89 protein-coding genes, 6 tRNA genes and 1 pseudogene (2 of these 96 cut by a window edge) are annotated in these 115343 nt (G+C 60.2%); 42 read left to right on the top strand and 54 right to left on the bottom strand.

What is annotated here, in order from left to right; genetic code table 11:
* A pseudogene (locus MJQ68_RS14120) lies at window positions 1-703 on the top strand (hypothetical protein) (its annotated part extends 212 nt beyond the left edge of the window); the annotation flags it as partial.
* A 238-nt stretch (window positions 704-941) separates the two neighbouring features.
* Here MJQ68_RS14120 and MJQ68_RS14115 read toward each other — a convergent pair.
* From MJQ68_RS14115 to MJQ68_RS14105, 3 genes are read right to left on the bottom strand one after another with little or no spacing between them, the layout of a single operon-like run.
* Window positions 942-1799: a hypothetical protein gene (locus MJQ68_RS14115; RefSeq protein ID WP_238751775.1), complete on the bottom strand. Its 858-nt coding sequence runs from the start codon at window positions 1797-1799 to the stop codon at window positions 942-944.
* A 20-nt stretch (window positions 1800-1819) separates the two neighbouring features.
* Window positions 1820-4612 (bottom strand): PD-(D/E)XK nuclease family protein, encoded by a 2793-nt coding sequence (locus MJQ68_RS14110; RefSeq protein ID WP_238751774.1) that lies wholly within the window; start codon window positions 4610-4612, stop codon window positions 1820-1822.
* Window position 4613: 1 nt separating this feature from the next.
* Entirely contained in the window at window positions 4614-4994 is a 381-nt protein-coding gene (locus MJQ68_RS14105; protein WP_238751773.1) for an START-like domain-containing protein, read from the bottom strand.
* A gap of 191 nt (window positions 4995-5185) precedes the next feature.
* Here MJQ68_RS14105 and MJQ68_RS14100 point away from each other — a divergent pair, with 191 nt between their 5' ends.
* The 3 genes from MJQ68_RS14100 (at window position 5186) to MJQ68_RS14090 (ending at window position 7197) form a co-directional block, all read left to right on the top strand.
* Window positions 5186-6055 carry a sigma-70 family RNA polymerase sigma factor gene (locus tag MJQ68_RS14100; RefSeq protein WP_238751772.1) on the top strand — a complete coding sequence of 290 codons (870 nt, stop codon included), beginning with the start codon at window positions 5186-5188 and terminating at the stop codon, window positions 6053-6055.
* Between the two features lie 102 nt (window positions 6056-6157).
* Complete coding sequence (locus MJQ68_RS14095; protein WP_238751771.1) at window positions 6158-6694, top strand: RNA methyltransferase; 537 nt, start codon at window positions 6158-6160, stop codon at window positions 6692-6694.
* 77 nt (window positions 6695-6771) lie between these two features.
* Window positions 6772-7197 (top strand): VOC family protein, encoded by a 426-nt coding sequence (locus tag MJQ68_RS14090; RefSeq protein WP_238751770.1) that lies wholly within the window; start codon window positions 6772-6774, stop codon window positions 7195-7197.
* 3 nt (window positions 7198-7200) lie between these two features.
* Here the strand turns inward: MJQ68_RS14090 and MJQ68_RS14085 are convergent, their stop codons facing one another.
* The 3 genes from MJQ68_RS14085 to MJQ68_RS14075 all read right to left on the bottom strand — a co-directional run bounded on the left by MJQ68_RS14085 (window position 7201) and on the right by MJQ68_RS14075 (window position 10850).
* The gene (locus tag MJQ68_RS14085; RefSeq protein WP_238751769.1) at window positions 7201-8373 is read right to left on the bottom strand and encodes an AIR synthase related protein; all 1173 of its coding nucleotides are present in this window, start codon (window positions 8371-8373) and stop codon (window positions 7201-7203) included.
* 69 nt (window positions 8374-8442) lie between these two features.
* Window positions 8443-9489, bottom strand: coding sequence for an ABC transporter permease (locus MJQ68_RS14080; RefSeq protein WP_238751768.1), 1047 nt, complete (start codon window positions 9487-9489; stop codon window positions 8443-8445).
* Window positions 9486-10850 (bottom strand): ABC transporter permease, encoded by a 1365-nt coding sequence (locus MJQ68_RS14075; protein WP_238751767.1) that lies wholly within the window; start codon window positions 10848-10850, stop codon window positions 9486-9488. The genes MJQ68_RS14080 and MJQ68_RS14075 overlap by 4 nt, the downstream gene beginning before the upstream one ends.
* 108 nt (window positions 10851-10958) lie before the next feature.
* On the opposite strand from MJQ68_RS14075, the gene MJQ68_RS14070 reads away from it, so the two are divergent.
* Window positions 10959-11594, top strand: coding sequence for an LON peptidase substrate-binding domain-containing protein (locus tag MJQ68_RS14070; protein WP_238751766.1), 636 nt, complete (start codon window positions 10959-10961; stop codon window positions 11592-11594).
* On the opposite strand, the gene MJQ68_RS14065 is transcribed toward MJQ68_RS14070, so the two are convergent.
* Together MJQ68_RS14065 and greA are read right to left on the bottom strand one after the other, a co-directional pair.
* Window positions 11591-11989: an HIT family protein gene (locus MJQ68_RS14065; RefSeq protein ID WP_238751765.1), complete on the bottom strand. Its 399-nt coding sequence runs from the start codon at window positions 11987-11989 to the stop codon at window positions 11591-11593. The two genes, MJQ68_RS14070 and MJQ68_RS14065, sit on opposite strands and share 4 nt — an antisense overlap.
* A 2-nt stretch (window positions 11990-11991) precedes the next feature.
* Entirely contained in the window at window positions 11992-12465 is a 474-nt protein-coding gene (gene greA, locus MJQ68_RS14060; RefSeq protein ID WP_238751764.1) for a transcription elongation factor GreA, read from the bottom strand.
* Window positions 12466-12794: 329 nt separating this feature from the next.
* Here greA and MJQ68_RS14055 point away from each other — a divergent pair, with 329 nt between their 5' ends.
* From MJQ68_RS14055 to MJQ68_RS14040, 4 genes are all read left to right on the top strand, one after another.
* Window positions 12795-13166, top strand: coding sequence for a PRC-barrel domain-containing protein (locus MJQ68_RS14055; RefSeq protein ID WP_238751763.1), 372 nt, complete (start codon window positions 12795-12797; stop codon window positions 13164-13166).
* A gap of 133 nt (window positions 13167-13299) precedes the next feature.
* Window positions 13300-13482 (top strand): DUF6435 family protein, encoded by a 183-nt coding sequence (locus MJQ68_RS14050; RefSeq protein ID WP_238751762.1) that lies wholly within the window; start codon window positions 13300-13302, stop codon window positions 13480-13482.
* Window positions 13463-13606: a DUF2256 domain-containing protein gene (locus tag MJQ68_RS14045; protein ID WP_238751761.1), complete on the top strand. Its 144-nt coding sequence runs from the start codon at window positions 13463-13465 to the stop codon at window positions 13604-13606. The genes MJQ68_RS14050 and MJQ68_RS14045 overlap by 20 nt, the downstream gene beginning before the upstream one ends.
* Entirely contained in the window at window positions 13606-14247 is a 642-nt protein-coding gene (locus MJQ68_RS14040; RefSeq protein ID WP_238751760.1) for a cytochrome c oxidase subunit 3, read from the top strand. The genes MJQ68_RS14045 and MJQ68_RS14040 overlap by 1 nt, the downstream gene beginning before the upstream one ends.
* 249 nt (window positions 14248-14496) lie before the next feature.
* Here the strand turns inward: MJQ68_RS14040 and prfB are convergent.
* The 7 genes from prfB to MJQ68_RS14005 form a co-directional block, all read right to left on the bottom strand.
* A protein-coding gene (gene prfB, locus MJQ68_RS14035) for a peptide chain release factor 2 (RefSeq protein ID WP_238751759.1) occupies window positions 14497-15586 on the bottom strand; the annotation gives its coding sequence in 2 pieces (ribosomal slippage) (window positions 14497-15525 and window positions 15527-15586; 1089 coding nt in all).
* 89 nt (window positions 15587-15675) lie between these two features.
* Window positions 15676-16290 carry a class I SAM-dependent methyltransferase gene (locus MJQ68_RS14030; protein WP_238751758.1) on the bottom strand — a complete coding sequence of 205 codons (615 nt, stop codon included), beginning with the start codon at window positions 16288-16290 and terminating at the stop codon, window positions 15676-15678.
* Between the two features lie 298 nt (window positions 16291-16588).
* Window positions 16589-16762 (bottom strand): DUF4295 family protein, encoded by a 174-nt coding sequence (locus tag MJQ68_RS14025; RefSeq protein ID WP_238751757.1) that lies wholly within the window; start codon window positions 16760-16762, stop codon window positions 16589-16591.
* Window positions 16763-16809: 47 nt separating this feature from the next.
* On the bottom strand, window positions 16810-16998 hold the full coding sequence (gene rpmG / locus MJQ68_RS14020) for a 50S ribosomal protein L33 (protein ID WP_238751756.1): 189 nt from the start codon (window positions 16996-16998) through the stop codon (window positions 16810-16812).
* A gap of 12 nt (window positions 16999-17010) precedes the next feature.
* Window positions 17011-17259, bottom strand: a complete 249-nt coding sequence (gene rpmB / locus MJQ68_RS14015) for a 50S ribosomal protein L28 (protein ID WP_238751755.1) — start codon at window positions 17257-17259, stop codon at window positions 17011-17013.
* A gap of 84 nt (window positions 17260-17343) precedes the next feature.
* Window positions 17344-17420: transfer RNA gene (locus tag MJQ68_RS14010), tRNA-Arg, on the bottom strand.
* A 118-nt stretch (window positions 17421-17538) separates the two neighbouring features.
* The gene (locus MJQ68_RS14005) at window positions 17539-18249 is read right to left on the bottom strand and encodes a CPBP family intramembrane glutamic endopeptidase (RefSeq protein ID WP_238751754.1); all 711 of its coding nucleotides are present in this window, start codon (window positions 18247-18249) and stop codon (window positions 17539-17541) included.
* Window positions 18250-18283: 34 nt separating this feature from the next.
* Between MJQ68_RS14005 and MJQ68_RS14000 the strand changes: the two genes are divergently transcribed.
* From MJQ68_RS14000 to ffh, 5 genes are all read left to right on the top strand, one after another.
* Entirely contained in the window at window positions 18284-21220 is a 2937-nt protein-coding gene (locus MJQ68_RS14000) for a DEAD/DEAH box helicase (RefSeq protein ID WP_238751753.1), read from the top strand.
* A 30-nt stretch (window positions 21221-21250) separates the two neighbouring features.
* Entirely contained in the window at window positions 21251-21397 is a 147-nt protein-coding gene (locus tag MJQ68_RS13995; protein ID WP_238751752.1) for a hypothetical protein, read from the top strand.
* Between the two features lie 12 nt (window positions 21398-21409).
* The gene (locus tag MJQ68_RS13990) at window positions 21410-23140 is read left to right on the top strand and encodes a sodium:solute symporter (protein WP_238751751.1); all 1731 of its coding nucleotides are present in this window, start codon (window positions 21410-21412) and stop codon (window positions 23138-23140) included.
* Between the two features lie 15 nt (window positions 23141-23155).
* Window positions 23156-24262: an MBL fold metallo-hydrolase gene (locus MJQ68_RS13985; protein ID WP_238751750.1), complete on the top strand. Its 1107-nt coding sequence runs from the start codon at window positions 23156-23158 to the stop codon at window positions 24260-24262.
* A 71-nt stretch (window positions 24263-24333) separates the two neighbouring features.
* A complete protein-coding gene (gene ffh, locus MJQ68_RS13980) occupies window positions 24334-25671 on the top strand; it encodes a signal recognition particle protein (RefSeq protein ID WP_238751749.1) in 1338 nt (445 codons plus the stop codon).
* A gap of 225 nt (window positions 25672-25896) precedes the next feature.
* Here ffh and MJQ68_RS13975 read toward each other — a convergent pair whose 3' ends face one another.
* From MJQ68_RS13975 to MJQ68_RS13885, 19 genes are all read right to left on the bottom strand, one after another.
* Window positions 25897-29058: a VPS10 domain-containing protein gene (locus MJQ68_RS13975; protein WP_238751748.1), complete on the bottom strand. Its 3162-nt coding sequence runs from the start codon at window positions 29056-29058 to the stop codon at window positions 25897-25899.
* A gap of 90 nt (window positions 29059-29148) precedes the next feature.
* Window positions 29149-33504, bottom strand: a complete 4356-nt coding sequence (rpoC, locus tag MJQ68_RS13970) for a DNA-directed RNA polymerase subunit beta' (RefSeq protein WP_238751747.1) — start codon at window positions 33502-33504, stop codon at window positions 29149-29151.
* A gap of 128 nt (window positions 33505-33632) precedes the next feature.
* On the bottom strand, window positions 33633-37457 hold the full coding sequence (rpoB, locus tag MJQ68_RS13965) for a DNA-directed RNA polymerase subunit beta (RefSeq protein WP_238751746.1): 3825 nt from the start codon (window positions 37455-37457) through the stop codon (window positions 33633-33635).
* Window positions 37458-37743: 286 nt separating this feature from the next.
* A complete protein-coding gene (gene rplL, locus MJQ68_RS13960) occupies window positions 37744-38124 on the bottom strand; it encodes a 50S ribosomal protein L7/L12 (RefSeq protein WP_238751745.1) in 381 nt (126 codons plus the stop codon).
* A gap of 99 nt (window positions 38125-38223) precedes the next feature.
* On the bottom strand, window positions 38224-38754 hold the full coding sequence (gene rplJ, locus MJQ68_RS13955) for a 50S ribosomal protein L10 (protein WP_238751744.1): 531 nt from the start codon (window positions 38752-38754) through the stop codon (window positions 38224-38226).
* Window positions 38755-38772: 18 nt separating this feature from the next.
* Entirely contained in the window at window positions 38773-39465 is a 693-nt protein-coding gene (gene rplA, locus MJQ68_RS13950; RefSeq protein ID WP_238751743.1) for a 50S ribosomal protein L1, read from the bottom strand.
* Between the two features lie 91 nt (window positions 39466-39556).
* Window positions 39557-40003, bottom strand: a complete 447-nt coding sequence (rplK, locus tag MJQ68_RS13945; RefSeq protein ID WP_238751742.1) for a 50S ribosomal protein L11 — start codon at window positions 40001-40003, stop codon at window positions 39557-39559.
* A 73-nt stretch (window positions 40004-40076) separates the two neighbouring features.
* On the bottom strand, window positions 40077-40622 hold the full coding sequence (gene nusG / locus MJQ68_RS13940; RefSeq protein WP_238751741.1) for a transcription termination/antitermination protein NusG: 546 nt from the start codon (window positions 40620-40622) through the stop codon (window positions 40077-40079).
* A gap of 14 nt (window positions 40623-40636) precedes the next feature.
* Window positions 40637-40831 (bottom strand): preprotein translocase subunit SecE, encoded by a 195-nt coding sequence (gene secE / locus MJQ68_RS13935; RefSeq protein ID WP_238751740.1) that lies wholly within the window; start codon window positions 40829-40831, stop codon window positions 40637-40639.
* Between the two features lie 91 nt (window positions 40832-40922).
* Window positions 40923-40995, bottom strand: a tRNA-Trp gene (locus MJQ68_RS13930).
* Window positions 40996-41331: 336 nt separating this feature from the next.
* Window positions 41332-42528: an elongation factor Tu gene (gene tuf, locus MJQ68_RS13925; protein WP_238751739.1), complete on the bottom strand. Its 1197-nt coding sequence runs from the start codon at window positions 42526-42528 to the stop codon at window positions 41332-41334.
* Window positions 42529-42645: 117 nt separating this feature from the next.
* A tRNA-Thr gene (locus MJQ68_RS13920) sits at window positions 42646-42717 on the bottom strand.
* Between the two features lie 49 nt (window positions 42718-42766).
* Window positions 42767-42839 (bottom strand) — tRNA-Gly (locus MJQ68_RS13915).
* A gap of 97 nt (window positions 42840-42936) precedes the next feature.
* A tRNA-Tyr gene (locus tag MJQ68_RS13910) sits at window positions 42937-43018 on the bottom strand.
* Between the two features lie 44 nt (window positions 43019-43062).
* Window positions 43063-43135 (bottom strand) — tRNA-Thr (locus tag MJQ68_RS13905).
* A 106-nt stretch (window positions 43136-43241) separates the two neighbouring features.
* On the bottom strand, window positions 43242-44135 hold the full coding sequence (locus MJQ68_RS13900; RefSeq protein WP_238751738.1) for a tyrosine-type recombinase/integrase: 894 nt from the start codon (window positions 44133-44135) through the stop codon (window positions 43242-43244).
* A 36-nt stretch (window positions 44136-44171) separates the two neighbouring features.
* A complete protein-coding gene (locus MJQ68_RS13895) occupies window positions 44172-44957 on the bottom strand; it encodes a hypothetical protein (RefSeq protein ID WP_238751737.1) in 786 nt (261 codons plus the stop codon).
* Complete coding sequence (locus tag MJQ68_RS13890; protein WP_238751736.1) at window positions 44954-45895, bottom strand: glycosyltransferase family 10 domain-containing protein; 942 nt, start codon at window positions 45893-45895, stop codon at window positions 44954-44956. The genes MJQ68_RS13895 and MJQ68_RS13890 overlap by 4 nt, the downstream gene beginning before the upstream one ends.
* 58 nt (window positions 45896-45953) lie before the next feature.
* On the bottom strand, window positions 45954-46460 hold the full coding sequence (locus MJQ68_RS13885) for a hypothetical protein (protein ID WP_238751735.1): 507 nt from the start codon (window positions 46458-46460) through the stop codon (window positions 45954-45956).
* Between MJQ68_RS13885 and MJQ68_RS13880 the strand changes: the two genes are divergently transcribed.
* Window positions 46459-47472: a long-chain-fatty-acid--protein ligase gene (locus MJQ68_RS13880; protein WP_238751734.1), complete on the top strand. Its 1014-nt coding sequence runs from the start codon at window positions 46459-46461 to the stop codon at window positions 47470-47472. The two genes, MJQ68_RS13885 and MJQ68_RS13880, sit on opposite strands and share 2 nt — an antisense overlap.
* Before the next feature lie 30 nt (window positions 47473-47502).
* On the top strand, window positions 47503-48318 hold the full coding sequence (locus MJQ68_RS13875) for an SDR family oxidoreductase (protein WP_238751733.1): 816 nt from the start codon (window positions 47503-47505) through the stop codon (window positions 48316-48318).
* A 23-nt stretch (window positions 48319-48341) separates the two neighbouring features.
* Here the strand turns inward: MJQ68_RS13875 and MJQ68_RS13870 are convergent, their stop codons facing one another.
* Both MJQ68_RS13870 and MJQ68_RS13865 read right to left on the bottom strand, forming a co-directional pair.
* Complete coding sequence (locus tag MJQ68_RS13870; RefSeq protein WP_238751732.1) at window positions 48342-50078, bottom strand: TonB-dependent receptor; 1737 nt, start codon at window positions 50076-50078, stop codon at window positions 48342-48344.
* A complete protein-coding gene (locus tag MJQ68_RS13865; RefSeq protein WP_238751731.1) occupies window positions 50075-50797 on the bottom strand; it encodes a tetratricopeptide repeat protein in 723 nt (240 codons plus the stop codon). Before MJQ68_RS13865 ends, MJQ68_RS13870 begins: the two co-directional genes overlap by 4 nt.
* A gap of 156 nt (window positions 50798-50953) precedes the next feature.
* Between MJQ68_RS13865 and MJQ68_RS13860 the strand changes: the two genes are divergently transcribed.
* From MJQ68_RS13860 to pckA, 3 genes are read left to right on the top strand one after another with little or no spacing between them, the layout of a single operon-like run.
* A complete protein-coding gene (locus MJQ68_RS13860) occupies window positions 50954-52015 on the top strand; it encodes a sensor histidine kinase (protein WP_238751730.1) in 1062 nt (353 codons plus the stop codon).
* The gene (locus MJQ68_RS13855; RefSeq protein ID WP_238751729.1) at window positions 52012-52713 is read left to right on the top strand and encodes a LytR/AlgR family response regulator transcription factor; all 702 of its coding nucleotides are present in this window, start codon (window positions 52012-52014) and stop codon (window positions 52711-52713) included. Before MJQ68_RS13860 ends, MJQ68_RS13855 begins: the two co-directional genes overlap by 4 nt.
* A gap of 10 nt (window positions 52714-52723) precedes the next feature.
* The gene (pckA, locus tag MJQ68_RS13850; RefSeq protein ID WP_264759011.1) at window positions 52724-54319 is read left to right on the top strand and encodes a phosphoenolpyruvate carboxykinase (ATP); all 1596 of its coding nucleotides are present in this window, start codon (window positions 52724-52726) and stop codon (window positions 54317-54319) included.
* Between the two features lie 75 nt (window positions 54320-54394).
* Here the strand turns inward: pckA and MJQ68_RS13845 are convergent, their stop codons facing one another.
* A complete protein-coding gene (locus MJQ68_RS13845; RefSeq protein ID WP_238751727.1) occupies window positions 54395-55318 on the bottom strand; it encodes a lysophospholipid acyltransferase family protein in 924 nt (307 codons plus the stop codon).
* Between the two features lie 3 nt (window positions 55319-55321).
* Entirely contained in the window at window positions 55322-55657 is a 336-nt protein-coding gene (locus MJQ68_RS13840) for a MerR family transcriptional regulator (RefSeq protein ID WP_238751726.1), read from the bottom strand.
* A gap of 100 nt (window positions 55658-55757) precedes the next feature.
* Here MJQ68_RS13840 and MJQ68_RS13835 point away from each other — a divergent pair, with 100 nt between their 5' ends.
* Complete coding sequence (locus MJQ68_RS13835) at window positions 55758-56594, top strand: phosphatidate cytidylyltransferase (RefSeq protein WP_238751725.1); 837 nt, start codon at window positions 55758-55760, stop codon at window positions 56592-56594.
* Window positions 56595-56609: 15 nt separating this feature from the next.
* On the opposite strand, the gene MJQ68_RS13830 is transcribed toward MJQ68_RS13835, so the two are convergent.
* From MJQ68_RS13830 to MJQ68_RS13815, 4 genes are all read right to left on the bottom strand, one after another.
* Entirely contained in the window at window positions 56610-58022 is a 1413-nt protein-coding gene (locus MJQ68_RS13830; protein WP_238751724.1) for a purine-cytosine permease family protein, read from the bottom strand.
* A 66-nt stretch (window positions 58023-58088) separates the two neighbouring features.
* Entirely contained in the window at window positions 58089-59486 is a 1398-nt protein-coding gene (locus MJQ68_RS13825) for an FGGY-family carbohydrate kinase (RefSeq protein ID WP_238751723.1), read from the bottom strand.
* A gap of 1 nt (window position 59487) precedes the next feature.
* Complete coding sequence (locus tag MJQ68_RS13820; RefSeq protein WP_238751722.1) at window positions 59488-60765, bottom strand: sugar isomerase; 1278 nt, start codon at window positions 60763-60765, stop codon at window positions 59488-59490.
* 36 nt (window positions 60766-60801) lie between these two features.
* Window positions 60802-62913: a bifunctional aldolase/short-chain dehydrogenase gene (locus MJQ68_RS13815; RefSeq protein WP_238751721.1), complete on the bottom strand. Its 2112-nt coding sequence runs from the start codon at window positions 62911-62913 to the stop codon at window positions 60802-60804.
* Between the two features lie 253 nt (window positions 62914-63166).
* Between MJQ68_RS13815 and MJQ68_RS13810 the strand changes: the two genes are divergently transcribed.
* Both MJQ68_RS13810 and MJQ68_RS13805 read left to right on the top strand, forming a co-directional pair.
* Window positions 63167-64204 carry a GntR family transcriptional regulator gene (locus MJQ68_RS13810; RefSeq protein ID WP_238751720.1) on the top strand — a complete coding sequence of 346 codons (1038 nt, stop codon included), beginning with the start codon at window positions 63167-63169 and terminating at the stop codon, window positions 64202-64204.
* A gap of 34 nt (window positions 64205-64238) precedes the next feature.
* Window positions 64239-65918, top strand: coding sequence for a sulfatase-like hydrolase/transferase (locus MJQ68_RS13805; RefSeq protein WP_238751719.1), 1680 nt, complete (start codon window positions 64239-64241; stop codon window positions 65916-65918).
* A gap of 5 nt (window positions 65919-65923) precedes the next feature.
* On the opposite strand, the gene MJQ68_RS13800 is transcribed toward MJQ68_RS13805, so the two are convergent.
* From MJQ68_RS13800 to MJQ68_RS13790, 3 genes are all read right to left on the bottom strand, one after another.
* Window positions 65924-67435, bottom strand: a complete 1512-nt coding sequence (locus tag MJQ68_RS13800; protein WP_238751718.1) for a sulfatase family protein — start codon at window positions 67433-67435, stop codon at window positions 65924-65926.
* Window positions 67436-67513: 78 nt separating this feature from the next.
* On the bottom strand, window positions 67514-69007 hold the full coding sequence (locus MJQ68_RS13795; RefSeq protein ID WP_238751717.1) for a RagB/SusD family nutrient uptake outer membrane protein: 1494 nt from the start codon (window positions 69005-69007) through the stop codon (window positions 67514-67516).
* 42 nt (window positions 69008-69049) lie between these two features.
* Entirely contained in the window at window positions 69050-72106 is a 3057-nt protein-coding gene (locus tag MJQ68_RS13790) for a SusC/RagA family TonB-linked outer membrane protein (RefSeq protein ID WP_238751716.1), read from the bottom strand.
* Window positions 72107-72416: 310 nt separating this feature from the next.
* Here MJQ68_RS13790 and MJQ68_RS13785 point away from each other — a divergent pair, with 310 nt between their 5' ends.
* The 3 genes from MJQ68_RS13785 to MJQ68_RS13775 all read left to right on the top strand — a co-directional run bounded on the left by MJQ68_RS13785 (window position 72417) and on the right by MJQ68_RS13775 (window position 76341).
* Window positions 72417-73913 carry a sulfatase gene (locus MJQ68_RS13785; protein WP_238751715.1) on the top strand — a complete coding sequence of 499 codons (1497 nt, stop codon included), beginning with the start codon at window positions 72417-72419 and terminating at the stop codon, window positions 73911-73913.
* Between the two features lie 81 nt (window positions 73914-73994).
* The gene (locus MJQ68_RS13780; RefSeq protein ID WP_238751714.1) at window positions 73995-75440 is read left to right on the top strand and encodes a sulfatase; all 1446 of its coding nucleotides are present in this window, start codon (window positions 73995-73997) and stop codon (window positions 75438-75440) included.
* A 40-nt stretch (window positions 75441-75480) separates the two neighbouring features.
* On the top strand, window positions 75481-76341 hold the full coding sequence (locus tag MJQ68_RS13775; protein WP_238751713.1) for a sugar phosphate isomerase/epimerase family protein: 861 nt from the start codon (window positions 75481-75483) through the stop codon (window positions 76339-76341).
* An 11-nt stretch (window positions 76342-76352) separates the two neighbouring features.
* Here the strand turns inward: MJQ68_RS13775 and MJQ68_RS13770 are convergent, their stop codons facing one another.
* The 3 genes from MJQ68_RS13770 to MJQ68_RS13760 form a co-directional block, all read right to left on the bottom strand.
* Window positions 76353-78749: an alpha-L-rhamnosidase gene (locus MJQ68_RS13770; RefSeq protein WP_238751712.1), complete on the bottom strand. Its 2397-nt coding sequence runs from the start codon at window positions 78747-78749 to the stop codon at window positions 76353-76355.
* A 49-nt stretch (window positions 78750-78798) separates the two neighbouring features.
* Window positions 78799-81522 (bottom strand): alpha-L-rhamnosidase, encoded by a 2724-nt coding sequence (locus MJQ68_RS13765; protein ID WP_238751711.1) that lies wholly within the window; start codon window positions 81520-81522, stop codon window positions 78799-78801.
* A 102-nt stretch (window positions 81523-81624) separates the two neighbouring features.
* On the bottom strand, window positions 81625-82056 hold the full coding sequence (locus MJQ68_RS13760) for an energy transducer TonB (RefSeq protein WP_238751710.1): 432 nt from the start codon (window positions 82054-82056) through the stop codon (window positions 81625-81627).
* Window positions 82057-82200: 144 nt separating this feature from the next.
* Here MJQ68_RS13760 and MJQ68_RS13755 point away from each other — a divergent pair, with 144 nt between their 5' ends.
* Window positions 82201-86466 (top strand): DUF5722 domain-containing protein, encoded by a 4266-nt coding sequence (locus MJQ68_RS13755; RefSeq protein ID WP_238751709.1) that lies wholly within the window; start codon window positions 82201-82203, stop codon window positions 86464-86466.
* A 10-nt stretch (window positions 86467-86476) separates the two neighbouring features.
* Here the strand turns inward: MJQ68_RS13755 and MJQ68_RS13750 are convergent, their stop codons facing one another.
* On the bottom strand, window positions 86477-86800 hold the full coding sequence (locus MJQ68_RS13750; RefSeq protein WP_238751708.1) for a hypothetical protein: 324 nt from the start codon (window positions 86798-86800) through the stop codon (window positions 86477-86479).
* A 188-nt stretch (window positions 86801-86988) separates the two neighbouring features.
* Here MJQ68_RS13750 and MJQ68_RS13745 point away from each other — a divergent pair, with 188 nt between their 5' ends.
* The 6 genes from MJQ68_RS13745 to MJQ68_RS13720 all read left to right on the top strand — a co-directional run bounded on the left by MJQ68_RS13745 (window position 86989) and on the right by MJQ68_RS13720 (window position 97199).
* The gene (locus tag MJQ68_RS13745) at window positions 86989-88743 is read left to right on the top strand and encodes an alpha-L-rhamnosidase-related protein (protein ID WP_238751707.1); all 1755 of its coding nucleotides are present in this window, start codon (window positions 86989-86991) and stop codon (window positions 88741-88743) included.
* Window positions 88744-88749: 6 nt separating this feature from the next.
* Complete coding sequence (locus MJQ68_RS13740; protein ID WP_238751706.1) at window positions 88750-90531, top strand: glycoside hydrolase family 71/99 protein; 1782 nt, start codon at window positions 88750-88752, stop codon at window positions 90529-90531.
* A complete protein-coding gene (gene rhaM, locus MJQ68_RS13735; protein ID WP_238751705.1) occupies window positions 90528-90842 on the top strand; it encodes an L-rhamnose mutarotase in 315 nt (104 codons plus the stop codon). The genes MJQ68_RS13740 and rhaM overlap by 4 nt, the downstream gene beginning before the upstream one ends.
* Window positions 90843-90904: 62 nt before the next feature.
* On the top strand, window positions 90905-92395 hold the full coding sequence (locus tag MJQ68_RS13730) for a sulfatase family protein (protein ID WP_238751704.1): 1491 nt from the start codon (window positions 90905-90907) through the stop codon (window positions 92393-92395).
* Between the two features lie 259 nt (window positions 92396-92654).
* Window positions 92655-95660, top strand: a complete 3006-nt coding sequence (locus MJQ68_RS13725) for a SusC/RagA family TonB-linked outer membrane protein (RefSeq protein WP_238751703.1) — start codon at window positions 92655-92657, stop codon at window positions 95658-95660.
* 21 nt (window positions 95661-95681) lie between these two features.
* Window positions 95682-97199 (top strand): RagB/SusD family nutrient uptake outer membrane protein, encoded by a 1518-nt coding sequence (locus tag MJQ68_RS13720; RefSeq protein ID WP_238751702.1) that lies wholly within the window; start codon window positions 95682-95684, stop codon window positions 97197-97199.
* Between the two features lie 32 nt (window positions 97200-97231).
* On the opposite strand, the gene MJQ68_RS13715 is transcribed toward MJQ68_RS13720, so the two are convergent.
* The 3 genes from MJQ68_RS13715 to MJQ68_RS13705 form a co-directional block, all read right to left on the bottom strand.
* On the bottom strand, window positions 97232-97618 hold the full coding sequence (locus MJQ68_RS13715) for a LytR/AlgR family response regulator transcription factor (RefSeq protein ID WP_238751701.1): 387 nt from the start codon (window positions 97616-97618) through the stop codon (window positions 97232-97234).
* Between the two features lie 145 nt (window positions 97619-97763).
* Window positions 97764-100694 (bottom strand): ATP-binding protein, encoded by a 2931-nt coding sequence (locus MJQ68_RS13710; RefSeq protein WP_238751700.1) that lies wholly within the window; start codon window positions 100692-100694, stop codon window positions 97764-97766.
* A gap of 221 nt (window positions 100695-100915) precedes the next feature.
* Entirely contained in the window at window positions 100916-102805 is a 1890-nt protein-coding gene (locus MJQ68_RS13705) for an AAA domain-containing protein (RefSeq protein WP_238751699.1), read from the bottom strand.
* A gap of 115 nt (window positions 102806-102920) precedes the next feature.
* Between MJQ68_RS13705 and MJQ68_RS13700 the strand changes: the two genes are divergently transcribed.
* A complete protein-coding gene (locus tag MJQ68_RS13700; RefSeq protein ID WP_238751698.1) occupies window positions 102921-103403 on the top strand; it encodes a nuclear transport factor 2 family protein in 483 nt (160 codons plus the stop codon).
* 99 nt (window positions 103404-103502) lie between these two features.
* Here MJQ68_RS13700 and MJQ68_RS13695 read toward each other — a convergent pair whose 3' ends face one another.
* A complete protein-coding gene (locus MJQ68_RS13695) occupies window positions 103503-104963 on the bottom strand; it encodes an arylsulfatase (RefSeq protein ID WP_238751697.1) in 1461 nt (486 codons plus the stop codon).
* A 195-nt stretch (window positions 104964-105158) separates the two neighbouring features.
* On the opposite strand from MJQ68_RS13695, the gene MJQ68_RS13690 reads away from it, so the two are divergent.
* The 6 genes from MJQ68_RS13690 to MJQ68_RS13665 all read left to right on the top strand — a co-directional run bounded on the left by MJQ68_RS13690 (window position 105159) and on the right by MJQ68_RS13665 (window position 111662).
* Complete coding sequence (locus tag MJQ68_RS13690) at window positions 105159-105752, top strand: TetR/AcrR family transcriptional regulator (RefSeq protein ID WP_238751696.1); 594 nt, start codon at window positions 105159-105161, stop codon at window positions 105750-105752.
* A gap of 12 nt (window positions 105753-105764) precedes the next feature.
* Complete coding sequence (locus MJQ68_RS13685; RefSeq protein ID WP_238751695.1) at window positions 105765-106766, top strand: NADP-dependent oxidoreductase; 1002 nt, start codon at window positions 105765-105767, stop codon at window positions 106764-106766.
* Between the two features lie 12 nt (window positions 106767-106778).
* Window positions 106779-107939, top strand: a complete 1161-nt coding sequence (locus MJQ68_RS13680) for an iron-containing alcohol dehydrogenase (RefSeq protein WP_238751694.1) — start codon at window positions 106779-106781, stop codon at window positions 107937-107939.
* Window positions 107940-107968: 29 nt separating this feature from the next.
* A complete protein-coding gene (locus MJQ68_RS13675) occupies window positions 107969-108646 on the top strand; it encodes a type 1 glutamine amidotransferase domain-containing protein (protein ID WP_238751693.1) in 678 nt (225 codons plus the stop codon).
* Window positions 108647-108862: 216 nt separating this feature from the next.
* Window positions 108863-111010, top strand: a complete 2148-nt coding sequence (locus MJQ68_RS13670) for a DUF6923 family protein (RefSeq protein WP_238751692.1) — start codon at window positions 108863-108865, stop codon at window positions 111008-111010.
* Between the two features lie 211 nt (window positions 111011-111221).
* Window positions 111222-111662, top strand: a complete 441-nt coding sequence (locus MJQ68_RS13665) for an Hsp20/alpha crystallin family protein (protein WP_238751691.1) — start codon at window positions 111222-111224, stop codon at window positions 111660-111662.
* Between the two features lie 51 nt (window positions 111663-111713).
* Here the strand turns inward: MJQ68_RS13665 and MJQ68_RS13660 are convergent, their stop codons facing one another.
* Window positions 111714-112397, bottom strand: coding sequence for a porin family protein (locus MJQ68_RS13660; protein WP_238751690.1), 684 nt, complete (start codon window positions 112395-112397; stop codon window positions 111714-111716).
* Window positions 112398-112532: 135 nt separating this feature from the next.
* On the opposite strand from MJQ68_RS13660, the gene MJQ68_RS13655 reads away from it, so the two are divergent.
* The 3 genes from MJQ68_RS13655 to MJQ68_RS13645 form a co-directional block, all read left to right on the top strand.
* On the top strand, window positions 112533-113702 hold the full coding sequence (locus MJQ68_RS13655) for a hypothetical protein (RefSeq protein ID WP_238751689.1): 1170 nt from the start codon (window positions 112533-112535) through the stop codon (window positions 113700-113702).
* 112 nt (window positions 113703-113814) lie between these two features.
* Window positions 113815-114708 (top strand): formylglycine-generating enzyme family protein, encoded by an 894-nt coding sequence (locus MJQ68_RS13650; RefSeq protein ID WP_238751688.1) that lies wholly within the window; start codon window positions 113815-113817, stop codon window positions 114706-114708.
* A 12-nt stretch (window positions 114709-114720) separates the two neighbouring features.
* Window positions 114721-115343, top strand: the 5' end (the start) of a protein-coding gene (locus MJQ68_RS13645) for a Gfo/Idh/MocA family protein (RefSeq protein ID WP_238751687.1). The gene runs 694 nt beyond the window's last position; only the first 623 of its 1317 coding nucleotides appear in the window; the start codon lies at window positions 114721-114723; the stop codon falls past the right edge of the window.

Raw genomic sequence — 115343 nt, 5'->3', positions numbered from 1 at the left:
GGAGAGCTACGCCTTCGTGGAGGATATGGGCTGGCCCTACCTACTGCCTCCGCTGGTGCTGATGTTGCTGACGCGCACGGGCATACCGGTATCGACCTCCTTCCTGATCCTGACCTTCTTTAAGCCGAAGGGGCTGATCGATATGACCATGAAGTCCATACTGGGCTATGCCCTGGCCTTCTGCGTGGCGATCATCGTGTGGCAATTGGTGACGCGCTGGCTGGATAAACGCTTCATCAATAACCCCATTACCGATGGGGAGAAGAAGCTGTGGACCGGGCTGCAGTGGGCCTCGACGGGCTTCCTCTGGGGGCAGTGGCTGATCCAGGATTTTGCCAACATCTACGTCTACCTGCCGCGGGCGCTGGAGTTTTACGAGATCGCCGTCTCGCTGGTGATCTTACTTGCGATGCTCGCCTACATCTTCTACAGCAAGGGGGGCAATATCCAGAAGATCGTCAAGGCCAAAACGAATACGACCGACATCCGCTCGGCTACCATCATCGACTTCACCTACGGCATCATTCTACTGTTCTTCAAGGAATTCAGCAACGTACCGATGTCTACCACCTGGGTATTCCTGGGGCTACTGGCAGGCCGCGAGATCGCCCTGCGCTACCGCCTGGAACTGGACGAAGAACCCAGCGACCGGCAGCGTGCGCGGGGCGCCTACTACGCGGGTATGGCGATGAACGTGGTGATCCTCCTACTGATCGGCTACGTGGTATACCTCAAGGACCAGGTCAATGATCTGATCATCGTGGTCATGGCCGTAGCGATGGTCGTACGGGCGGCGATCGCTTACGTAGAGACCAAGCCGGGGCAGAAGAATTTGCTGAGCGCCTTCCGCAACATCTTCAGCGACCTGGGCAAGGTGGCCTTCGGTCTGGCGGTGAGCATCGCGCTGGTCTACATCATGCGCTTCCTTACGACGGGCACCTTCATCGAGTCCGTCGGCTAGCGATCTTGGTCAGCCGGCTACGTGCCTTGAGCAGCTGAATCGGGTCGGAGAGGTTGTAGGGCAGCAAGCCGATCAGAAAGGTGTTGGGGCCGGTCAGCAAGGGCGTACTGTCCGGGCCGCGGCCCAGACCGGCTACTACCATGCCATCGGGGCTTTCAGCCGCACCTACCTCCGCATTGCCGAGGTAGGAAATATGGTCCACCTGCTCATCTACTTCCTTCTGTAGCATGAAGAGGCTGTACGGACTCTGGTTTTCGCCAAAGAACATGTAGCGGTGTAGTCCCTCGTACACGCCACCGCGGTAGTGGTCATACAGCTGGTAGGATGGGTCCGACACATCGGTAGCCCAGTACGTAGTTTCGGGCTGGTAGCTGCCACCGGCGGGCCCCTCGTACAGGAACCAGTACGGATGCTCGGGGTCAGACTCCACTACGTCAAAGCGCGCACAGTTGGGATAGAAGGTGACCGTCCAGGCCCACTTGCCGGAGGTGCTTATGGTATGGATCTTGTTGCGGCCTACGATACGGCTTTGACACTGATCCCAGCCGGGGTGACCCGCCCCGTTGTCGGCACTACGAAACACAAAGTTGGGCACGCCACGGTAGGAGCTGGCGGCCGAGGCCGGATACTGATCCCAGGGCTCGCGCTGGTGGGCGACCCAGTCGTTGCCCAGCCGGTCGATGATGCTACTGAAGCCACCACCGGCGATATCGTAGAGGTAGGTCGCCGTGCGGGTCGTGATGCGAAAGTGGGGCCGGTCGAGGTGGGTGACGGTAGTGATCCGGGCACTGAGGGTCAGCGTGGCGAGTAGTAAAAAGGTCGTCAGGTATAGCTTCATAGCATCAGTATAACGCATCATTAGCGGATCAGGCCGATCAGACTCTGGTAGTCGTCGAAGGGGCTGGTCTCGGTCTTCATTTCCAGCAGACTGTCGTGGTCTAGGTTGATGTAGGCATCGTCCAGGTCACCGGAGGTTTCCGTACACCGCACTTCCAGCCTACCCTCGGCAAACTGCTGCCAGCGCCAGTCGTAGGTCGCTCGGATTTTATCCAGCATCTGCCGCTGGACCACAGTGTAGTCGTCCGGCACCTGTACCACCTGCGCTCCGGAGAAGGCCAGTTCGTTGCGGCTTAGCATCTTGGCATCGCGCAGCAGGTAGTAGGCTGTATGCACCCGTTCGCTGCCCCGCTGCCGCATGAAGTCGGCGTATAGGGCCAGCTGAATGTCGCGGGCGTTCTTGAGCATATTGGTGAATACGGACTTACCCCGCCACTTAAGGTCTACCACCGCCGCCTCGGTCTGCCCCGAAGCGTTGCTGCGCGTGAGCACCAGGTCGGCCCGGCCCCGGATGAGCTGGTCGTCCATGCCCGGGGGGTAGCCCTCGATCTCCAGCTCCGTGCCCTCGATCTGCCAGCCGTTCTGCTGGATGTAACTCACTAGCGTCCAGGCCGATCGGTGCATGGTGCGGATGAACTGCACCCGCTCCGGCTCCTGTCCGTATTCCAGTAGCACGGCCCCCTGCTGGCGCAGCAGTCCCTCGGCGTTCGCATCGATCCAGTCGTGTACATCCTGCTGCGTGTAGGGCCGATCGGATTCCTTGAGCTGTTCGAGTAGTTTCTCGACGAATAGGTGGCTCAGGTTACCGCGCAGCCGATTCTCGCTGGCGATGGACAGGATGGGCGTGCCCCGTAGCTTCAGTTGGTGGCGGAACACCCACTTGTGGGGATAGTACAGCAGATCGCCCATCGCGGTGGGCGTCTCGTTCTCCCGCGGCTGGATCGCCCGGGGCTGACCGATCGCCAGGTGAGCCACCGGCAGATCAAGGGCACGAATAGCCACGTCAGCAAACTGCGGTAGCGCCAGGTCGGAGAGCAGCCCGGTGGGCGTACCGGCCAGATCGATATCTACTGTGATCCGTCGCAGCGCCTCGTCCGTAAAGGCAGCCTCCAGATCACCCATCAGCGCGTGGGGCTCCATCTGTGTACCGTCTACCCGGTGGGGCAGGCACAGCACGAGCTGCTCGCGGGTGTGCAGCAGGGGACGTAGGTTTTGCCAGGTGAGCAGTTCGTTGCGTTGCTCCGGCGAGTGCGGCTCGCACCCGCGTTCGCGCAAAAATTGTAGCTCCGGCGGATAGTAGCGGCTGAAGAAGTAGTTGGGGTCCGTCTCCACAAAATCCCACCACACGAGTCGGTCCAGTACGGGCTGACCGCTCCCCGGCAGTCGGGCGGTGGACGCAGGTGCGAAGGACGTGCGCAGTCCACCCTGCTCGGCGGGCGAAAACTGGGTGGGTGCGGGTTGATAGATCGTGCGTACCAGACGTTCGACCTCCAGGAAGTCGAGGTCGGCTTCGGGCTGGGCGTCGAGCAGTTCGGTGGCACGCTCGGACTGAGCACTCAGGACCAGGAGGCCAGTCTGCTCCTTGTCTTCGTCGAAGGCCTCCAGGGCCCAGTTGCGCAGGAAGACGAACAGGCTGCGGACCTCATTCTTGGGTACCCGTCCGTCGCGGGGATAGCGGCGGCGACGGAACCAGAACTCATACTGCTCGCGGGCCCGGCGTACGCGTTTGGCAGACTCGTGTTCGGCCATTCTACGGAAGCGCTCCTCTACCGTGAACGTCCAGCGGGCGCCGAACAGACCGGGTGTATCGGCCAGGTGTACGGCGAGTTGCTGCCCTAGCCGGCGGTCGAGTGGCTTGGTAACCAGACTGACGAATTCCATGATGCGCTCCACCTCGATGGGGTCCCAGAGGAAGGCCGTCACGAGTTTGAGTACCTGCAGGCTCGGCCGGGCCAGACTGGTGGAGGGGATACCCATACTCGGCAGTCCCTCCATGAGCATAGCGGTATCGAGGGTCTGATTGCGCTGGGTCATGAGTACGCCGGGCCGCCAGGAGTCGTTGTCGCGGACCATACGGGCCAGGTAGGCGGCCAGATGGGTTTCGCGCTCGGCCCGCAGGATCACTAAGCTACCGTCACCGGTCAGGTTCCGGGGGGTAGGGTCAGTTTCACCGGTCAGCAGGAGCCGCAGCTTCTGCTGCCAGCGGTTGAGGTCGGAATCACCACTAGTTGCCGGCGGCTCGGGCAGTTGCTCGACGGTATCTCCTGCGGCTTCCAGCTGGTCGAGCATGCGGCGCAGTCCGGTGGGCAGCAGGTGACGGGGCTCGTGCACCAGTACGTGGAGGGGCGGGTGCCGGTGATCGGGCAGCACGGCCAGTAGGCGGTTCAGTCGGTCTGCCGGACCGGGCAGCAAACTGAGCTCGGTGTCCGGATCGAGCAGCAATGCTTCCAGCGCGTGCAGCACGGCTATCCGATCGGGCGTATCCTCAGTCGCTTCCCGGGCAAGCGGGTAGCCGGCTTCGAGGAGCTCGTCGCGGCGGCTCAGGAGTTCTTCGGCCGTAGCGAGCTTATCGGCCGTGAAGGCTGCGGCGTAGAAAGGTGCCACGGGGCTGATCTCCAGGTGGGCTTCCACTGCCTGCCGGTATTGTTCCACGCGTAGCGCATCCCGGTTGGCGGTGCTGTGGGCCAGGGCGTAGAAGCCTTCGAGGTACTTGAGGATAGCGGGATAATCCAGGTAGCGCTCCCCCACGGCATCGGCGGGTGGAGCGGGTAGTACGGGACCGGCAAGGGTGAGCCCGAGGTAGATCCTGATCATACTATCCCCCCATTTTGGCGCGCATGCGGGTCAGCTGGGTGTCCCACAGGGCTTTCTGATCCTCTACTTCGTCGGTATCGGCAAAGTCCGTCACGTACATGATGGTCTCTCCCGTAACGGGACTTTTGCCGATGCTGAACTCCAGGTACTCGTCGTCGTCGTCCGCATCCTCCCAGGCGAAACGTACCATGCTGCCCTCGCTGTCTTCGATGAGCTCGGCCACTTCGGGCGAGCCGCTCCAGACGAAGGTGTAGGTGCTATCGTTAATATCGACCTCATCGCAGAACCAGCGGGTGAGGCAAGCCGGATCGGTTAAGAACTGGTAGACAATATTGGGGGAGGCGCGGAATATAAATTCCGAGGTAAACTTAACTCGTTCCATATCAGGGGGTTGGCAAAAGTGTAGCGGACAAATACGGTAAATAAGGCGAGACTACCAAAAGTTTCTGCCGCCCCAACCTATTGTTTCTTCGCAGTGTTACCTACACGTTAAGGGCCTATCTGCCGGAGGGTCTTGCTTTGCATGTTATTTCCGCCTAATTTTGCGGCCAATTTTGATAGTACCCCCCCTGTATGAGACAGCTTAAGATTACGAAGTCGATCACGAATCGCGAGAGTCAGTCGCTCGAAAAATACCTCCAAGAGATTGGTAAAGTAGACCTGCTGACGCCCGAGGAAGAAGTCGACCTCGCCAAGCGCATCAAGCAGGGAGACCAGATCGCCCTCGAGAAGCTCACCAAGGCCAACCTGCGCTTCGTCGTATCGGTAGCCAAGCAGTACCAGAACCAGGGCCTCAGCCTGTCCGACCTCATCAACGAAGGCAACCTCGGCCTCATCAAAGCCGCCCAGCGCTTCGACGAGACCCGCGGCTTCAAGTTCATCTCCTACGCCGTATGGTGGATCCGCCAGTCGATTCTCCAGGCGCTGGCCGAGCAGAGCCGCATCGTGCGCCTGCCCCTCAATAAAGTAGGTAGCCTCAACAAGATCAATAAGGCCTTCAGCCAGCTCGAGCAGACCTTCGAGCGCGAGCCCAGCAGCGAAGAGCTCGCCGAGCAGCTGGAGATCAACGCCGAAGAAGTAGAAACCACCCTGGGTGTAGCCGCCCGCCACGTAAGTATGGACGCCCCCTTCGTCGAAGGCGAAGACAATAGCCTGCTCGACGTACTGGCCAATACCGCTACCCCCGGCACCGACTCCGCCCTGGAGTACAAAGAATCCCTGCGCCGTGAGATCGACCGCAGCCTCGGCACCCTCACCGAGCGGCAGTGCGACGTGATCAAGCTGTACTACGGCATCGGCGTAGAGCACCCCATGAGCCTGGAAGATATCGGCGAGAAGTTCGGCCTCACCCGCGAGCGCGTCCGCCAGATCAAGGACAAGGCCATCAACAAGCTCCGCGGCGCCAACCGCAGCAAGCTGCTGAAGAACTATCTGGGCCACTAGATTACGCCTGTTCTACCGGCAAAGCCTCCTCGTACACGGTTACGGGGAGGCTTTGTTTATACGTTTACTCCCTCCCGCTTTCATGCCCCCATCCTTCCGTCCATGTCACGCCGCAAGAAAAGCCTGAGCGAGCTCCAGCGCCTGAGCCCCGACGCCTACGCCGCCACCGACAAGCTCCCACTCAGCCTCCTGCTCGACGACATCCGCTCGGCCAACAACGTAGGTAGCCTGTTTCGCACCGCCGACTGCTTTGCCCTGCAACACGTCTACCTCTGTGGCATCACGGCTACCCCACCCCACCGCGATATCCTCAAAACCGCCCTGGGTGCCACCACTACGGTAAGCTGGTCGTACCACGACACGGCCATCGAACTGGTCCGGCAACTCACCGGGGCGGGCACGCAGGTGCAGTGCCTGGAGCAAACGGAAGGCAGCGTACCGCTCGGCGCTTACCGGGTGACTACCGATGCTCCCCTGGTCCTGGTAGTCGGCAACGAAGTAAAGGGCGTAGCCCAGCAAGTGATCGATCTCAGCCACGGCACCGTAGAGATCGCCCAGTACGGCACAAAGCACAGCCTGAACGTAGCGGTAAGTGCCGGTATTGCGGTGTGGGAGTTGGCACGGCAGTGGCGGACCTAACTACCTTGCACCAGTGGCCCCACCCCCGTACCTTAACCCCTTAACCCCTTAACTCCCTAACCCCCTGCCCCCCCGCCATGCAACCTTTCCACCTAGCCGCCCCCGTAGACGACCTCGACGCCGCACGCCACTTTTACGGCACCGTACTGGGCTGTCCGGAGGGGCGCACCGATACCGAATGGATCGACTTCAACCTGTTCGGCCACCAACTGGTCGCTCACCTGGCGCCAAAGAAGGAGCAGCCCGATCACCGCAACGAGGTGGATGGCAAGCACGTGCCCGTGCCCCACTTCGGAGTGGTGCTGGAGTGGCAGCAGTTTGAGGATTTCGCCCAACGGCTGCGGAACCACGGCGTCAAATTCGAGATCGAGCCCTACGTGCGCTTCGTAGGACTACCCGGGGAGCAGTACACCATGTTCTTTTACGACCCGGCGGGCAATGCTCTGGAGTTCAAGGCCTTCAAGGACGTATCGCGGCTATTTGCCAAGGAGCTGAATGGTTAGGCTTTATTCGTAGTAGCTCTCCACCCCGCCCGGGGTAGTGAGCCGTACTTCCGGTCGCTCTGCCGCCTCTACGTGGCCCACGATTTGTGCATCGATCCCGAAGGAATTGGCGATATCGATCACCGCCTGCGCCCGCTCCGGCGCCAGGTACACTTCCAGCCGGTGTCCCATATTGAAGACCTGGTAGAGCTCCCGCCAGTCGGTGCCGCTCTCCTGCCGGATCAGCTCGAACAGCGGTGGTACGGCAAAGAGGCTGTCCTTCACTACCCGTACCTGATCTACGAACTTGATCACTTTGGTCTGGGCGCCGCCGGTGCAGTGGATCAGACCGTCAAGCATGGGGCCTACCTCATCCAGCAAGCGTTTAAGTACAGGAAGGTAAGTGCGGGTCGGGCTCAGTACCAGCTTACCTACGGTCGTTTCCTGCCCGCCTACGGTAATCGTTTCGGTCAGCGAACGGCTGCCAGAATACACGACCGAGCGGTCTACCTCCGGGTCGAAGCTCTCCGGGTACTTCGTGGCGTAGTCGTGCTTGAATACGTCGTGGCGTGCGCTGGTCAGGCCGTTACTGCCCATTCCACCATTGTACTCCGTCTCGTAGGTGGCCTGTCCGTAGCTCGCCAGGCCGACGATTACGTTGCCGGGTTTGATATTATTGACGATCAGCTCATCGCGGCGCAGGCGGGCGAAGGTGGTATAGCCCACATCGATCGTGCGTACGATATCGCCTACGTCGGCCGTCTCCCCACCCGTGAGGTGTAGGCCTATCCCCTGCTCGGCCATGTTATCCTTAAACTTCTCCGCCCCCTGGATGATCGTCTTGAGGACCTCGCCGGGTATACGGTTCTTGTTGCGGCCGATGGTGGAGGAGATCAGGATGTTGTCTACGGCTCCGACGCAGCCCATATCGTCCAGGTTCATGACCAGACTATCCTGAACAATACCTTCCCAGACGCTCAGGTCGCCGGTTTCGCGCCAGTACACGTAGGCGAGACTTGTTTTGGTACCCGCCGTATCGGCGTGCATGACGTTGCACCAGTTCGCGTCGCCGCCGGCAATGTCCGGCAGCACCTTGCAGAAGGCCCGGGGGTAGAGTCCCTTATCGAGCCCCTCGATTGCCTGGTGCACTTCTGCTTTGGTTGCGCTGACGCCGCGCTGTTCGTACTTCGTAGCCATGGCCGTAAAGGTAAACCTTCCGGTCGGGTGCCAACCCATTCGGCGTGCTACCGACGTAGAAGGTCCGCACTACCGGCGCAGTCGATTGCAGGCCAGTACCGTCAGGGTGAGCAGCAAACCGGGAAAGACGGCCAGCCACCAGGCCTGCGGCCGCGCGCGCGACTGCTGTAGCATACTGCCCCAGGTGACCTGCTCAGCCGGTACCCCTACCCCCAGAAAGCTCAGCATGGCCTCCGCTAGGATGCTACTGCCGACAAAGAAGGCCGCCACTACTACGAGTGGACCAATTGCATTGGGCAGCGCGTGCCGCCACAGCAATCGCCACTCCCCCACCCCCGTGATCCGCGCCGCGGCGATGTACGGCAGCTCCCGGATGCGCAGGAGCTCGGCCCGCAGAAAACGCGCGATCGACGTCCAACCGATCAGACCGATAATGAGTACGATCAGCAGCAGCGACGGGGTACGGACCAGCGCCAGTACCGCGATCAACACGATCAGCCCCGGCACGCTACTGACCACCTCGATCAGTAGCAGCACCAGCCGATCGCAGGGTACCCCCACCGGTCGGCGCAGTGCTGGTAGCCACCGCAGTAGCACACGTTGCACCAGCCAGCACGCCGCTACGAAAACCCCGACAGTGCACCCCCACCACAGCACGAACTCTCCCCCGCTTCGCGCAATAATCCACAGGCTCGCCCCGGCATACATACTGCCCAGCACTACCCCCAGCGCGATGGCCAGCTGCCGGCCCCGGGCTACCCGCAGCCCCCCGTCTCCGAAGAAACCGGCCACCGCCCCCAGGGGTACTCCCAGCAGTAAAACGATGAGCAGGCTACCCGTTCCTACCAGCACCGCAACCCGCGTCCCCGCCACCAGTCCGGCTGCCGTATCCCGCCCGAGGCGGTCGGTCCCCAACCAGTGCCGCCGTCCGTCTGCCGCACGGGTGCCGGGGGCGGCATTACGCGGTCCTGCTAGGGCCGTAGCCTGCGCGTCGAATGGGATGGGCGCCCGGATGACCACGCTGTCCGACTGATATAGAGGCTGCTCCGTCGCCAGCCAGGGCGACAGCAGGGCTACGCCGATGAGTAGCGCCAGGAAACAGTAGGCCCACCTCATAGCTGCCGGCGTTTCTCCAGCCGCAGGCGGGGGTCGAGCAGCAGGTAGCCGATGTCGGCCAGTAGCAGACCGAGTACCGTGACCAGTCCGTTGAGGAGTACCAGGGCCGTCACTACGGGCCAGTCGCGGGCCAGCGCCGACGTGTACAGCAAGCGGCCCATACCGGGCAGATTAAAGACCTGCTCGATCAGCACGCTACCGGCCAGTAATGCGGGCAGCAGGCCACCGAGCAGGGTGACTAGCGGGAAGGCGGCGTTGCGGAATACGTGTCGCCACAGCACCTGCGCGCCCGTCATCCCCTTCATCAGCGCCGTGTTTACGTAGGGCTGCCGCAGTTGCAGCAGGGCGGCGGCGCGCAGGTGCCGGGCTACGTACGCCAGGCTGGGATAGGTCAGACAGGCCACTGGGAGCAGGAGGTGGCTACTCGTTATCCGCAGCCCCATCCACCACCCCGCTCCCGGCGGCACGTCACCGTAGCCCATGCTGGGAAAGTAGTCCATACCGAAGGCCGGCGTAGTCAGGAAGTTGGCCAGGAGCGTAGCGACCCAGAAGCTAGGAATGCCAAAACCCAAAAAGGTCAGGAAGGTAGCCGCGCGATCGAAGGTGCTATCCCGGTAGTACGCCATATACATACCCAGGGGTACGGCCAGCAGGTAGACCAGAAATAGAGCCAGTCCGTTCAGCAGGGCGGTACGGGGCAGGGCCCGGGCGATCTTCTGTGCTACCGGCCGGCGGTCGGTATAGGATATTCCCAATTCTCCGCGGAGCAGGCCCATAAGATAGCGGTGGTACTGATTGGCTGTCCCGTGCCAAATGACCCGGGGCCAGAGGGTGGTGGACGGCGACGCCCCGGCGACCAGAGCGGTGAAGGCGGCCCGTATGTCGCGTCCGTCTGCTCCACCCAGTACGGCCAGCTCGCGCGTAATGAAGGCCGGGGCGCTGTGCGTAAGTAGTTTACGGGCCGCGGTGATGGAGGCGTCACGGGCCCCGGGAAGGTGGTAAGCCAGTCGGAGTACCGCGCGGTAGTACTGCTGGGTCGCCGGCCAGTTGCCATAGCGTACGGCCAGCGCCCGGACCGTCCTGCGCTGGGTAGCTACGACGATGCGGTGCAGGGTGTCCGGCAGACTAGCGTTCGAAAGGGTGAGGTAGAAGGGGGGTAGGTCGTAGCCCAGTTCGGTAGCCAGGCGGCGGTAGCGGGTAAAGTAGGCGGCGGGGTCCTGACTCATCGCGCGGGTACCCTGCATGGCCATCCGCTGCTCGACCGGGTCACCGGGGGATAGCTGCATGAATGCGAAACACAGTAGGCTCAGCAGTAGCAGGCTGAGGGGAAGGTAGAGGAGCCGCCGAAGCATGTACCGCATCTACGTTGCTTGAGGAGTTGCCGGTCGGACCATACGATTATCGTAGGATCTGCGGTAAGTTGTCACCAAAGTAAGCAACTTAGGGCCGATGACTGTTAGCCCAGTGCTATGGAACAACAACTTGCGCTCTTTCCCCTACAGTTGGTCGTCTACCCGGGTGAGGCCCTCAACCTGCATATTTTCGAGCCGCGGTACCGGCAGTTGATCGAAGACGCCGAATCCCAGGGTATCCGCTTCGGCGTACCTACGGTGATCAACGGCGGGCTGCGTCCGGTAGCCACGGAGGTGTCTCTGCTGGGCGTACCGAAACGCTACCCCTCGGGGGAAAGCGACGTGCATACACGTGGCGAGCGGGTGTTCTACCTCGAAGATTTCGACCGGCAAGCCCCCGGCAAACTGTATCCCGGTGGGCAGGTCCGCTTCCTCCCGCTGGAGGAAGACGAAGACCCGGAACTGAACCGGGAGATCATCGCCCTTACCCGGGGCATCTACCGGCAACTAAAGATCGAACGGGAGGTGCTGTCGTTGGAGGAAGGCTTCCGGACCTACAGCATCGGACATTACGTGGGTTTCACCCTGGAGCAGGAGTACGAGTTGCTCACCCTGCGGGCCGCGCAGGAACGGCAGGAATACATGCTTAAGCATCTCCGGCAGGTACGGCCACAGTCGGGCGATCCGCTCGGTATCCGTGCACGGGCACAGCTCAACGGTCACTTCAAAGAACTGACGGCACCCGACTTCTAGGCCGGCGGAATCGCCGCGGCGATCTCGTCGCGCAGGCTCTGCATGCGGGACTCGGAGACCTCCACGACCTTGCCGAAGCGAAAATCGCTGGTAGTACTCACCGGCACCAGGTGCACGTGCACGTGTGGCACCTCCAGGCCGAGCACGCCGTTGGCAATCCGCTTACAGGCTACGGCCTGACGCAGGCCGGTGGCGACCCGCTTGGTGAAGCGGGTAAGCTCTGCGAGCTCTTCGTCCGACAAATCGTAATAATAGTCGACCTCCCGCTTGGGCACGCAGAGGGTGTGTCCCTCTACCATCGGGTGCACGTCGAGAAAGGCAATGCAGCTGGACGTTTCGGCTACGATGTAGCCCGGAAGCTCCCGCGCGATGATGCGACTAAAGATAGAGGCCATGCTTAGACGGTGATGTGCTTGATCTTGAACTGAATGGTACCGCTGGGGGTCTTGATCTCGGCAATATCTCCTACGGCCTTACCCAGTAGTCCCTTACCCATAGGGCTATCTACCGAGATCTTCTTTGCCTTCAGGTCGGCCTCGCTCTGGGCGACGAGCTCGTAGACCATCTCGGCGTGATTCTTGAGGTTCTCGATGGTCACCTTACTCATCACGGTCACCTTACTGGTATCGAGCTGACTGGAGTCCAGTACCCGGGCGTTAGCCATCACTTTTTCGAGCTCGTTGATCTTCATTTCCAGTAGGCCCTGGGCGTCCTTGGCCGCGTCGTACTCGGCGTTCTCCGAAAGGTCACCCTTTTCACGGGCCTCGGCGATGGCGCTGGCCACCTTAGCCCGGCCATTGGTTTTCAACTCGTCGAGCTCGGCACGCAGCCGGTCGAAGCCTCCTTGTGACAGATAGTGTGTTCCTGCCATGATATGTAGAGTTAGCCGCTGGTGGCCGTCACGCACTGCACGGTGCAGCAAACGCACGGACACGGCGGAAGGGGAAAAAAAAGCGACGCTCCTCCACTTAGGGAAGGGCGTCACCACATATTTAACCCGCTAAAGATACGCCTTTTTGCCTGGCTACCGCCGTACGTACGCTGACTTTATGCGACGTAAGCTATTGACAACACTACACTGTTTTAGTTATATAGTGAACTTTTGTAAGCTTCACGATGTTACATTACTGTATTTTGATTATATAACTAGCGGGAACCCATACATTTATAGATTTCACCTACCGCAACAAACGTATTATTATGACTAACCTAATTCTATCCTCGAACTCCATCACCGGAACCAACGTAACGAACCAAAAAGGCGAGAACCTCGGAGAGATTAAAGATCTAATGATCGATACCGAAACCGGTACCGTAAATTATGCAGTACTCTCTTTCGGCGGATTCCTCGGACTAGGCGACAAATACTTCGCCATTCCCTTCGAAGCCTTCGACGTCAATACCACCACCGAGCGTTTCGTACTGAATGTAAGTCAGGACCGGCTCGAAAATGCCCCCGGCTTCGACAAAGACAACTGGCCAAAAACCAGCGACCATACTTATTGGAATAGCCTGCACACCCATTACGGTGTAGCGCGTCGCAGCAATATGACGCAGCGGCAGACCGCCTAAGCGCAACTTGAGTTCGCTCACTAGCCGAACCGGAAGCCCGTACCGATCTACTCGGTACGGGCTTTCCTGTTGTGTATACCCTGGTTTTACAACCTAAGTCTGCCCCCTCCGTTACCCTCTAAATCACTCCGCTATGTTTGGATTATTCAAGAAAGACCCGGTCAAGCAACTGGAAAAAGACTACTCCCGCCTGCTGGAGGAATCGATGGCACTACAGCGTAAGGGTGACATCAAGGGCTACGCCGCCAAGTCGGCCGAAGCCGAAGCCGTCATGGACAAGATCATAGCCCTGCGCGATGGCCCATCAAAAGCCTAACCTCCCCGAAAAAATCTGTCCCGTATGCGGTCGCCCCTTTACCTGGCGTAAGAAATGGGCCAAGGTGTGGGATGAAGTCAAGTACTGCTCCGAACGCTGCCGCCGGAACAAATCCGCTGTCTGATGTACAACCGCCCCCACGAACTGGAACGGCCGGTCGATGAGTCGACCGACAACTTCGCCTTTCACCCCAAGAACATCTACCTCTCGCTGCTGCTCTTCAGCCTGAGCATGCTGTTCCTGGCCATGACGGCCGCCTTCGTGTACACCCGTGTGCAGAGCGAACTGCCGCCGATCCAGCTGCCCCTCCTCTTCTTTCTCAACACGATCATCCTGCTAGCCAGTAGCTATACGATGACCCAGGCCAAGGCCTCGTACCTGGCCGACAATACCGCTCGCTACCAGCGGATGCTCTGGTATACGCTCTACCTGTCCCTGTTCTTCATGGTGATGCAGTGTATTGCCTGGTACCAACTTTTTACCCAGCAGGTGTACATCAACAGCGATAACTCGGCGGGCTACCTCTACGTGATCTCAGCGCTTCACTTCGCGCACGTCATCGGCGGGCTCCCCTTTCTCGGCGTGTTTCTCTACCGCGCCCGCAAGTACATGCGGGAGCCAGTCAGTGTGTTAGTCTACTTTAGCGACCCGGACAAGCGGCTCAATCTCCGTCTGCTCACCATCTACTGGCATTTCCTCGACGGACTCTGGATCTACCTCGTGCTCTTCTTCCTGATTAATCAGTTGGTCTGGCAATACATGTGATAACTTGTTTAATACAAGACATCTACTGTATTTCGTCAACTAACTTGTTTTAATTAATAGATCGCTCCGGCACGATTGGCTAACTACGTGTGAATCAGGCCTTTACTACTTTGGCACAGATATTGAAAGTGCTATAGTGTATAGCATTAGTATTCAAGTAGTTGAGAGAGACTACATAACAACACTTCAGTACACAAGACTTTTTAAAACACCTTTAGCTACTAGCGCGCCGCACTGTCGGCGCGCTTTTTATTTAGCCTCCCCGCTCCACCGTAGGTAGGCCTTCAGGAAGTCTTCCAGGTCGCCGTTGAGCACTGCATCGGTTTGGCTGGTCTGCCAGTTGGTCCGGTGATCCTTCACCCGGCGGTCATCCAGTACGTAGCTACGAATCTGGCTACCCCACTCGTTGGCCGTCTTACCGGCTTCCACTTCATCCTTCTCCGCCCGCTGGGCTTCCAGCTCCCGCTCGTACAGCCGGCTTTTTAGCATATTTAGCGCCCGCTCCCGGTTCTGGTGCTGACTGCGTTCTTCCTGACACTCCACGACGATACCCGATGGCTCGTGGGTGACGCGTACGGCTGACTCCGTCTTATTGACGTGCTGCCCACCTGCACCCGATGCCCGGAAGGTGTCCCAACGGATGTCCGCCGGATTGATCTCCACCTCGATGGTATCGTCTACACGGGGGTGTACGAAGACCGAGGCGAAACTCGTCATCCGCTTACCCTGGGAGTTGTACGGGCTGATGCGCACTAACCGGTGCACACCATTTTCCCCCTTCAGCATCCCGTAGGCAAAGTCACCGATCAGCTCGAGCGTAGCAGATTTGATACCCGCCACGTCACCCTGGGTCTCGCTGGCCAGACTCACCTTGTAGCCGGCGTATTTCTCGGCGTACATGGTGTACATCCGCAGCAGCATCTCGGCCCAGTCGTTACTCTCCGTACCGCCGGCACCGGCGTTGATCTCCAGGATACAGCCCAGTTCGTCCTCGGGCCGGTTGAGCGTAGCGCGAAACTCCGCATCGTCCAGTACGGCGACGGTCTCGGCGTAGCGGCGATCCACGTCCTCTTCCGTTCCCTCTCCTTCCTTAAGAAACTCCTGTAGTATCTCCAGGTCATCGACCCGGTCGGCTACCTTCTGGTACTGTACGACCCAGTTCTTGTTGCTCTGCAGCTCCTTCATGACAGCCTCGGCTGCCCTGGAGTCGTTCCAGAAGTCGGGGTCCAGGCTTCGCTGCGTCAGGTCTTCGATCTTAAACTCGCGCGCTGCGACGTCAAAGATATTGCTTGAGCAGGCCCAGGCGGGTCTGCAGGTCCTTCAATTGGTCGTTCGTCATGGGGCAGGGCTTTATCGATTACGGGAAGGTGCAAAAGTACAGAAAAGGGCGCGCGCGCCGGTGCGGAGGGGAAGGAAAGGAACGGCTACTTACAGCTTCCTCCCCACAAAGCGGACCACTGAGCCGGTCCCCTGGTGATACGCTCCCTCACGGAGCGTGACCGGCTCTTCGGCCAGGTACAGGACCTCGAAGTAGCGGAAGGTGCGGCGGAGTTCCTCAACGGAAAACAGCATCTCCTGGCTGCCCGGGCCGCCGACCTTCGGATCGTCCTTGCGGTATTCCAGGTGCCGTGATCCAAAGGCCTCAAAGATCAGCAAGCCACCCGTACGCAGGTAGGTCGCCAACCGCTGGTTATAGTCTTGCTTCACGTCCGCCGGGAAGTGGGCGTAGATGAGGGCTAGGACGTCGAAGCTAGCTTCGTGGTAGCCTAGCTCCCGGAAGTCCCCCACCCGGTAGTCGATGGCTACCCTGCGCTCGTCCGCCAGCTGCATGGCCTTGCGCTGCCCGGCCTCACTCAGATCGAAGGAGCTTACCTGCAGCCCCTGCTCGGCCGCATATACACCGTTGCGCCCTTCGCCATCGGCGGGAAGAAGTATGCGTCCGGTGGGTTGACGCAGCCGTAGTTGTTCGGCAAAAAATGCATTCGGGTCTGTACCGTAGGCGTAGTCGGGTTGGGCGTAGCGTTCGTTCCAGGTAGTGCTCATAACTAGGAAATGGTGGGGGTGGTGAGCGGTTCATAGCACGTCCTTCTTCGCGCAGTATACACGCTGCTCCGTACTGGTTTAGTGCACAATGGTATAGTTTAGTGACCCGCCGGAACCGCGCCTGCAAGGCACGATCCATCTGGAGTAAGCGCGCCTGCAAGACGCAATCCGTCTTAGAGTGGTAGTGACCCGCCAGAGCCGCGCCTGCAAGGCACGATCCGTCTGGAGCGGCACATAAATAGAAAGGCCCGAACCACTTGTTGTGGTTCGGGCCTCTGGCCGAAGGTAGGTAGTAAAACTACTTATCCTTCATGAAATCGTCCAACTTGTCCTTGTGGATCATCACCTCCTTATAGGTGTAGTTGCCCGTTTCGGGGTTCTTGATGGACTGAACGAGCTTGACGAAGTCGCGACCGGAGCCGGCGTTAGCGCTACGCTTACCGACGCGGGAGTTCTTTGATACCTTAGCCATACTGCGATTATTTTGTAGCTAACGACCGGCGGCCGCTAGGGGTTGGGTTACTTGATTTCCCGGTGCAGCGTCATACGACGCAGGTTGGGATTATACTTCTTCAGCTCCATCCGGCCGGGTGTGTTCTTCCGGTTCTTCTGGGTGACGTAGCGGCTGGTGCCGGGTACGGTGGTTTCTTTCTGCTCGGTGCACTCCAGGATGACCTGGTTGCGGTTGCCTTTGCTCTTCTTTGCCATGGGGAGGGTACTTTAGAACTTGACGCCAGTTTCGATGCCCTTGTTCTCTAGCTTCTTTACGTAAGCGTATACGCCCAGCTTGTTGATGGTACGCATCGCGCTGGTGGATACCCGCAGGGTGATGAACTTACCGAGCTCGGGTACGAAGAAGCGCTTCTTCTGAATGTTGGGTACGAAGCGGCGCTTGGTCTTCCGGTTGGAGTGGGAGACGTTGTTACCGCTGATCGGCTTCTTACCCGTGAGTTTGCAGACTTTAGACATAGCGAAAGGACGTTGCTATCAAGTGAAAACGCCGCCCGGAGATGGGGCGGAAAAAAAAAGCAGACCGCAGTCTGCTTTATGGTGTGGTGACCGCGTCAAGATTCGAACTTGAAACCTCTTGATTCGTAGTCAAGTGCTCTATCCAGTTGAGCTACGCAGCCAATCACTTCTTGCGAAGCGACCGCAAAGGTACGGAGTCTTTTCAAATGCAGCAAGCGTTTGGCTACGGAATTTTCCCACTTCCTTTCTGCGCACCCGCGGCCCCGCCCGACGACCGACTTACTCCTGCTCCTCGAGGTACCAGTTCAGGAGTCCGCCCACCGCATCGATGGCGGTGTGTAGCAGGATGAGTGGCCACAGACTACCCGTGCGGTAGAAGAAGAATCCGAACAGCAGGGCCATCAGGATGATCTTGAGCACGGCGCGCGTGCCCTGGTAGATGTGCGCCAGGCCGAACGACAGGGCGGGAAACGCCAGCGTACCTACCACACCCCAGACACTATCGCCGAAGAGCTCGGCGCTGTAGGTGACCAGGAAGCCGCGGTACACGATCTCCTCCCCTACCCCGGCGCAGGCACAGAGGAACAGGAAGTGCAGGTACTGGGTACCGGTATTCGGCAGAAAGCCCAGCGCGCGGAACTTTACGCGGGTGTCCTGCTGCCGCGTAGGGGAGCCGGCCTCGGCGTACAGGTCCATCCCGTACAGCGCCACGAAGGCACCTATGATGCCGATCGCGGCCGGATCGTAGGGCGTCCTGCCCCAGCCAAGCCCTAGCTCCGTGAACGGCCGGCCGGTAAAGTACCAGACGACCAGCGTGATCACGGCCAGACTGAGCAGCAGCAGGCCGTTGGCGTAGTACATCCGCACCTTGAGTGCCGGCGACCAGTGGATCCGCTGCTGCGAACGGCTTCCCCGCCGGGCATTCACGAACAGGACGGCGGGGAGCACGACTCCGAGTAGGATGAACAGCAGGTGGAGGGCGGTAGGCACGGCGCAAAATACACCGCCCCCGTACCTTGGCGGCTTGCAGAGTGCTATCGTAATTAACTTTTTTGAGTTCCGCACGGGGGTCTGGCTCCCCAAGGCCTATTTCGTCGGTCTGGACGAAGCCGGCCGCCCAAGAACCGTGCACCAGACCGCCCGACGCACTGCCCTGGGCAGCTACGGCATACCGTCGACCGCCGCACTAGACCGGATCCTGCACCTGGCGGAAGAGCTCCGCGATAAGTCGATCGCCGAGCACTTTCGGCGGGGTAGCAAGAAGGTACCTACCCTGGCCGGACTATTGAAGGACGGAAGCAAGGAGCGCGAGTCCGTCCTACGATACATTCATCTCCGTAGCTCAGAACTACTCATCGCGTGCCGGCAGTCGGCCTGCCCGGTAACCCTCAACCTTGATACGCGAGCGGCCATCCGGCCCGCCCTGGTCCGCTTTGCGAAAGAGGCCATTCGCCCCCGCCTGTACTTTACCCTCGATGCGGCCGGGATGCACTACCGACTCCGCCTGCTGGATGCCGACGGGCAGGAGCAGCTGGTCCGCCATCTCGACCCCCGCATCCTCACCAACCGACCCGCCCCCGGCTGGATCGCCGTGGGCCGGCGACTCGTACAAGTATGGGGCATGCGCGGAGACGGTCTGCGCCCCTTCCTGACCCGCGACGTCCTGCTTGTTCCCCCGGCGGACGTGAGTCGCTACCTGCGCAAGTTCGTTACCCGGGCCGTACGCCTGCACGACCCAGTAGTGGAGGGTTTCGATTTCGTGCGGGTCACCGCGCCGACCGGGCTGCGCCTGGCCGCCGTGCCCCACCCCTTCGACGGGCACTACCTGATCCGGGCGTATCTCCAGTACGAAGAGCAGGAGTACGACCTCGAGGAACCGGAGCTGATCCATGTGTCCTATACTACGGAGCCACCGTACCAGGTCACTCGCACGACACGTGATCCCGCGGCGGAGACCGAACTAATGAGGCCGGTGCGGGATCGTGGGCTTGGGGAGGCGTCCGATACCGCGGCCCTAAGTCTACGACCTACTCCTACGACGTATGAGAATCTCCGCTGGCTTCTGCACTACCGCTGCGAGCTGGAAGCCCTGGGCATACGGGTAGATCCGCCGGAGGAGGACGGTCAGCGCTATACGGACTACGCCGCCAGTATCCAGCTATCGGTAACGGAGACCGGTGACTGGCTCGACCTACTGGGTACCGTGCAGCTAGGCAGCCATAGTATTCCCTTCGTGAACTTGGTCCGACACCTTCAGCGGGGCGACCGACGCTACGAATTGCCGGACGGTAGTCTGGCCCTGCTGCCGGAAGAGTGGTTCGTCCGCTACGCGCCCGGCTTGGAGCTGGCTCGCGTAGCCAATGGACGAGTGCGATTGGCACGTAGTCAGGCGGCGCTACTGCGGCCGATGGGACTGTCCACCGGAGTGACGCCGGACGTAGTGGTACCGGACTATGCACCTGCGGATTCACTACACGCCGTACTGCGTCCCTATCAGCTGGAGGGTGTCCGCTGGCTGGTCCGCCACTACCACGAACGGCTGGGGGCCTGCCTGGCCGATGATATGGGGCTGGGCAAAACGCTACAGACCATTGCCGTGCTGTTGTACGCTAAGGAGCAACAGTCCTCCGAACAGGAAGTCCCACAAGACGCGGACCACCCGGCGGTACAGATCGACCTCTTCGCGGCAGCGGCCGCCGACGATGAGGCCTACCTCCAGCCCCTGCGTGCCCTGATCGTGCTGCCAGCCTCCCTGGTGTATAACTGGGCGACCGAGCTGCGGAGATTTGCGCCGTCCCTGACCGTACTGGCCAACGTAGGCACGAAGCGCCACCGCGATCCCCGCATCCTGCGCCGCTACGATGTGTTGCTGACCACCTATCAGACGGCGCTGCGGGATCAGGCCGTGCTGCAGGACTTAGCGCTTTCGTACATCATCCTGGACGAGAGTCAGCAGATCAAGAACCGGCAGAGTAAGATCTTCCGGTCCATCAACACGCTACCGGCCCTGCACCGGATCAGCCTGTCGGGTACGCCGATCGAGAACTCGCTGTCGGACCTATGGTCACAGATGCAGTTCATCAATCCCGGTCTACTGGGCAGCTACGCCTTCTTCAAGCGTGCCTTCATCACCCCCATCGAGGTGCACGACGACACCCGTAAAAAGGAACAGTTGCGGCAGTTGGTCAATCCTCACCTCTTGCGGCGCACCAAGGCCGAGGTAGCCCCAGATCTTCCGGAGCTCGACGTGCAGGTATTCTACTGCGAGATGACCGCCGCGCAGCGTCGGCGCTACGAGGCTGAGCGCTCCGCGGCACGCAACGCTCTGCTGGGCACCGCCGCGACGGAAGAAGATGGCAGTGGTGGCTATAAGCTCCGGGTCATCCAGACCCTGACCCGCCTGCGGCAGCTGGCTAATCATCCCGTGATCGCCGATCCGGACTATACGCAGGGTAGCGGCAAGTTCGCCGAGGCCATCGCGCAGTGGGACACACTGCGGCGGGCCGGGCATAAGGTGCTGGTATTCAGCAGCATGGTGAAACACCTCGAGCTCTTCCGTACTCACCTAAGGGAGGCGAATCAACCCTTCGCCTGGCTGACGGGCTCCGTAGACAGTGCGCAGCGAGCGGTGGAAGTGGGCCGCTTCCAGGAAGACCCCGCGGTACAGACCTTTCTGATCAGCATCAAGGCGGGCGGCACGGGGCTCAATCTGACGGCGGCCGACTACGTATTCATCCTCGATCCCTGGTGGAACCCCAGTACCGAAGACCAGGCCATCGCCCGGGCTCACCGCATCGGCCGGCGGGGTAATGTGTTTGCACGCAAGTTCCTGAGCAAGGATACCCTGGAGGAAAAGATCCACCGGCTGCAACAGCGCAAGAAGCGGCTGGCCGGTGAGATCATCGACGGTAAGGCCTCGCTGGAACTAGACCCCGGGGAGATCGAATTCCTGCTGACCTGACCCCAGGGGCCGGTCACCTACCTTAGCGGCATGCAAGCCGAACCCACTACCGTTGAGGAAGATATGGACGAGCCCCCCATCCTGGGCAGTTGGCGCAATATGTACCTCGTGGTACTCGTACTCCACTTTATCCTGCTCGTGGCCTTTTACCTCTTCTCCCGTGCCTACACTGTTTAACCCCACCCCCGCATGAGTACGTTGGACTGGCTTGTCATGACGGGCACCCTGACGGCGATCGTGGCCTACGGCGTCTACCAAACCCGCAAGGTCGATAACATCAAGAGCTACCTGCTCGGCGACCGCGATCTGAAGTGGTGGACGATCGGGCTGTCCGTCATGGCCACCCAGGCCAGCGCCATCACCTTTCTGAGCACCCCCGGCCAGGCCTACAACGACGGACTGGGCTTCGCGCAGTTCTACTTCGGTCTGCCGATCGCTATGGTGATCCTGTGCGTCTTCGTACTGCCGATCTACTACCGGCTCAAGGTGTACACCGCCTACGAGTACCTGGAGGGGCGCTTCGATCTGCGGGTGCGTACGCTGACGGCCCTCCTGTTCCTGATCCAGCGGGGGCTGGCGGCGGGCATCACGATCTACGCGCCGGCCATCATACTGTCCACCATTCTGGGCTGGTCGCTGAGCCTGACCATTCTGGTGATCGGCGTGGTGGTCATCTTTTATACCGTGATGGGGGGCACCAAGGCCGTATCGGTGACCCAGAAGCAGCAGATGATCGTCATCCTACTGGGCATGTTTGCCGCCGGCGTGGTGGTGGTCATGAAGCTGCCCGCCAACGTAGATCTGGGCGATGCGATCGGCGTTGCCGGTCACCTGGGCAAGCTACAGGTAGTAGACCTCAAGTTCGACCTCAACGACCGCTACAACATCTGGTCGGCCCTGCTGGGGGGTACCTTCTTATTTCTTTCCTACTTCGGCACCGACCAGTCGCAGGTCCAGCGCTACCTATCGGGCAAGAGCCTGAGCGAGAGTCGGCTAGGCCTGCTGTTCAACGGCATTTTCAAGGTACCGATGCAGTTTCTGGTGCTTGTGGTCGGTATTCTGGTCTTTGTGTTCTTCCTCTTCGAGGCACCGCCGGTACACTTCAACTCCGCGAACCTCGACAAGCTGCGCAGCTCACAGTATGCTCCCGAGCTTGCCCAACTGGAGGAAGACTACGCTGAGATCAGCGTGCGCAACGAAGTAGCTACCGCCCGTATGGTAGAGGCGCTACGCAGCGACAACGAGGAAGCCATTGCGGACACGCGGGTGCAGGTAGAACGCACGCTGGCCGAGCGCAAGAACGTCGCCACGGCCGTAGACCAGCTCATCACACGCTACGATCCGGAGCTCATCACCGAGGACCGCGACTACGTATTCATCACCTTTATTACGAGCTACATGCCCATCGGACTGGTGGGACTACTACTAGCGGTGATCTTTTCGGCGGCCATGTCCAGCACCAGTTCGGAGCTCAATGCACTGGCGACCACCAGCGTGATCGATATCTACAAACGCTCCTTGGTGCCCGGGAAGGACGACACGCACTACTTCAAGGCCAGTAAGCTGCTGACGGTCGGTTGGGGCGTAGTTGCGTTGAGTTTCGCCGCGGTGGCTAACCTGTTCGACAACCTGATCCAGGCGGTAAACATCATCGGCTCGTTATTCTACGGGGTGATTCTGGGGGTTTTCGTGGTGGCCTTCTTCTTTAAGGGGGTCGGTGGCAAGGCAGTGTTCAAAGCCGCCCTGATCGGAGAAGCCTTCGTGGTCGCCACCTTCGTGGCTACCTGGCTGGAATACACCGACCTGGCCTATCTCTGGTTAAATTTGATCGGTTGCGTCATTACTGTAGCCGTAGCCGTTACCCTACAGGGCTCCGGCACGGATGATCTGTCACTTACCGGCCGCCCGGATCCCATTTAATTTCACCAATCCCCCATGAAGCCTCACTGGTTAGTCGGTCTTGCCCTGATTCCCATCGGTTATGTCACGCGCAAACTGCGGCAGGACCCGCAGTTCGGTGCCAGCCTGCAGGAGATGAAGCAGCAGGATTACCAGGGCACCGTAGCCTGGAAGATGGGGCAGTTTCGCAATCTCGACAAAACGCCCCTGAAGGAAGACCTGCGCAGTCTCATGGGCGACCTGGTGGGGTACATCAAGGCCAAGCAGACCCAGCCGGCTAATCCCCTACCGGTAGCCGTAGCGGAGTCCCACGCACCGGTCGATCCGCGAACTGACTACCTCACCTGGTACGGTCACTCCGCCCTGCGACTGGAGAGCGGTGGCAAAACAATCCTCATCGATCCCATGCTGGGCGAGTGGGTAGCCCCCGTTCCCTTCCTCGGTCACCGCTTCCCCTATAAGGACTACCACCCCCTGGACGACCTCGCTACGGTGGACCTGATGGTGTTTTCCCACGACCACTACGATCACCTGGATTACGATACCGTCATGGCCCTGAAGGACCGTACGCAGGCCTACCTGGTCCCCCTCGGTATGGGAGCCCACCTACGGGCCTGGGGCATCCCGGACGAAAAGATTACCGAACTCGATTGGTGGCAGTCCTGCACCATCGACGGTATCACATATACGGCTACCCCGGCCCGCCACTTCAGCGGGCGCAGCCCGAGCACCCGCAATAAATCCCTCTGGTGCGGCTTCGTCATTCAGACCGAACAGCACCGGCTGTACTTCGGGGGCGACAGCGGCTACGGTCGGCACTTCCCCGAGATCGGCCGCCGGCTGGGGCCCTTCGACCTGACCATGCTCGACAGCGGCCAGTACCACAAGCGGTGGAAGAACGTGCATATGCAACCCGAGGAGGCACTACGGGCGCACGAGGATCTGCAGGGTAAGTGGCTCCTGCCCATCCACTGGGGCGGGTTCAGCCTATCGGACCACGCCTGGTACGACCCCATCGCCCGCATCGAGGCGGCGGACGAGACGGAGTGCGTACTCAGCCCCATGATCGGTCAGCGGTTCGCGGTGGCCGAGGCGGCCCGGTACCGGGAACGCTGGTGGGAAGAGCTCGCCAATCCGGCCTGACTTCGCACCTGCGACCGCGGCCCGTACTACCGCACTACTTCATACCTTTGCGCTCGTAAAGAAGCCTAGCTATGTTCGACAATTTGAGTGACCGCCTGGAGGGAGCGTTCAAGTCCCTGACCGGAGACAATAAGATCACCGAGATCAATGTGGCCACGAGCCTCAAGGAGATCCGCCGGGCCCTGGTCGCCGCGGATGTGAACTACAAGATCGCCAAGGAATTCACCGACAAGGTGAAGGAAAAGGCACTGGGTACCGAAAACGTACTCAAGGCCGTGAAGCCCGGACAGCTCATGGTCAAGATCGTGCAGGACGAGCTGACCGACCTGATGGGCGGACAAAGTGTAGGCATCAACGTGAAGGGCAGCCCCGCCGTGGTGCTCATCGCCGGTCTGCAGGGATCGGGTAAGACGACCTTCAGCGGTAAACTGGCGCTCTACCTGAAGGAGAAGCGCAAGATGAAGGTGCTGCTGACGGCCTGTGACGTATACCGCCCCGCGGCCATCGACCAGCTGACCGTGCTGGCCGGACAGGTCGGCGCCGAGATCTACAAGGAGCCCGACAATAAGAACCCGGTCGACATCGCCCTGCACGCGATCGACCACGCGCAGCAGAACAAGTTCGACGTCGTGATCGTGGATACGGCCGGCCGCCTGTCGGTCGACGAGAAGATGATGCAGGAGATCAGCGACGTGCGCGAGGCTATCAGCCCCAACGAGACGCTGTTCGTCGTGGACTCGATGACGGGCCAGGACGCGGTCAATACCGCCCGGGTCTTCAACGAGCGGATCAACTACGACGGTGTAGTGCTCACCAAGCTGGACGGCGACACCCGCGGTGGTGCGGCGCTCTCGGTAAAGTACACGGTGGGCAAGCCCATCAAGTTCGTCAGCACGGGCGAGAAGATGGATGCCCTGGACGTGTTCTACCCCGACCGGATGGCGCAGCGCATCCTGGGCATGGGTGATATTATCAGCTTCGTGGAGCGGGCGCAGGATCAGTTCGACGAGGAGGAAGCCAAGCGGCTGGAGAAGAAGATCAAGAAGAACAAGTTCGACTTCAACGACTTCCTGAGCCAGCTGGCCCAGCTCAAGCGCATGGGCGATATGAAGAGCCTGCTCAACATGATCCCCGGCATGTCGAAGGCCATGAAGAATATCGATATCGACGACTCGGCCTTCTCGAAGGTGGAGGCCATCATCTACAGCATGACGCCCGCCGAGCGTGCAGATCCCGCCCTACTCAACATGAGTCGCAAGAAGCGGATCGCACTGGGCTGCGGTCAGGGTATGGAGGATGTGAACCGCTTCATCAAGCAATTCGACCAGATGCGTAAGATGATGCACAAGCTGAGCAACAACCCCATGATGGCGCAGATGGCGGGAAATTTTAAGGCGGGTAAGCGATAAAAATCTAAAAAAAGTCTACGCCCAAATACTAAAGGGCCTGATTTAAAGTTTTCTTAGCAGTTCATATTTGAATTGGAATCCACTACCGCCGCTATTTCGCCGGTAGTCTTGTGTTTGTTCATAGTGTCTCTCTCAGTGTCGGTGCTCTTCCCAGCAGTTTAGTTTATTTATCGGGAATGAGCACCGGCTCCACTATTTCTACCACACCCCCTTCACTCCATCCCGCTACTTCCGCACCTGTGGTACACCACGTACCGCACCGATGTGCACCTCCCAGAGCGCTTCGTTCAGGGCGGGGACGCGGGTGCGTAGTAATTCATTACCGGCAGTACGCAGATCCTCCCACTTACGGTCCAGCTCGGCCAGGCGTTCACGGGTCGGCGCGTTCACCCGGGGGATGTCACTGTTCGCATGATTGATCACGAAGAGGTAGTTGGCCGTGAACTTGTTCTCGAAGTTCTCCACGTCATCGTAGGCCTGCGACTTGCGCTGCACCATCTGCTCGTCCCACGCTACGATATCTTCCAGTAAGCCCCGTACCCGTTGCTCCAGTTCCTGGTTGCCGCGTTCTTCAACGCGCGGTAGCAGCTCGGTCAGGTCCTCGTGTGCGTCCTGTAGCTGGTTGACCAGGGTGTGCATCTCATTCAATGCGGTCTCTGCCTGCAGCATGAAGTCGTGATACTTCACGTAGTCCCCTGGCGTCAGGGGGTACAGGGGATTGGCTGCGATGGTCACCGTGGCGCTTGATCGCTCACCGCCGCGTTCCAGCACGGCGGTGTAGGTGCCGGGAGCTACGCGGTGGCCCCGGAAGCTGCCCTCGATGTAGGCGGTCGGGGCGGCTACCATATCCGGGTAGCGCATATCCCACACAAAGCGGTTGAGTCCGGCGGCCGCAGGCAACTCGATGGCTGCCGGGGGGCCACCGGGAAACTGTGCTACGGCAGCGGGTTTGCTGCTCAGGCGGCGCACCTCCGCGCCCGTACTGTCCGTGATGACCAGCGTAAGTTCCGTACTGTCCGCGGACTCAGGAAGACTGTAGTAGAACACCACACCAGTAGCGGGATTGACCCCACGGGTGGGATGCGTACCGGTCACCTTATCCGGCGATTTGTCGAGTTCGCTTCGGCCACTAGTCAGCGTAGCAACGGGTGGGGTATACAACTTTACCTTATCGTGAACTGCGTCGTACTGCCTGAGCAGTTCCAAGTCGTCCAGTATCCAGAAGCCCCGTCCGGACGTAGCTACGATCAGGTCGTCGTGGGCGATCATCAGATCGGTGATGGGGGTGACGGGCAGGTTCAGATTGAAGGTATCCCAGTGTAGTCCGCCATTGCGGGAAAGGTATATGCCAGTCTCCGTTCCGGCGAAGAGCAGCCCGGGCTGCTCCGTGTCTTCGCGGACTACCCGCGTATAGGAACCGTAGGGCAGGTTGCCGGTGATATCCGTCCAGGACGCACCGTAGTCGCTTGTCTTCAGAAGGCGGGGGGTGTGGTCGTTGAATTTATAGCGGGTAGTGGCGATGTAGGCGGTAGCCGGATCGTGGGGGGATACCTCGATGGCGTTGACCAAACATTCCTCCAGCGATTTGGGCGTCACGTTGGTCCAGCTGTCTCCATTGTCGCGGCTGAGCTGTACGTAGCCGTCGTCGGTGCCCACCCAGAGCACACCGGCTTCGTGGGGGGAGTCGGTGACGTAGCTGATCGTACCGTAGTTCTCGGCACCTACGGCCTCTACGGTGTAGGGACCGCCGCCCTTGACCTGCTTATTCTTCTGATTGCGCGTGAGGTCGGGGGAGGCTTCCTCCCAGCGCTGTCCCATATCCCGGGTACGCAGCAGGTGCTGGCTGGCGTGGTAGTAGGTAGCCGGCTCGTGCCGGGACCGGATGATGGGAGCGTTCCAGTTGAAGCGGTACTTCATGTCGCTGGCGGCCCGGCCGAGGTACTGTATGGGTGCGGCCATGATGTTGGTACTGGCCTTAGCTTCATTGTCCAACACCTCGATCGTACCCAGGTAGCTGCCGCCGAGTACGTAGCGCGGATCGTCGGGGTCGAAGGCGAGAAAAGCACTCTCCCCTCCCGCGGAGGCGGTCCAGTCGGAATCGGTAATCCCGCTACTGCTCAGCGACTGACTTGCGATGACTACCGAGGTGTTGTCCTGCTGGCCCCCGTAGATGCGGTAGGGGTACTGATTATCGACGTTGATGCGGTAGAACTGCCCGGTGGGCATGCGGTCCTGGGTAGACCAGGTGTCCCCGTAGTTAAAACTGATGGCTGCCCCGCCGTCATTCGCGATACACAGATTGCGGGGGTTCTCTGGGTTGATCCACAGATCGTGGTAGTCGCCGTGGGTGCCGCTGAGGGTTTCCCAGGTCTTCCCGCCGTCGATGGATCGCAGGGCCGGGGCGCTGAGGACGTATACGACATTCTCATTCGTCGGGTCGGCAAACACTTCGAGGTAGTACCAGGCCCGCTGTACTAGGCGGTGATCCTTGCTTACCCGGGTCCACGTCGCACCGGCGTCCGCGCTCACGAACAGACCGCCCTTTTCCTGCTGCGAGTCGCTTTCGACGAGGGCGTACACCTTGTCGGGATTGGACTGGCTTACGCTCACGGCTAGTTTACCCTTCTCCTCGGGTAGTCCCTCGGTCAGCTCGGTCCAGCTGCTGCCGCCGTCGGTGGATTTGTAGAGTCCGGAGCCCGGTCCGCCGCTCACCACCTGCCAGGGCAGGCGCTGGTGGTGCCACATGGCGGCGTAGAGCACGTCGGGGTTGGATAGGTCCATGGACAGCTCGGAGGCCCCCGTAAGGTCATTAAGGTAGAGTACGCGCTCCCAGCTCTTGCCACCGTCGGTGCTGCGGTATACGCCACGTTCTTCGTTGGGTCCGTAAAGCTGACCCTGCGCGGCTACGTAGACGATATCCGGATCGCTGGGATGTATGATGATGCGGGAAATGTGCTGGGTTTCCTTCAGTCCCAGGTGAGTCCAGGTCTTGCCGGCATCGGTAGATTTGTACACACCGTCGCCGTGGGAGGTCATGACGCCGCGCGGTGCGTGCTCGCCCATACCTACATAGACTACCTGCGGATTGCTGGTCGATACGGCTACCGCGCCGACCGAGCCGGTCTGGAAGTAGCCATCGCTGATATTGGTCCACTGCTGACCGGCATCGCTGGTCTTCCAGACGCCGCCGCCGGTGGTGCCCATGTAGTAGGTGAGCGGGTCGGCGGCTACGCCGGTGGCGGTGACGGAGCGTCCGCCGCGGAAGGGACCGATGCTGCGGTAGTTGAGCGGGGCTAGTTGGTGGGCGAGTGACAGAGTATCTACGGGAGTCTGCCCACCGAGACAGAGTGAAGCGAGCAATACGAAACAAAGGATCTGGATGCGCATAGTAAGACGATTGGACGCTACAAATAAACGAAAAACGCCCCGCCGGGACCGATGTCCGACGGGGCGTTGCTAATCTAGTGATCGCAGTAGCTATTCCGCAGCTTCCTCCGCAGCCAACTCGGCTTCTTCGGCGGCGCGGGCAGCAGCTTCTTCCTCGGCAAAGGCAGCCTGGCGGGCCTCCCATGCTTCCTGCTGCTCCTTCGTGGTGACGAACAGGCGGTCGTACTTGCGCATACCGGTACCGGCGGGGATCCGCTTGCCGACGATGACGTTCTCCTTCAGACCCTCCAGGTAGTCGCGCTTGGCGGCAATGGCGGCAGTAGAGAGCACCTTCGTGGTCTCCTGGAACGAGGCGGCACTGATCCAGCTCGGCGTACCGAGACTCGACTTCGTGATACCCTGTAGCAGGGGGAAACTGGTGGCTGCTTGGGCCTCCCGGAACGCTACGCCCTTAAGGTCGTTGCGCTTCAGGTAGCTGTTCTCCTCACGCACCTGACGCATAGTGACGATCTGTCCTTCCTTCAGGTTCTCGCTCTGGCCGGCGTCGGTGATGACCTTCTTGTCGAAGATCCAGTCGTTCTGCTCGAAGAACTCGTAACGCTCGGCAGCTTCGCCTTCGAGGAAGGTGGTATCGCCCGAGTCTACGATCTGCACCCGGCGCATCATCTGGCGGACGATGCTTTCGATGTGCTTGTTGTTGATCGTGATACCCTGCGAGCGGTAGACTTCCTGTACACCGTTGACCAAGTGGGTCTGTACGGCGAAGGGGCCCTTGATGTCGAGAATATCACGCGGTGCGATCGCTCCGTCGGAGAGCGGCATACCGGCGCGCACGAAATCCTGATCCTGGACCAGGATGTGCTTGCTGAGGTTGATCAGGTACTTGCGCTTCTGACCGTCCTTGGCTTCTACGATGAGCTCGCGGTTACCCCGCTTGATCTTCTTGGAGAAGGTGACTACACCGTCGATCTCGGAGACTACGGCCGGGTTGCTGGGGTTGCGGGCCTCAAAGAGTTCCGTTACCCGGGGCAGACCACCGGTGATATCCGCGATCTTACCGAGCTTGCGAGGGATCTTGACGATCTTCTCGCCGACGGCTACTTCGGCACCGTCTTCGATGCTGATGTAGGCACCAACGGGTAGGTTGTAGCTGCGCAGTTCCTCGCCGTCCTTACTCAGGATAGTAATCGTAGGAATCTTCTTCCGGTCGCGGGTTTCCATGACCACCTTCTCTTCGAAGCCGGTCTGGTCGTCGCGCTCGGTGCGGAAGGTCACGCCTTCGTCGATGTCGCTGAAGCGGGCAATACCCTTGAATTCAGAGATGATCACCGCGTTGTACGGATCCCACTCGACGATCACGTCGCCCTTCTTTACGTCCTGACCATCCTTTACATGGATCGTACCACCGTAGGGGATGTGCTGGGTTGCGAAGACCTTGCTGGTCTCGGGATCGACGATCTTGATCTCGCCGGAGCGTGACAGAACTACGTCCTGCTTATCGCCCATATCGTTCTCAGCCGTAACTACACGGACGCCATCGAACTGGATCTTACCGTTGAACTTCGAGGCGAGCTCGCTTTCCTGACGGGTTACCGAGGCGATACCACCAACGTGGAAGGTCCGCAGCGTCAGCTGTGTTCCCGGCTCACCGATGGACTGGGCGGCAATGATGCCTACTGCATCGCCCATCTCCGCCTTGCGGCCGGTAGCTAGGTTCTTGCCGTAGCACTTGGCGCACACACCACGCTTCACCTCACAGGTGAGTACGGAGCGGATGGTCACCTCTTCGATGCCTTCGTCTTCGATGTACTTCGCGGTACGGTCGTCGATGTACTCGTCGGCCTTGACGATCACTTCGTCCGTGACGGGGTGTACGATATCGTGCAGGGAGTAGCGACCGGCGATGCGGCTGGTCAGGCTCTCTACTACTTTATCGTTCTCCTTCAGGGAGGTCGTGTCGATACCACGGAGGGTTTCGCAATCGTCTTCCATGATCACCACATCCTGGGCTACGTCGACGAGTCGACGGGTCAGGTAACCAGCATCGGCAGTCTTAAGCGCCGTATCGGCCAGTCCCTTACGGGCACCGTGGGTGGAGATGAAGTACTCGAGTACCGAGAGTCCGTCGACGAAGTTGGACAGAATCGGGTTCTCAATTACGGCCGGGCCGGAGTCATTCGACTTCTTGGGCTTGGCCATCAGTCCGCGCAGTCCACACAGCTGCTTGATCTGCTGCGTACTACCCCGCGCACCGGAGTCTAGCATCATGTACACGGAGTTGAAGCCCTGCTTGTGCGTGGCCAGCTCCTGCATGAGCGTATTGGTGATCTGATTATCGGCGTACGTCCACTTATCGATGATCTGGTTGTAGCGCTCGTTGTTGGTGATCAGACCCATATTGAAGTTGTCCATCACCTCGTCCACTTCTACGCGGGCCTGAGTGAGTACATCTTGCTTTACGGAGGGAGTGATGAGGTCACCGAGGTTGAAGGACAGTCCGCCCTTGAACGCCCAGGTGAAGCCCATATCCTTGATCTTGTCCAGGAAGACCGCCGTGATGGCGAAGTTGGACCGCTCGAGGATGTCGGCGATGACCAGCTTTAGGTTCTTCTTGGTCAGCAGTACGTTCACGAATGGCATACCCTTGGGTACGGCACTGTTGAACATCACCCGACCGGTGGTCGTCTCGGTGAGCTTCGACTTGATGCTACCGTCTTCCTGTTCGATCGGCACGCGGCAGTGGATGATGGCGTGCAGGTCGAGCTGACCTTCATTGTACGCGATCATGACCTCTTCCGAGCTGTAGAACTTGCGTCCCTCCCCCTTCACCTTTACATCGCCCTCACTGCGGCGCTGCTTGGTGATGTAGTACAGACCCAGTACCATATCCTGCGAAGGAAGGGTAACCGGCGTACCGTTCTGCGGGTTGAGCATATTGTGGGCTGAGAGCATCAGCACCTGGGCCTCCAGGATGGCGGCCTGACTCAAGGGTACGTGCACGGCCATCTGGTCACCGTCGAAGTCAGCGTTGAAGGCCGAGCAAACGAGGGGGTGCAGCTGGATCGCCTTTCCTTCGATCAGCTTAGGCTGGAAGGCCTGGATCGAAAGACGGTGCAGCGTAGGTGCCCGGTTGAGCATCACGGGGTGGCCCCGCAGGATGTTCTCCAGGATCTCCCAGATCACGGGCTCTTTGCGGTCTACCAGTTTCTTGGCCGACTTCACCGTCTTCACGATACCGCGCTCGATGAGCTTACGGATGATGAACGGCTTGAAGAGCTCAGCGGCCATTCCCTTGGGAATACCACATTCGTGCAGTTTCAGCGTAGGTCCTACTACAATGACCGAACGGCCCGAGTAGTCTACCCGCTTACCCAGCAGGTTCTGACGGAAGCGTCCCTGCTTACCCTTGAGGATATCGGAGAGCGACTTGAGTGCGCGTCCACCCTCCGCCTTTACGGCATTGGATTTACGGCTGTTGTCGAACAGGCTATCTACAGCTTCCTGTAGCATCCGCTTTTCGTTGCGCAGAATGACTTCGGGCGCTTTGATCTCGAGCAGACGCTTAAGGCGGTTGTTGCGAATGATGACCCGGCGGTAGAGATCGTTGAGGTCAGACGACGCAAAACGGCCACCGTCCAGGGGTACCAGCGGACGCAGTTCCGGGGGAACGACGGGCAGGTACTGGATGATGGTCCACTCGGGCTTATTAGTTACGTTTTCCTGGGCATCGCGGAAGGCCTCCACTACGCGCAGACGCTTCAGGGCCTCGCTCTTACGCTGCTGGCTGGTCTCTGTATTGGCCTGATGGCGCAGTTGGAAGCTCAGCTCGTCCAGCTTAAGGCCTTCGAGCAGGTCACGGATCGCCTCGGCGCCCATCTTGGCGACGAACTTATCGGGGTGACCGTCTTCGAGTTGCTGATTCTCGGGGGGCAGGGTCTCCAGGATGTCCAGGTACTGCTCCTCGGTGATCAGCGTCTTGTGCATGATCTCCTCACTCTCCCGGATACCGGGATTGATGACCACGTAACGCTCGTAGTAAATGATGCTCTCCAGGAACTTCGAGCTGAAGCCCAGCAGATAAGCGATCTTATTGGGCAGCGACTTAAAGAACCAGATGTGGACGACGGGCACGACGAGCCGAATGTGGCCCATCCGCTCGCGACGCACTTTCTTCTCCGTCACTTCTACACCACAGCGGTCACAGACGATCCCCTTATAGCGGATGCGCTTGTACTTACCACAGTAGCATTCGTAGTCCTTTACGGGACCGAAGATGCGCTCACAGAAAAGTCCATCCCGTTCCGGCTTATAGCTCCGGTAGTTGATGGTCTCCGGCTTCAATACTTCACCATAGCTGCGCTCCAGGATATCGTCCGGACTCGACAGGCTGATGGTAATCGCATCGAAGTCCTGCTTCTGGAGGTTGGTACTCTTCTTAAAGGCCATAGTATATTTTATAGGGTAGTTCGGGGCGGGGCCGCCGGTGCGATGTGAACACGCACCTGCGTTCCCGCCCCCAAACTGTTTTTATCAAATACTCTCTCCCCATCGGGAGCGAGGGAGCCGGCGACCGGCTAGTCGAACTTGACGTCCAGGGCCAGGCCGCGAAGCTCGTGCACCAGTACGTTGAACGACTCGGGGATATTCGGCTCGGGCAGGTTGTCGCCCTTGACGATCGCCTCGTAGGCCTTGGCACGTCCCTGGATGTCGTCCGACTTGATGGTCAGCAGTTCCTGCAGGATGTTGGAGGCACCGAAGGCTTCGAGCGCCCACACTTCCATCTCGCCGAAACGCTGTCCACCGAACTGGGCCTTACCACCAAGCGGCTGCTGGGTAATGAGACTGTAGGGTCCGATCGAGCGGGCGTGCATCTTATCGTCGACCATGTGGCTGAGCTTAAGCATGTAGATCACGCCTACCGTCGCCTGCTGGTGGAAGCGGTCGCCCGTCTCACCATCGTAGAGGTATGCCTGACCCAGGCTGGGCAGCTTGGCTTTCTGGATGTACTCCTCGATCTCGTCCTGGCTCGCACCATCGAAGATCGGGGTGGCGAACTTCATGCCGAGCTTCTCACCGGCCCATCCGAGCACGGTTTCGAAGATCTGACCGAGGTTCATCCGGCTGGGTACACCGAGGGGGTTCAGAATGATGTCGACCGGCGTACCGTCCTCCAGGAAGGGCATGTCCTCATCGCGGACGATGCGGGATACGATACCCTTATTACCGTGGCGACCGGCGAGCTTGTCTCCTACCTTCAGCTTACGTTTCTTGGCCAGGTAGACCTTGGCAAGCTTGAGTACACCGGCGGGCAGTTCGTCACCGACGCTGATGTTGAAGGTTTCGCGCTTGTAGCGACCGACTTCCTCGTTCACCTTGATGCTGAAGTTGTGCAGCAGGCGGGCGATGAGGCCGTTGAGGTCGTCACTGGTGGTCCAGCCGCTGTAGTCGATCGTGGTGTAATCCACTTCGCGCAGCAGGCTCTGGGTGAACTTCTCTCCCTTCGGCACGACGACTTCACCGTAGATGGTGTTGACGCCCTGGCTGGCCCGTCCGCGGACAATCTTGTCCAGCTTGTCGACCAGGAGGGTCTTCAGGTTATTGAGGTTGACCTTGTGCTCGTCCTCCAGTTTCTGGAGTTCCAGCTTTTCGGCATCCTTTTGGGATTGCTCCTTCTTGGTACGGCTGAACAGGTCCTTACCGATCACGACGCCTTTCAGTGAGGGGCTTGCTTTGAGCGAAGCATCCTTCACGTCACCGGCCTTGTCGCCGAAGATGGCACGGAGTAGCTTCTCCTCGGGGGTAGGATCGCTTTCGCCCTTTGGCGTGATCTTACCGATGAGGATATCACCTTCCTTGACCCAGGCACCGACGCGGATGACACCGTTCTCGTCGAGGTCCTTGGTAGCTTCTTCGCTAACGTTGGGGATATCGTTGGTCAGTTCCTCCTCACCCAGCTTGGTGTCGCGCACGTCTAGTTCGAAGTGCTCGATGTGCAAGCTGGTGAAGACGTCCTCGCGGACGACGCGCTGGCTGAGTACGATAGCATCCTCGAAGTTGTACCCCTTCCATGGCATGAAGGCCACTTTGAGGTTCTGTCCGAGGGCAAGTTCGCCCTTCTCCGTAGCGTAACCGTCACAGAGGATGTCGCCGGCCTTTACCTTTTGTCCGCGGCGGACGATGGGCTTCAGGTTGACACACGTTCCCTGGTTGGTCCGGAGGAACTTGGTGAGGCGGTACGTCTTCTTGTCGTCATCAAAGGAAACCTGACGGTCTTCCTCGGTGCGCTCGTAGCTGACGATGATCTCGTTAGCGTCAACGTATTCTACCACCCCGTCGCCTTCGGCGTTGATGAGCATGCGGCTGTCGCGGGCCACCTTGCCTTCCAGACCGGTACCTACAATAGGACTGGTGGGCTGGAGCAGGGGAACGGCCTGACGCTGCATGTTCGATCCCATCAGGGCACGGTTAGCATCATCGTTTTCCAGGAAGGGGATCATGGAAGCGGATACACCCACAATCTGGTTGGGGGCTACGTCCATGAACTCGATCTCGGAGGGCTCGAGTACGGGGAAGTCACCGTGGTCACGCGCCTTGACGCGGTCGCTAGTGAAGGCTCCCTTTTCGTTGATCGCGGCGTTAGCCTGGGCGATCTTCTTGAAGTCTTCTCCTTCGGCGCTCAGGTAGATGGGGTCACCATCCATGACGACCTGGCTATCGGCTACCGCGCGGTAGGGCGTTTCCAGGAAGCCCATCTTGTTGACCTTAGCGTGTACGCAGAGGGTAGAGATGAGACCGATGTTGGGTCCTTCCGGGGTCTCGATGGTACACAGACGGCCGTAGTGGCTGTAGTGCACGTCACGTACCTCGAAGCCGGCACGCTCGCGACTCAGACCGCCGGGTCCGAGTGCGGAGATCCGCCGCTTGTGGGTGATCTCCGACAGCGGGTTGGTCTGATCCAGAAACTGGCTCAGTTGGCTGGTACCGAAGAAGGAGTTGATGACGCTGGATAGGGTCCGCGCGTTGATCAGATCGATCGGCGTGAAGACCTCATTGTCGCGCACGTTCATCCGCTCGCGGATCGTACGGGCCATACGGGCCAGACCTACACCGAACTGAGCGTAAAGCTGCTCGCCTACCGTCCGCACGCGGCGGTTGCTGAGGTGATCGATATCGTCGATCTCGGCGCGCTGGTTCATCAGACCTACTAGGTACTTGACGATGGCAATGATGTCTTCCTTGGTGAGTACCAGGGTTTCGTCGTCGGTGCCGGCGTTGAGCTTACGGTTGATCTTGTAGCGGCCTACCTCACCGAGGTTATAGCGCTTATCGCTGAAGAACAGCTTATCGATGATACCGCGGGCGGTCTCCTCATCGGGCGGGTCACTGCCGCGTAGTTGACGGTAGATGTACTGTACGGCTTCAATCTCGCTGCTGGACGGGTCCTTCTGCAGCGTATTGTAGATGATGCTGTAGTCCATCCCCACATCCTCCTTCTGCAGGATGATGTTCTCGATGCCGTCGGCACCCAGGATGTCTTCGATATTATCTTCCGTGAGTACGGTGTCGCGTTCGAGGATGATCTCGTTACGCTCCAGGATGACGAGTTCACCGGTGTCTTCGTCTACGAAATCTTCCGTCCAGGCGCGCAGTACACGAGCAGCCAGTTTACGGCCGATGGCGGCGGTAAGGGCCTCGCGGGTGCTGGCGACTTCATCAGCTAGGTCGAAGAGGTCGAGGATCGACTTATCGGAGTCGAAACCGATAGCTCGCAGCAGCGTGGTGACGGGGAACTTCTTCTTCCGGTCGATGTAGGTATACATCACCGTATTGATATCGGTAGCAAATTCCATCCAGGCGCCCTTAAAGGGAATGACGCGGGCGGAGTAGATCGCCGTACCATTGGGGTGGAAGTTCTGACCGAAGAATACACCGGGGCTACGGTGAAGCTGGGATACAATGACCCGTTCCGCACCATTGACCACGAAGGTACCCTTGGGGGTCATGTAGGGGATGTTTCCGAGGAATACATCCTGTACGATAGTCTTAAAGTCTACGTGCTCCTCATCGTTACACGACAGACGCAGCTTGGCCTTCAGCGGTACGCTGTAGGTAAGGCCACGCTGCATACACTCTTCGATGGTGTACCGAGGGGGATCGACGAAGTAATCCAGGAACTCCAGATTGAAGATGCTCCTGGTATCGGAAATGGGGAAGTTTTCCTGAAAGACTCGGTAGAGTCCTTCTAGGGCCCGGTTTTCGGGCGTCGTTTCCAGCTGGAAGAATTCCTGGAACGACTTGAGTTGAATTTCGAGAAGATCGGGGGAATGATCGGTAAGCTTAATCTTACCGAAGCTCACCCGTTGCGCTTCGGCGTTAAGGATCTGGCCGTTTGACGTCATTAGCAGTTTCCTTTAATTTGGCCCGTGTGACACCTTCCGCGGTGGTGTGGTAACGGGGGGTATGGTAGTGACTTCGAAGGCAATTCTTCGAAGGTATGGGGCATCGCGAAGTATGGTAACACAAGGTACCCCGTATTAGTTTCGCCCCGGGGGGCGTTTTCCTATACGCAAATAGGCCAGCCGGACCGGTGTCCGCTAAGCCTATTAATGAGGAAGAAGCGCGGGGACGAAAGCTACCGAAGCAGCTGCGCCCCCGCGCCAATATCCTTTCAAAGGAGGAACTGAATTACTTCAGTACCACCGTAGCACCGGCCTCTTCGAGAGCGGCCTTGATGCTTTCGCCCTCTGCCTTATCGACACCGGACTTGAGGGTGGCTGGAGCGCCATCCACGAGTTCCTTTGCGTCTTTGAGACCGAGGCCGAGCAGGGTTTTCACCTCCTTTACGACTTTGAGCTTGCTGCCACCGGCAGATTCGAGTACAACTTCGAATTCGGTCTGCTCAGCTGCGGCGTCGCCGCCCGCTTCGCCACCTCCTCCGCCACCCATCGCTACTGCGGCGGCTGCGGGCTCGATGCCATGTTCGTCCTTGAGAATCTGCAGGAGCTCGGTTACGTCCTTAATGGTAAGTTCTACGAGCTGGTCGGCAATTGCTTTTACGTCTGCCATAATAAAAAAGTATTTAATAGTGATTTACGAAAGAGCGGCGCAAGATTTGCGTCGGTACTCGCGATATCAGCTTGGAAGCCTTGGTTAGTAATGTGGAAGCTATGCTTCCCGCTCTTCGAGCGTCTTGAGTGCACCGGCCAGTTTCGCACCTTGTCCCTTGAGGCCACCGAGCAGATTCTGCATGGGGCTCTGGAGCAGGGTGAGGATGTCGGCGAGTACTTCGTCGCGGGACTTGAGCTTGGCTAGCTTGTCGAGCTGGTCGTCACCGGAGTAAATGGAGGAAGCGATGTAGGCTGCCTTGAGGATGGGGCGTTCGCCCTTCTCCGCGCGGAATTCCTTGATTGCCTTAGCCGGAGCATTTCCCACCTCGGCAAACAGCAGGGCACTGGGGCCCTTCAGTGCGTCGAAGAGGGGGGCGTAGTTGTTCTCGGCGGGCAGCTGCTCCAGTGCCTTGCGGGCAATGGTATTCTTTACTACCTGCATGGATACACCACGCTCGTAGCAAATGCCGCGTAGCTTGTTGACTTGTTCTACCGTGAGGGTAGATGCGTCGGCAATGTAGAAGTACTCGTTCTGTTCGAAGCGTTCCTTCAGGGATTCAATCGCCGCCGCTTTATCTGTCTTATTCATGGTAATTAATTTGGACGGTTAGGCGATGGTCTTTGGGTCGATCTTGATGCCGGGGCTCATCGTAGAGGCTACGGTGACCGACTTCATGTAGTTTCCCTTAGCACTGCTGGGCTTCATACGCACCAGCGTACCGAGGAGTTCGTTGGCATTCTGCGTCAGCTGCTCGGAGGTAAACTCTACCCGGCCGATGCTGCTGTGAATGATGCCGAACTTGTCTACCCGGAAGGCGATCTTACCGCCCTTTACGTCGGATACAGCCTTACCGACATCCATGGTCACCGTACCCGTCTTGGGGTTAGGCATGAGTCCACGGGGGCCGAGTACCCGACCCAGACGACCGACCTTAGCCATCGTTTGGGGCATAGCGACTACGACGTCGAAGTCGGTCCAGCCGTCGGTGACGCGCTTGACCAAGTCGTCGAGTCCGGCGTAGTCCGCACCGGCATCCAGTGCTTCCTGCTCCTTATCGGGGGTGACGAACGCCAGAACGGTTTTCGTCTTACCGGTACCGTGTGGAAGGGTGACCGTGCCGCGGAGGGCCTGGTCTGCTTTGCGGGGGTCGATCCCCAGACGTACGTGTACGTCAACCGATGCGTTGAACTTAGCCGTATTGACCTCCTTGACGAGGGCCATCGCCTCATCGAGGCTGTACTGCTTAGTGGCATCGACTTTCTCAGTGGCGGCTTTGCGCGCCTTGCCGAGTTTAGCCATGATAGAATAGTTTGAGGTGTATAGCGCACACGGTGTGACGGCGTGCTCCCTACGTTAATAAGTTAGATTCGTGACGGGTGGATCCCGCTCATCAATTCTGCTCCCAGGGCGGCGTTCCTTCTACGGTAATGCCCATGGAACGAGCCGTGCCGGCGACCATCTTCATACCGCTTTCGACGGTGAAGGCGTTGAGGTCGGGCATCTTGCTCTCGGCAATATTGCGCACCTGGTCCCAGGTCACCTTGGCTACTTTGATCCGGTTAGACTCCTTGGAGCCGCTCTTGATCTTGGCCGCTTCCAGCAGCTGCACGGCAGCCGGTGGCGTCTTGATGACGAAGTCGAAGGACTTGTCCTTGTAGACCGTAATGACTACGGGAAGGATCTTACCCTGGTTGTCCTGGGTCTGGGCGTTGAACCGCTTACAGAATTCCATGATGTTCACGCCCTTGGCACCGAGTGCGGGGCCGACGGGGGGAGCTGGGTTGGCCGCGCCACCGCGGACCTGTAGTTTGATAAAGGTTTCTACTTCCTTAGCCATGTTGACTTATTTGTGTCGTGCTGACGGAGCGTGGCGAACCCACGAGCTCCTCCGACGAATAGAAATGATGTATTTATGATTGCTTCTCGACCTGCATGAAGTTCAACTCTACTTCCGTACCACGGCCGAAGATCTTGACGATCACTTTCAGCTTTTTCTTTTCTTCATTCACATCCTGAATGTCGCCGACAAACTCATTGAACGGACCGTCGATAATCTTGACCGTCTCTCCTTCGATAAAGGGCTCGATCATGGTATCGCCGGCTTCGAGACTTTCGTCCACCTTGCCGAGCAAACGGTTGGCTTCAGACTCCCGCATAGCAACGGGCTCTGCCTTACCCAGAAAGTGAATCACATTAGGCAGACTGGTGATCGCGTCCACTACTTCGCCGTTGAGGGCGTAGGGGTCAGCTTCGACCAGAATGTAACCGGGAAGAATATTGCGATCGGAGATCACCTTCTTTCCGCTACGGATCTTGTAGACCTTCTCAGTGGGCACGACGATCTTGGTGACGTGGCTACCCCAGTCATTCCGCTCGATTTCTTTCTCGATGCGTTCCTTGATCTTCTTCTCCTTACCGCTGATCACGCGAAGAGAATACCACTTGTTGTCTGCCATGCTGATTACTGTACTTAGATTCCGCTGTTATAGATAAAGTCGACGACATTCTTCCACACGAAATCCATCATCAGGATCAGCAGTGCGAAGATCGCGGAACCCGTAAGGACGAGGATCGTGTTCGTCTGCAGGGTGGAGTACGGCGGCCAGGTGACGTTGTGCACCAGCTCGTTATAGCTCTCCCGTAAGTATAGTCCTACCTTATCCATGTGTATAGGTTGTTTAATGAGGGAGTGAGGAGCTGAGGTAGTACGTTCGTTTCTGATCGTATCACCTTATCTCTCTCTGACCTCAAACGTGCACGGGTGGAGAGACTCGAACTCCCAGCCCCTGGTTTTGGAGACCAGTGCTCTGCCAATTGAGCTACACCCGTGTATAAATGTCAAAATTGGGTTTTCCCAGCCCTGGTTGCACTTCATGGCATCCTTCGGAAGTTGGAGACCAGTTCACTGCCACCGCGCAGCAGCTACGCAGTACATTGAGCTACACCCGTGTATAAATGTCAAAAGTGGGTTTGTTCCCAGCCCTGCTTGCACTTCGTGGCATCCTTCGGAAGTTGGAGACCAGTACTCTGCCACCGCGCAGCAGCTACGCAGTACACTGAGTTACACCCAGGGGTAGAAATTACGCTTTTATTAGGAATGTGAAAGTTAAGCCTCCACATTTGGGGGCTTAACTTTCACAATTCACAAGCTTTTAAGGGCTTGAATTACTCGAGAATCTCGGTTACCTGACCGGCGCCTACGGTGCGTCCACCTTCGCGAATAGCGAAGCGGAGGCCTTTTTCCATAGCGATGGTGTTGAGCAGCTTCACTTCCAGGGTAACGTTGTCACCGGGCATTACCATCTCCACGTTTTCGGGGAGGGTGATATCACCGGTTACGTCCGTGGTACGGAAGTAGAACTGAGGGCGGTAGCCGTTGAAGAAGGGCTTGTGACGGCCACCTTCTTCCTTGCTCAGTACGTAGACCTCACACTTGAATCGGCTGTGGGGCTTTACGCTACCGGGCTTACAGATGACCATACCACGCTTGATGGCTTCCTTGTCGATACCGCGGAGGAGCAGACCGGCGTTGTCACCGGCTTCACCGCGATCGAGCAATTTGCGGAACATCTCTACTCCGGTGATGGTGGAGGTCAGGGGCTTGGCGTCAGCGGCCTGCATACCCAGGATCTCTACGGACTCACCTACGTTGACGATACCACGCTCGATACGTCCCGTAGCAACGGTACCACGACCGGTGATCGAGAAGACGTCCTCTACGGGCATCAGGAAGGGCTGGTCGACGAGGCGCTCGGGCTCGGGGATATCCTTATCCACCGCGTCCATCAGGTCCTGGATCTGCTTCTTACCGTCGGCATCTCCTTCGAGGGCCTTCAGCGCGGAGCCGATGATGATGCTGGCTTCGTCGCCGTCGTAGTCGTACTGGCTCAGGAGCTCACGTACTTCCATTTCCACAAGTTCGAGCATCTCTTCGTCGTCGACGAGGTCAGCCTTGTTCATGAACACCACGATATTGGGTACACCTACCTGGCGGGCCAGGAGGATGTGCTCACGGGTCTGTGGCATGGGGCCGTCCGTAGCAGCTACTACGAGGATAGCACCGTCCATCTGGGCGGCACCGGTGACCATGTTCTTCACGTAGTCGGCGTGTCCGGGACAGTCGACGTGAGCGTAGTGACGGGCAGCCGTCTCGTACTCGACGTGGGCGGTGTTGATGGTGATACCACGTTCCTTCTCTTCGGGAGCGGAGTCAATGGTATCGTAGTCCATTTTCTTAGCGCCGCCAGCCTCCGCGAGAACGGTGGTGATTGCTGCGGTAAGGGTGGTCTTACCATGGTCAACGTGGCCAATGGTACCCACGTTAACGTGGGGTTTAGTTCTTGCAAATTTTTCCTTAGCCATCTGAGGATAACCTATTTTGGAATTTAAAAAATTGGTGCGAATCAGGGTGCCGACCGCAACTTCGGCCGCCCTATGTACACGAGACTCCGAAACGGAGCCGCGTACGGTTGTCCCTTGAGCCAACGGTGAGATTTGAACTCACGACCCCTTCCTTACCATGGAAGTGCTCTACCCCTGAGCTACGTCGGCGACACGGTTGCGATAATTAAAACGCCCCACCATTGTGGAGCGCAACAAGAGCGGAAGACGAGGCTCGAACCCGCGACCCTCAGCTTGGAAGGCTGATGCTCTACCAACTGAGCTACTTCCGCAAAATAATTGATGCGCGTACTACAGACAGATCGCGTGGGGTTCCAAACCCACCACCATCCGACGGCGGCATCAAGAATCAATATGTCAATAAAGGTGTGGGGGTGGTAGGATTCGAACCTACTCAGCCGAAACATTGGATTTACAGTCCAACCTACCTCTCCAACTGTAGCGCACCCCCCTTTGTCCTCGATCCAGGGCCTTTACCGTAAGGGTAAGCAGCAGAGCCGATGGACGGACTCGAACCGCCGACCAGCTGATTACAAATCAGCTGCTCTACCAACTGAGCTACACCGGCTTAAATCCTGGGATCGTTTACCTATTTTCAACGTCAGCTTCAGGACGTTTTCCCAAAGCGATTGCAAAGGTACACGCTTTAGCGTAATTGACAAAGCGGTTTGCCGCTATTTTTTCCCTTCTCCCTCAGGGTGCGCCTGCCGGTACACTTCACGCAACCGCGCCAGGTTGTTGTGGGTATATAACTGGGTCGCCGCCAGACTGCTATGGCCCAGCAATTCCTTGACGGCGTTCAGGTCCGCCCCCTCCTCCGCCAGGTCAGTAGCAAAGGAGTGCCGTAGCGTATGGGGGCTCTTCCTGTCCTCCACCGTCACCCCGCTCAGGTAGCGCACCACCCGGTTGTATACGAATTTGGGGTAAAGGGGTTTGCCCCGCGGGGTAAGAAACAGTGGTCCTTCGCCCCCACCCTCACGTAGCTGCCGGAGCCGCCCGATAAGCTCCAGTAGGCTGGGACCTACCGGAATGAGCCGCTCCTTATTGCCCTTGCCCCGTACGCGCAACTGGCTGCGGTCCGGATCGACATCCCCCCAGGTCAGGCCGATCAGTTCGGCGCGGCGTAGCCCCCCCTGATACAGTAAGGCCAGCATCAGATGATCCTGCAAAAGTTCCGTATCGTTTTCCACCAGTGGGTCCGCAAAGCCCGCAAACAGTCGCTGCAAATCCTGTCGGGGGATCGTAGCCGGTAGCCGGCGCCCCGTTTTGGGAGTAGGTATGCGGAGGGTAGGGTTAGCAGCCTGCAGGCCACGCGTTTGCCGGTACAGGTAAAACGCCTTCAGTGCGGAAAGCTTACGCCGGATACTGGTAGCGGCCAGCCCCTCCCCCACCAACTGCGCCAGCCAGCTCTTTACCATCTCCCGGCTCACTTCCCTGGGTGTGCTGATTGCATATATTTCCTGACAGTACAGGTGAAATTGCTGCAGGTCTGCCCGGTAGGCCACCACGGTGTGCTCGCTGAGCCGGCGTTGGTGCCTGAGGTGGGCTAGAAATTCGTAGAACTGCATGCTCCGAAGGTACGCTGCCCCGTACCAAGTATAGCACTAGCGTCCGCGCCCGATCAGCCAGTGCCGTACCCACCGCGTACCTGCCTTCCACCGTGGCACGTCACGCTGCCGCGTCAGCTCGATCAACTGAGGATAGGTACAGCTTTCATACATATCCATAAAAGGATTGCCAAACTGGCTGGGATCACGGAATGCGGGAATACCCCATTGTTTGGACAGTACACTGAGGATAGATTGATCGTGCCGGTGCGCGATGAAGTCCGGATAGTTTTCCCTGCCGAATCGGTTGGGACTGTCCGTAATCAAGCCGTCTATGGTACTGCGCGCCAGCAACGTAGCGGCAAAATCGATAGCCTGTTTCGATACACGGTACAATTGGAAGCCGCCACACCGCTGAGGGGTGTCAGTGATGCTGGGGACATCGGCGCTCAGCTCGACGAAGACATCACGTTTCGTGTACTGCCGCTCCAGGTGCTCTACCTCGAAGGTGACTACATCTAGGCCCAGCTCACTCGCTAGGCGGACGACGGGCTGTATAGACCCGACAAACACCGCGCCGGCATCGCAGTAGAACAGCCAGTCACCCGGCCGCAGTTGGCGCAGGGTACGCAGGATTAGATGGGGCTTCCACAGCCAATAGCCGCCCCCGCGTGCGGCAGTGAGGGTATCCTTGTGCTGAATTGCGAATTGGGCGTCGATATCGTCAGGACCATATGCAATAGCCCCATCAAAACCCCCTATGCCCTTTCCCGATCGACTGTTCAACCGCTGGGCAGACCGAAATTGACGATCGGCATAATTTAGCAGTACGAGACGACTCATTGCAGTAGGGTTAAAAGGGACCGTTCCAGATCGACGAAATAGCGGTAAATCCGTTCACCCGCCCCGGGCTGAAAGGCCGGCTGGCGCATGCATGCTTTGTACGCTGCCTCATCACTTGCTAGCTCACGTACACGCTCCTCAAGCGCGGTGGGCTGCTCAGGATCGTAGGTAAGTATTGCCCCCTGGTTGATGATCGCTGGCTCCGGACAGTTGTCGCTACCCCAGTAGATGGGCAGGCATCCGGCCTGTAGGGCGTGGAAGATTTTTTCGGTCACGTAGCCCGTGCGATCGCTATTCTCCGGACAGAGCGCAAAGCGGTAGTCCTGCATGCACCGGAGCTTTGCCGGCCAGCCGGCCGCTAGCGGCTCAGTCACATTATTGCGGAACGCGCCAGCGTAGTCAACGGGCATACACCGTTCTACCAGATCGGCTACCGCGCCCCGTACCCCGCGATCGTCGTGCCGGGCGATGAGTACGGCCGCCGTCTTGCGCAACGCCGTAGGCGCAAGCTGACGGTGCATTTCCCACTGCTGCAGAGTTTGGGTGATAGTGGCAGCCGTAGCATCGGGCGCGAAGCACTCCACCAGCCATAGGGGGAAGCGCAAGTAGTTTGCATCCGGCAGATCGTCAAATCCCAGGGATAGATCCACCAGGTCGAGTAAGTGGTCTGCGTAACGAGGGTAGCGGTCGAGATTCTCGCCGGTGAAGAATACCCGCCGGTCGCAGGGTGTCAGCGGTAGGAGCCAGCGGTTGGGTTGATGGACGGAGAACAGCCCGATACGCCTCCGCGCGGCCAGTTCCCTCAGGGCAGGACGCTGCAGAAAGCGGTAAAACCAGCTCTGCGGAACGGGGCCGACCTCCCAGAAGTTATAGTAGCCTATGCCGTACTGCCTTATGTGGCGGCGTTGCCGCACCAGCTCCCGCACTCCGGTACCCAAAGACCGTAGACGGGCCGCTCGCCGGGGGCCGAACAGCTGAGTTAAACGTCCCGCCGACCTACTGCGCTCCACACAGGATATTGATCTGCTCGGTGCGGATGGTATTACTCACGTTGCCGGCGCGGTCCTGGATGTAAAAGGAATACGACAGGGTATCCACGGGGTAGCGGGGATCGTCGATGCAGAGCCGGCCATTAAAGACGCAGCAGATCTGGTTCGTATTGATCAGCGTAAAGAAGACATCGCCGCTGATGCCATTGCCCGTGCCTTCGGTTGGGATCAGGGGGAAAGCCAGGGGTGTGGGCGGCTCATTGGGAAAGCGACTGTCGACGTAGAAGATATCTACGCTGTCGCTGGAGGAGATGTCACCATCGCCATCCGTAAAGGAGAACTGAATTACGATACTATCCTGGGGGCCGGTGGTGAACTGATAGATCGAGTCCTTACTGATGCCCTCGTAGACGATCACGGGCTCGTCCGGATAATCTGGCGGGCTGACGCAGGCGGCCAGGCCGATCAGTAGACCGGTCAAAAGCAACCATAGGACAGAGCGGGTGTATTGCATGGCAAATCGTATTACAATGATGCGCGAGCAACTCGCCGAGCGGATCCGGAGCCTACGGCATCCGGAACACTTTGACGAACTGGCCCTGGCGGTGTTCCGCTACCAGGCTGCGCACTGTATAATCTACGCCCAGTACCTCGATTTGTTGCGGGTGGCACCGGAGGAGGTCCTCCGGCTTGCCGATATTCCGTGCCTGCCGATCCAACTATTTAAGTCACACACTATCCGGTCCGGCAGCTGGACTCCCGTGCGCACCTTCAGCAGCAGCGGTACTACCGGCAGCACCACCAGCCGCCACGCCCTGCGGGATGAACAGTGGTACCACGAAGGCGCGCGCCACACCTTCGAGCGGCAGTACGGACCGCTACGGGGCCGCGCCGTGCTGGCCCTGCTGCCGGCATATCTAGAACGGACCGGCTCCAGTCTGGTCTTCATGGCGCAGGACTTCATCACGCGCAGCGCACACCCGGCCTCCGGCTTCTTTCTCGACGATCTGCCCGCCCTGGCTGCCCGCCTCCGGGAGCTGCAGGCCACCGGCACCCCTACCCTACTGCTGGGCGTAAGCTTTGCCCTGCTGGACCTGGCCGAGCACTTCCCCCAGCCCCTCGGCGACACCAATATCATGGAAACCGGGGGGATGAAGGGCCGCCGCCGCGAGCTCACCCGCGCGGAGTTACACACCACCCTCTCCCAGGCCTTCGGGGTCGAGCACATCCACAGCGAGTATGGTATGACGGAGCTGCTCTCGCAGGCCTACGCACCGCGGGACGGCAGATTTCTCCCCGCCCCTACCCTACGCGTTCGGCCCCGGGAGGTGACCGACCCCTTCGCTACGGCCGACTTCGGGCGCACCGCCGCGCTCAACCTCATCGACCTGGCAAATCTGGACACCTGTAGCTTCATCGCCAGCGACGACCTGGGCCGGGTGTACCCCGACGGTAGCTTCGAAGTCTTGGGGCGCATGGACCACTCCGACATCCGCGGCTGCAACCTGCTGGTGGGCGAGCAGTAGGAGCCTACACCGCGTAGTACCTTGGGGGCCATGAACGAACTATTTGACCTCAGCGGAAAGCATGCATTACTCACCGGAGGTACCGGTGCTCTCGGCACAGCCATGGCCCGCGGCCTGCTACAGTCCGGCGCCAACGTGGCGCTCCTCAGCCGCAATCCCGACAACCTCCAGCAGGCCGCCGACGAACTGGGCGGGGCCGCCGGTGCGGTACTCCTCCTGAAGGGCGACGTTACCGACCCCAAGAGTCTACTGGCCGCCCGCGATCAGCTCATGGACGAGTGGGGCAGACTGGATATCCTGGTCAATGCCGCCGGCGGCAACCGGCCCGGTGCGACCATCGGGCCGGATCAGACCTTCTTCGATCTTCAGCTCGAGGACTTCGCCGGCGTGAGCAAGCTCAACCTCGACGGCACGGTCATCCCCAGTATGGTGTTCGGCAAACTGCTCGTAGACGGCGGGGGCGGAAGCATCATCAATATCTCCAGCATGGCGGCAGACCGGGCCATCACCCGCGTGGTAGGCTACAGCGCCGCCAAGGCCGGGATCGACAATTTCACCAAATGGCTGGCCGTAGAAATGGCCCAGAAGTACGACGGTAAGGTGCGGGTCAACGCCATTGCGCCCGGTTTCTTCATCGGTGAGCAGAACCGCCGGCTCCTGCTGGAAGAGGACGGCTCCCTTACGGCCCGCGGACAGACCATCGTCAACAGCACCCCCATGAAGCGATTTGGCGAAGCCGAGGAGCTCATGACCACCCTGATCTGGCTCTGTGCCGATGCCAGTAGGTTTGTGACCGGCATCGTTGTACCAGTGGACGGAGGCTTTAGCGCATTTTCCGGCGTCTAAGCCCACCAGCGCCACCACTCCGGCTACCAACTCAGTATGGCTCCGAAGAATACCACGCGCCGACTGTAGTACTCCTCTCCGCGGTACGAATAGTAACTGACGTTCCTGGTATCTAACAGGTTGTTGGCGTTCGCATAAAGTATCACACCACCAAGTTTGGTGATGAGCGTCTTGGTAATGGAGGCATCCAGGCGCTGGTAGTCGGGGTAGCGGTCCGGTACCGTGCCCGGCATCAGAGACTCCTCCACTTTGCCGGAGCGGGCCCGGTAGTGCAGACCGGCCGACCAGCCCGCCGCATTCCACTGCAGTCGGCCACGTCCGGATAGTGGAATATCCCTGCGGGTAGGGACCGTCTCGGCACGACTGCGCACCGTGACCAGTCCCAGACCGACGAGCCAGTTCCCGCTGCGGTAGGTCAGCTGCGTTTCCGCGCCCGCTACGGCTACGGTCTGCCGGTTACCGTAGCGCTCGCGTTTGGTGTAGGCGGCGGCTTCCAGTTCCCAGTCGGACCAGCGGCGCAGATAGTCTACCGCCAGCTGGCGGATACGGAGTCGCTGCCAGCCCAGGAAGTTAGGGCCCGGGGCCAGTAGTTGGGTATGGCTGCCGGCCGTGAGGTGTATCCTGCTGCGACCGAGTTCGAGCCGCCCGGCTAGTTGCACATTGAGGGCAGCGCCATCCGCGTATACCGGCTTTAGTCCACCGCCCAGGAGCCAGGGTCCCGTTCGGTGCTGTACGTAGGCGTATGCTTCGGTGGTATGGGTGTGCCCCCCCGGATCGAAATAGTGATTCGTAGCACCACCCCACTGCAGCGTCAGGCCCGGCGTGCGGCGTTCGGCGTGGATGCCGGTGTGGCTGGTAAACCGTTCCACTACCAGCGTCTGGCCATCGAAAGCGAAGGTCGGCTTCTCCCAGTCCAGTAGTTGACTGGCCCGCCACGTCCAGCCGCTGCCCTGCCAGTCGTAGTTGACGATACCGAGGTGACGGGGTTTTCGCTGACCAAACTGTCCGGCGGTATCCGCACCCCGGTAGTCGTACCGGTAGCTTTCCAGGAACCCGAGGTAGAACAACTGGAGCGTACGCTGCTGCTTGTCCTTCACGGCGTAACTGAGCATCGCATCGACCGATCGGCTGGCACGCAGGTCCGTCAGTTTTCTCCCGTTCACGGCCCGAAAGGCCGTGAGGTCGCTGGCATTCACGTAGCCGCGTAGGGCACCGGTTTCACCCACCGCCTGCACGTGACTGTACCCTACGCCGACCAGGTTGAGGCTCAGGCTACGGGCCGTACCGCCGGGTCGTGCGTAGTCCGTCTCGATGGCCACCGCACCAGCACTGGCCTGACTGAACTGCAGGGGTGGATTACTTGGGTATACCCGCAGTTGCCGCAGTGGCAGTTGCCGGAACAGGCTGAACTGCCCTACCCCATTACTCTGATCGATCCGTACCGCCGACCGCAGGGGGACGCCATTCAGGTAGATGCCCGTAGCCTCGGCGGGACTACCGCGCAGGCTCACGTTAGCCGTTTCATCCGGGTTCGTGGCGGCGGGCAGGGTGTTCACGGCCAGGAGTGGATCCGCCTTAGCGGTCGCGTTGCGGTAGATATCCAGTTGACTCAGTCGGATGGTGGCCAGCTCGCCGTGCGGTATGCGGCTGGCGGTGACGGTGAGGGGTTCGGCCGTAGTACTCAGTGGGTAGCTGGTAGTATCTGTTGGCTGCCCGTACAGTAGGACTGGAAGGCAGAGGAGAGCGATCGGGCGGATCATTCGACACCGAGTCGTGGCAGTAGCAGCTTACTGACGTAGTGAAACTCCGGCTGCGCCTCCAGGGCCATGCGGTAGGTGGCCCGCGCCGCATCGGTCTGGTCGAGTTTAGCCTGTACCTGACCCAGCAGGGCCAGGGCGGCCAGGTAGCGGTAGTTCTGGTTGCGGTCCGGTCCGTACAGGCTGATGGCGCGTTGCAGGTAGCGCAGGGCCTGCTCCGGGTCGCCACCCCACTGCTCCGGGGTGTAGTATAGGTTACCGGCTGCGTGGTAGAGCGCGGCGGGGTTGTCGGGGCCGAGGGCTACCCCCTTACTGACATAGCGGCTGGCCCGGCTGCCGTGGATCATCCCCGTCATCGGGGTGCGGGCGATCTTGAGTCCCAGCAGGGCAGCGTAGAGTCCGTGGGCGGTGGCGTTCGTTTCGGTGAGCTCCCAAATTTGGTCCAGCATATCGTCCATAGCCTCCATGGCGGCGTCGCGGGCGGATTCGTCTTCGCCGGCCATTGCGGCGTAGGCCTTACCCAACTGGTACTCCGCCTGGGTAAGTAGGCGGGTTTCCGGGTCGGGAATGCTGGCGCTGGCCGCTAGTGCCTCATCCCACTGGCTCAGATCACTGCGGAGGTAGGCAGCTAGGGCCAGCGATTCGTGGGATTGCGCGTGGAGACTATACGGGCCGGCGGGGCATAGTAAAAGGGAGAGCAGTAGGAGCAGCAGACGTAGCATAGCGGTATGGTTTGGTACTCCTGCATAATTGGGATCCATACCGCCGCGCGTCAATTTCTCTTGTCGGTCGGTAGGAATCCGTTGACGAATGGTGATCTACCGTTCATCAAGTCATTCCTGCCACTGGTCAATACTGACCCGCCAGACCGCCCGGGGATGCGTATTATTGAAGGGATGAAGCAGGCGTATCGGATCACTATTCTTCAGCGGGGTTTCGGGCCGGATGTCGCGTTCTGGGTGGCCTACAGTCTGCTGTCCCAGCTGATCTTTGCTCCCGATCCCTTCCACGGGGTCAATTTGCTCATCATGCTAGCCTTTCTGGCGGCGGAGACGGTTGCGGTCTACGGCCACCTAGTGTTCGGACTACTTCCGTTGGTACACAAGGGCCGCTCGCTGGTGGCTTACCTCTTCGTAGTAGCCGGCTGCTGGGCTGGCGGAGTACTGGTGGGTTGGGTGGGTATCGCGCTAGTGGGTTTACTAGAGCCCATCATCCTGAGCAGTACCGGCCCGGAGCAGTTTCTCAACTTCTGGCTTACCCGTATCGGTTGGAGCGTGGGTACACTGATGGCCCTGACGGGCGGCCTGTGCCTCTTTGCCCACCGGCAGCGGCAGGCCCAGCGTGAGCAGGACCTACAGACGGCCAAGACCCAGGCCGAACTGGCCTACCTCCGGGGTCAGCTGAATCCACACTTTCTGTTCAATGCCCTGAACAGTATCTACGTGCTCATCGGCCGCGATAGCGAGTTGGCCCGGGAGTGCCTGCTGGGCTTCTCCGATCTGCTGCGGTACCAGCTATACGCCAGTGAGGCCGACCGGGTGCCGCTGGACGACGAGATCGACCAGCTCCGCAAGTTCGCTACCCTGAGTCGGCTACGGATGGAGGACGGCTTCCACTTCGAGCTCGATGCACCGACGGATTCCGAGCGGACGATCCCCCCGCTACTATTACTGCCCCTCGTAGAAAATGCCTTTAAGTACAGCGCGGGGGCGGACGGCTTCGTGCGGGCCCGACTGACTACCAGCGGCACGGCCACCTGCTTCACTGTAGCCAATACCGTAGGGGCGCGTACGCCGGTGCGGGGGGAAGATGGCGCGGGGGGTATCGGACTGCATAATCTGCGCCGCCGACTGGACCTGCTGTTCCCCGGCCGCTTTCTACTGGACATCGAGGAGGGCGGCGGTCAGTTCACCGTATCGCTACAACTCCCCCATGCATGATCACCACCCTGATCGTAGACGACGAACCCCTGGCCCGTAGCGGGCTTAGCGAGTTCGTAAGCCGGGTCGACTTTCTAATCGAAGTGGGGCAGTGTAGGAATGGCCTCGAAGCACTGTCTTTCCTGGAGCAGCCGGTCGACCTGCTGCTGCTCGACGTACAGATGCCGGGCCTGAGCGGGACGGAGCTCGTGCGGTCGTTATCCGTACCGCCCGCCGTCATCTTTACCACGGCCCACCCGGGCTTTGCCGTCGAGGGCTTCGAGTTGGAGGCCGTGGACTACCTGCTCAAGCCCATCAGCTTCCCCCGCTTCCTGCGCGCGGTGTTGAAGGTAAAGAACTACGCACCGGCGGCCCCGCCCACTGTCCCTACGGCTACCCCAGAGGATATTTTCATCCGGGAGGACGGCCGGGTGACGCGCATTCGGGTGGCGGATATCCTATACGCCGAAGCTATGCAGAACTACTGTCGCATCACGACCACCTCGGCGAGTTACCTGACCCTGTTGCCGCTCAGCCAGCTACTGGAATCTCTACCGGTGGATGCATTCGTACAGATCCACCGGAGTTATCTGGTGCACATCGACGCGGTGGACGGGATAGCGGGACACCAGGTCCGGATCGGCGAGAAGCTTCTGCCCATCAGTCGCAGCAACCGCGACAGCGTACTTCGACGATTACTTGGCGATCGGCTGCTGTAGGGGTCGTACATTGCGTGTCCCTAACCAGACGTTATCCATCATGCAGCATCCCAACCTAAGGGAAAATCTTAAGGTAGCCGCCCTAGTAGAGGCGACAATCAGTAAAAAACAGGGCCACCTCAGCGATACGGGCGCCCTCATTATCAACACCGGCACCTACACGGGCCGCTCCCCCAAAGACCGCTACATCGTAGAGGACGATATCACCCGCGATAGCGTGGACTGGGGTAAGATCAATATCCCCATCGGGGCCGACGTCTTCGACCAACTGCACGAGAAGACCATGGCCTACGCGAAGGACCTCGACGAGGTCTACGTGCGTGACGCTTATGCCTGCGCCAGCCGCAAGTACCGCATCAACATCCGGGTATACACCGAGTACCCCTGGCAGAATATGTTTGCCTACAACATGTTCCTGCGGCCGGACGGTGAGCGGATCACCAACCTGATGACCGACGAGTGGACCATCTACGCCTTCCCCGGCGTAGTCGCCGACCCGGCCGTACACGGCACCCGGCAGGACAACTTCAGCATCATCAACTTCAGCAAGAAGACGATCCTGATCGGCGGTACGGCCTATACCGGCGAGATCAAGAAGGGTATCTTCTCGGTACTCAACTACGTACTACCCACCCGCCGCGACGTACTGAGCATGCACTGCTCGGCTAACGTAGGTACCAAGGGGGATACCGCCCTGTTCTTCGGTCTATCGGGAACGGGCAAAACGACCCTGAGCAATGACCCCGACCGCCGCCTGATCGGAGACGACGAGCACGGCTGGAGCCAGGCCAACGTCTTCAACCTCGAGGGCGGCTGCTACGCCAAGGTGATCGACCTGAGCGAGTCGAAAGAGCCACAGATCTATAAGGCCATCAAGTTCGGTGCCCTGCTGGAGAACATCGGGCTGAAGGAAGACGGCCACACCCCCGACTACGAAGATGATAGCATCACGCAGAACACCCGCGTGAGCTACCCGATCTACCACATCGATAACATCATGTACAACAGCCGCGGTGACCTGCCGCGCAACATCTTCTTCCTCACCTGTGATGCCTTCGGCGTGCTGCCTCCCATCAGTCGGCTTACCGCCGAGCAGGCGATGTACCACTTCATCAGTGGCTACACGGCGAAGATCGCAGGTACGGAGGCGGGTATCACCGAGCCGCAGGCTACTTTCTCGGCCTGCTTCGGCTCGCCCTTCATCCCGCTGCACCCCACGAAGTATGCCGATATGCTCGGTAAGAAGCTACGCGATGCGGATGCGGACGGCGAGAAGATCAACGTGTGGCTGGTCAACACCGGCTGGACCGGTGGCGGCTACGGCGAGGGCTCCCGCATCGAGCTGGCCTTTACCCGCGCCATGATCAAGGCTGCCCTGACCGGTGAGCTGGACGCCGTTGACTACGTGACCGACCCCATCTTCGGACTGGAGCGCCCCATCAGCTGCCCTGATGTACCCAACGCCATGCTCAACCCCCGCGATACCTGGCGCAATGAGGCCCAGTACGACACGGCGGCTACGAAGCTGGCCGAGCTGTTCCACAAGAACTTCGCGCCCTACGCCGAAGCCGCTAATGACGCGATCGTCAACGCCGGCCCGGAATAACCCTGGTCGAGGTGTTGTACGCCGGGTGTATGCTAGTTAGTAGCATGGACTCGGCGTACGACGCCTCGACCTTTTTTATCGCTCGTACTGCGCCGGCAGGTACGCCCTGTCCTGCAGTAACAGGGCAGCCTCGTCCGCTACGCCCCGCTTCCACCGCCGGTGACTCCAGAGCCAGCTGGCGGGGTCGGCGTGGATCTCCCGTTCCAACTGTCGGGCAAAGGCCTCGGTGATCATGCCCGGCTCCGTGTCCTGTGGAGTCTCCGTGATGGGAATGAGGGTGGCCACGTAGTAGCCGCGCCGTTCACGCCGTAGGGCCATGTAGTACACGGGGCGGTCGTACCGTACCGCATAGCGTTCGGGACCGGCCAGGAAACTGGTCGTCTGCCCCATGAAGGTGGTCCAGTGTACCAGATCCCAGCGCGCGTTGCTGGGCGACTGATCGGCTACGAAGAACTCCACCGTTGGTTCCGTCTGTGTAGCGTAATACTCTTTGACCTTGCGACGGCTGATGAGCAGTACGCCGGTCCGACTGCGGTTGTGGGTGAAGAGTCGGTCCAGCGTGGCATTCTTGAAGGGCGAATAAATTCCCATGACCCGAAAGCCAGGAAACTGGGAGGGAAAGGATAGGCCCGCCATTTCCCAGTTGCTGAAGTGCGCTCCGTAGGCGATGAAGCTGCGGCCCTCCTGCCGCAGGTGATCCACCAAATCCGCGTTAGCGATCCGGCAGCGGCGCACGGAGTTGGCCTCCGACATACTGAACTGCTTGATGCTCTCGGCGATCGTCTCGAAGAAGCGGGCGAAGTACTCCCGGCCCAGGGCCTGCACCTCGGCGTCCGTATAGTCCGGAAACGACTGCCGGATATTACCCAGCACGATGCTTTTGCGGTAGCCGATCACTTGCCAGTTGAGCCACGCGAAGCCGTCGCCCAGCAAGTATAGCACGGGCAGTGGTAGCCAACTGAGCGGCAGTAGGATCAGGTAGTAGACTAGGTAGGCCACCGGCTAGAACTGCAGGGCGGCAAGCCGGCGCCGCACTTCGGTCAGCCGGTCTACGATCTCCTGTTTGTCGGTTTTGGGCTGGGTGCTACTGGCGATCTCCCGGCGGGCCCCCTCGAGGGTGAATCCCCGTTCGCGCACCAGGTGGTACACCTCGCGGAGTTGCTGAATATTTTCTTTGGTGAAGCGGCGATCCCCCCGGCTATTCTTATTTGGTTTGATGTGACCGAACTCGTTCTCCCAGAAGCGGATGAGGGAAGTCTTCACGCCCAGCTTGGTGGCCACTTCGCCGATGGAGTAGTAGCGTTTGAGGTCGTCGTCGGATTTATCAGTACGGGCCATAGTAGCAAGAGGGTTACGGGATCAGGGCCGAAAATACACTTTTTCGTCACGTCCGTCCCCCCGTTCCGCAATGCCGGTCCGCTAAAGTATCTTACGGCCGATGCAGGGATTATGGAGAAGACTTACGACGGCCGTCATATTTGTAGTGATCATGGTCGCCGGCATGTACATCAGCGAACATACCTTCAGCGCACTCTTCCTTGTCATTACCGGGGGCTGCCTGTTTGAGTTCTTCAGCATGACGCTGGATCGCCACACCAAGCGCAACCGCTTTCGTAAGGCCCTGGGGGTAGCCATCGGCATATTACCGTCTATACTGGTCAGTGCCCTTTCGCTGGGCTACGTGAGTGATTCGGAGTCCTTCATTCAGGTATCCAGCCTGCTCTTCGCGCCCTTCATCTTCACCAGTTTTATTTACGAGCTGTACAGCAACAGCGAGGAGCCATTCACCAATATCGCCTACATCATTCTGGGGCTGTTCTATATTGGTATCCCCTTCGCGCTGGTCGACTTTATCGCCTTTGATGAGGATACCTTTTACTACCGCATCGTCTTTGGCTTACTCCTGCTCACCTGGGTCAACGACACGGGGGCATACCTCGTAGGGAGTAAGTTTGGCAAGACGCCGCTGTTCCCGCGTATCAGTCCCAACAAGACCTGGGAGGGCAGTATCGGCGGGGCGCTCACCTGCATCGTGTTTGGCTATCTATTGCACCTGGTGTTCGATGAGATCGGCCTGGTACAGTGGCTGGTCCTGGCGCTGATCGTAGGTCTATTCGGCGGTATCGGCGATCTGGTCGAGAGCATGCTGAAGCGCAGCGTAGGCGTCAAGGACAGCGGCAACCTGCTGCCCGGCCACGGGGGATTACTGGACCGCTTCGACGCCTTCATCTTCGTCATCCCCTTCGCGGCGGCCTATATCCTGTACTTACGGTAGGTAGTGCAGTGCAGCCTATACGGGCTGCTGCGTACGTCTGCTGATCACCAGGAAGAGTAGCCCACAGAGTAGCCAGGCCGGTAGTGTAACGAAGGAGAGGAACACATCGAACTGCCAGGAGATCAGGTAGAATAGTCCGAAGCTGATCGCCCAGGCCCAGAATACGGCCGGGTTGAAGCCGATCCCGGCGCGCTCCGCATAGTTCGCCTGGATACCCGCCCGGCGGGCGAAGAAGTGCTCGAAGACGATCACCGCGCCGAAGGGGGCCAGCACGAAGCCGTAAAAAGCCACGAAGCCCAGCAACTGCATCGCAAAGGCGGGGAAGAGCCCGGCGATGGTTGCTACCGTGCCCGCCAGGATGGTGACCCAAAAAGTAGAAAGCCTGGGGAGGATCGCCTGAAAAGCCAGGCCCGCCCGGTAGATCGTAGGGTTAGCGGTGGTCCAGCCCGCCAGTACGACGGCGATGATGCCCATGAAGCCGATCGCATTGTAGGCAAGCGGACCGGGCGCTACGGGGGGTGCTGTACCCGCATCGAGGAACGCCTGGGCTTCGGGAGAGCGTAGGTAGACCGCGTAGAGCAGCGCGGCGGCAATCCAGGCCATGTAGTGACCGACGTACATACCGGCCGCCGTCATCCAGCCGGCACTGGCTTTCCTGGCGAAGCGGAAGACGGACAGGTCGGACATCCCAATGTGCATGGCCGCGTTGGCAAACCAGGACCAGATGACGACGTGCCAGAAGGTGTACTTGATCTGACCGGGGAAGGGCTCGCCGCCATCGCCCCAGATATTCCAAAAATCCTGGAAAGTATAGACGTCTAGCAGTTGTAGAGCGACGATACCGCAGGCGACGAAGGAAAGTACGATGACCGGCGACATCCAGTTCGCAGCCCTGGAGACCGTGTCGTACCCACGGGCGGCAATGAGGGAGATCACCGCGCCAATGATCAGCACGATGATTACGTAAGTGATCCCGTTTGGCATCGTATCGGTGAGCTGGGGCATTTCCATACCGAGGGGTACACCGACCGCCGTAGCCGAGACCGTGATCATGGAGCCCGCCAGGAAGCAGAAGAGCACGCCGTTGGCCAGGTTGTAGACTGTCACCAGTTTCTTGCCGCAAATCTTTTCGAGCTGAAAGTAGAGCGTAAGCCGCCGTTTGACGGCGATCTCGGCCGTCAGGAAGCGCCAGCTCAGCACGGCCAGCAGGTTACCGATGAGCAGACCAATAATCAGGTCGAAGGCGCTCACGCCCGCGGTAAGGAACAGGGGACCGATCATAAACTCGGTGCCCGCCGCGTGCTCTCCGGCGTACATCCCGAGGAAACTCCCCCACCCCTTGCGGTTCGAAGCGGGTACGGGCTCACGCTCGAACTCGCCGCCGGCAATGTCCTCGATGGTCGTCTCTTCGGTAATGTTCTGTAGCATACTTCGTTGGTAGACCTCGGCCGACGAACGAAGCTGACGCAACGTTTGACCGACGAGGGGGTGGGATCAGGCGTCCTCCTTGATGATGAAGGGTTGATGTTTTTTAAGGCCGTAGTTCTGCCTGAGGAACTTCGAGTTCAGGTCTTTGTCGGAAATGCAGATGGCGGCCCCCAGGGCGGAGCCGAGACTGGAATCGGTGGTTCGCAACTGTAGGTCCCGAAAGTGGTGGGAGATCAGCTGCAGGAATACTTCGTTGTCACTGAAGCCGCCGTCGATGAAGAGCTTTTGGATCCCGGTCCGCCCAATCGCTGCGCGCATGCTGGCAGCCTGCAGTTCTACCAATTCGATCAGCAGGTGGTGGTAGGCGTAGTCGAAGTTGTCGGTGGGAATAGTGGTTTCCGTAGGATTGTCCGCCCGCTCCAGCGACTCGAGCCTGAACCAGGGGGTATAGTTGGCGACGATATCGGCGTAGGTGTCGTAGTCGAACTTCACCAATGTGTGATGGTCGGCGGGCACCCCGAAGTGTGCGCTGAGTGCCTCGACCTGTTGCTTATACTCGTGCCCCAGGAAGAGCCGGACCGCCTTAACGGGCTTACCGTCGATGCGCATGTAGTTGATACAGTCGTCGGTGGTACCCGCATCGTCTGACCGAACGCTGAGCCGGCCGGAGCTGAAGGGGTTGAGGGATACGCTCCAGGTACCGGTAGAGAGCAGCAGGAAGGGTTTTTTCTCGCTGCGGATGTAGGGCAGCAGGGCGGCCGAGCTGTCGTGAATCCCCACGCCGATCTTCATTCGCTTGCCATTGTAGTTCATATTGATACTCGTCTCGGTGGAGACGATCGGAGGCAGGATGCGGTGCAGCTGCTCGGCGTACACCCAGTCGTGGTAGTCCTTTTTAGCGTAATCCCATAGGGCGGTGTGGCAGCCGATGCTCGTGTACTCGCTGATCGGAATACCGGTAAACACATAGCTCAGGAACTGCGGCAGGTGTAAGCTGTACTTGATGCGGGCGAAGATGTCCGGCTTACGGTGCTTGAGCCAGTACAACTGCATGCCGGAGTTGAGCATACCGGAGTTTGACGAGCCAGTGCGGGCCGTGAACACGTCCTCAGGGCCATAGGCGGCGTAAAAGTCGGCGATCAGCGCCGGGTCCATGGGCTTAGTGTAGTTGTACAGCGGCGTGGCTACCTTTCCCTCGGCGTCCAGGTGCACGAAGCTGGCCCCGTAGGATGAGAAGTTGATGGCGCGCACGTCGAACAGCTCGGCCTCCAGAATATGGTGAAACACCTCGCGTAGCCACGACTGGATCGCCTCAAGGTCCTCGGTAGGGTACCCATCTTCGTCGACGGTCTCCGCGAACACCCGGTACTCCCGGTGCACTTCGCGGTAGTCTTCGTCGAATAAGAAGAACTTCTTATTCGTACGCCCGATATCGAAAACCGCCGTGACCCGCTGTCTTCCCATCCTACAGTCCGGTAGCTACCGTGTGCTTGCCCCGCTGGCGGATCAGTTCATCCCGTACCCCGAGTGCACGGTAGGCCCGTAGCGGGTGCAGGGCGCCGCCGCGGTTGAGCCGGGCGCGCTGCACTAGTGGACGCACGTCGGTACGGTACGCATCCTGCAGGATCTCCTGGCAGAGCACCACGTCGTGCGCCTCCTGGGCGGCGGACAGCTTCGTCTGGTCGACCAGCAGGGCTTTCGCGTAGGCTTCCTGGATGGCTTCCAGCGACTGGATCAGATCTTCCAGCGGATCCTTGATGTTGTGGCTGGCATCGATCATCCAGGCCAGGTCGGGATTCTGGGGGTTGTTGCGCATACCGTAGACCAGCTCACTGAAGATCAGGAACAGGGCGTAGGGTTTGATACTACCCACCGTGAGATCATCGTCGCCGTACTTGCTGTCGTTGAAGTGGAAGCCACCCAGCTTACCCTTCAGCATCAGGGTGGAGACGATCTGCTCGATGTTGCTGTTGGGCAGGTGGTGGCCCAGGTCGACCAGGGTATAGGCACGGTCGCCACAGGCATTGGCCAGCATAAGGGAGGTACCCCAATCCTGGATCACGGTGCTGTAGAAGTTCGGTTCGTAGGGTTTGTACTCGATGTATAGCTTCCAGTCGCTGGGCAGTCCGGCGTAGATTTGCTTCAGGCTGTCCTCGGTCTGCGTTAGGCTTTTTTGAAAATTGCGCTGTCCGGGAAAGGTGGTGCCATCCGCCAGCCAGACGGTGAGGCTTTTGGAGCCCAGTTTTTCCCCGATAGCAATGACCTCCAGGTTGTGATCGATCGCCTGCTGGCGCGCGCCCTCGTCGGTGGCACTTAGGGAGCCGTGCTTGTACGTATGCTCCGCTCCCGGCTGGTCCTGAAAGGTATTGGAGTTGATCGCATCGAAGACCAGTTGATACTCCCGGGCCAGGTCCCGTACCGCGGCATAGTCCGTGGGGGTATCCCAGGGGATGTGTAGGGATACGGCTCCGGCAGTCTGGGTAAGGGCGTGAAGGATACCGACATCGGCGATCTTCTGCTCGAGGTTGCCCGGCTCGCCGTAGAAGGAGAAGCGCCCGAAGCGGGTACCGCCCGCACCGAGCGCCCAGCTGGGAATAGCAACCTGGAAATCGGCCAGCTGGCTCACCACATCCTCGACCGATAGCCCGCGTGAGCTGAGTCGGTCGGAGAGGTGGTCGTAGTCGCTGTCGTGCCGACTGAGGCCAGACTGATTTAGGGAGGAAAGTTGTGTACGTACTTGCATGATCGAGGTTCAATTAGAAGAAATACGGACGGCCCATTAGCGCACGAAGGCGGCGGCCATTCCCCCGTCCACGTTGATAATGTTGCCGGTAGACTTCGTGAGCACCCCGGCCAGGGCATACACGCCGTCTGCGATGTCCTCCGGACGGATGATCTTGTTGAGCAGGTTGCGCTTGGCGTAGTGCGCGGGGAGTTCCTCCACGGTAATCCCGTAGGCCCTGGCCCGACCCTCGGCCCAGTCACCTTCCCAGATCTTGGAGCCGATGATGACGCCGTCCGGATTGACGGTATTGACGCGTATATCGTCCTTGCCCAACTCGGCGGCCAGAAGACGGGCCATATGCTGCTGCGCGGCCTTGGAGGTACCGTAGGCTACATTATTCGGGCCCGAGACCAGGCCATTCTTGCTGGCGATGGGAATGAAGTCGCCGCCCAGTCCCTGTCCCCGCATGACGCGCACGGCATGCTGGGCGAGTTCGAACTGCCCCTTGACCAGTACATTCTGTAGGATGTCCCAATCCTTGGCGGTAGTCTCTTCGAGCGGCTTGGAGATGGCCAGACCGGCGCTATGGACAACGATATCTACCCCACCAAATTCCAGGCATGCCTGGTCGAAGGCCTGCTCGATCGAGGCCGAGTCGGTCACGTCACATACGGCGTAGGCAGCGGTATCACGGGCGTAGGTCGCATGCGCTTCTTTGAGGCGCTCCTCGGCGATATCTGAGAGTACCACTACGGCACCCTCCGCGACGAGCTTGTCGGCGATAGCCTTACCGATCCCGCCACCGGCTCCGGTCACCAGCGCGATCTTGCGACTGAGGGGTTTCTCCTTCGGCTGGCGTTGCAGCTTGGCTTCTTCCAGTAGCCAGTACTCGATATCGAAGGCTTCCTGTCGGGGTAGGGAGGTATAGCTGGTGATGGCCTCGGCACCGCGCATCACGTTGATAGCATTGACGTAGAACTCACTGGCTACCCGGGCGGTCTGCTTGTTCTTAGCGAAGGTGAACATGCCGACGCCGGGGTAGATGATCACCACCGGGTTAGGGTCGCGCATGGTGGGACTATTGGCTCGTTTGTGTGCTTCGTAGTACTGCGTATACCCTTCCCGGTATTCGGCGAAGGCGGGCCGGAGCATATCCAGTACGGCCGCTGAGTCGCTTACGTCCTGCTGGGTCTGTAGCCGCAGTACGAGGGGTTGGATCTTGGTGCGCAGGAAGTGATCCGGACAGGAGGTACCCATCGGGGCGAGCCGCTCCAGATCGTAGCTATTGATGTACTGCAGCACGGTATCGCTATCGGTGAAGTGACCCACCATACGATTTTCCGAAGAGGCGAGTCCCCGTAGCAACGGCATAAGCTTGGCTGCTTTGGCACGACGCTCCGCCGGGGCGAGTGACTTGATCTTTTCGCCCCCGAACACGCTCCCCTGTTCCTTCACCTTCTGCTCGATGTACGCGGAGGCCATTTCGATCACCTCCAGGCTATTCATGTAGCATTCGTAGGAGGTATCGCCCCAGGTGAATAGTCCGTGACTACCCAGGATGATGCCCCGTATACCCGGCTTATCGGCCAGTTCTTTTTCGAGCTGCAGTCCGAGGTCGAAGCCGGGGCGCTGCCAGGGCACCCAGCCCATCGTATCGCCCCAGATCTCGCGGGTCACCTGCTCGCTATCCTGGGCGGCGGCTACGGCGATCACCGCATCGGGGTGCAGGTGGTCGATGTGCTTGAAGGGCAGCAGTCCGTGCAGCGGCGTATCGATGGAGGGGGCCTTACTATCCAGGTCGAAGATGGCGTGATTGAACAGACCCACCATACGGTCTTCGTCGGCTAGTCCGCCATATACTTTTTTGAGGTCACGGAGGCGCCCGGTATACAGACCGGCAATACCCGAGCGGGTCAGCGTACCGATGTCTCCGCCCGAACCCTTGACCCACATGACCTCGACCTCCTGATTGGTGAGGGGGTCTTTTTCAATGGTCTTGCAGCTGGTATTGCCACCGCCGTAGTTGGTAATGCGCAGGTCCGCGCCCAAGATATTGGAGCGGTACAGGAACTGGGCTACCTGATCTTCCCCGATGCGGTCGGCGGTCTCCTGATCCCAGAGATAGTCGACATACTTAAACTGGGTGGTGGCGGTGGATTGGGTCATCTTCTTCCGTATTTAGGTTGCTAGCAAATGTAGGGTACGCGCATTCCTACAGTATCCTGTACTGTCCGGCCTAACTAATTTTAAATAATGTATGGCTGAGGCGGGATAGTACGGGATGCAAGTGCGTAGCAGAAGGTTTACATTGCCTCCCATTCCGGCACCCCGCACCCGCGCTCGCGCCCCTTATATTGATGTACGTTTTGTGCTTGCCGTGCAGCCGGGGTTCTTATCAATAAAGCGAATTCAATCGATCATGCACCGTATAGCCATCACAGAAGATTCCCGGGTACCGAAGTACCGACAGATCGTCAACGCCATCATTGACAACATCTCCAGTGGAGACCTGCGCATTGACGACAAGATCCCCAGTATCAACGCCCTGAGCGAGCAGTTCCAGCTGAGCCGCGATACGGTCGAAAAGGCCTATAATATCCTCAAGGACCGCAAGGTCATCACCTCCGTCAAGGGCAAGGGCTTCTACGTGACCCGCACCAAGCTGATCGCCAAGGTCAACGTGCTGTTCCTGATCAATAAGCTGAGTTCGTACAAGATGCGGATCTACAACAGCTTCGTCAAGCGGATGGGTGCCAACTGCCACGTGGACCTGCACATCTACCACTGCGACGAGTCGCTGTTCCTTAACCTGATGGACAAGCACTGCCGGGCCTACGACTACTTCGTGATCATGCCCCACTTCAAGACGCCGGGACTGCAGCACGTGAGCGCTACCGAAGAAGTGATCCGGTCCATCGACGCGCTACCGAAGAACAAGCTTATCCTGGTAGACAACAACCTGATCAAGCTGGAAGGGGAATACGCGGAGGTGTACCAGGATTTCGAACTCGACATCTACGAAGCCCTCCTGCGCGGACTGGAGCGGATCAGGCACTACAAGCGGGCTATCCTGGTGTACCCCGACCGCTCGGTCTACCCCTACCCCAAGCGCATCCTGCACGGCTTCCGGCGCTTCTGCGTGGAGGCTAAGGTCCCCTTCGAGGTGATCGAGACGATCTACGAAGACACCATCCTGCAGCACGGCGACCTGTTCATCACCATCGAGGAATCGGACCTGGTGAGCCTGGTCAAGCAGGTGCGTGACAAGGAATTCGTGCTGGGGGAAGAGATCGGAATCATCTCCTACAACGATACGCCGCTCAAGGACCTGCTGGGCATCACGGTGATCTCTACCGACTTCGACCAGATGGGGCAGACCACGGCGGAGCTCATCCTGGAAAAACGGATCGATCGGGTGAAGAATCCGTTTCGCTTGATTGAGCGGGAGAGTTTGTAGTAGGGGGGGGGTTAAACACAGATTACGCGGATTTATGCACGGATTAGGCACTGATTTTTTGGGTTGGTTGGCTAGGGGGCTCATTGTTACCGTATGGTTCGGGGGGTGGTTGGGCTGTAGTGCCGTGGGGCGGCAGGCCGCGGGTGAAAAAGGGGTGCCCACTAATATGGTGTTCATTCTGGCCGATGACTTCGGGATCATGGATGCGCAGGGGTATGCAGCCCACTTTACGGGTACGCCACTCGATAGTATGTTCTACGAAACGCCTAACCTGAATCGGCTGATGCGGGAGGGCACGTCGTTTTCGCAGGCCTATGCTACGCAGCTGTGCTCGCCTACGCGGGCGGGGCTGCTGTCGGGAAAGTTCGCGCCGCGGGTCGGATTCATGACCGCGATGCCGCTGCGGGAGACCTACTACAATCAGAACCTGCCCGTACCGGCGGGCTACTACGCCCACGACGTGCTGGACCACCACGATGACATCGCTATCGAGCAGGCCTGGGTCAATGCGACCTCCAATTCCGCCCTCGCCCCGGAGGTGGTCACCATCGCCGAAGCGATGCCCGACCACGACGCGGCCTTCATCGGTAAATGGCACATCGGGGGTTTCGGTGCCCGCGGACTACAGCCCCAGGACCAGGGCTTCACACCGCTAGCCTACTTCGACGGCGGCGGCTCCACCTACTACAATTGGCGCGCGGGCTGGAACCAGCAGAGCATCGCCCGCTTCCCCGAGATGCCGCAGGCGGAGTGGGCCATCGGCATGGCCGGCCCCGAAACCGGCGAGGCCTACCTTACGGACGACCTCACCGCCCAGGCGCTGGACTACCTTGACCGGCGGGCCGCTACGCCAGATGAGCCCTTCTTCCTGTACTTCTCCCACTTTGCCGTGCATTCGCCCTACCAGGGCAAGGAGGCAGAGGTAGCGCGCTACACTACCAAAAACACTAAGGGATGGAACGGCCACTTCGACCCCGTGTACGCCTCGATGATCGAAGGGCTGGACCGCTCCATCGGCCAGCTGATCACCAGGCTGGAGCAGAACGGACAGCTAGGCAGTACCCTCATCGTATTCATGTCCGACAACGGAGGCATCGACCACAAGCTCACGCCTAGGGGCGACGGCACCGACAACCGGCCCTTCCTGGGGGGTAAAGCCATGCTCACCGAGGGCGGTATCCGGGTACCGCTCGTAGTGTGGCAGCCCGGCAAAATCGGTGGCGGCAACTGGGTCGACACCCCCGTGGACTATACCGACATCTACCCCACCCTTCTCGACGCCACGGGCTATGATGCCCGGGCCGCTATCGCAGCGCAACGACTGGACGGGGAGAGTCTGCTCCCCCTACTGGGTACAGCCGCCGGCACCTACGACAAGGATACCCGCTACTGGCACTACCCCTTCAATGTGATCTACCGGAGTCCCTACGACACGCTGGCCCTCACGCCCCACTCCGCCATCCGGGTGGGCGACCATAAGCTGATCTTCGACTGGTACGGTAGGCTGCACCTGTACGACCTGGCTAGCGACCCCTCCGAGCTACGCGACCTGGCCGGCACGGAGCCCGCCCGACGGGATGCGCTGTTCGCTCAGCTCATGGACTGGCTGGACGAGCACGTCGATCGCCGCTACTGGCCCACGCTTAACCCCGACTATGCCGCCGAGAAGGAGGCCCGCCGGGTACCGTTCCGCAATCTCGTGGGTACCCAGTAGCTGCGCTAGTTTGCCGCCGCCGCTTCTTCTGCAAATAGCTCCAGCGGACTCTTGGTGTAATTATACATCCAGGTTTCCTCCGGCCGGATGCGCAGGAACTCCTCCGTACCGTAGAACCTATCCTGATACTTGGCCATCCAGTCGTAGGTGATTCGTTGCAGGCTATCCTTCACCCCCGCGTAGGTGGGGTTGTAGAAATGATTATTCAGCTGATGGGGATCCTGCTGCCGGTCGAAGAGTACGTTGACGAGTTCGATAGAGTCCTCGCCGCGGCCCATGGCGAAGGTGTAGTCGTGGGTCACCACGCCCCGCCAGTTCTGATTCTTTGCTACGCCGCGTTTGTAGAGCCAGGTGGGGATGTAGTCTACGGCGTCGGCATCGTCGGCGATCAGGGCCTGGGAGAGATCGCGCCCGTCGTAGTCCTGTTCGGTTTCGATATCCATCAGCCCCAGCACGGTGGGCATGATGTCCAGTGCACCGAGCAGCAGATCGGTGGACTGTCCGGCCGGCACCACCCCGGGATACTTAACGAGGAAGGGAATGTGGTTGGAGTAGTCGTGGGGGTACTGTTTGGGCAGGATGGCCCCGTGGCTTTCCAGCATATCGCCATGGTCGGCGCTGAAGACGGTCAGTGTATTATCGGTCATTCCCCGCTCGTCGAGCTTATCCATGAGCTGGCCGAAGGCGCGGTCTACCCCGCTCACCATGGCCATGTGTCCGTGGTACATCCGCAGCAGGTCGGGGGTAGGCTCGCTACCGGGTCGCACCCGCAGGGTATCGCGGTCGTAGAGGGCCATCAGCTCGTCCATCGAGTCGTAGCGGTAGTGCATCTTCCCGTCTTCCCCCTTGAATTTGCCCCAGTCGTGCGGCGGGTGCCAGCTGACGATCAGCGCAAAGGGCCGCTCCGTATCGACGGAGTCGAGGTAGGCCAGTGCCTGGTCAGTCTGCCCGTATACCTCCCACTGATCGAAGTATTCCTTCTCGTCGTTCTCGTTCCAGAAAAAAGCCTTTCCCGGGCGGAAGTCTACGTGGCAATTGTTGGTCAGCAGCGTTTCGAAGCCGTAGCGCAGTTCGCCCTTCGGCACGGGCCGGTCCCGGTCGCCGCCCAGCAGGTGCCACTTGCCGATGTAGGCGGTCTGGTAGCCGCGGTCCTGCAGCAGTTCACCGAGTAGTTCCGTCTTATTCGGCAGCAGCGGGGCATCGTTGATGAAGGCGCCGTTCTTCAGGGGGTGCATGCCGCTCAGGATCATCCCCCGGTAGGGCGTACACACCGGTTGGTTGCTGAAGGCGTGGGTAAAGCGAGTACCCTCACGGGCGAAGCGATCCAGGTTCGGGGTCAGGATCTGTTCGTTGCCCGAGCTTCCCAGCATATCGTAGGTATGCTGGTCAGACAGTACGATCAACAGATTGGGTAGCCGTTCATTTCCTGTGGTATCATCCGGCGTCTCATCAGTGCGCGGCGCGCAGGTGCAAAGGAATAGCGCGAGAAGCGGTAGACTTAGGTAGCGGTATAACATAGTGCTAAGCTAAAAAGGGGGCGGAGGAAAGTTCCTCCGCCCCGGGTTAAAATCGATCATATACATTTAATCGAGCGCCTAGTAACCGGGGTTCTGGGTCAGGTTCTCGTTGACCTCGATCTGATTCTGGGGTATTGGGAGTAGCTCGATGGATGGCGAATAGGTCGTCTTAAAGATGACGGCGTCCCGGTTATTCGCCAGCGACTCCTCGATATCCCCCCAGCGCTGTAGGTCGGGGTATTCCTGGTATTCGCCGGCCAGCTCCCACTTGCGCTCCTGCTTGATCACTTCCAGTAGTTCCGACTGATCGGTAGTGGTGATGTCCTCCAGTCCGGCCCGCTGCCGTACCTGATTGAGGTAGGTCAGTGCTTCGCTGCTGTTGCCGGCCCCGTTAAGGGCTTCGGCTAGCATAAGCAGCACATCGGCGTAGCGCATGAAGAGAATATCGTTGGTGTGCGCAAAGGCGGAAACGTCGTTAAATGGATCCTTCAGTTTACCGAAGCCGATGCCCTTATCTCCGTTGTAGCCACCAAAGGGCAGGGGGGGATTGAGTGTATCGTTGTAGGTCACGGCGCGTCCGTCGGCATCCGTATAGGAATACAGCAGGGTGACGTCACGGCGCACGTCGGCTGTATCGTAAGAATCATAGAAGTCTTCGGTGAAGCCGAATTGGTACTGTCCGTTCCGGTTGGCAAAGGGGGAGTTGGGCACGCCGGCGAAGAAGGTCAGTACGGTACCGGCACCGTTCTCCCGAATATTGGGCCGAATGAAGATCAACTCGGAGTTGAACTCATTATCGATGCTGAATACGTCGGCAAAATTCTCCTGTAGTTGGTAGGTACCCGAGTTAACCACTTCCTTGAGTTTATCGGCGGCCAGGTCATACTTATCCGTCTGCTCCAGTGGCTTGCCGGCCATATTCAGGTATACCTTCCCCAGAAATCCCTTGGCGGCTCCGGAGGTCGCCCGACCGCGGGAGGGATTGGGCCAACTGGCGGGTAGGCGGGATTCGGCGTACATCAGGTCATCGATGATCACAGCGTACACCTCTTCGATAGTTGCCCGCGGCTTCTTGACCGTTTCGTCGGAGAAGTCCGTGGTCGCCTCGAGTTGCAGCGGCACGCCTCCGAACCACTTGACGAGGTGGAAGTAGGCAAAGGCACGGAGAAAGCGCGCCTCGGCGATCTTCTCTTCCTCCAGGGCGGGGTCCAGTCCGGCTCTGCTGACGTTAGCCATCACCGAATTGGCCCGATTAATAAGGCGGTAAAAAGTGGGCCACCACACACCGTGAGCGTCCTGAGGCGCAAAGCCGAGGGAGGAGAGCCGCCCCTGGTTACCGTCGCCCTTGAGGCGCACGACTACGCTCTCACCCGGCCCCGAGGTGGCCAGAAAGAACCAGAGGTCGTTAACTCCACTATTCATGGCGGTATAGACACCCAGTAGGGCAGCGTCCACATCTGCTTCGTTCTGATAGATATTCTCGACGGCCAGCGACGAGAAGGGCACCTCCTCGAGCGACTCACAGGCGGTAAAGCCCAGGCCTAGCGCGGCTATAATTAAGTACTTATACATGATGATTCTTTTATTAGTGATCGAAACGGCGGGGGCGCGGGCTTAGAACTTGACGTTCGCGCCCACCGTATAGCCCCGCTGCCGGGGGTAGGTACCCAGATCCACACCGGGTGCCAGGGAATTACCCCCCAGCGAGCTCACCTCCGGGTCGAAGCCGGTGTAGTCGGTGATCGTCAGCAGGTTGGTGCCCGTGAGGAAGAACTGGATGCTCGACAAGTAATCGCCGCCGACCGGCAGGGTGTAGCGTAGGCTCACGTTCTTGAGCCGCACGTAGCTGCCATCCTCCACCATGAAGTTACCCGTAGGGGGCGAGGGGCTGTTGATCGAGGGGTAGCGGATATTATTGGTCGGATTCTGCGGGGTCCAGCGATTTTCGTACCAGTCTACGGTCTGATTTTTGTAGGCCTCGTTGTTCTGGAAGCCGGAGCTGACGGCCGTACCCAGGGTATTATAGATGTCATTGCCGATCGAGCCCTGAATGAAGATGTTCAGGCTGAGGTTTTTGTAGGAGAAGTCGTTGTTCCAGCCGAATAAGAAGTCTGGATTAGGATTACCGATGAAGGTGCGGTCGTCATTATTGATGATACCGTTGCCATCGAGATCCTCGAATTTCCAGTGGCCCAGTCCGGTATCGTTATTGCGGGTAGCAAAGGTGGGGTTGCCCTCGGCGTCGAAGTCCGTCTCCTGGATCAGTCCGATCGCGTTAAGGCCCCAGAATACTCCGTACTCCAGTCCCGGCCGGAAGATGTGGCCGTTACCGAACAGGTTCTGTCCCAGTCCGGGACCGAAGATCTCCTCATCGCCCCCCAGCTCGATCACCTCGGTCTTGTAGGTCGTGAAGTTGATTCCGGTGCTCCAGGTGAAGTTGCTGCCGGTCACGGGGTAGGCGTTGACGGCCAGTTCGACGCCGCGGTTCTCAATGCTTCCGAAGTTGACCAGCGCCCCGCCGAAGCCGGACTGACTGGGTATCTGGATCGACTGCAGCAGGTCCACCGTAGTCTTCTTGAAGTAGTCGAAGATGAACTCCAGGCGGTTGTCGAACAGCCCCAGGTCTACCCCGAAGTTGAGTTGCCGGGTGGTTTCCCAGCGCAGGTTAGGGTTAGCTACGCTGGCGGGGACGAAGGCCAGGGTCTCGATCCCCCCTACCCCGTAGGTCTCCGTACCGTACCGAGCCAGCGACTGGTAGGAGCCGATGGACTGGCTGCCCGTCTCACCGATCGAAAAGCGGAGCTTCAGATTATTGATGACGGGGTTGTCGCTCAGGAAACTCTCCTCGGAGACGCGCCAGCCGATGGCCGCGGAGGGGAAATAGCCCCACTTCTCGTTCTCCGCGAAGCGGCTCGAGCCGTCGGCCCGGATGGTGGCCGTAAGGAGGTAGCGGTCGGCAAACGAGTAGTTGGCCCGTAGGAAGCCGGATTGTAGTACGGCCAGGCTGCGACTGGAGCCCACGCTTACGTCTCCCGTACCGATGCCGATAGCATCACTGCCCAGGTTCTCGAAGTCGAAGTTGCTGGTACTGGAGTTGGAACTGAAGTTATTAAATTCACTGTACTCCAGTCCCGCTACCGCCTTGAGGTTGTGCTGACCCGTCAGAATGTTGTCGTAGGTGAAGTAGTTGCTGACGATGAAGTCGTAGCCCTGGCCGCGGCTGTTGCTGGCCTGCCCGTTGGCGTTGATGCCGACGCCTACGTCAGAGGGGGTATAAATATCCCGATTGTTGAGCGTGAAGTTACTTCCCCCATTGAAGGTGTAGGATAGCTTATCCGTAATCCGGAAGGTCAGCTCGGCGCTGGCCAGCAGGTCGGTCAGGTACTGCCGGTCGTCCTGCTTGGTGACTTCCAGGTAGGGATTATAGAACTGTATGCCCTCGCCGATCTCGCCGCTGTAGGTCAGGCTGGGTACGATGGGCTCGGAGGTCAGGGCATTGAAGATAGGTCCCGCGCTGGCCGGAAATCCCCGGGTGTTGGTGATGGCACGGTTGTTCTTGCTGTGGTTGGCGTTGAAGCTGATCTTGGTCGTCAGTCGGTTGTTGAGCGCGTCGATGTCCATATTGGCCCGCACGCTACCCCGGGTGAACTTGCTGCCGATCACGATACCCTCGTCGACCAGGTAGTTGCCGGATACGAAGAAGCGGACGTTCTCCTGTCCGCCCGAAAAGCTCAGGTTGCTCTCATTCCGGGTACCGGTCTGCAGAATCTCCTCCTGCCAGTTGAATCCCTGCCCGGCAAACTGCGCGGGATTGTCGAAGGGGATAGGAAAGCCGCGGTCCGCATTGGCCTCGTTGCGGAACTCAGCGTACTGCTGTCCGTTCAGCATCTCGTAGGTCTTGATCACCTCGCTGAAGGTGGTATTGTGGCTCAGGTTGATGACCGTCTTACCGGCCTGTCCCCGCTTGGTGGTCACCAGGATCACGCCGTTGGCCCCCCGGGAGCCGTAGATGGCCGTAGCCGAGGCGTCCTTGAGCACCTCGATGTTGGAGATCTCCTGGGGGTTGAAGTTGGGACTGCCACTAATGGGTATACCGTCCACTACGTAGAGCGGGCCGTTGTTGCCGGAGATCGAGTTGTTGCCCCGGATGCGGATCGTAGCCCCGGAGCCCGGCTCGCCGCTGGCCGAGACGACCTGCACGCCGGCCGCGCGGCCCTGCAGCAGCTGATCTACGTCGGTGAAGATGGCCTTTTCCAGTTCTTCATTGTCCACTGAGGCCACCGAGCCCGTGATGTCGGACCGCTTCTGCGAGCCGTAGCCGACTACGACTACCTGGTCCAGGGTAGTGGTGTTCTCGTCGAGCACCAGGTCGATCTTGGTGCGGTTGCCTACGACCTCCCGGCGGGTGGTGTAGCCCGTATAGGTGAATACCAGCACGGCGGAGGCATCGTCTACGGTGACCACGTAATTACCGTCGAAGTCGGTGACCGCGCCATTGGTGGTGCCTTCCTGAAGCACGGTGGCACCGATCAGTCCACTGCCGTCCGGCCCGGTAAGCGTGCCGCTTACTTCGATGCCCTGCGCCATTACTCCCGCACCGCCCAGTAAAAACAGAAGGAGGAGCAGAATTACCCCCGTTGAGGGTCGGCCGGTGAGTTTAGTCGTATACATATAGCAGTGAGTTTTCGCGATGATCAAGTTCAGAACATATCTAATCCTATGCCAATAGTAGCCGAATCTTGTGGCGATACTATCCTGTACCTTCCTGTTTTGTAATGAATTTTAAAAAGTATTTAAGTCGAAACTATACAGGATACTACAGGACGCCAAGCCTCCCCTTATGTCGTTTATTCCAGCTCCATTCGCCGTTTATCCCCCGTGGCGCTAGCCGTCATCAGCAGGGGATCTGATGCCACTTGCCCCCAATCTTCCACGACCAGCACAAACCTCCGCACCCGCGCCCCCGCACTACCCCACTCTTATGTACCGCCTGTTTTCCCTCTTACTCATCAGTCTGCTCACTGCCTGCACCACCCAGCGCGACGCGCCACCGCAGCGACCCAACATCGTGTTCTTCCTGGTCGACGATATGGGCTGGATGGATTCGAGTGTCTACGGCAGCCAGTACTACGACACGCCGAACATGGAGCGGCTGGCGCGGATGGGTATGACCTTCACCCGGGCCTACGCCGCCAATCCGCTCTGCTCGCCCACCCGCGCCAGCATCCTGACCGGCAAGCACCCCGGGCGCTTCGGCATGACCACGCCGGCCGGTCACCTGCCCCCCAACCCCGAGGAGGACCTGCGCCGCACCACCGGCGCGCCCTGGCAAAAGGTGGTGCAGCAGGGCATCCGCACCTTCCTGCCCCTGGAGGAATTCACCCTGGCCGAGGCCCTGCAACGCAACGGCTATCGCACTGCCCATATGGGTAAGTGGCACCTCGGGCAGCGGGGCTACTGGCCGGAGCAGCAGGGCTTCGACGTCAACGTGGGCGGTATGATGCATCCGGGGCCGCCGAGCTACTTCGCGCCCTACCGCATTGCCAATCTGCCGGAGGGCGGGCAGCACGAGTACATCACCGACCGGCTCACGATCGAGGCCACCAACTTCCTGGATACCATCGGGGAGCAACCCTTCTTCCTCAACCTCTGGCACTTCGGCGTACACGCCCCCTACCAGGCTCCGCTGGACCTGATCGCCAAGTACGAAGGTCGTACCGACCCCCGCGGCAAGCAGTCCAGCCCGATCATGGGCGGTATGATGGAAAAGGTAGACGAAAGTCTGGGCAGCGTACTCGATAAGCTCGAAGAGAAGGGCCTGCTGGACAACACGATTTTCGTCTTCTTCTCCGACAACGGCGGCAATATGTACGACGTGGTCAACGGCAGCTTTCCGACCAACAACTACCCCCTCTCCTACGGCAAGGGCAACATCTACGAGGGCGGCATCCGGGTACCCGCCATCGTGGCGTGGCCGGGCCGGGTAGCGGCCGGCGCCACCTCCGACGCCCTGATCCAGAGCATCGACTTCTACCCCACCCTGCTGGCGGCCACCGGCACGCCCGCCGAGCCCACGCAGCTGCTGGACGGCGTAGACCTGCTTCCCCACCTCACGCGGGGCACGGCCCTGAAGCGGGAAGCCATCTTTTCCCACTTTCCGCACTACGTCATCGCCACCAACAACCTACCCTCCACCGCCGTATGGTACGACCACTACAAGCTCGTCAAGGAGTACGGCGAGGGGCCCGACCGCACCCCCGCCCTGCGGCTCTACGACCTGGAGCGGGACATCTCCGAAACTACCGACCTGGCTGATCAACAACCCGCCCTGGTCACCAAACTAGCCGCGATGATCAAGCAGCACGTGGCCGAGATCGGCGGCCTGGTTCCCGTCATCAACCCTGCCTACGACCCGGCGGCGGAGAGTCCCATGGGCCGCACCAAGACCTTTCCCTCGGAGAAGTATCCAAATTACTAGGGCGGGGCCGCGGGTGCGGATATGGTGATAGAGGTACCCAGATAAATTCCCCAATTAGCGATATAAACCTCACGCATACCCATGCCAAACTACCTCCAATACTGCTCGCTGTGGCTGCTGACCGTCCTGCTCTGCACCTGCGTTCCCCGCCCGGATGAGGGGGCGAACGTAGACCGTACACAGCAGCGACCGAATGTACTCTTTATTGCCGTGGATGATCTGCGTCCGGAGCTGGGCGTATACGGTCGCGGGCATATCTATTCTCCGCACATCGACCGACTGGCGGCCCGGGGAATGGTATTTACCAATGCATACTGTAACGTACCGGTCTGCGGTGCCTCGCGGGCCAGTTTGATGACGGGGATCCGGCCGACGCGCGACCACTTTGTGAACTACAGCACACGTATTTCGGAAGACGCCCCGGGGGTAGCCACCCTGCACGGCCACTTCAGGGCTGCCGGCTACCGCACGCTGGGGATGGGCAAAGTGCTACACCACGCAAGCGACCGGGAGGAGGACTACAGCGAGCCCGTCTGGATGCCCGGCATCGGAGACGGTGCCGGACGGGACTACCATTCGGCCGCAGCCATCGCACTGGTCGAGGAGGATAATGGAGGCCGCGGGCCGGCCTTCGAACGCGGCGTACTAGGCGACAGCACCTACATGGACGGTAAGCTCGCTAACTACGCCATAGCCAAACTGGCGGAGGTCAGCGGTACGGAGGAGCCGTTCTTTATGGCCGTCGGCTTTAAAAAGCCCCACCTGCCGTTCAACGTGCCGGAAACGTACTGGGCGCGCTACGACTCCACCGCTATCGACTTACCCCCGACCTACTTCCGCGCCGAGGGCACCCCCGCTGAGCTGTTCCACAACAGCGGCGAACTCCGGAATTATGTCGGAGTGCCCAATGACCGGATCTTACCGGAAGATTACGCCCGCACGCTGATCCAGGGCTACTACGCCAGTGTGAGCTACGTAGATGCTCAGATCGGTCGGCTACTCCGAGCGCTGGAGCAGACGGGGGAGGCGGACCGCACCATCGTCGTGCTCTGGGGCGATCACGGCTGGAACCTGGGCGACCATACGATGTGGTGCAAACATACCGTGTTTAATTCGTCCATCCGGGTGCCGCTGATCATAAGTGCGCCGGGTATGGCGGCGGGAAGCACGTCGGCCATGGTGGAGTTTATCGACCTCTTCCCCACCCTGGCCGAGCTAGCCGGTCTGGAACTGCCCGCCCAACTAGACGGTCAAAGTCTCGTTCCCCTGCTCGAAGACCCAGACGCTAACTGGGACGATGCGGTGTACACGCGCTGGATCACCGGCGACAACATCACCACCGAACGCTATGCGTATACCGAGTGGCGCGACAGTAATGGTACGACCTACGCGCGGGCCCTCTTCGACCACCTCACGGACTCACTGGAAACCAATAACCTGGCCGAGCAGCCCGAATATGCCGACCGAGTAAGGGAGCTTTCCGAACGGCTGATGGCCGAAACGAAACGGACCGCAGCGCTGAAGTAAGAAGTCTGGGTAGTACTTATCTTAGTCCTACTACCTGCGTATGAAAAGTCTACTCCTTGCGATCGGTATACTATTCGGTCAGCTGGTTGCAGCACAGGCCGATCCTCCCCCCGTGCCCGCCATTGGCGTGGTGCAGCAACTGGAAAACGACAGCCTGCTGTATGCAGCCGGCTTCACGGTCCTGGTGGATGCTACGCCCCGGATACTCTCTCCCCGCCACCTCAGCGAGGAGGCATTTGAGGCGCAGCTGGCGACCATTGCCGGACTACGGGTGCCACTGTACGGCTGCAACCTGTTCATTCCTGCAGACCTGAAGGTCGTAGGACCGGAAGTGGACGAAGCCGCCGTCCTGGCCTACGTCGATACCGTACTGCGGCGGGCACAGCGGGCGGGACTGACGCTCATCACCTGGGGAAGCGGAGGATCGCGGCAAGTACCGGAAGGCTTCGCACAGGCCCGGGCAACGGAGCAGTTCGTGTACATGGCCCGCAAAGTGGCCGACGTAGCACAGACGTACGGCATCCTGCTGGTCCTGGAAAACTTGAATAGCGGGGAGTGCAACTTCATCACCACACTGGTAGAGGCGCTGGCGATCGTAAAGGCCGTGGATCATACCCACCTCCGGCTGTGCGTAGACATCTACCACATGCTCGTAGACGGAGAGCCTGCCAGCTCCATCGTCGGAACCGGCCCGTACGCCGTGTACTGCGAGCTTGCCGAGCGGGAAGACCGCGCCCCGCCCGGCACCCACGGGGATGATTTCACCCCCTACTTCGCGGCCCTCCGCGCGGAGGGGTACCGCGGCATGGTCGTCATCGAGTGCCGCTGGAACGATCTGTCCGAACAGGGGTCGGCCGCCTACGCGGAGGTATCCCGGCAGTTGGAGGCTGCGTACCGCTAGCTTGATGTGACCTAAGGGGTGAAGGTGAATACATGATCCCCCGGCCCGATCTCCTCCTCTTCCGCATCGGGTAGGTATACGGTGGCCGTTGTGTGCTCCGGAATGCTAACCCGTAAGGTCACCTGACCGTCCTCGAACTCCCAGGCGGAGCGGATCGTCCCGTGGATGCTTACGTAGCTACCGGCCATGCGTCCTACCCGCTCGCTTACTTCGGGCCGAATAGTGATGTGCTCGAATCCGGGAGCCGCCGGACTGATCCCTACCGCCTGGGCAAACAGCCACTGCCCCACCGCCCCGAAGGCGTAGTGGTTGAAGGAGTTCATGGTGGTATTCATCTCCCCGTTGAAGCCCTTATCGAGGGTGTAGCTGTTCCAGCGTTCCCAGATCGTAGTGGCTCCGTTGGCCAGCTGAAAGCCCCATCCGGGATAACGCGTAGATAGTACCATCGCGTAGGCCAGATCCGACCGCCCGATCTTGGACAGTGCCGGAAGTAGCTGTCGGATACCGAGGATACCGGCGGTCGGCAGAGTATCCGCAGCCAGTACCAGCTCTACGAGGTGCTCACCGGCCAGCGCCTCCAGGGAATCCGGCAGCAGGTCGAAGTAGATGGCCGTGGCATAGCCGGACTGCGTATGTCCCGTAAAGCCGCGCTCCCCCTCAAAGTACCCCGCCCCGTCGCCGTAGGCAGCCGTATCGATCTCAAACCTACCGTCTTCGCCCACGTAGTGATCGATGAAGCCGGTCATTGATTTAGCGAGTATATCCCGGTAATAGGCACCGCGGTCCGGTCGCAGCAGAGCATCGCTCATTTCCCCCATGATGCGCAGACTATGGGCGAAGTAGAGGGAGGCCAGAATGTCGTGGGCCAGGTGCTGGTCCGTCAGCGACAACCAATCGCCGAAGCCACCCTTCGGGCCGATCTCGGTCCAGGAATGCTCGGGGTAGAAGTAGCCAGTGGCCGCACTCTTTTCGATCTGGAAGGCCATGTACCGCTCCATGGAGGCGTAGTGGTCGTGCAGGATGGAGGTATCTCCATAAAATCGATAATCGTTATAGGGCACCATCACCCCGGCCTCCATCCAGCCCGGGGAGTACCAGACCAGGTCAGGGTACGGGCGGGGTGCGAAATTGGCGTAGGCCCCGAAGTCGTACTGGGCATCGCGCACGTCGGCCAGCCACTTGCCGTAGAACGCATGTAGGTCGGCGTTGTAGAGCGCCGAGCGGCTGAAAATCTGGGCATCGCCGAGCCAGCCAAGGCGCTCGTCGCGCTGCGGACTGTCGGTAGGTACCTCCAAAAAATTCGATCGCTGGGTCCAGAGGATATTTTTGTACAGCCGGTTCAGGAGCGTATCCCCGCTACGGAAGGTGCTGGTCATCGGGGTTGCGGCGCTGACGGCTATGCCGGTGATCAGGTCAGCGGTAGGCGGTGACTTGAGTCCCGCGACCTCTACGTAGCGGAAGCCGTGGTAGGTGAAGCGTGGTTCCCAGACCTCCTGCCCTCCGCCCGCGACGTAGGTATCGGTGGCCCGGGCAAAGCGAAGGTTCTCGGTCATCAGGCTGCCGTCGGCGTGCAGCATCTCACCGTGGCGCAGGATGAGGGTGTCCCCCCTGGCCCCATCGTAGGATAGCCGCACGTGACCGGCAAAGTTCTGCCCCAGGTCGAAGAGGTATTTTCCGTCGGGTAGCTCCGTGACTGAAACAGGAGTGATCTCTGCGTAGGACCGCACAAGGTTCCCAGGATAGGGAGTAGACTCGACTAGAGTATCCGACCGTAGCGTGACGGACTGCCAGCCGGCCAACTCCCGCCTAGCATCGTAGTATTCCCCCATCAGCAGATCGGCGTAGCGGAGCGGACCGGTGGTGGCCTGCCAACTGCTGTCAGTGACGATCGTCGTACGACGATCATCCGTCCCGGTCAGTTCCAGTTGAAGCAGCAGAGCGGGCTGCGAGCCGTACAGATTCCGGTTCAGGGGATTGGATAGGGATTTAGGGCCTACGTAGCCGGCATACCAGCCATCGGCCAGGGTAACCTCCAGGGTGTTCTCACCTCCGGTCAGCAGGCCGGTCACGTCGTAGCTTACGTAGTAGAGCCGCTGGTGGTAGTCCGTCCAGCCGGGTAGGAAGCGGTCTCCGGTGACCCTTGTTCCATTGATCCGTACGTCGGCCAGACCCAGGGCGCTAAAGTGCACGGTGGCTACGCTCGGGGCTTCAGCTATGGTAAATACTTTCCGAAAATAGGCGGGTGGGGGCAGGATCAGGGTGTCGACCGTGTTGCTGTCTACCGTAGGAAAGGCGATCCATTCCGCCTGCCATTCCCTGAGGGCTGCGGGCAAAATGGCGGGGGCATCCGTAGGTTCTTCTTTATCACACGACCCTAGGATAGCTAATAGCAGTATCGCTGCTGCCATGTGGAAAAGCATAGCGATTATCCGGGGCACAGTCTGCATACTGCTTGATTTACTGGATGCTGCCTACGGTAAATTGGTAGCTGCCCGATCCTACCCTGACCAGGTGCCGTCCGTCCGCATAGTCGGTGTCGATGACTTCCTCTCCATCCAAGATCTGTGCGTCCTCCGTGCCGGGCAGGTAGATCGCCGCGGTGGTGTTTACGGGTATGGTGACGTCCACGTGCAGGCCCCCGTCGCGGTACGCCCAGGCGGAGCGGATCGTACCGTTGATACTCTCGTAGCTGCCCGCCATACGGTCCATCTCCCGACTCACGGCTGGTCTGATGATGATATTCCGGTAGCCCGGTCCGTCGGTATCGATACCCAGGCCATGCTGGAACATCCATTCAGCTACGGAGCCGAAGGCGTAGTGGCTGAAGGAGTTCATGGCGGCGTTGACCTCGGCGTTGCTCTCATCGTCCTTGGTGTAGCTGTTCCAGCGCTCCCAGATCGAGGTGCTTCCGTTGGCGACTGAGTAGCCCCAGCTGGGGTAGTCCGTCTGCTGAAACAGCCGGTAGGCCAGGTCGTCGTAGCCGTAGTCGGAGAGCACCAGCATCACGTGCTTCGTACCCAGGAAGCCGGTGGTGAACTTATCACCGTTGGCTTCGATCAGCTCGGCCAGGCGGGCGGCCCCGGCGGCGGCTAATTTTTCGGGGTATAGATCGAAGTAGAGGGCCAGGGCATAGGTGGTCTGTAGGTCCTCGGTGGTGCGGCCGTCGGGCTGAATGTACTCGCGGGCAAAGGCGACCTTAATGCTGTCGAACAACGCAGCGTAGTGGCCGGCCTCCTCCAGCTTTCCCAGGGCGGTGGCCATTTCGGTCATCAGGGCTGCGTCGTAGCCGTAGTAGGCGGCTCCGATGAAGCCATCGCTCGTTTTCTCCCCGACGTTGAGCCAGTCGCCCCAGTTATTGCCGCCACCGGGGCGCAGGTAATCATCGCCGGCTGCGTCGGCCTGAAACTCCATGAAGCGGGTCATGCCCGCCCAGGCATAGTCCACGATGCGGGTGTCGTTGTAGACCCTATACGCGGTGTACGGCAGGATCACGCCGGCATCCATCCAGGCCGGTGCGTACTGATCGGGACGGGAGTACGGAAAGGGGGCGAAGTTGGGGTAGGCCCCGTACCAACGCTGGGCATCGTCGAGGTCGATGATGTACTTGGTGAAAAAAGCGGCTACGTCCGCATTGTAGGTAGCCGAGCGGGCGTAGATCTGGGCGTCGCCGGTCCAGCCCAGCCGCTCGTCGCGCTGCGGGCAGTCGGTGGGTACCTCGAAGAAGTTGCTCGCCTGGGTGGTCAGGATGTTGCGGTACAGCTGCTCGTTCATGGGGTTGGCCGCGTCGAAGGTGCTGGCCTCCATATCGATCGAGCTCATGGCGATGCCGGTGATGGCCTCGGCGGTGGGGGCGGCGTCCAGCCCCGTCACCTCTACGTACTGGAAGCCGTGGTAGGTGAATTTCGGTCGCCAGACTTCGGTACCCTGTCCGCTGGCGATATAGGTGTCCGTGGCCCGGGCCCGGCGCAGGTTTTCGGTCATCACGGTGCCGTCTTCGCGCAGCAGTTCGCCAAATTTCAATTGCACCTGCGTGCCCGCCGCTGCCTGGATCGTTAGTTCGGCCACACCGGCTACGTTCTTGCCCAGGTCGAAGACGTAGACGCCCGGTTTTGGCTCGGTCACGACTACGGGGGTGAGGCGCTCCAGATCCTCCACGTAGGTACCCGGGTAGGCCTGGAGGCGACCTTCGGGATAGGTATATAGTTTGGCGGCGGCCCAGTCGCTGGCGTCGTAGCCAGCCCGATCCCAGCCGGTGCGTGCCAGTCGGGCGTCGTAGGTCTCGCCCATCAGGATGTCGGCCTCCAGGGTGGGTCCGGTGCTGCCCCGCCAGCTGTTGTCACTGGCGATGATCTCGGTGGTACCGTCCGTATACTCGATGTGGAGCTGCCCCATGAAACTGGGGTTGACGCCGTAGAACTCCCGCACCCGATCCAGCCGCACGAGCAGGGCGTAACCGATGTAGCCGGCGTACCAGCCATCGGCGATGGTGGCGCCGATCACGTTCTCGCCCTGCTGCAGCCGGTCGGTGACGTCAAAGGTCTGGTAGTACAGCCGCTTATTATAGTCCGTCCAGCCGGGCAGGAAGGATTGCTCGCCCACCTTCTCGCCGTTGAGCCGTAGCTCGTACAGGCCCAGGGCGGTGGTATAGGCCACGGCCCGCTGGATGGGCTTGCTGGCCGTGAAGGACTTACGCAGGTAGCGGGCCGGCGGCAGGTAGAGCTCGCCGTACTTATCGGTGGTGTCGTAGCCTACGGCGTGGGAGATGAACTTGCCCCGCCAGTCACTGAAGTGCAGCAGGCCGGTGCTGAAGGTCTGCCAGTCAGTCCAGGCGGAAGGCTGGTCGGCACCGTCCCACACCCGCACCCGCCAGCGGTAGGGGGTGGCCGACCGCAGGGCGGGGCCGGCGTAGGCGATTTGGTTCGTGGCGTTGGAAGCGACCTTACCGCTATCCCAGCCATTATCTACCTCGATGCGGTAGGCAGACTGTACCCGGTCGCGGCCCTCCCCCTCCAGCCGCCAGCTAAAGCGGGGCGCGGGCACGTCGATGCCGGTGGGATTGGTTTTATACTCCAGTCGCGGCTGCACGACGGACAGGGGTGCCTCGACAGTTGTTGGGGCGGGTGTGAAGGCAGCGAACGCCAGGTAGGATAATACGACAAGAAGGAAGCGGGGAAGTAGCATAGGACACGATCTGTGACCTTAAAGCTAATCTGCCGCGGGGCTAGCTGCATCCTGTGGTGTAGGGTGACCAAAGTAAACGGCCGTCTGGCCTCCGGCCCGGGGCTAGCCGTACTTAAACTTCACGGGCAGCTTAAATTCTACGCGGACCGGCTTGCCATCCTGTATGCCGGGCGTCCAGCTGACGCCATCGGCGTTCATGGCGCGGACCAGGCGGAGGACTTCCTCCCCCATCCCGTAGCCGGGGTTGCGCAGAATGGCGGGGCTGGAAAGCGTGCCGTCCGTCTCGACGATGAAGGACACCACAGCCATGCCCTCCGCTTTCTCATTGCGGGCTTCCGTGGGGTAGCGTAAGTTGGTGGAGATGTATTCCATCATGGCGCGGTCGGCGCAGACTTTCTGTTTCTTGGCCTTGTTGCAGTCGGCCCGAAACAGGGGCATTTGCTCCACCTCCGTGAAGACGGAATCGGTGGTTTCGGTCTGGCCGAAGACGGCGGCAGACAGTAGTAGAAGAAGGGATAGGTACAGGTATCGCATAGTTAAGTATGGTTAAAAGTGTAGCCACATGATGCGGCAGTTTTGGCTTTTGGTGTACCGAAATTATGATTTACTCCAGGTAAGTACAGGATGCTTAAACGAACATATCGATTGATCTTTAGCACGATCACGAAACAAACTCTCATGAAACACCTCTACCTACTGCTTTTCGCGCTCAGTACGTTTCTCTGCACCGGCGCCCGCGCACAGACCTTCGATCTGGAACTGGACGTGGCGAACGCCAAGCGGATGGACATCACCGAGGCACCCGCCGGCACCTACGCCATCACCACCACCGGCAGCGACCCCTGGGTAGCCGTGCAACCCTTCATGCCCGGACCGTACGATCCGGAACAGGTGTACGTCATCAGCTTCGACTACCTGGCGGCCGACGGACTCGACTTTCTGGAGATCTTCTACGGTGCGGTGAGCCCGGTACGCAGGGCCACCTTCACCGACCTGCCGGCTACGGACGGCAGCTACCGCACCTTCAAGGCCTTCATGAAGTACGAGGTGGCTAACTGGGACAGTCCCTTTCAGCAACTGCGGTTCGATTTTAGTAAAACGGCCGGGGCGGAGATCACGGTCCGCAACTTGCAACTGCGGGCCCCGGCACCGACCGAGGTGATCGAGCTGGCGCTCAACCCCGACGAGACCAACCCCAACGCCACCACCGTCACCCCCGACGGCAGCGGTGGCTACACCATCACCTCCAGCGGCGTCGACCCCTGGGTGGCCTCCCAGCCCTTCACGGACGCTTATGCCCCCAGCGAGGTTTATGTGCTCACCTTCGACTACCAGTCGGAGCAGGAGTTGGACGACTTCCGTGTCTTTTTCGGCGATCCCTGGACACCGGCGCGCATGTCGCTCTTCGGCCCCCTGCCCGCCAACCCCACCACGGGCCGCTTCACCGGGTTCATGCAGCAGGGAGATATCGACTGGCTTGCGGCCGCGGTGAGTAAACTGCGCTTCGACTTCGGCCGCCAGCCCGGCAAGTCGATCACCGTGAGCAACTTCGTCCTGCGCGAACCCACCAACGAGGAGCGCAAGCAGTTTACCCCGCCCCAGGAGGTGGAGACCGTCGACATCGAACTCAACGTCAACCTGACCAGCAGCGGGCTCACCGCCACCAAACTCGCCGACGGCTCCTACCGGCTCGCAACCAGCGGCAACGACCCCTGGATCCGCAGTGAGACCGTCACGGACATCTACGACATCGACTCTACCTACATCCTGAGTCTGGAGTACAAAACCGAGCAGGCCTACAACGTACTCGAGCTGTTCTACGGTCCGCCCATCAACGCCGGTCAGCTGCTGGCCGCCGGGGAACTACCAGCCACCACGGGCTGGACGACCCTCACCGTCAACCCCCGCCTGATCGTAGACAACTTTCAGGATAAGGCCTGGACCGACTTCCGCTTCGACTTCGGCAAGAATGAGGAAGAGACCAAAGAGATTTTCGTACGCAACATCCAACTCCGCAAGCCGACCGCCCAGGAGGTGATCGACGAGCAGACCAGCGATAAATTCGTGAGTCGAATCATCAATCAGGACTTCGTAGCCTACCTCAACTCCACCTTTGCCAGCAGTGTGGATGCGGTCAAGGTCGATACCACCGGCGTCACCGTGACGGGTACCGTCAGCGGAAGTGGGGAATACTTCCTCGCCGAGATCCTCCCCCAGGAATACGGCTTCAATCAAGACACCTTCTCCACTGTGCTGCCGCTGAACGTCACCGACGGGGCATTCACCACGCGAGTAGACCGCTTTGATCCCCGCGCCGATCGCGACTACGACCGGCTCTACAGCCGCTGGGCCGTCGTCACGGCTACCGGACCGGACACCTACGCCCTGGCCTCCTTCACCAGCTGGCCCACCGATATCGCCTACATCGCCCGCAATAACCTGCCCGAAGACAAGGCCGAGACCATCAAGGGCCTCGACGGACTGGGTGAGCGCACGATCAGTAACTTCGACGACCTGGTCGACCTCGACATCAAGAGCATGAAGATCAATCTGCTGCTCAACGGGGTCTACAGCCTCAACCCTTCCGCCCTCACCCACGAGTTCAACGGCAAGAGCTACAACATCAACCAGGCCTTCGTGGAGCGGCTCGACGCCAGCATCAAGCGGTGTACCGACAGCAACATCAAGACCGCACTCGTACTGCTCGTGCCCCTCAACATCGGCAACGAGGAGCTGCGGCGGCGCTTCGTTTACCCCGACGCCATCGATGCGGGTAGCTCCAGCCCCTACAGCATGGCCAACGTAGCCACCGCCGAGGGCGTGGAAACCTACACGGCCATGATCGACTTCCTCTCGCAGCGCTACAGCCGGCCCGACAAGCTGTACGGGCGGATGGACCAGTGGATCATCCACAACGAAGTCGATGCCCACACTAACTGGACCTACGCCGGCCAGAAACCCTACCAGCTGTACACCGAGATCTACGACCGCTCGATGCGCATGGTGCACTACACCATCCGCAAGCACAATCCGACGGCCAAGGTCTTCGCCAGCTTCACCAAGCACTGGAACAGCGTAGCGGGCAGCAGCGCCAACTTTAAGTCGCGCGACATCCTCGATGTGCTCACCCGCCTGACCACCCGCGAGGGCGACTACGAGTGGAACATCGGCTGGCACTCCTACCCTACCAACCTGTTCAACCCCAAGGTGTGGGAAGACTCCCCGGCCAAGACGCCCCTCAACCTCAACGCCGCGGAGATCACGCCCCGCAACCTGGAAATGATCGACGCCTACGTGCGGCAGGAAAACGTGCTGTACAACGGCAAGAAGGTGCGCACCATCCTACTGAGCGAGAACGGCTTCAGCTCCAATGGCGAACGCAACCCGAATGCGAATGAGACCACCCAGGCTGCGGCCCTGGCCTACTTCTGGAAAAAAGCCAGCGGTCGCCTGCCCTCCATCGAGAATATCCAGCTGCACCGCTGGGTCGACAACCCCAATGAGGCCGGCCTCGAGTTCGGTCTTTGGACGGTACTGCCCGGCACCTTCGATGGCTTCAACGAAAAGAAGGAAGGCTGGTACGTCTGGAACGCCGCCGGTACCAATGAGGAAGACGCCGTACTCGACCCCTATAAATCGACCATCGGCATCAGCGACTGGTCCGAGATCCAGTACCAGGTACCCACCGAAACCACGCCCCACCGGGTGGTCATGAACATCGTCAACTGCGACGCCAGCCTCGACGACGTACTCGTGAGCTTCAATGGGGAACAAAAGTTCCCACAATCGGCTGGCTTCGTCGACTTCTACAACGTGGCCTCCAACGTACCGCAGCCCTACCTCATCACCAAGGGCGGCACGGTGCTGGCCAGCGATACCCTGTTCGTCGACAACGACCTGGAGCTCGTGATCGACCTGCAGTCCGTAGATAGCCTCGCAGCTACCACCGTCTCCCCCACCACCATCGCAGTGACCTACACGGGCGGGGCCGCCGGTGCGGAGTACGTGATCGAACGCCGTACCACCGACGGGGCCTTCACCGAAGTGGGACGCACCACCGAGACCGCCTACGCGGACGCTACCGTCACGCCGGGCCAGGACTATACCTACCGCGTAGCGATCGCATTCGATGCAAGTACGCTATCCTGCTACTCCGACGAAGTGGACGTGACCGCGCCCGCCCTGGTGGTGGACTACCGCAACGGCGACCTCGGTAAGCCCGGCAACCAGAAGATTACCCCGATCCTGCGGTTGCGCAACGTGTCCGAGCAGCCGGTAGTCCTGACCGGACTGACGGCCCGCTACTGGTTCACCACCGAGAACACCCTGCCGCTGAAGTTTCATGTGGACGAGGAGATCCCCTTCGCTGCCGGCATTACAGGAACCTTCGTGGCCGTGACGCCCGCCCTGGACGGAGCGGACTACTACCTGGAGATCCGCTTCGCGACGGATTACGTCATTCCTGCCAATGGGAGTACCGGAGACATGCGCTTTAAGATCTCGGCCAATGAGAACAACCGCTTCGACGAGACGAACGACTACAGCTACGCTGACGTGGCCAGCTACGTGCAGACGGACCGGGTAACGCTGTACCGCGACGGTACGCTGGTTTCGGGCGAGGAGCCCGGTCCGATCACTACTTCGGGTGGTGAACTACCGACCACGGCATCCGTCCGGACTACCGCAGCAGCACCTTCCGTCGCCGGCCTTCTTTATCCCAACCCCGCCAGCACCTTTACCGATCTACAGTGGTCAGCACCGATCACCTCGGTCAAGCGACTGCAATTGATCGACGCACGCGGCGCGCGGGTACCCCTGCGGACGGAGATCCGTGCGGACCGGCTCCGGCTACGCTTCGCCGGGCTGCCCCGGGGGCTGTACCTGCTGAGCGCTCAGGTAAACGGGGAGCTGATCACGCGCCGCCTCCTGATCGGCGGACGCTGATCTTTCGTTGTCAATACACTACCGGGACGGCCTGCTGGATCGCCAGCAGGTAGTCTTCGGCGGTCGTCGGATGCTGGCGGCGCATCGCGCGTTGCTGCCGGTAGCGCAGGTAGGGCCGGCACCAGAGTAGTAGGGGGCCTGACTCGAGTTCGGGCTTCACCTCGCTGGTGGTCTGTGATGGAATGGTGGCCGCAGGCGGTTGCTCTTCCGGCACGAAAAGGGGGTAGTGCCCCAGTTTGAGTTCGTCCTCGCTCACCGGCGGGTAGCTGCTCCGCTCCTGGGCGGTGGCGAGAAGGGGTAGTCCAAGTAGTGCTAGGAAAATTAGGTAGTGCATAGTGGTCTGGCGTAAGGAGTGTATCCTAATCTAGCGTCCTGATCCGACCACAGCGCAGGCTACTTTCCCAACGGGTAGCTGGGGTTTCCGACGGGCGGCATTCCGGAGAATATGTAGGGCTACACCCGTACAGTACAGGATACTTCTACCGCTTGGCCTGGCTACATTACTCGTCTAAAGTCGATCACATGTTCCGTTTTCTCGCCATCCTGGGTATCCTTTGCACCTGCGGCCCCGCCCTGGCCCAACTGCCGCCCGTATTCGATAGTACGGCGGCAGCTACCGCCCACCGCTCGCCGATGGTGAAGACCTACCTGACGCCCACCCGGATCGTGTGGCTGTCGGATACCACGGGCACCTACGTGCAGAATCCGGAGCTGCTGCTCGTACCCAGCAACGGACAGGTGGCCGTCAACGATCCCAAGTTGCTGCGGCTGAAGAGCGACTCCACCCACCGGGCGGGCGTGCTGCTGGATTTCGGTAAGGAGATCCACGGCGGACTCAAGCTCAGCATGGGCATCAAGCCGGACAAGGCGCCGGTGAAGGTGCGGGTGCGCTTTGGGGAATCGGCGATGGAGGCGATGTCATCCGTCGGCGGGGAGAAGAACGCGACCAATGAGCACAGCCTGCGCGACTTCGTCATCGAAGTGCCCTGGCTGGGTAGCATCGAAGTGGGTGAGACCGGCTACCGCTTCGTGCGCCTGGATCTGGTGGACGAAGGAGTGGATATGCCGCTCTACGCCGTGCAGGCCGCCTTCGTGTACCGCGATCTCGACTACCTGGGCAGCTTCGAGAGCAGCGATGAGCGGCTCGACGAGATCTGGATGACGGGCGCCTATACCGTGCACCTCAATATGCAGGACTATCTGTGGGACGGCATCAAGCGCGACCGTCTGGTCTGGGTCGGCGACCTGCACCCCGAGGTGATGACCGTGAGCACGGTGTTCGGACAAAACGAGGTAGTGCCGCGCAGCCTCGACCTGGCGCGTGACCAGCACCCCCTGCCGCAGTGGATGAACACCATCAGCAGCTATTCGATGTGGTGGATCCTGATCCACCAGACCTGGTACAACCACTACGGCGACCTAGACTACTTGAAGGAGCAAGAGACCTACATGGTCGATCTGCTCGACCAGCTGGAGACCTTCATCGATGCAGACGGTAAGGAAACCCTGGATGGCGGCCGCTTTCTGGACTGGCCCACCAGTCCGATCCCCGAAGCGGTACACGCCGGCCTGCAGGCCATGATGGTGCTCACCTTCGAGGCCGGCAGTGAGCTGATGGCCGAGCTCGACCGGCCGGAACTGGTGACCAAGTACGCCGCCACCGCCGAACACCTGCGCACCCACGTACCCCAGGACAACGAAACCAAGCAGGCCGCCGCCATGATGGTGCTGGCTGATCTGGCCGACGCCGAGCAGATCAACACCGACATTCTAAAGCAAGACGGGGTACAGAATATGTCCACCTTCTACGGCTACTACATTCTCGAAGCCATGGCCAGGGCCGACGACCACGCCGGAGCGCTCGACGTGATCCGCAACTACTGGGGCGGCATGCTCGACCTGGGGGCCACCAGCTTCTGGGAGGACTTCGACATCAACGACAGCCGCAACGCCACGCCGATCACCGAGCTGGTGAGCGCCGGCAGTGACGACATTCACGGCGACTTCGGGGAGTTCTGCTACGTGGGTTACCGCCACAGTTTTGCCCACGGTTGGGCGAGCGGTCCTACCGCCTGGCTAAGCCAGTACGTACTCGGCATCACGCTGCACGACGGCGGTGATGCGGTCACCATCGACCCCCACCTGGGCGATCTGGCGTACGCCCGGGGCACCTTTCCGACCAAGCACGGCCTCGTCTCCGTCAGTCACGTACGGCAGGCCGACGGTACGGTAGCGACTGAGGTAGATGCTCCGAACGGGCTAACCGTAAACCGCTAGCCGACTATGCGCTACCTGCTTGTATACATTGTTCTTTCGGCAGGCGTCCTGCACGGCCAGTCGCCCACCACCTGGGCGGCCACCGATGCGCTGGGGCGCGAGCTGCCGCTGCACGAACTGACCGGTCCGCTACGGCCCGACCGCACGGTAGGTATTTTCTACTTCACCTGGCTGGGTGCCCATGGCTACGATGCCCACACGTCGCCGCTGCCCGACGAGGGGGTGATGCCGCTGTCCGATACGGCGGACTACCGAAGCCCCTACGACATCAGTACGATCCTATGGGAAAATCTAGACGACCCGCAGTACGGACCCGACCTGGCCTTCCACCACTGGGGCGAATCGGTGTTCGGCTACTACCTGTCGGATGACGACTGGGTCATCGCCAAGCACGCCCAGTTGCTCGGTGACGCCGGCGTGGACGTGATCGTACTCGACGTGACCAATGCCGTGCTCTACCTGCCCCAGGCCCGCCGCATCTGCACGGTGTTCGCGCGGCTGCAGGCCATCGGCTGGGACGTGCCCCAGCTCGCCTTTCTGACCAACAGCCGGCACGTCGAGACCACTGCGCGGCTGTACCAGGAGTTCTACGCCAAGCAGTACTACCCCGATCTCTGGTTCGAGTGGAAGGGTAAGCCACTGCTGATGGGCAATCCGGAGGGGCTGTCGGCAGAGATCCAGGACTTTTTCACCTTCCGCCGCAGCTGGGCCTGGACCGAGGGGCAGGAGTGGTTCGGCGACGGCCAGGACAAGTGGCCCTGGATCGATCACTACCCCCAAAACTATGGCTGGCACGACAGTCCCGACGTGCCCGAACAGATCGCGGTGGCCTCGGCCCAGCACCCGGTGTCTAACATCGGGCGCAGCTTTCACGACGGCCGCCAGCCCGCGCCCGACAGCATTGATTCCGGTGCCGGACTGTTCTTCGCCGAGCAGTGGCGGCGGGCGCTGGAGGTAGACCCCGAGTTCGTCTTTATCACCGGCTGGAACGAGTGGGTGGCCATGCGCTTCACCGACGGCAAGGCCAGGATGATCATGGGCCAGCCCGTAGCGAAGGGGGAGACCTACTTCGTCGACCAGTACAATGCGGAGTTCAGCCGCGACATCGAGCCCGTGCGCGGTGCCTTCGGCGACAACTACTACTACCAGATGGTGGACGGCATCCGGCGCTACAAGGGTACGGCCGCCCCCGTCCGTGATACTACCCACCATACCATCGTGCTGGACGGCGAGTTTGCCGATTGGGATGCGGTTCGCTCCGTGTACTACGACCACGCCGGCGACATCGCTCCGCGCAACCACCCCGGCTGGGGCAGTGCCGGTCCGTACACCAACCGCAGCGGCCGCCACGACCTGCTCGAAACCCGCGTGGCTGAGGACCGGGAGAACCTCTACGTATACCTCCGCTTCACACCCGCCGCCCCGCTGACCACCCTGCCCGACGACCTGCAGCTGCTGCTCGACACCGACCCCTCCACCACCCACGCACTGGGCTACGACTACCGCCTCCTTGCGGGCGCGGCCGCCGGTGTCATGCTCCTCCAACGCAGCCGCAGCGGCGACAGTGACTGGACCTGGGAGACCGTCGGCGAGGTACCGGTCCGCCTGTCGCCGTACGGGGAGCTGGAGCTGCGTCTTCCCCGCACGCAGCTTAGTCTAGGCGAGACACTGCAGTTCAAGTGGACCGATAAGGTAGGCTTGGATGGCGACGCCATGCGACTCTACAGCTACGGCGACACGGCCCCGAATGCCCGCTTTAAGTACGTCTATTACCCCACCCCCCGATGATCCGTAAAGCCTTCAAAATGCGGGTATTCCCGGAGCAGCTAGCGGAGTATACCCGCCGGCACCAGCCCATCTGGCCCGAGCTGCAGGAAGTGCTCAAAGCACACGGCGTGAGCAACTACTCCATCTTCCACGACGCGGAGACGCATGCCCTATTAGGCTACGCGGAGGTGGCCTCCGACGAGCAGTGGGCGGCCATTGCCGGTACCGACGTATGCCAGCGCTGGTGGCAGTACATGCGCGAGCTGATGGAAACCAATGCGGATGCAAGCCCCGTCAGCGTAGAGCTACGGGAAGTATTTCACCTGGCCTAACTAGTGAGACCATAACGTACAGCAGCATACCCAATAGAACCCACCTCAATCCATGCCCATCCGTGTTTAAATCAACCACCTATACCGCCCTCCTTCTGTTCCTCTGCACCTGCGGCCCCGCCCCCGATGGTGAGGTGGTGAAGGAAGGAGGGGATGAAGGACGCCAACGTCCGAATATCATCTTCATCATGGACGACCAGCACCGCTACGACGCGATCGGGAACCTTAATCCGCAGGTACTGACGCCGACCCTGGATAGTCTGATGGACCACGGCGTACTGTACGAGCAGGCCGTCTGCCAGGCACCGATGTGCGTGCCGAGCCGCAACTCGATCATGTTCGGAATGTACCCCTCGCAGACCGGCGTGTTCCGCAATAGCGGCGGGGTGCCGGACGACGCGCTACCCGGTAAGACCATGGCCCAGTACTTCCGGGAGGCAGGCTACGAGACGGCCGGCTTCGGTAAAACGCACTGGGGCAGGCACCGTACGGATACCCGCGGCTTCGAGACCCGTTACACCTCCGAGATCCCCGAGGAGGGCGGCGTGCTGATGGCCGATGTAGCCCCCGAGGCCAAGGCGCGCTATGATGCGGAGATTGCAGAGATGGGTCCGGGGGAGGAGAATAACGTGGGCTACCTGGGCTTCACCAGCGCGCTGCCCGAGAGCGACCACCGCGACGGCTGGGTCAACGAACGGGCCATCGACTACATCCGCGGACGGGACGATGAGCGGCCGCTGTTCCTGTACCTGTCGTACATGAAGCCCCACGCGGGCCACAATCCGCCGGCCGGCTACGAGGCGCGCTACGATACGGCTGATATCACCTACGCCGAGCAGCCGCCCTGGACCGAGGACTATGCCCCCCACGCCGCCGGCGTCAACCGCCGCGAACTGTACGAGCCCTACTGGAAGTCGGCCAGTCCGGAGCAGTGGAAGCTGATGACCATGCGCTACTACGCCAACGTGAGCTGGATCGACGAGATGATGGGTCGCATCCTGGCCGAGCTACGCCGCAAGGGATTGCTGGACAATGCCCTGGTCGTGTACACCTCCGACCACGGCGAGTCGCTGGGCGAGCACTACTACCGCTTCAACAAGTACAGCCTCTACGAGGCCAGCATCCGCGTGCCGCTGATCGTGAGCGGCAGTGCCCTGCCGCCGGACTACGAGCCGGGCACGGTCGATCACCGACCGGTAGACCTGGTGGATATCCTACCCACCGTACTCGACGCCGCCGGTATCCCCGTGCCGGACGCACTGCCGGGCGTCGACCTGCTGGCCGATCCGGCACGGGAGGGTGGCTTTGCCGCCCTGCACGAGCGGGAGGGGGAGGCGGCCTTCATGTGGCGCACGCCGCAGGCCAAGCTGATCCTGGTCTTCGAGCGGCAGGCCCGGGCCGCCGACTACCGGCCCGAACACCTGCTGACCGGCGAGTTCTATGACCTGGTCGCCGACCCCGCCGAGTGGCACGATCGGTACGGCGATGCGGAGGTCGCCGAGCTGGAGGCGGAATTCCGGCAAAAGATATTGGCCAAATTGTCCGCTATGTAGGGTGGCACGATTCTATTTCTGCGGTGCCCGGTCGGACAGATATGCAACGGTACCGTGGGCGGGGCCGCGGGTGCGTATAAACTGATACCGTACTATGCACTATCTATAGTTTATAATAAAATTGATCGTTAGCACCCTGAAATATTTGGCTGGAGGTTTGGTAGTCTGATTATTGTTTCGTGTCTTTAAGACACAGTTCACCTATTGGCACCTTGCGCAACCGATTTCAGCGTGCGTTGCCTCTCCTAAGCTCACGATCATGTATAATACGTATTCAACTGTTCGCAGGCTATGGGCCACTCCCCTGTTGACCTGCGTTTTACTGCTGGCTTCCTCCCTTACCGCAGTGGCCATTGGCCCGGCCGTGCTGGACGTAAGCGGCCGCGTGACCGATACCGGCGGCGAGCCGCTGATCGGGGTCACGGTACGGGTAAAGAGTACGACGGCCGGAACGGTTACTGACCTGGACGGGCTCTACGCACTCAGTGTAGACGCCACGGATACCCTACTATTCTCCTACACGGGCTTTGCCACTCAGGAGGTAGCGGTCAGCGGCCGCAGCAGTATCGATGTAGTGCTGGAAGCTGACGCCGCTACGCTGGACGAAGTCGTCGTGGTGGGCTACGGTACGGTGAAAAAGAGCGATCTGACCGGCGCGGTATCCTCCGTCAAATCGGAAGAAATTACGGCCTACCCGACGGCCAGTGCGGAGCAGGCGCTACAGGGACGGGCGGCCGGCGTACAGATTACGGCCAATAACGGCGCACCGGGTGCCGGATTCCGGGTGCGGGTACGGGGCGGCACCTCGATCAACGCCAGCAGCGATCCGATCTTCGTAGTGGACGGGTTTGTAGGCGCCAGCCTGCCGCCGCCCGAAGATATCGCCTCGATCGAAGTGCTCAAGGATGCCTCGGCTACGGCCATCTACGGTTCGCGGGGCGCCAACGGCGTGATCATGGTGACCACCAAGCGGGGGCAGGCCGGGCAGACGCGCATCGAGTTAAACAGCAGCTATACCCTGCAAAATGAGATCAACCGCCTCGAGCTACTCAATGCCGACCAGTTCGCCGCCTACCAGTCAGAGATCAACCCCGATTTTGAGCAGGGAGATTCGGATACCGACTGGCAGGACCTCATCTTCCGCCGGGGCGCCGTACAGAACTACCAGTTGGGTATCTCGGGCGGCTCGGACAACGTACGCTACTACCTTTCCGGTACGTACTTCCAGCAGGAGGGGGTGATCGTCAACTCGGACTACGAGCGGTTCTCGGTAACGAGCAACATCGATATTACCGCATCCGAGCGACTGAACGTCGGACTCAACCTGCTGGCAAAGCGGGAGAATACCAATAGTGTAGCGACCCAGGAAACCGGCAGCGTAATCGGCGTTGCCTACCGTTTCGAGCCCGATGTGGGGATACGCGACGCACAAGGACGCTATACCCTGGCCCGCATCAGCGACCGCTTCAACAACGCAGTGGCGCTGACCAACGAACCACGGGATCAGGATAACGTCGATCAGTTCCGCGGCAGCATCTACGGCAACTACCAGTTGCTGCCCGGCCTGGACCTGCGGTCGACCTTCAACGCCTCGACCAACAACGGACGGAACGGGTTTTTCTCGCCCCGCACCCTTAATCCGGATGCCGGGATCAACGGCTCGGGTAGGGTACGCAATAGCCGCAATATGTCACTGCTGACGGAAACCTACCTGACCTACACCCGCGACTTCAGCGCGTCTAACCTGACGCTGCTGGCCGGCTACTCCTATCAGCGGGAGACCAGCGAGTTCTTTGTAGTGGGCAACCGCAACTTCGTAACCGACGCAGGATACTTCTTTAACCTAGGCGGAGGTTCGGAGCCCACCATACCCAACTCGGGGCGCTCGGAGTCGGATATATCCTCCTACATCGGTCGGATCAACTACTCCCTCAACGACCGGTACCTGTTCACCCTTACGGGACGCTACGACGGCACCTCGGTCTTCAGTGAAGGCAACAAGTGGGCGATCTTCCCTTCGGGAGCCGTGGCCTGGAACATGGCGCGCGAACCCTTCATGGAGGACAGCGGCCTGTTCAGCAACTTCAAGTGGCGGGTGAGCTACGGCCTGACCGGCAACCGCGCCATCGGCCCCTACAGCACGCTGGCCCGCTTCGACGACGTGTTTACGGTACAGAACGGCACCATCGTCAATGCCGTGGCACCTACCGCGGTGGCCAACAACGACCTGACCTGGGAGACCACCTCCCAGTTAGACATCGGCGTAGATATCGGCATCCTGGAAGGGCGCATCAACCTGACGGCGGACTACTACTCCATGGAAACATACGATCTCTTGTTCGCCCTGCCCCTGCCGGAGTACAGTGGCTACAGCACGCTACTGTCCAATATCGGTCGGGTAGGAAATAAGGGGGTGGAGCTATCCATCGATACCCGCAACCTGGTGGGTGCCTTCCGCTGGAACACCAACCTCAATATATCGACCAATAAGAACGAAATACTGGAACTACCCGAGGGCAACGATATCTTCTACAACTCGGGCCCCGGACACATCGTAGGCCTGGGCAATACACAGGTCCTACGGGTGGGAGAACCCGTCGGCGTATTCTTCGGCTTTCAGTACGACGGCGTATACCAGCAGGGTGACGACATCATTCCCGGGGGCAGCTTCGACACGGAGCCCGGGGGGGAGCGGTATGCGGACATCAGTGGCGACGGTATGCTAAACTCGGACGACCGCATCATAATCGGTAACCCGCACCCGGATTTTATCTTCGGTATCACCAACGAATTCGCGTACCGCAACTTCGACCTCAACCTGTTCCTACAGGGCAGTCAGGGTAATGACATCTACAGCTACACGCTGCTGGAACTGGACCTGCTGGCGGGGCTCAACAATGCGACCACAGCCGCCCTGGACCGCTGGACACCTAGTAACACGAACACCAACGTACCGGCCGCACAGGGCGGGCGCAGCCGGCGTTCTTCCAGCCGCTTCGTATACGACGGCAGCTACGTCCGCTTGAAAAACGTGGCCCTGGGCTATAGCCTGCCGGCAGTTGTGCTCGACCGCTTTGGGCTATCGCGCCTCCGGGTCTACCTCAGCGCGCAGAACCTGCTCACCTTTACCGACTATGAAGGCTACGACCCGGAGGTCGGCTACCGCAGCGGTGGCGGCTCCTCGGGCAACCAAAACGTAGGACTGGACTACGCAAGCTACCCCAACGTTAAGGGATTCACCGTCGGCGTCAACGTCGGCTTCTAATCACTTCCAAACACATATACCATGAAATTCTCGTACTACCTTCTGGTGCTTTGTTTGCTCGGGGGAGTGAACAGTTGCTCCGACCTCGAAGAGGATCCCGTCGGCCTGCTGGCCCCGGAGAGCTTCTTCCGTACCCCCGCTGATGTAGAAACAGCCACACTCGGCATCTACGCCTGGCTAGCCTCCGAATCCGTTTACGGTCGCAAATTGACCCTGTCCCTGCAACTGCGCAGCGATATGTGTGACATCGGTGATCGCAATACCCCCGGCCGCCGGCAGAACGTCAACGACTTTGAAATGGGTGCCGACAACGGGATGACCTCCGCCTTCTGGCCGGGACTGTACCGGATGATCGGCTCGGCGAACGCCGTCATCGATGGTGCCACGCAGGTCGAAGACAGTCCGGCCGTACAGGCCTCGGTCGGAGAGGCCCGCTTCCTGCGTGCCTACGCCTACTATCACCTCGTGCGCCTGTTCGGGGATATTCCGTACATCGACTTCTTTATCACCGACCCCGTGGCCATTGGAAGCATCGAGAAAACACCCGCTGCGGAGGTCTACGCTAACATCATCGCGGACCTGGAGGCCGCCAAGGCAAGCCTGCCCGACAGCCAGCCGGGGGGCATCCGGACCCGGCCCACCCGGGGCACCGCAGCCGCCTACCTGGCCTCGGTACACATGACGCTCGGACAGTGGCAGGCTGCCTACGACGAGGCCACCTTCGTAATCGCTAACCGCGATGCCTTCGGCTACCGGCTCATGGACGACTTTGCCGACCTCTTCAAAGCACGGATCGCCGACGGACTGGCAGAGCACATCTTCGCGGTGGACTTCCTGGGCAACGAATCGGGCGGCGGCGGACAGAATGTAGACTGGATGGGACCCGTGACCGGCATTCGGCAGGTATCCACGGCGGATGCTCCCAACGGGGGCTGGAGCGTGAGTGTGCCCTCCATGCTGGTATATACGACCTGGGACGACCGCGACTACCGCAAGGAAGTCAGCTTCATCGATTCGGCCGTGGTGGATGGGGTGTACTCCGGCTTCGAGAAATTTGCACCCAACCACGGCTCGCCACGCCCTCACATGGCTAAGTTCTTCGAGTTCTGCGGCAACAACCGGGGCGACTGCGGATTCTCCGACAACAATTACGTCGCCATGCGCTACGCCGAGATCCTACTGATCGCCGCCGAAGCCGGTGCCGAGGTTGGCGCCCCGGCCGGGGAAGTAGTCGGCTATATTAATGAAGTGCGGGAACGCGCCCGCTTCGGCTCCGACTTTCCCGCCGACGTAGAACCGAGCATCAGCGGGAGCGAGCTGATCGACCTGATCATGGAGGAACGTCGGCTCGAGCTCGCTTTCGAATTCAAGCGCTGGTACGACATCAAGCGGCGCAATCTGGGCGACGAGGTCTTCAAGGGCCCCAGTAGCCTCGAACCCCACCCCAACTTTGACAGTGGCCGCGACTACCTCATGCCGATCCCACAGGACGAGCTGGATCGCAACGCGAACCTCGCCCCTCAGAACCCGGGCTATTAGTAGCACCGCGGCAATCACCGCGGCATATCCCCTCAGGAAATCAGCCGAATCTGCGCGCGCATGAGCGAGCGGTTGGCCTTGCTGACCGGCAGGCAGCGATCACCGACGACCACGCAGCCGTCGCTGATCTCGCTCACCGCGGCGGGGTTGACCAGGTAGGAGCGGTGGATGCGGATCAGGCGCTGCGGTGGCAGCTGTTCGGCGAGCTTCCCCAGGGAGATCGATAGGGTGTACGTGCGGTGCTCCGTGACGATCAGGCAGTAGGCACGCTGGGCCTCGATGTACTGAATATCGCGTAGTAGCACGCGGATCATTCGGTTGCGCTGGTTGATGAATATTCGGTCGTCGAGCGGCCGGGTAAGGGGAAGCGTGGCGGCGGCGGCAGACGCGGCGGCAGGCGAGTGTGTGTGGTAGTGCATAGTGTGTGTTGACTGTAACTACCGACTAATATGACCCCTGCCGACGGCTAAGCATAGCAGCTATGTTGCGCAGGGCAGCAGAACCACAGATATAGCTAGCATATATATTACAAAATGCATATACAACCACCTAATACACTATATATCAGTCCGTTAGACCCATTCTATACGCATTGGGTGACTGCCCGAAGAACTCCGAAAACATGCGGGTGAAGTAGTTGGGGTCCTTAAATCCGACCCGGTAGGCGACCTCGGAGACGTGCAGGTCGGGATCTGCCAGCAGTAGTTTTCCCTTGCGGAGCCGGTAGCGGCTCAGGTACCGCGAGGGCGTATGGCCGGTGAGCGCCTTGAGCTTGCGGTAGTACTGCGTGTGACTGATCGTGAGGCCGGCCGCATAGTCCTTGACCCCGTACGCACTCTCGCGGTAGTGGGATTCGAGCAGTTCATCCAGGCGGTGCAGGAAGCGCTCATCGGGCGTCATATCGGCGGCGGGTGCGGGGGCGGGGACGAAGTTGCGGTAGCGTTTCTGCAGCTTGCGGCGGGTAGCGACCAGATTAGCCAGTTGCAGCAGCAGTTCGCGCTCATCGAAGGGCTTGGGCAGGTAGGCATCCACACCGTAGCGTAGTCCCTGCAGGCGGTCCTCCTGGGCTGCCCGGGCGGTGAGCAGAAGGATGGGGATATGGCTGGTCCGCTCGTCGCTCTTGAGCTCCTCCACGACGGTAAAGCCATCCTTGACCGGCATCATGACGTCGCTGATGATCACATCGGGTATGGCTTCGGTGGCCAGGCGGGTACCCTCGCCGCCGTCCGTGGCCACGAGTAGCCGGTAGCGGTCCTGTAGCAGGATACTGAGGTAGGAGACCACGTCCGGGTTGTCTTCGATCAGCAGCAACTGCGGTAGTTTCCGGGTGCCCCTGCTGCTAGCACGTTGCGCTATTATGGGCAGCGCGGGCGTCACCTCCCGCGCATCGTCAAACTGCGCGAAGTGATCGGGCCGGTCAGCAGTAGACGCTACGGGACCCGTGTACCGGGGCAGCCGCACGGTGAATACCGATCCCTTACCCAGCGTACTCCGCACACTGATCTCTCCACCGAGCAGCGTGACGACCTCGCGCACCAGGGCTAGTCCAACCCCCGTTCCCTCGCCCTCCCGGCTGCCGCTGTGATTGGTCTGGTAGAAGTGATCGAAAATACGGTCGAGCTCCCGCTCCGCGATCCCGGTGCCGGTATCGCTGACCCGTAGTTCCAGTCGCTCATCGCGCAGCGACAGGTGCAGAATAACCTTGCCCCCCGCCGGGGTGAATTTGATGGCGTTGGTGAGTAGGTTGCTGACGATCTGCCGGTAGCGTTCGGGATCGGTGCGGAAGGTCAGTTCTGGCTCCTCGCTGTAGATCGTGAGTGTGATGCCCCGGTCGGTGGCCAGCGTCTGGTACGACTCCCCAAGGTACTGCGTATAGGCTACCAGATCCAGGTCCCGGTAGGCGGGGGTGATGGATCCGGCGGTTAGGCGCGACAGATCCAGCAACTGATTGACCAGGTCCAGGAGTTTGCGTCCATTGCGGCGGATCAGCTCGGCGGCTCCGCGGGCCTCCGGGCGACCGGCCAGGCCCAGGATAACCGTCAGAGGAGTACGGAACTCGTGGGTGATGTTGGTATAAAAGCGGGTCTTGAGTTGGTCCAGTTCCTGGAGTTGATCGGTCTGCCGGAGGTTCTCGATCAGCTCTTCCTGGGCGTTGAAGCGTTCCTGCTTCAGGCGGTTATTGCGCTGGCCGATCCCCAGGGAGAGCAGCATCAGCATGGTCAGGGCCGAGGCCTTGAACCAGCCCAGGCTGTCCAGATTCTCGTCGTGTACTAGCTCCTGTCCACCGAGGCCGATGATGAGATCCTGCCCCAGGTAGTAGGCCGCCATAAAGATGATGGGGCTCAGGGCCACCAGGTAGAGCGGCTTAGAGGCACCGGGCCGCGCGGGCGAGCTGATCACCATCCAAGCGGAGAGTAGGCAGACCAGGATCCCCAGCGCGTTATCCAGCATTTCCAGACTCCGAAAGAAGGGATCGAACCAGTTGATGCTCGTCTTGAACAGCCCGGTGCACAGGTTATCCAGCCAGGAAACGGTCAGCAGCAGCGGGATCACCCAGTTCCACGGCCGGGTGGAGAAGGGGATCTTGAAGTAGGTCATCGTGAAGCACAAAAAACCGGTGTGCGCCACCGAGAAGCCGATCGAGGCCAGAAAGAGGTGCCAGCGGTCCCACCACGGAAAGGGCGCATAGTACTCGTCGATGATGATCGAGAAGGCCGTGAATAGGAAGATACCCAGGCACAGCACCGCGAACCAGCCGTAAATACTCTCCCGCTCCACCAGAAATAGCAGCGTGAAGAAGATGAACTGCAGGCCTACCAGCCCGTAAAAGATGCCGTCCAGAAAGGCCCGCTGCCCCTGCACTTCCAGCAGCGGCAGGGGTTTGACGTGCCAAAATCGCATCGCCTGCGGCTGAAACACGGTATTGGCTCCTTCCAACCGGACGAACACCTCGCTCGTATCCCCCGGCCGACCGGTCACCGGGAGCAGGTTGATCCAGGAATGGATGCTGCGCTCGCCCACGGGGACGTCACGACCTGCCCGTCGCTGCATCCAGCCGCCGGCCCCGTCGGCTTCAAAGGCATCGATGTAGGCGAAGGAGTAGAGCTCGTCCAGCGGCGCCGGGGCTACGTTGATCAGTTGCGGACCGGCAAAGAAGGGTCCACCCGCCAACTGCAACCGAAACCAGTAGGTGGAATCCGGAGAAGGCACCGTACCGGCGGCGACCCCACGGGCCAGCGTAGTCCACCGCCGCGCCACGTAGCCAATAGAGTCCCGCACGCCGCGCACCGTAGCGTAATACCGGGGCGCGGGGATGGCTCGCAGGCGCGCCTCCAGGGGGGGATACTCCCGTAGGATGGTCGTGGCGGCATCGTAGACCGGAGCAGCGGGTAGCGGGGTGGGGACATCCGAATCGAGTAGGTGGGTACCGAACCCCTGCCCCGGTAGGGGGGCAACAAATAGCAGGAGCAGCACGGCAAGTTGGCCGATTCTCATGGTTGGGGGTCAGTTCGGAGGACACGCCTAAAGTAGCCTAAAATAGGCAGCCCGGCCGCCGCCGCACTAACGACGGCGCACCGGGTACAGCCAACAATCAATCTCGAGGCTTAATATCAGCTAGTGGGCAGGGCGTTACACCCGCCTACTTTCCGAAGGAGCGACCTGGCTTTCCCACTGGGGCCGGGACTGCACTTCAAGCGTTAAGGGGCCGCCTTGTGCTAGCTCATGTACTCCCAGGCCGTCTGGTAGGTCCCCTGCCGCTCCACATAGGCCAGAAAGCCGGCGAAGAAGGGGTCGTTGCCGATCGTGGCGCTATCCCCGATGACCACCAACTGCAGTTTGGCGCGGGTGAGGGCCACGTTCATGCGGCGGTAGTCGCTCAGAAAGCCGATCTCGGAGCGCGTGTTGGAGCGCACCAGGCTCAGGTACACCACCGCCCGCTCCCGGCCCTGGAAGCCGTCGACGGTATTGATGGTGATATCGAGGTCCTGCAGCGCGGGCAGTTCGTCAATGCGGTCCTCGGCGCGCACGACCTGCTCGCGGTACGGACTGATCACGGCGATGCGCGGCAGCTCGTCCTCGGGGGGGATGCTGCCCTTGAGTAGCAGCAGGTGCTCGGTGAGCAGGTCCAGCTCGCCGTCGTTGTAGCGGCTCTTGAACTGGGGGTGCAGCTTCTCCTCGAAGCCCGTACCCGCCGTATCGATAAAGACGACCGACTCCTGCAGCGATACGCCCGGTAGGGTGCGCTGGGCGATACCGGCACCGGCCCGCAGCTTACCATCGTAGAAGTAATCATTGCTGAAGCCCATAATGCGCTCGTTCATGCGGTACTGCACGTCGAGCAGCGCATTGCGCCCGTGGATCGCCAGCGCCTTTTCCAGCAGCGTCACGCCGAAGCCCTCACGCTGGGCGGCCTTACTCTTCACCGTCGGGGGCAGCTGAAACGGGTCACCGGCCAGCACCACACGGTTGGAGCGGATGATGGGGATCCAGCTGGCGGGTTCCAGGGCCTGGGCGGCCTCGTCGATGATGCAGGTCTGGAAGCTGCGGTCGCCCAGAATAGAGCTGGCCGCACCGACCAGGGTGCAGACCACCACGTCGGCCGCATCCAGGATATAGCCGAGCAGGTGGTCCTCCAGCTGGCGGGCCCAGCCGCTGAGGCGACCGGCCTCGGCGTAGGTCATGCCCTTGTCGCGGCCGCGCAGCTTACCGGCTTTTTTGCGTAATCCGGCGGCCTCCTGGCGCAGTTTCTTGACCTGCTTGGTATCGGGATGGCGGGCCACCTGCACCTCTAGGGTGTGAGCCATGACGTCTTCCTCCACCCTACTGATGTTGCCGGTACGCACCACGCGGATGCCCTGCTCGGCCATACGTAGGGTGACCAGGTCGGCCGCACTATTACTGGGGGCACAAAAGAGGATGCTATTTTCGGTTTTCACCAGCTCCCCTACGGCGGCTACCAGTGTGGTCGTCTTACCCGTGCCTGGCGGACCATGGATCAGACTCAGGTGACTGGCACCCAAGATCTCGCGCACGGCTTCCCGCTGACTGTCGTTCAGAGCGGTCAGGTGGGCTACGGCTTCAGCGGCTACGGGTCGGGACTCTGCCGGCCGGCTGCCCATAATTACGTCGCGCAGTTCGGCCGTACGGTCGCCGCGCGCGCCCTCCAGTCGCTGCATGGCCTTATCCATCTCGATGTAGGTGCGCTCGTCGAACATCAGGTCCACCCCTACCCCGCCCCGCTGCAGCCAGCCGGGGTGCTCATCGCCACCGAGGATGATCTTCATCCGGTCCTTCTTCACGTACTGGATCACGCCACTGCGCTGCGGCGCCCGCGCATCCGCCTGGGTCGTAAAGAGGTTCACCGAGGTGCCGGCCCGAAACTGGTGGGCCTCCTCCCCTTCCCGCGTCACGACCACAAAGGGCCGCTCCCCGATCCCGTAGCCCTGCTTGGTCACCTGCAGGGGGTACCAGCAGTAGCCCTTCGCTACCCGCTGCACCAGCGGCATCGCCTGGATGATATCGAGGTGCAGCCGCCGCTCCTCCTGCCGCTCCAGGTCGATAAGGTGGCGCAGGTGGGTGAGCTGGGTAGTCTGGGTATCGGTCATGCGGTGGGGTAAGGCGGGAGGCGGGGCGAATGTTTTGCGTTGGGGCGGGGGCGCTGGTGCGGTGGGGAGTAAAGAGTAAGGGTGCGAAGAATTACCATGCCTATCTTACAGAACCATGCTACGCAACCTACTCCTACTCCCCCTCCTCCTAGTACTAGCCTGCGGCAGCCCTCCCCCACCCGATGACGAAGCGGCTCCCTTTAACGTCGCCTCCGAGAAAGCCGCTATCCTGCAAACACTGAACGAAGAGACCATCGCCGCCTTTAGCCGCGACTACCGGGGCTGGCAGGATAAGTGGGTACAGAAAGACTACGTCAGTAAGATCTACATGAACTTCGTCGATAGCAGCATGACCGAGACCCGGGGCTGGGACGATGTGAAGCAGTTCGTCGTAGACTACTTCGCCGAGCACCCCGCGCCCGACCCGCTACCGGAGCCCCTGACCGATATTGAGGTGCGGCTCTACGGCGACGGGGCCTGGGTCAGCTACGAACAGGACGACCCCGCCCGCGGCCGCAAACTAGAGGAACGGCTGCTGGAGCGCATCGACGGGCAGTGGAAGATCGCGGGCATGCGTACGGTGATCTATGGAGAATAAGGTCTTCCTATTGGGTAGATGCCCTGCACCCGCGGGCGCGCCCCGCAGTGGTTCCGTCTACGTATTTCGACCGCTACTCTAGTCCTCCCCAGCCCCCTCCTACCGAAAGGCAAACACCTCCGAGGGCGTACGCGCCTCCCGCAGGATAGCCTTCAGCTCGGCCACTACCTCCGGGTGCTCGCCGGCTACGTCGGTGGTCTCGCCGATGTCGGTGGAGAGGTCGTAGAGTTCCAGGCGGTCCGCACTGCCCGGGTCGTTGACATCGTAGCGGACGCCCTTCCAGCGACCACGGCGGATGGCCTGACGCCCATTGCGCTCGTGGAACTCCCAGTAGAGGTAGTCGTGTTGCTGCTGGGTACCCGTGCCCAGTAGGGTGGGCAGCAGAGATACCCCATCCGTAGCCGGGGGCGCGGGTGCGTCGGCAAGCGCGGAGAAGGTGGGAAAGAAGTCCCAGAAGGCGGAAACCAGCTCGGTTTCGCTGCCGGCGGCGATGTGACCGGGCCAGGAGACGATCAGCGGCACCCGAATGCCCCCCTCGTACAGGTCGCGCTTGTAGCCCCGCAGCGGACCGTTGCTATCGAAGAAGTCGGGGTCGGCACCGCCTTCCAGATGGGGACCGTTGTCGGAGGTGAATACGATGAGGGTATTATCCGCAATACCGAGTTCTTCCACCTTCGCTACGATCTCACCGACCTGGCGGTCGAGCAGGTCGACCATGGCGACGAAGGCGGCATGGGGGTATTCCTGCGAGGAGTATCCGCCGCTGCGGTAAGTCGGTTCGTCTGGCCGGGTGCCTTCGAAGGGCGGTACTTCGGGGAGCGTGCCGACGAAGCGCTGCAGCAGTGAATCCGGCGCGATCAGCTCGGCGTGGGGGATGATGCTGGGTACGTAGACAAAGAAGGGCTCGCGGGCGTGGTCCTCGAGAAAGGCAAGGGTCTGGGTATGGATGAGGTCCGGCGCATAGGTCGCCGTGCCCGTGCCGGCATTGCCCGGAAGGATCACCGAGTCGCGGTCGCTCCACAGGTGACGAGGGTAGTAGTTGTGCCCCAGCCGCTGGCAGTTGTAGCCGTAGAAACGGTCGAAGCCCTGGTAGGTGGGATCGCCCTCCGAGCCGGGGTAGCCCAGTCCCCACTTACCGAAGCCACCGGTCGCGTAGCCAGCCTGCTGGAGGGATTCAGCGAGGGTGAGCAGACTATCGGGCAGAGGGTACTGCCCCTCGGGCCTGACCTCAAGATTGCCCCGAATGAAGGTATGCCCGGTATGCTGCCCCGTCAGCAGGGCCGAGCGGGAAGGTGCGCAGACCGTAGCCCCCGCGTAGTGCTGGGTGAAGCGCATCCCGCTGGCGGCCAGCCGGTCGATATTGGGAGTGCTGAACCTGGCCTGCCCGTAACAGCTCAGGTCACCGTAGCCCAGGTCGTCTGCCAGGATGAAGATGATGTTGGGTGCCCGATCAGGATCCAAACCATCTGCCGAAGAAGGTGCAGTATCGGTGGCGTTTCCGCAACTGACGCATACACAACTGACGACGAGCAGACTAAACAGCTTAATGAGGCAACCCAATGGAACAGTATTTTGGTAAGGAGTATCCGGAAGATAAAGGGTAGTTAGATATATAGCTACGTCTAACCCGGTAGAGACCTCCCTCCTTTTCCCAGCAAAGGGGCCGGAAGAGAAAGACTCCGCACCAGCGACCCCGCAAAAAACATCCCCTCCCGAACGAACTGAATGAACGTTCATTCTGTTGTACTTACATACATGCGTAACGACACAAAAGGAAAGGAAGCAAAGGCGGGCAGCAAACGGGAAGCCCTCGTACGCGCCACGATCCAGCTGGTAAACAACAGCGGCTTTCACGCTACGCCCATGTCTAAGATCGCGAAGCTGGCTGAGGTGAGTCCGGGTACGATCTACCTGTACTTCGAGAATAAGCAGGACCTCATCAACCAGGTGTACATCGAGGTGAAAACGGCCTTTAGCGCCTTTGCCTTTAAGGATTACGACGCTAGTCTGCCCGTAGCGGAGGGCTTCCGTAAGATCTGGTACAACATCGCGGCCTTTAAGCTGCAGGAGGTGGAGGAAGCTATGTTCCTCTCCCAGTGCGACAATACGCCGATGATGGACGAGCCCAGTCGCCAGGAGGGGCTCAAGCACCTGCGGCCACTGCTGGACCTATGGGAGCGCGGACAGGCCGAGCAGCTCATCCGGCAGGTCTCGCCCTTCATGCTCTATGCCTTCAGTATCTACCCCATTGCCTTTCTGATGAACGTGCAGCAGCGCGGACTCTACACCATCACCCAGGAGCACATCGACCATGCCTATACCATGGCCTGGAACAGTATCAAACTATAAACAACATATACTATGCCCACCACCAAGACCATAAACCTCAAGCAGCGCCCGCAGGGCCGCCCCACACTGAATGATTTCGATCAGTCGACCGCCGAAGTAGCCACTCCCCAAGACGGCGAACTGCTGGTCAAACTCGCCTACGTCTCCGTAGACCCTTACCTGCGGGGCCGGATGAGCGACGCGCCCTCCTACATCCCCCCCTTCGAGATCGGTAAGCCCATGGCCTCCGGTGTGATCGCTGAGGTGGTGGAGTCCAAGCACGATAAGTTCAAGCCGGGCGATTACGTATCCGGTACCCTGCCGTGGAAGGTGACGCAGGTGGTCAAGGCTAAGGACCTGCTAAAAGTAGATAAGTCACAGGCGCCCCTGTCCGCCTACCTAGGCGTGCTGGGCATGACGGGACTGACCGCCTACCTCGGCCTTACCGAGATCGGCAAACCTAAAGCGGGCGAAACCCTGCTCGTATCCGGAGCCGCCGGTGCGGTGGGTAGCGTAGTCGGACAGATCGGCAAGATCCTTGGTCTACGCGTCGTGGGTATTGCCGGTACGGACGACAAAGTGGATATGCTAAAAAATGAATTCGGCTTCGACGCGGGCATTAACTACAATACCACTAAGAATATGTCGAAGGCGATTGCTGAGGGGTGTCCGGACGGCGTAGACGTATACTTCGATAATGTAGGCGGAGATATATCCGACGCGGCACTATTTAATATCAATAAATTTTCGCGGACGGTCAACTGCGGTGCCATATCGGTCTATAATAATACCGAGCTGCCGAAGTCGATCAGCGTGCAGCCCTTCCTGGTGCGTAAGAGCTCCTCGATGCAGGGCTTCATCGTCTTCGACTACGCCGACAAGTACCCCGCCGCCATCCAGCAGCTGGCGCAGTGGCTGCAGCAGGATAAACTGACCCATACCGAAACGGTGCGGGACGGATTCGAAACGATACCCCAGGCTTTTCTGGACCTGTTCGACGGAAAGAACACGGGCAAGATGGTCGTCAAACTATAAAATTATATACCCATGAATAACTTCAAATTCCAAAACCCCACCAAGATCCTGTTCGGTAAGGGACAGATCGCCAGCCTCAAGGACGAGCTCCCCCAGGACGCCAAGATCCTCTTGCTCTACGGCGGAGGCAGTATCAAGAAGAACGGCATCTACGAGCAGGTCACTTCCGCACTCGGCGACCGCGAAGTCGTAGAGTTCGGTGGCATCCCCGCCAACCCGGAGTACGCTAAGCTACTGGAAGCCCTCGCGGTGATCAAGCAGCAGGACATCACCTTCATTCTCGCCGTAGGTGGAGGTTCGGTAATTGACGGGGCCAAGTTTCTCTCTGCCGCTGCCCTTTACGAAGGCGACGAGCCCTGGGACATCCTGACCAACAACATCTCGACCAAGGAGGGCATGCCCTTCGCCACGGTACTCACCCTACCGGCTACGGGATCGGAGATGAACTCCGGCTCCGTCATCACCCGCGCGGAAACCAAGGAGAAGTTGGCCATGGGCGGACCCGGTCTATTCCCCGTATTCTCTATCCTGGATCCCCAGGTGATCCACTCCATTCCCCGCCGCCAGCTGGCCAACGGTATTACCGACGCCTTCACCCACGTGCTGGAGCAGTACATGACCTACCCCACCGGCGCCTACCTGCAGGACCGGCTCTCGGAGAGCATCTTACAGACGCTCATCGAGGTAGCCCCCAAGGTGTTGAAAGATCCCACCGACTACACGGCCGCGTCCAACTTCATGTGGAGCTGCACGATGGCCCTCAACGGACTGATCTCCAAGGGTGTGCCTACCGACTGGGCCGTCCACGCGATGGGCCACGAGCTCACTGCCCTCTACGGCATCGACCACGCCCGCACCCTGGCCGTGATCGCCCCGAGCCACTACACCTACAACTTCGAGGCGAAGAAGGAAAAGCTGGCCCAGTACGCCGAGCGCGTCTGGAACATCACCGACGGATCGACCGAAGACAAGGCCCGTGCCGCCATCCAACGCACCGAAGAGTTCTTCCACGAGCTGGACATCGACACCAAGCTCTCGCAGTATACCGACGACTATGAAGGCACCGCCGAGGAAGTCTCCAAGCGCTTTACCGAACGCGGCTGGAAGGCGCTGGGCGAGCACCAGTCCCTGAAGCCGTCGGACGCCGAGCAGATCGTCCGCATGGCCTACTAGTTTTACCCTAACCACTAAATAACTATATCATGAACGTATTATTCGTACTTACCTCCCACGACAAATTAGGAGATACCGGCAAGAAGACCGGCTTCTGGATCGAGGAGTTTGCCGCCCCCTATTACACCCTGCTCGATAAGGGCGTAGACATCACCGTAGCTACCCCCAAAGGCGGCAAGGCACCCATCGACCCTAGCAGCGACACCGAGGATAATCAGACCGAGGACACCAAGCGCTTCAAGCAGGACGACACCGCCCAGCAGGTGATCAATACCACCAAGAAGCTGAGCGAGGTGAAAGCCGCTGATTTCGACGCCGTCTTCTACCCCGGCGGACACGGCCCCCTCTGGGACCTGGCCACGGACCGCACCTCGATCGAGTTGATCGAGACCTTCAACAAGCAGCAGAAGCCCCTCGGCTTTGTCTGCCATGCACCGGCCGCCCTCAAGGAGGTCAAGAACGCCGCCGGCGAGCCCCTCGTGAAGGGCAAGAAAGTGGCCGGCTTCACCAACTCCGAAGAGGAGGCCGTCGGTCTTACCGATGTGGTCCCCTTCCTGGTAGAGGATATGCTCAAGCAGAATGGCGGTAACTACTCCAAGGGAGCCGACTGGAGCGTGCACGTCGTAGCGGATGGAAACCTGATCACCGGACAGAACCCGGCCAGCTCCACCAAGGTCGCCGAGCGACTTTACGCAGCGCTGAACTAAGTCTGGCAGACTACCTACGAAGCCCGTAGCCCTCCCGGGGGTTACGGGCTTTTTTTTGTGAATTAAATGCCGATATATACCATTCATCACCGGTGTAGTATAGTACCTTAGCTCTCGCTGTATATCCCGACCTGCGGAATATACCGGCAGCCGGTTTAATTAGTCAGATTGACTTGTTGGACCGGTCGTTTAGCTTTCTCTCGTGAAAAACCTACCATGAAAACTGCAGTCACTTTGGTGATCTGTCTGCTGTCCGCCGTGGCAGTGGGCCAGACACCCACCCCCTTTACCTGCTCCGGCACGGACGGCTTCGGCTACTACATTTCCTCGGCCACTACCGCGCTATCCGGCGATACCCGCACCTTCTCCAGTTCTCGACTAAGTAAGCTGGTCACGGCCACCGGGGTGCGCACGGACGTATGTACCGCCGCCCAGGTCGGCGTAGCGCTGAACGCCCTGGCCTTCAACCCGAACGATAACTTCCTGTACGCCGTCTCCCGCTACGACGCTACCCAGTTCTCGGGCAAGCTGTACCGACTGGGGGAAAACTGCGGGCGGGTCGAGATCCCGGTCAGCGGTGCGATCGCCAAGTTCAGCACCAATAACCGGACCACCATCGACAATGCCGGGGGCAACATCGGCTCCGGCACCTTCGACCTGAGCGGCAATTACTACGTAAACACCTCCTTCACCCTGTCGGGCTCCACGGGCTTTCGGAATAAGATCCAGAAGATTCGCATCACGGGTAATACGGCTACGGTGGTCAGCGATCAGACCCTGAACTGCTCGACGTGCACTGACAAGGTGCAGGTCAACGATATCATCTTCGACGAGACCAGCGGTACGCTCTACGGCAGCAACCGACAGACCAATAAGCTCTACGCCATCAATGCGTCCACTGGCGCCATGACCGAAGTAGGAGCAACGGGCGTGTCCAGTACCATACTGGGCGTATACAAGAACCGCTTCGGAGCCGTGCGCGCCATCGACGAGCTGGGTAATATCTACGCGGTCAACCTATCGACCGGCGCATTCTCTTCCATCGGCGAACAGGCCACGCTCAATAGCGGCAATGCCGATGCCGCCTCCGGCTGCTACGCACCCCCCTCGATCTCGGGCACCCTCTTCGTCGATGCCAATGGTCTGACGGACAATACCGTCAACGGTACCCCCACGAATAAAGCTGGCACCACTACGCTATACGCCAATTTGGTACAGGCCGGGGTGGTCGATAAGCGCTCCGTGATCGCTCCGGACGGCACCTTCGAGTTTCTGGGTGATTTCTCGGGAGATTACGAGGTGCAGATCTCCGTGACCCAGGGCACCATCGGTCAGGCCCCACCCCCCCAGGCGCTACCGGGTACCCACCGCTTCGTGGGCGACAAGCTCGGCACCGGCAGCGGTAGCGACGGTACGCCCAACGGCCGGCTTACCCTATCCGGCATTGTAGCCGGTAACAGTGTGACGGATGTCACCTTCGGCATCGATACCCGCCCCACGGCCAGTAACGTGAGCGCGGCGGAGCAGTCCAACCCGGGAGGCAGCGCACGCGCCACCGTACCGCCACTCTCCGTAGCGGATGCCGAAGACGGGACTCCCACCACTATCCGGGTCACGAGCATCCCCGATGCCAGTACCAAGGGCACGCTGTACTACAACGGCACGGCGGTCACCACCGTCCGTGACTTGGTCAACTTCCAGTCCAGCCTGTTCGAGTTCGACCCCATCGATGGGTCGGTCACCGTATCCTTCACCTACCGGGCCAAGGACCGGGCCAACGTGACCAGCAACAACGCCACCGTCACCATGGAATTCTCCAGCACCCTGCCGGTCACCCTGGTCTACTTTACGGGGGCCGCCTCCGGCACGGCCGTCGAACTGCGCTGGCAGACCTCCTCGGAGTACAACTCCGATTACTTCGTGGTAGAGCGCAGTCAGTCGGGCGGCACCTATGAAGACATCGGCCGCATCCAGGCGGAAGGCTTCACCAACGAGCTGCAGAACTACACCTTTACCGATCCCTCCCCCTACCCCCGGGCGTACTACCGGCTGCGGGACGTAGACTTCGACGGTACCTACTCCCACAGCAGCAGTATGCTGATCGACCAGGAACGCGCCGCAGCAGTGGAAGTATACCCTAGTCTGGTCGGGCCGTCGCTATGGGTCGCCTACGACGAGCGCAGCACGCTGCAACTGAATGTGTCGATCTACGGAACGGACGGACGGCGCGTACTGTCGGCCGACCTTGCCGCGGGGCAGCACCGGATCGACGCGGTGACGCAGTTGCCCCGGGGTTTCTACAACGTGGTGATCACCGACGCCACCTCCGGCCGTATTAGTAGCACCAAGATCGTGAAGCAGTAGCACGAGCTAGCGGTTTACATTTGGTATACGTGACTTTACATATCAACTGTATCGTTCTGAATACCAAAATAGTCGCCTAAAAGTCATTTTGGCGGCAGCGCAGATCGAATTGACAGCCCGTAGGTCAATATGACACTTCATGGGATTTTTGCACGCGCTTTGCCCGTACCGGTATGCACACGTTATTCTCTAACCCTTAATTCCTGACATCATGAGAACCAACAGTTTGATTCCCGCCATGTCGCGTTTTTTGGACGACGACTGGAACAACCTCTTCGAGTGGCGCAACCGCAACTACAGCAGCAACACCACTACCCTGCCCTCCGTAAACGTGCGGGAAACGGGTGACGAATTCGTCGTAGAAATGGCCGCGCCCGGCATGAAGCGGGAGGACTTTGACATCCAGCTCGACAACAATACCCTGACCATTCGCAGCGAGCAGCGCCGCGAGAACAACGAGCAGGATGAGAACGGCAAGTACTCGCGCCGCGAGTTCAGCTACCAGTCCTTCCAGCGGTCCTTCAACCTGGATCACCAGGTAGTGGACGATGACAATATTCACGCCACCTACGAGGACGGTATCCTGCGCCTCTCGATCCCCAAGCGGGAAGAGGCCAAGGAGAAACCGGCCCGGCAGATCGAAGTAGCCTAAATGAGAACGGCAGACATCCACTGCGATGTCCGCCGTTCTTCATTTCAGGCCCTACAGCGCGAAGCTCAGACCCATTCCCACATTCCACCCCTTAAAGCCTACGCCGTCGCGCACCAGCGGCACGTTATAGGGCTGCGTCAGTCCATGCTCGTAGCGCGCTTCCAGGAACACGGCGGTGGTCTGTCCCAAGCGGGCGTTCACCCCCGCACCCCCCACGAGGGCCACGTGCAGCCGTTCGTAATTAATGGCCTCCAGGTCCACCTCCGTCGAGCTCAGCTGAAAGTCGATCAGGGCGCGGGCGCTGGTGCGAAGCTTACCGGCCACGGCATAGCCCACGCTCGGTCCGGCCAGGGCATAGGGCTGGATGGCGCTCTCCGTAGGCAGCCGGAGCTGTACCAAGAGCGGTACATCCACGTAGGAAAACGTAGTTCTCGCACGCGCACCGACGGGCAGGGGAATACCGAGCAGCTGTATATCCTGGGTAAGTCCGACGCTGGTACCCCGCTGGGTGTATTCCAGCCCGGGCCGCAGGCTGAGGTAGTCCGTCAGCGGCACCTCGGCGAACATCCCCAAAGAAGCTATACCTACCGTTCCGGTACGGTCGGTGACCACATCGAAGGTATTGCCCGCGTGGAGGGAAGACTGTCCGTAGCCCGCCCGTACACCCAGGGTGGTCTGTGCGGTAGCCAGGCTAGTGAACAGGGTAAGGAAGACAAAACTGAGCAAAGTGCGCATGGTAGATTACGTTAGTTGCAGCTCAGAACGGGGGCCGGTCGGGGGCCGGCATAAAGGGAAGGTTAAGGCAGGGGTTAGCGCTACGTTAAGGCCCCGGTGCTACCTTTGGCAACCTCCCTCACCTAAGCGACTCCCGTGACCGACCATCAGATTACCGTAGGCATCATGAAGATGGACGTGGCGGGCCGTGACGCCGGCGGACTGAGTGAGTTGATTCAACGGGCCACCAAGCGCTTCACCAAGGTACTGCGGCATGCACCTCGCCTACAGGTCAGGTCGCTCACCTTCGACGGACCCACCGTCACGCCGGAGCAGGCCGGCTACAGCGCCCTTGATTTCGTGCAGATCGGCATCAATGAAAAAACGGAACGCAAACTGGCTTTCCTACTCATCGTCACCGAGGTGGAACTGGCTGCCGCATCCGTATCCTACCTCCTGGCCCTCCCCTCCCAGCTTACCAATGTAGCCATCGTATCCACCAAACGGCTGGCCGACTTTGAATCCGACGAGGCCCGGGATCAAGACTTGCTGACCCGCCGGCTGACCACCCTCATGCTCCACTGCTTCGGCCGCCTGCTGAACCTGGACTATCAGTCAGACCCCACCAACTACATGGCCCGCATTCGGGCACCGGAGGACCTCGACGGGATGGATCACTTCTCGGAGCGGCAGTCCGAACGGATGGCCACCTCCCTACCCGAGGAAGCTAACGACCGCTTTTCGGAGGGCAACAAGTTCGTGTTCGTGCTTCGGCAGCTCGCCGGGAACCTACCGCGCATCGTGCGCGGGGCCCTGCGGTCCAACCCCCTGCGCATCGCCACCAAGCTGCCCACCATGATCGCTACGGCGCTCTCGGTGATCATTCTGCTCATCTTCGGTGGAGAGACCTGGGATTTTGCCGTCTCCGTCTCCGCCCGGCAGCTGACGGTGTTCGTGGTGGTCAGTTTTCTGGCGGCCACCCTCGTGCTTTACCGGGCCTTTTCCTTCCGGCTGATCTCCACGCGGCACGGCAAGACCTCGGAGAGCGCAGTGGTCACGGCGGGGGCCACCTATCTGGCGCTGGTGCTTACGCTGTGCTGCCTGCTGCTGCTGTTCGGCCTGCTGATGTACGGCGTGGTCGTGTTTGTTTTTCCCGACCCCCTCATGAGCACCTGGACCAGCGATCAGGACGGCTCTACTGCCGGGGCGCACTTCCGTTTGGTGGTCTTTCTGGCCGCGGTGGGCATCCTGTCGGGCTCGCTGGGGGGCTCGGCGGATTCGCGGTCGGTGGTTCGCAACGTGCTCTTTGCGGCGGATGAGACGTAGGCCGCGCGGGACGGGACACCAGCCGCCTAGCACCACGCCTGGAAGGCGCGAGCCGGTATAAACGAGCCGGGCTGCTTATCTTGGACGGGCAATCACCGCGTCGAAACCAGCTATGCACTACCTGACCGCTCTGCTCCTTGTACTAGTCACCGCACCCGCGCTGCGCGCCCAACTGGATAGCGTGACCCTGCCGGGTACGGAGATCGGCTTCGTGATGGTCGCCCTGGAGGGTGGTACGCATACGATCGAGGGGAGGGAGGTGCGGCTGTCCCCCTTCGCCATATCGAGCCACGAGGTGACGCACGAGGCCTACCGCATTTTCCAGACCCGGGAGAACGATACGCCGCTGGCGGCCAGCGACGACTGGGACGCAGATGCCTGGTCGCGCCCCTCCCCACCCTACCTCGACCTGAGCTACGGCATGGGCACCCGCGGCGGCTACCCCCAGGTAAATACCACCCAGCAGGCTGCCCTGCGCTACTGTGAATGGCTGTACGAAAAGACCGGCCGCTTCTTCCGTCTGCCCACCGAAGCCGAGTGGGAATACGCCTGCCTGGCTGGCCAGGAACCCGACCCCGCCGACCTGCCGGACCTGGCCTGGCTACTCGAAAACGGTGAAGAGACCTACCATAAGACCGGCCAGAAAGTTCCCAATGCCTGGGGGCTCTATGACATGCTCGGCAACGTGAGCGAGTGGACGCTCGATGAATACTACGCCGACTACGCCGACCGCGTCACCGATGGCGAAGCCGACCCCTGGATGCGGCCCGACGGCAAGCACGCGCGTACCGTACGCGGGGGATCTTTCGATACGCCTACGGCGGAGGCCAGCTGCCGCAGCCGCGAACGATCCAGCCCCCGCTGGCAGGCCCGCGATCCGCAGATCCCGAAGAGTAAGTGGTGGAACGTAGACAGTGCCTTTCTGGGCTTTCGCATCGTATCGCCCGCCGTACAGCCTAGTCCGGAGGAAGTGCGTACCTTCTTTGCCGAAGCTATCATCGACTAATCTACCCATAGCATGCCACTCAGCCGCCGTGATTTTCTCCAACGCACTACCGCCCTGGCCGCCGCCGGTCTGGCCATTTCCCCCGAGCTAACCGCTAAGGTGCATAGCTCCGTAGACGATGCGATCCGCGTAGGCCTCATCGGTTGCGGCGGGCGCGGCACTGGTGCGGCGGTACAGGCGCTGAGCACCGAGCAAAACGTAAAGCTCGTGGCCATGGGTGATGCCTTCCGCGATCGGCTAGACGAGGCCTACACCGGCATCGAAACCCAACTGACGGAGAACGAACTGGATATAGCACGCCTCGACGTAGCCGAGGAGCACAAGTTCGTCGGCTTCGATGCCTACGAAAAGGTACTGCCGCTCTGCGACGTGGTGCTCATCGCTACCCCGCCCGGCTTCCGGCCCATTCACTTCGAAGCGGCCGTAGCGGCGGATAAGCAGATATTCATGGAAAAGCCGGTAGCCGTAGACGCGCCCGGCGTACGCCGTATCCTGGCCGCCACCGAGGAAGCCAAGACCAAGAAACTCAACGTGGTCGTAGGCCTACAGCGCCACTACGAACGACTGTACACCGACGGCTGGATCGATATGCTGCAGCACGGCGCCATCGGCGACATCACCACCAGCTACGTGTA

Source organism: Neolewinella maritima (assembly GCF_923081025.1).
Classification (GTDB): domain Bacteria; phylum Bacteroidota; class Bacteroidia; order Chitinophagales; family Saprospiraceae; genus Neolewinella; species Neolewinella maritima.
This window is presented reverse-complemented; position numbering and strand designations above follow the sequence as displayed.

Excerpts from the sequence above, each read along its gene's own strand:
- MJQ68_RS14115 (WP_238751775.1), bottom strand. The coding sequence starts at position 1,799 with ATGAAGCTATACCTGACGACCTTTTTACTACTCGCCACGCTGACCCTC.
- MJQ68_RS14110 (WP_238751774.1), bottom strand. The coding sequence starts at position 4,612 with ATGATCAGGATCTACCTCGGGCTCACCCTTGCCGGTCCCGTACTACCC.
- MJQ68_RS14105 (WP_238751773.1), bottom strand. The coding sequence starts at position 4,994 with ATGGAACGAGTTAAGTTTACCTCGGAATTTATATTCCGCGCCTCCCCC.
- MJQ68_RS14100 (WP_238751772.1), top strand. The coding sequence starts at position 5,186 with ATGAGACAGCTTAAGATTACGAAGTCGATCACGAATCGCGAGAGTCAG.
- MJQ68_RS14095 (WP_238751771.1), top strand. The coding sequence starts at position 6,158 with ATGTCACGCCGCAAGAAAAGCCTGAGCGAGCTCCAGCGCCTGAGCCCC.
- MJQ68_RS14090 (WP_238751770.1), top strand. The coding sequence starts at position 6,772 with ATGCAACCTTTCCACCTAGCCGCCCCCGTAGACGACCTCGACGCCGCA.
- MJQ68_RS14085 (WP_238751769.1), bottom strand. The coding sequence starts at position 8,373 with ATGGCTACGAAGTACGAACAGCGCGGCGTCAGCGCAACCAAAGCAGAA.
- MJQ68_RS14080 (WP_238751768.1), bottom strand. The coding sequence starts at position 9,489 with ATGAGGTGGGCCTACTGTTTCCTGGCGCTACTCATCGGCGTAGCCCTG.
- MJQ68_RS14075 (WP_238751767.1), bottom strand. The coding sequence starts at position 10,850 with ATGCGGTACATGCTTCGGCGGCTCCTCTACCTTCCCCTCAGCCTGCTA.
- MJQ68_RS14070 (WP_238751766.1), top strand. The coding sequence starts at position 10,959 with ATGGAACAACAACTTGCGCTCTTTCCCCTACAGTTGGTCGTCTACCCG.
- MJQ68_RS14065 (WP_238751765.1), bottom strand. The coding sequence starts at position 11,989 with ATGGCCTCTATCTTTAGTCGCATCATCGCGCGGGAGCTTCCGGGCTAC.
- greA (WP_238751764.1), bottom strand. The coding sequence starts at position 12,465 with ATGGCAGGAACACACTATCTGTCACAAGGAGGCTTCGACCGGCTGCGT.
- MJQ68_RS14055 (WP_238751763.1), top strand. The coding sequence starts at position 12,795 with ATGACTAACCTAATTCTATCCTCGAACTCCATCACCGGAACCAACGTA.
- MJQ68_RS14050 (WP_238751762.1), top strand. The coding sequence starts at position 13,300 with ATGTTTGGATTATTCAAGAAAGACCCGGTCAAGCAACTGGAAAAAGAC.
- MJQ68_RS14045 (WP_238751761.1), top strand. The coding sequence starts at position 13,463 with ATGGCCCATCAAAAGCCTAACCTCCCCGAAAAAATCTGTCCCGTATGC.
- MJQ68_RS14040 (WP_238751760.1), top strand. The coding sequence starts at position 13,606 with ATGTACAACCGCCCCCACGAACTGGAACGGCCGGTCGATGAGTCGACC.
- MJQ68_RS14030 (WP_238751758.1), bottom strand. The coding sequence starts at position 16,290 with ATGAGCACTACCTGGAACGAACGCTACGCCCAACCCGACTACGCCTAC.
- MJQ68_RS14025 (WP_238751757.1), bottom strand. The coding sequence starts at position 16,762 with ATGGCTAAGGTATCAAAGAACTCCCGCGTCGGTAAGCGTAGCGCTAAC.
- rpmG (WP_238751756.1), bottom strand. The coding sequence starts at position 16,998 with ATGGCAAAGAAGAGCAAAGGCAACCGCAACCAGGTCATCCTGGAGTGC.
- rpmB (WP_238751755.1), bottom strand. The coding sequence starts at position 17,259 with ATGTCTAAAGTCTGCAAACTCACGGGTAAGAAGCCGATCAGCGGTAAC.
- MJQ68_RS13995 (WP_238751752.1), top strand. The coding sequence starts at position 21,251 with ATGCAAGCCGAACCCACTACCGTTGAGGAAGATATGGACGAGCCCCCC.
- MJQ68_RS13990 (WP_238751751.1), top strand. The coding sequence starts at position 21,410 with ATGAGTACGTTGGACTGGCTTGTCATGACGGGCACCCTGACGGCGATC.
- MJQ68_RS13985 (WP_238751750.1), top strand. The coding sequence starts at position 23,156 with ATGAAGCCTCACTGGTTAGTCGGTCTTGCCCTGATTCCCATCGGTTAT.
- ffh (WP_238751749.1), top strand. The coding sequence starts at position 24,334 with ATGTTCGACAATTTGAGTGACCGCCTGGAGGGAGCGTTCAAGTCCCTG.
- MJQ68_RS13975 (WP_238751748.1), bottom strand. The coding sequence starts at position 29,058 with ATGCGCATCCAGATCCTTTGTTTCGTATTGCTCGCTTCACTCTGTCTC.
- rpoC (WP_238751747.1), bottom strand. The coding sequence starts at position 33,504 with ATGGCCTTTAAGAAGAGTACCAACCTCCAGAAGCAGGACTTCGATGCG.
- rpoB (WP_238751746.1), bottom strand. The coding sequence starts at position 37,457 with ATGACGTCAAACGGCCAGATCCTTAACGCCGAAGCGCAACGGGTGAGC.
- rplL (WP_238751745.1), bottom strand. The coding sequence starts at position 38,124 with ATGGCAGACGTAAAAGCAATTGCCGACCAGCTCGTAGAACTTACCATT.
- rplJ (WP_238751744.1), bottom strand. The coding sequence starts at position 38,754 with ATGAATAAGACAGATAAAGCGGCGGCGATTGAATCCCTGAAGGAACGC.
- rplA (WP_238751743.1), bottom strand. The coding sequence starts at position 39,465 with ATGGCTAAACTCGGCAAGGCGCGCAAAGCCGCCACTGAGAAAGTCGAT.
- rplK (WP_238751742.1), bottom strand. The coding sequence starts at position 40,003 with ATGGCTAAGGAAGTAGAAACCTTTATCAAACTACAGGTCCGCGGTGGC.
- nusG (WP_238751741.1), bottom strand. The coding sequence starts at position 40,622 with ATGGCAGACAACAAGTGGTATTCTCTTCGCGTGATCAGCGGTAAGGAG.
- secE (WP_238751740.1), bottom strand. The coding sequence starts at position 40,831 with ATGGATAAGGTAGGACTATACTTACGGGAGAGCTATAACGAGCTGGTG.
- tuf (WP_238751739.1), bottom strand. The coding sequence starts at position 42,528 with ATGGCTAAGGAAAAATTTGCAAGAACTAAACCCCACGTTAACGTGGGT.
- MJQ68_RS13900 (WP_238751738.1), bottom strand. The coding sequence starts at position 44,135 with ATGCAGTTCTACGAATTTCTAGCCCACCTCAGGCACCAACGCCGGCTC.
- MJQ68_RS13895 (WP_238751737.1), bottom strand. The coding sequence starts at position 44,957 with ATGAGTCGTCTCGTACTGCTAAATTATGCCGATCGTCAATTTCGGTCT.
- MJQ68_RS13880 (WP_238751734.1), top strand. The coding sequence starts at position 46,459 with ATGGCAAATCGTATTACAATGATGCGCGAGCAACTCGCCGAGCGGATC.
- MJQ68_RS13885 (WP_238751735.1), bottom strand. The coding sequence starts at position 46,460 with ATGCAATACACCCGCTCTGTCCTATGGTTGCTTTTGACCGGTCTACTG.
- MJQ68_RS13875 (WP_238751733.1), top strand. The coding sequence starts at position 47,503 with ATGAACGAACTATTTGACCTCAGCGGAAAGCATGCATTACTCACCGGA.
- MJQ68_RS13870 (WP_238751732.1), bottom strand. The coding sequence starts at position 50,078 with ATGATCCGCCCGATCGCTCTCCTCTGCCTTCCAGTCCTACTGTACGGG.
- MJQ68_RS13865 (WP_238751731.1), bottom strand. The coding sequence starts at position 50,797 with ATGCTACGTCTGCTGCTCCTACTGCTCTCCCTTTTACTATGCCCCGCC.
- MJQ68_RS13860 (WP_238751730.1), top strand. The coding sequence starts at position 50,954 with ATGCGTATTATTGAAGGGATGAAGCAGGCGTATCGGATCACTATTCTT.
- MJQ68_RS13855 (WP_238751729.1), top strand. The coding sequence starts at position 52,012 with ATGATCACCACCCTGATCGTAGACGACGAACCCCTGGCCCGTAGCGGG.
- MJQ68_RS13840 (WP_238751726.1), bottom strand. The coding sequence starts at position 55,657 with ATGGCCCGTACTGATAAATCCGACGACGACCTCAAACGCTACTACTCC.
- MJQ68_RS13835 (WP_238751725.1), top strand. The coding sequence starts at position 55,758 with ATGCAGGGATTATGGAGAAGACTTACGACGGCCGTCATATTTGTAGTG.
- MJQ68_RS13830 (WP_238751724.1), bottom strand. The coding sequence starts at position 58,022 with ATGCTACAGAACATTACCGAAGAGACGACCATCGAGGACATTGCCGGC.
- MJQ68_RS13825 (WP_238751723.1), bottom strand. The coding sequence starts at position 59,486 with ATGGGAAGACAGCGGGTCACGGCGGTTTTCGATATCGGGCGTACGAAT.
- MJQ68_RS13820 (WP_238751722.1), bottom strand. The coding sequence starts at position 60,765 with ATGCAAGTACGTACACAACTTTCCTCCCTAAATCAGTCTGGCCTCAGT.
- MJQ68_RS13815 (WP_238751721.1), bottom strand. The coding sequence starts at position 62,913 with ATGACCCAATCCACCGCCACCACCCAGTTTAAGTATGTCGACTATCTC.
- MJQ68_RS13810 (WP_238751720.1), top strand. The coding sequence starts at position 63,167 with ATGCACCGTATAGCCATCACAGAAGATTCCCGGGTACCGAAGTACCGA.
- MJQ68_RS13805 (WP_238751719.1), top strand. The coding sequence starts at position 64,239 with ATGCACGGATTAGGCACTGATTTTTTGGGTTGGTTGGCTAGGGGGCTC.
- MJQ68_RS13800 (WP_238751718.1), bottom strand. The coding sequence starts at position 67,435 with ATGTTATACCGCTACCTAAGTCTACCGCTTCTCGCGCTATTCCTTTGC.
- MJQ68_RS13795 (WP_238751717.1), bottom strand. The coding sequence starts at position 69,007 with ATGTATAAGTACTTAATTATAGCCGCGCTAGGCCTGGGCTTTACCGCC.
- MJQ68_RS13790 (WP_238751716.1), bottom strand. The coding sequence starts at position 72,106 with ATGTATACGACTAAACTCACCGGCCGACCCTCAACGGGGGTAATTCTG.
- MJQ68_RS13785 (WP_238751715.1), top strand. The coding sequence starts at position 72,417 with ATGTACCGCCTGTTTTCCCTCTTACTCATCAGTCTGCTCACTGCCTGC.
- MJQ68_RS13780 (WP_238751714.1), top strand. The coding sequence starts at position 73,995 with ATGCCAAACTACCTCCAATACTGCTCGCTGTGGCTGCTGACCGTCCTG.
- MJQ68_RS13775 (WP_238751713.1), top strand. The coding sequence starts at position 75,481 with ATGAAAAGTCTACTCCTTGCGATCGGTATACTATTCGGTCAGCTGGTT.
- MJQ68_RS13770 (WP_238751712.1), bottom strand. The coding sequence starts at position 78,749 with ATGGCAGCAGCGATACTGCTATTAGCTATCCTAGGGTCGTGTGATAAA.
- MJQ68_RS13765 (WP_238751711.1), bottom strand. The coding sequence starts at position 81,522 with ATGCTACTTCCCCGCTTCCTTCTTGTCGTATTATCCTACCTGGCGTTC.
- MJQ68_RS13760 (WP_238751710.1), bottom strand. The coding sequence starts at position 82,056 with ATGCGATACCTGTACCTATCCCTTCTTCTACTACTGTCTGCCGCCGTC.
- MJQ68_RS13755 (WP_238751709.1), top strand. The coding sequence starts at position 82,201 with ATGAAACACCTCTACCTACTGCTTTTCGCGCTCAGTACGTTTCTCTGC.
- MJQ68_RS13750 (WP_238751708.1), bottom strand. The coding sequence starts at position 86,800 with ATGCACTACCTAATTTTCCTAGCACTACTTGGACTACCCCTTCTCGCC.
- MJQ68_RS13745 (WP_238751707.1), top strand. The coding sequence starts at position 86,989 with ATGTTCCGTTTTCTCGCCATCCTGGGTATCCTTTGCACCTGCGGCCCC.
- MJQ68_RS13740 (WP_238751706.1), top strand. The coding sequence starts at position 88,750 with ATGCGCTACCTGCTTGTATACATTGTTCTTTCGGCAGGCGTCCTGCAC.
- rhaM (WP_238751705.1), top strand. The coding sequence starts at position 90,528 with ATGATCCGTAAAGCCTTCAAAATGCGGGTATTCCCGGAGCAGCTAGCG.
- MJQ68_RS13725 (WP_238751703.1), top strand. The coding sequence starts at position 92,655 with ATGTATAATACGTATTCAACTGTTCGCAGGCTATGGGCCACTCCCCTG.
- MJQ68_RS13720 (WP_238751702.1), top strand. The coding sequence starts at position 95,682 with ATGAAATTCTCGTACTACCTTCTGGTGCTTTGTTTGCTCGGGGGAGTG.
- MJQ68_RS13715 (WP_238751701.1), bottom strand. The coding sequence starts at position 97,618 with ATGCACTACCACACACACTCGCCTGCCGCCGCGTCTGCCGCCGCCGCC.
- MJQ68_RS13710 (WP_238751700.1), bottom strand. The coding sequence starts at position 100,694 with ATGAGAATCGGCCAACTTGCCGTGCTGCTCCTGCTATTTGTTGCCCCC.
- MJQ68_RS13705 (WP_238751699.1), bottom strand. The coding sequence starts at position 102,805 with ATGACCGATACCCAGACTACCCAGCTCACCCACCTGCGCCACCTTATC.
- MJQ68_RS13700 (WP_238751698.1), top strand. The coding sequence starts at position 102,921 with ATGCTACGCAACCTACTCCTACTCCCCCTCCTCCTAGTACTAGCCTGC.
- MJQ68_RS13690 (WP_238751696.1), top strand. The coding sequence starts at position 105,159 with ATGCGTAACGACACAAAAGGAAAGGAAGCAAAGGCGGGCAGCAAACGG.
- MJQ68_RS13685 (WP_238751695.1), top strand. The coding sequence starts at position 105,765 with ATGCCCACCACCAAGACCATAAACCTCAAGCAGCGCCCGCAGGGCCGC.
- MJQ68_RS13680 (WP_238751694.1), top strand. The coding sequence starts at position 106,779 with ATGAATAACTTCAAATTCCAAAACCCCACCAAGATCCTGTTCGGTAAG.
- MJQ68_RS13675 (WP_238751693.1), top strand. The coding sequence starts at position 107,969 with ATGAACGTATTATTCGTACTTACCTCCCACGACAAATTAGGAGATACC.
- MJQ68_RS13670 (WP_238751692.1), top strand. The coding sequence starts at position 108,863 with ATGAAAACTGCAGTCACTTTGGTGATCTGTCTGCTGTCCGCCGTGGCA.
- MJQ68_RS13665 (WP_238751691.1), top strand. The coding sequence starts at position 111,222 with ATGAGAACCAACAGTTTGATTCCCGCCATGTCGCGTTTTTTGGACGAC.
- MJQ68_RS13660 (WP_238751690.1), bottom strand. The coding sequence starts at position 112,397 with ATGCGCACTTTGCTCAGTTTTGTCTTCCTTACCCTGTTCACTAGCCTG.
- MJQ68_RS13650 (WP_238751688.1), top strand. The coding sequence starts at position 113,815 with ATGCACTACCTGACCGCTCTGCTCCTTGTACTAGTCACCGCACCCGCG.